The organism is Paractinoplanes atraurantiacus, from assembly GCF_900215205.1.
Classification (GTDB): Bacteria; Actinomycetota; Actinomycetes; order Mycobacteriales; family Micromonosporaceae; genus Actinoplanes; species Actinoplanes atraurantiacus.
In genome coordinates, this window is record NZ_OBDY01000003.1 from 387,842 (window position 1) to 501,568 (window position 113,727).

Here is a 113,727-nt window from a genome sequence, read left to right on the forward strand (position 1 = left end):
TCCGCGCCGCGCCGCACTCCGCGCCGCGCCGCACTCCGCGCCGCGCCGCACTCCGCGCCGCGCCGCACTCCGCGCCGCGCCGCACTCCGCGCCGCCCCGCACTCCGCGCCGCGCCCCCCGCCCCGCGCCGCGCCGCGCCGCACTCCGCGCCGCCCCGCGCCGCGCCGCCCCGCGCCGCGCCGCCCCGCGCTGCGCCGCACTCCGCGCCGCCCCGCGCCGCGCCGCCCCGCGCCGCGCCGCCCCGCGCTGCGCCGCACTCCGCGCCGCCCCGCACCCGTCTCGAGCCCTGCGCCGCGCCGCGCCGCCCAAGCCGTCCCGCGCCGAGCCGCCTATCGCCCCGCGCCCGCGCCCGCGCCGCGCCGCCTCGAGCCCCGTGCCTCGCGCTGTCCCCGGACCCGCGCCTTCTGGCCCGCGCGGCCGCGGCGTGCCTTGCTGGGTTTGTGAAAGCTGTTCTGTTCGGTGGCGCGAATGGGGCTGTGTGGCAGCCGGCGGCATTGAGAGGTGGTGGAGCGTGGAAAGTGAATGCGCTGATGGGAAGGGGTTTTGCATTGTTATATCGCCATATTGAATTTGCGGGATGGAGGGGATTGGGGGACTTCGGGAGATCAGCTTTTCGGACGATCATGGGCTAAACATTTTGTACAAGAAAGTAGAATTTGTACCGAAACGCTGATGAAAGGCGGCGCGGACTCCGGTGAGGGCCATATTGTCCGGTTTGTCGGTTGGTACTTCAGCCGGTTACTCACCAGTCACTGGAGGATGTCATGAAGAACAGTCGGCGCATCGGAGCGCTTGTGGCGATGGCCGGCGCGGCCGTCAGTGTGGCCACGATGACTGTGGCGGCGCCCGCGGTCGCTGCCGAGCGGGGGCCGCAGCCGGTCACCAGCTGGCTGCGGGCCGTTCGGGCGGACACTGACACCGAGGTCAAGGTGTACTGGCGGACCGACCGGCGGATCTGTGACGCCGAGGTTCGGGTCAGCGCCCGCGATGTCGACGTGGACTACCCGGGCCGTAGCCGGTACGCCACGTTCTCGCGCGGGGACAGCCTGCGGCCGGGGCGCTCGGACTACGTCGAGTTCGACGTCAACCCGGACTTCGACCGGGCCGGTGTCGCCCGCCTGCGCACCATGATCTCGTACGACGACTGTGGGCGTCGTGCCCGCACGCAGGTCCGCACGTTCACGCTGATCCTGCCCGTCCTGCGCAACGAGCGCCCAGGCCGCCCGGGCGACAACAACTGGCCGGGCCGCCCCGGCGACAACAACGGCCGACCGGGCCGCCCCGGCGACAACAACGGCCGACCGGACCGCCCCGGTGACAACAATGGGCGACCGGATCGCCCGGGCGACAACAACGGCCGCCCGGACCGGCCCGGCGACCACAACGGGTGGCCGACCCGGCCGACCGCCAGCCCGACCGTGACCGCCAGCCCGACGGCCGCCCCCAGCCCGACGGCAACCGTCACCGCCACCGCCACCGCCACCGCCACTGCGACGGCGACCCCCACCCGCACCTGGACCGGCACCCGCGGTCCGGGCGGCGGCCACCACGACCGCTGACGACGACGTGCTCCCGGCTCATCGAGCCGGGAGCACGACCAAAGACGTCGACGCGAAACCGGGCGAAAACCCCGTACCTCTGAATAACATCTGTTTTGACCAAGCGGTGCGGAAGCCACGCGCCGGGACATAGTGGCGCTTCTCGCGCCCGACCGATCTGAAGGGCGCGAGAAGCGCCCAGGTAACGCGGCGAAAGCCGGACATAGCAGCGCCCGACCGGTGATGACCGGCCGGGCGTGATTTTTTAGGCCGCGACCTCGCGGACCGACATGATCTGGCCGGCCGGGTCGGTGATGACCAGCTCCAGCGCGCGCGAGATCAGGTTCGGGTCGAAGGTCGAGGCGTGGAACGTGGCCTCCAGGTGGAGCACGCCGTTCATCTCGCTCGTCGTCAGCGTGACGCCCTCGGGGCTGTTCAGCGTGGGCACGCTCAGGTTGACCCGCCATTCCGGGCCGACCGACCAGGGCAGATCGCCGAGCAGGTCGTGGCGGCCCTGGTTGCTGAAGGTCAGCTTCGGCCGGGGCGGGATCGGGAGTTCCGAAGGGTACGGATCGGGCATGCCGGGCGCTCCGTCCAGCGCGATCTTGCCTTCGCGCAGCACCATCATCGTCAGGATGCGGCCCGTGGCCAGCTCGTGCTTGATCGTGGTGTGCACCGACAGCGGATCCATCATGTCGGCCGGCGAGAGGTACGGGCCCATGCAGAAGTTGCTGTCGATCCGGACGTCCTTGTCCAGGTAGCGGCGGCCGTCGGCCAGGAATGTGGCGCCGCTCGTGTCCGGCTTCAGGCCCAGGTTGTACAGCGCCGCCGTGAACGCCGCGAACGTGATCGCCGACGTGGTCACGCCGGGCGCGTACTCGTCGCGCCATTTGCGCATCTCTTTCAGCGCCGTCGCCGAGCGGGCCGTGCGGACCGTCAGGTTCGGCTGCCACTTGCGCATCCGGGTCTCCTCCGGCTCGGGCGGGCGGGCGAAGCTGATGCCCTCCTTCCACCGGGTCGGCTTGGTGCCGAACTGCTTCCACCAGGCCTTGGGCAGTGCCATCCGGTTGCGCTGGAGCGGCGGGATGACCGCCGCCCGGCCCTGGCTGGCCGCGAGGACCAGCTCGTGGACCAGCGAGTTGACCGGGCCGGCGTCGCCGTACGCGTGCGACACCTTGATCGCCACATAGCCGGCGCCGACCAGGATGCGGATCGGGTGCACGCCACGGGGCTCGGACTGCAGCTTGCGGGTCATGCCGTCCATGTCGAGCGACCAGTCGCCCGAGTCCTGCACGGCGCGGTGCACGAACTGGGCGAACTCGGCCCCGTTCATGTGCTCCCAGCGGGCGCCGACCCGGTCGAGCTTGGAGACCGCGCGGTGTTTGGGGTCGGCCGCGTGCAGGCCGATCAGCGCCTTGCGCATGCCGTCGACGGTCACGCCGTAGACCGGGCCGACGGTGCGGATGTATTCCAGCGGGAGCCAGGCCCGCTCGTGCAGCGTCATGGTCGTGGTGTTCGCGGTGTCGCCGCGGCGCTGCCCGTTCGAGAAGACGACCCGCAGGACGGTGGGCGCGACGCAGATCGCCTCGATCCACAGCACGACCGCGAACCAGGCGACCAGCTCGGTGAGGCCGCCGTGTGAGCCGCCGTACCAGGCGGCGACCAGCTCGGCGGCGCCGGCGATCAGCGCGAAGACCCCCGCGCCGCGCACCTTGTTGTTCACCCGGGAGATCGCCAGGAAGAAGTGCAGGAAGACGAAGGGGATGTACGTCAGGGCGAGGATCCGGAGCGCGTCGCCGGCCGCGTCCGCGTACGACGCGCCGAAGACCGACATGATCGGGTTGGCCAGGAGTACGACCAGGAGCGAGCCCGGCAGTCCGACGCCGACGCAGATCAGCAGGCCCACGCGGACCTTGGACTGCAGTGCTTTGCGGTCGCCGCTGGCCACCGCGAACAGGGTCAGCGCGACGTTGCCGGGGATCATCGAGAGCATCGACAGGACCATGAACGCGGTGTAGAACGACGCGTTGGCCGAGGCCGACAGCACCGCCGTGACCAGCAGCGGCATGGCCGCGCGGGGCAGGTAGCTGGCCAGGTTGAGCAGGTTGTGGTCGAAGGTCGAGCGGCCCCGGCCCTTGAGCAGTGACAACCGCGGGCGCAGCGAGTCGATCAGCCCGCGGCGGCGCAGCGCACCGCTCAGGATCGCTGTGGAGAGCACGATGCCGGCGACCCAGGTGAGCAGCAGCTCGTTGCCGGTGAGGGTGATCGGGGCGACGGCCAGGGCGGCCAGCAGCACCAGCTTGATCATCGCGAACCAGGCGTTGCGCATGAGCTGGAGGGGGCCCTTGAGCAGGCCGACCAGGGCCTCGTCGAGGACCAGCGTGATCGCGTTGACCGCGATGCCGACGACCAGCAGCACGGTGCCGGCCTGGCCGCCGAGCGCTTCTTGGAGGCCGGGGATCCAGAGCTGCGCGACCGCGACGTACGCGATGCCGCCGACCGTGGCGGCGGCGCCGGCGACCAGCAGACAGGTGGAGATCAGCTCCCACTTGGGCCCGCGCAGCTGCGACAGGTCGGAGATCAGCATGGTGCCCATGCCGAACATGCCGATGGTGCCGATCAGCGTCATGGCGGACACCGCGGCCGAGGCCTGGCCGACCGCCTCGGGCGACGCGGCGCGCGCGGCGACCCACCAGAAGACGAACCCGAGCAGCGAGGTGATGGCCGTCGTGGCGATCAGCGAGCCGGCGTTCAGGAAAAGATCGACGTGCCCCTTGAGGGCAGTCAGAACACCGTTGCGGCGCTTGGCCGGCTTCGGCGGTGTCGCGCCTTGCGGCGCGATGACCTGTGTCGCGGTCACACAGCCTCCCCACAGTACGACTGTTCGACGATAGAGATCCGCCGGTAGGGGCGACCACGGGTGACTGGTCCGATTTTTCCGTACTGTCCGGAGTAGACGATCAACCCTTTCGGGTGATTCCGCTACAACCAGCCCGCCCGCTTGAAGCGCCAGTAGAGGCCGCCGCAGGCCAGCACGATGATCGCGATGGTGGTCCAGAAGCCGTACCGGGAGTCGATCCCGGGCATGTTCGCGAAGTTCATCCCATAAATTCCGGCACCGACGGTCGGCACGGCCGCGATGGCGGCCCAGGCCGCGATCATCCGCATGTCGTCGTTCTGCGCCATGGTCACCTGGGTCAGCCGCGCCTGGAGCACGGAGTCGATCAGGTTGTCGAAGCCGTTGATCCGGTCGACGGCCCGGGCCAGCCGGCCGCGCACATCGACGAAGTAGGGCTGGAGCGCGGTCGGCGGGGTGATCGACGCGAGCGGCTCGGGCAGCGGCAGCACGGCCCGCTTGAGCTCGACCATCTCGCGTTTGAGCTGGTAGAAGTGTGCCACCTCGGCCGAGCGCCGAGCCTCGAAGGTCTCCTCCTCGAGTCGTTCCAGGTCGCGCTCGACGTCGGCCGACACCGACAGGTAGTCGTCGACCATCCGCCCGGCGATGGCATAGGCCACCGCCCACGGCCCATGCCTGAGCAGGGCGGGACGCTTTTCGATCTCTTTGCGTACGCCCCAGAGCGCCCCCGCCGCGCCGTGCCGCACCGTGATCACGAAGGACGGGCCGATCAGCAGCGTGATGTCTCCCGTGTCGACCACCTCGGAGGTTGCGGTCAGCTGGTCGTGCTCGACGTAGCGGGCGGTGCGCAGCACCAGCCGGGTCACGTCGCCGATCACCTCGACGCCCGGCCGGTGCCCGCCCTCCAGCGTCTGCTCGACGACCAGCTCGTGCAGGCCGAACGCCCGGCCGACCTCGCGCATCGTGACCGCGTCGGGCTCGTGCAGGCCGAGCCACAGGAACCCGCCGCGGGGGATCCGGGCGTCGTTGTAGTGCACGGCCCCCGGTTTGCGGGTCCCGGCCGCGTAGATCGCGCAGTCGACCACGGCGTCCGGATTGCGGCGGCGCTGCTGAGGCGCCGGCGGGCGCGGGTTGAGACCCTCGATCAATCGACCCAGCGCCTTCGGAAGGGCGCGCCGCCGCCATCGCAACATCCGCCGACCTTAATCGGAGCGGCGCATGGCCCGTACGCCCACCAGGAGGCCGATCGCGGCAACGGCCGCGGCCGCGATGATCCCGCCGAGCGTGCTCGACGTCCAGATGTCGCCGTTGAACAGTGAACGCTCGGCCTCGACGACATAGCTCAACGGGTTGCCGGCCGCCAGCGCGCGCAGCCACCCCGGCCCGTTCTCGATCGGCAGCAGCACCCCGGCCAGCAGCAACAGCGGGAAGAGCAGCGTCTGCTGCACGGTCCAGAACAGCCACTCCTGGTTCTTGGAGGCCAGGGCCAGGGTGTACGACAGTGCGCCGAGCCCGATGCAGAAGGCGGCCAGGATCACCAGCCCGATCACCGCGCCGGGCAGGTTGAACCGGAACCCGAACGGCAGGCAGACCACCACGATCAGCGCCGCCTGGGCGAACATCGGGACGATCTCTTTGAGCGCCCGGCCGATCAGCAGCGCGGGCCGGCGCAGCGGGGTGACCAGCATCCGCTCGTGCGAGCCGGTCTGAATCTCGAACAGCAGGTTGGAACCGGTCATCGAGCAGGCGAACAGGCAGGACATGACGATGATGCCGGGCACGAACCACTGCAGGGCGTTCCCGTCGTCGTCCGGCAGCAGCGGGGTGAACAGCGCCAGGAAGACCAGCGGCTGCACCATCGAGAAGATGATCGTGAACGGGTCGCGGAGTAGCGGTCGCAGCTCGCGGCTGAAGACGGTCGAGGTGTCGGCGATCAGCGTGGTCATGGCTCAGACCTCCACGAGCTCTTTGTCGACGCCGCCTTCGCGCAGGCTCCGGCCGGTCAGTTGAAGGAACACGTCGTCGAGGGTGGGTCGGATCACTTCGATCTCGGCGGCCGGGTAACCGGCCGTGCGCAGATCGTCGAGGATTCCGGGAGCGCGACGGGGCGCGTTCGGGAGGCCGAGGCGCACCTGTGTCCCTTTGCGCTCGGTGCGGAGAACGGCCGCGGCACCCGCCGCGTCGCTCTCATGGAGAAAGCCGAGCACGATGCGGTCGCCCACGTGGGTGTCCTTGAGACGCTGCGGGGTGTCGTCGGCGATGATCCGGCCGTGGTCGATGACGATCACCCGCTCGGCCATCGAGTCGGCCTCGTCCAGGTAGTGGGTGGTGAGCACGATCGTCGTCTCGTGCCGGGCCCGCAGGGCCAGGATGTGCTCCTGGAGGTTGGCCCGGTTCTGCGGGTCGAGGCCGGTCGACGGCTCGTCGAGGAAGAGCAGCCCGGGGGAGTGGATCAGCCCCATCGCGATGTCGAGCCGGCGCCGCTGGCCACCGGAGAGCGTCGAGACCCGGCGGTCGGCCACCTCGGCCAGGCCGAGCGACTCGATCAGCTCGGCCGCCCGCTGCCGGGAGTCGCGCGTGCTCATCCCGTACGCCCGGCCCTGGCTGATCAGCTCGTCACGTCCGCGCTGGCTGTGCCCGGCGCCGTTGCCCTGGCCTATATATCCGATCCGCAGCCGCACCTCGCGCTGCCGGCGGACGACGTCGAAGCCGGCCACGGTGGCCGTGCCGGCGGTCGGCGGAATGAGCGTGGTGAGCATGCGCAGGGTGGTGGACTTGCCGGCGCCGTTCGGGCCGAGCAGGGCGACGAGCTCGCCCGCCCGGACGGTGAGATCGATGCCGTCGACGGCGTGCACGTCCTTGAAGTGCTTGGTCAACCCTCGTGTCTCAATCATGCTTCCGACGCTAGATTTCTTTGCGGCCACTTCCTGACCTCAATCCGGGAGAGTCTGTATTCATGGCGAACACGAGCGCGCGCATGCTGCGGCTGCTGTCGCTGCTGCAGACGCACAGGTACTGGCCGGGCGCCGAGTTGGCGGACCGGCTCGAGGTCAGCCCACGGACCCTGCGCCGTGACGTCGACCGGCTCCGCGAGCTGGGCTATCCGGTCGACGCCGCGCGGGGCGTGGCCGGCGGCTATCAACTGCAGGCGGGCGCGGCGGTGCCGCCCCTGCTGCTCGACGACGACGAGGCCGTCGCCATCGCGGTCGGGCTGCGGACGGCGGCGGCCGGAGCCGTCACCGGATTTGAGGAAACCTCGGTGCGGGCGCTGGCCAAGGTGATCCAGCTCCTGCCGCCGCGGTTGCGCCGGCGCATCGACGCGCTGCGCGCCGTGACCGCCCCCGGGCCCCTCGGCGGCGGCCCTGCGCTGGACGCGACGGTGCTCACCACCCTGGCCATGGCGTGCCGGGGCGAGGAACGGCTGCGCTTCGACTACCACCCCCGTGAGGGCGACCCGGCGTCACGGCACGTCGAACCGCACCGGCTGGTGCCGATCGGCCGCCGCTGGTATCTGATGGCGTGGGACCTCGAGCGAGGGGACTGGCGCAGCTTCCGGGTCGACCGCTTGTCGTCACCCGCGATGACAGGCGCGCGTTTCCGCCCGCGCGAGATCCCCGGCGGAGATCCCGCGCAGTGGCTGCACTCCCGGTTGAAGGCCATTCCCACCCGCTACGAGGTGTCGGTGCTGGTCGACGCGCCGGCGGAGCAGGTGCGCACAGCGGTGTGGAATTACGGCACCGTGGAGGAGCTCCCGCCCGGCTGCCGTCTGCGCATGAACGTGGACGACCTGGGCTGGCCGGCGATGGTCCTCGGAGTGCTGGGCGCTGCGTTCACTGTCGAGTCACCTCCCGAGCTGCGCGATCACCTGCGCCGCACGGGTGAGGCGTTGATCGCGGGCTCCGTTGTGGACGGATCGGCGCCCCCGTGGCGCCGATCCGCGTGAAGGAACCTATCTGCGACCTACGACATTTTCGGGACGGAGATAAGCAGTCGCTTATATAAGCTTCGGCGAAAATGTCGGAGGGGCGGTGCATCATCGTTCCCATGACGACGCTTGGTGCGATCTATCTGCCGCAACATCCGCCGGAGGCCCTGCGCGACGTGGCCGTCGCCGCCGACCGGGCCGGTCTCGCAGAGCTGTGGCTGTGGGAGGACTGCTTTCTCAGCGGTGGCGTCGCGGCCTCGGCCGCCGCCCTGGCCTGGACCGAGCGGCTGCGCGTCGGCATCGGCATCATGCCGGTCCCGTTCCGCAACGTCGCCGCCACCGCCATGGAGATCGCCACCCTGAGCCGCATGTTCGGCGACCGCGTCCTGCCCGGCATCGGTCACGGCGTTCAGGACTGGATGGGCCAGGTGGGTGCTCGCGCGGCGTCGCCCCTCACGCTTCTCCGGGAGTACGCGACCGCGCTGCGCTCGCTTCTGCACGGCGAGGAGGTCACGGTCTCCGGGCGCTATGTCCAGCTTGACGCCGTACGCCTCGACTGGCCCCCGGCCGTGATCCCTGACCTTTACGTGGCCGCGACCGGCCCCAAGACCCTCGCGCTGGCGGGCGAGGTCGGCGACGCCACCGTCCTGGCCGGCGGCACGTCTCCGGCCGGGGTGACCGAGGCGCGCGAGCTGAGCGGCGCCAAAGACCTCGTGGTCTTCGTGCCGGCTCTGCCCGGCGACTCCGCCGGTCGCCTGGTCGCCGCGCGGGAGAAATACGGGCACGCGTTCGCCGGCCTCTCCGGGACGGCGGCCGAGATCGCCGAGGGTGTGCGGTTGTTCGCGGCGGCCGGGGCCACCAGGGTCATCCTCCAGCCGCTCGAGGAGGACGACCCGATCGCGTATGTCCGATGGGTCGCCGAGGAGGTGCGGCCTCTGGTGGGCTAGCGTCGGGGTGATCAAGGGAGGCTCGGCGTGACGCGGTACGTGGCTATCGGTGACAGCTTTACCGAGGGGCTCGGTGACGGGCTGCCGGACGGGTCCGAGCGCGGCTGGGCCGACCTGGTCGCCTCCGGGCTGGCCGCCGCCGAGGGCAAGCCGGTGCAGTACGCGAACTTCGCCATCCGCGGGCGCCTGCTCGAGCCGATCGTCACCGAGCAGCTCGACGCCGCGCTGGCTCTGTCGCCGCTGCCCACGCTGCTGTCGCTCAACGGCGGCGGCAACGACATGATGCGCCCCGGCGGCGACATGCTCCAGCTGGCCGCGATGACCGAGCGGGCCATCCAGCGCTGCCTCGACGCCGGCGTCGGTGTCGTGCTGCTCAGCGGGGCCGACCCGTCCGACCGGCTGCCGTTCGGTTCCGCCATGCGGCGCCGGGGCGAGCTGCTCACCAACGCGGTCGCCAAGTTCATCGACCGCTACGACATCACTTTCGTCGACGTCTTCCACGACCGGGAGATCCGCCGCGCCGGATATTGGTCGGCCGACCGTCTGCATCTCAACGCCAACGGCCACCGCCGGGTCGCCGGCCTGGTGCTGGCCGCGCTCGGTCACCCCGCCGAGGCTCACGTGATCGACCCCGGCCCGGCCACCCGCGGCGGCCTGCTGTCCGAGGCCCGCTACTACCGCGAGCACGTCCTGCCCTGGATCAACCGCCGCCTCCGCGGCCGGTCGTCCGGCGACAACCGCACGGGCAAGTACGTCGAGTGGACGGAGATCGCGCCCGCCTAAAGGGCACGCCGCCGGATGTAGTCGTCGTGCCATTCGGCGCCGACCAGGAACCGCTTCACGCCGATCACGTCGAAGCCGTGCTTGGCGTAGAACTTCGCGGCCCGCTGGTTCTGCTGGTTGACGCCCAGCCAGCAGAACTGGGCGCCGGTCGCCGCGGCCTCGGCCAGCGTCGCCGTCATCAGGGCGGCCGCCGCGCCCGAGCCGTGACGGTCGGCCAGCAGGTAGAACTTCGACAGCTCGATGCTGACCTTCTCGTCGACCACGGCCGCGACGTCCTCGTTCTCGATCGGGCCGGCCACCAGCATCGAATAACCGATCGGCTCGCCGTCCGACGCCACCAGCAGGACGATCCGGTCCGGGTCGGCCAGATAGCGCCGGAAGCTGCCGGCGGACAGGTTGGTGGCGACGAAGGCCGCGATGTCCTCGGGCTTGGTGCCGGGCGGACAGGCCAGCTTGAATGTCCGGTCGGCCAGGTCGTGCAGCAGTTCGGCGTCCGCAACGTCGGCCCTACGGGTCGTGATCGACATGGAAAGACAGTTTAGAGTTTCTCGCGTGCGCGCTCCCATGATGAGACAACTCGGCGACGTCATTCCCCTGCCCGTGTCGGTTCGCCCCGATCCGTCGGCCGATTTCCGGATCGCGCCGGACGTGTCGGTCGGCGCCGGCGGCGAGGCCGCGGCCGTCGCCGACGAACTGGCCGTCCTCCTGCGCCAGGCCACCGGCTTCGCGGTGCCCCGGGTGGCCGGCGCGGCCCCGATCCACCTGGTCGTGGAGGAGGACGCCGCCAAGTCACCCGAGCACTACCGGCTCGATGTCACGGCCGGTGGCGTCACGTTGCGGGCGCCGACCGCGCAGGGCCTGTTCGCCGGGCTCCAGACGTTCCGCCAGTTGCTCCCGGCCGAGACCGGGACCGCGCCGATGAATATCCCCGGTGGCCGGATCGAGGACGAGCCCCGCTTCCCCTACCGGGGCGCGATGCTCGACCTCGCCCGGCACTTCTACGCGCCGGCCGACCTGCGGTCCTACATCGACACGATCGCGCAATTCAAGATCAACCACTTGCACCTGCACCTCACCGACGACCAGGGCTGGCGCCTCGAGATCGCCGGCTGGCCGCTGCTCACCGAGGTCAGCGGCGGCGAGGGCACCGGCGTCGACGGCGCCGGGCCGGGCTTCCTGACGGCGCGGGAGTACACCGACCTGGTCGCCTACGCCGCGACGCGGTTCGTCACGATCGTGCCCGAGATCGACCTGCCCGGCCACGTCAACGCCGTGCAGTTCGCCTACCCGGAGCTGACCGCCGACGGCGTGCCCGTCCAGCAGCGCGTCGACGCGGAGGTCGGCTACAGCTCCCTGCCCATCGGCAAGGAGATCACCTACACGTTCGTCGAGGACGTCATCCGTACGGTCGCCGAGCTCACCCCGGGCCCGTACCTGCACATCGGCGGCGACGAGGCCTTCTCCACCACCGCCGAGGACTACCGCACCTTCATGTCCCGGGTGCTGCCGCTGGCCGGAAAGTACGGCAAGCGCGCGATCGGCTGGCACGAGATGGCCGCTGTCGACCTGCCGGCCAGCGCCATCCCGCAGTACTGGCGGATCGAGCCGGCCGACGACGGTGTCGCCCGCGCGGCCGCCGCCGGCCACCAGGTGATCATGTCGCCGGCCGACCGCAGCTACCTGGACATGAAGTACGACGAGTCGAGCCCTCTCGGCCTCGACTGGGCCGGCCTGGTCAGCGTCGAGCGCTCGTACGACTGGGACCCGGCCGACCGCCTGCCCGGCGTGCCCGAGGAGTCGCTGCTCGGCGTCGAGGCGCCGCTCTGGTCGGAGACCCTGCGCAGCCTGTCCGACGTGCAGTTCATGGCCTTCCCGCGGTTGCCCGCGATCGCCGAGATCGGCTGGACGCCGCGGGCCGCTCGCGACTGGCGGTCGCTGCGCCGCCGGCTGGCCGCCTTCGGCCCGCGCTGGGAGGCGCAGGGCGTGAACTTCCACCGGTCGGCGGAGATCGACTGGAGCTAAGGGATCACCAAGCGGGGCCCGCTGGCGGGCCGGGCTGGGACGCGGCTCAGGTCGATCCCCATCTTCTGCGGCGGCAGGTAATAGTCCAGTTTGGCCAGGCGCTGCACCAGGGTGCCCAGCAGCGCGATCGTGATCTTCTCGCCGGGGCAGCGGTGGCCTGTCCGCGGGTCGCCGCCACCTTGCGGGATCAGCTCGAACTCGCCGACCGGGCGGCCGAGGAACCTTTCCGGCCGGAACTCGTACGGCTCGGGCCACACCCGCGGATCGTGGTGCTGGCCGTAGACGTCGAGCAGCACCAGCGCGCCCTTCGGGATCTCCGCCCGCTGGAACAGCAGGTCACGGGTGGCCCGGGCGCCGAGGAAGGGCGCGAACGGGTAGAACCGCCGTACCTCGTGCACGAAGGCCTTGGTGTAGTCGTCGTCGCCGGCGCGCAGCCGGGCGCGGGTGCCCGGCCAGCGGTCGAGCGCGTGCGTGGCGAAGGCGACGAACCACGCCACCGCCGTCGTCGGCCGGATGATGTTGATCAGCTCGACCGCCGCGGTCTTCGCGTCGAGCAGGTAGCCGTCCTCCAGATGGTGAGCAACCACCGACAACGGCTCCTGGGTGGCGTCGTCACGCCGTACGGAATCAATGATCTGAGAGAAACGACGCTCCTGCCGCCGCCGAGCCGCCAAGGCCCGCGCGAAGCGCGGACCGGCCGAAGCGAACCCATCGACCATGGCGACGAGGTCCCGGGCCAGGGCGTCCTGGTCACGCTTTTCCAGGTGTACGCCGGTCCAGCGCGCGACCGCCTCGGCCAGCACCGAGGCCGACTCGTCGAAGATCGAGATCTCGCCCGACCCGCGCCAGCCGGCGGCCGCCTCGTCGAAGACCTCACCGGTCAGCTTGGCCAGGGTGTCGATGCCGTCGGCGTTCATGAGCAGAGCCACGAACAAGGCCTTGCGCGCCCGGTGAGCCTCACCGTCGAGCGTGTGCACACCCTGGCCGAACAGGGTGGCGACGACGTTCGGCGGCAGCGCGTCATGCCGTTCCAGGTCACCGTCGTAGAAGAAGCGGGCCGCGTCGGGGCCGCTGATCGCCACCGCCCGCTGCCCGCCGACCCGCATCTCGACCGGGCGGCCGTGCCACCGGCGCCGCAGATCCGGAAGCCAGGCGTATCCCTTGGCCGCGAAGGCGAGCGTCTGGTCCCCAAGTGCCATGGCGGTCCGTGTCCCCTCTCGTGACGGCGCGAAACCGCCGGCGAAAATCTTCCTTATTTTTCCTCCCGCCGGACTCCGCGTCTGGGGTTTCCGTCATACCCCCGACCTAGTCTGGGAGCCCGAACGAGCTCGGAGGTGAGAGGTGGGCCGGTCCGCCGCCATGCTGGTCGGCTTCCTGGCGGCCGCGTGGCTCCAGGTCGTCGCGGCGCTGGTGTTCGTGCTGGTGGTGCTCGACCTGCTGCCCGGCGCGCTGGCCGTGCAGGTCGCGGTGCCGCTGGCCATCGCCACCGCCGGTCTGCTGTGTTATGCCACGATTCGTGCCCTGCGCCTGCGCCGCCCCGCGCCGGCCGGGGTGCCGGTGACCCGAGACCACGCTCCCGCGCTGTGGGCGATGCTCGACGAGGCCGCCGCCCTCTCGGCCGTGGCGCCGCCCGACGGCGTGACAGTGGTCGCGCCGGCCACCGCGACGCTGGCCGAGCAGCCGCGCTTCGGCGGCCTGGCCGGCGGGCGCCGCGAGCTCTACCTCGGACTCCCGCTGCTCCAGACGTGGGACGAGGCCCGGCTGCGGGCGGTGGTCGCCCACGAGCTGGCGCACGGCTCACCCGCGCGGGGCGGCCGCTTCGCTCCGATGGCCCATCGGGGCCGCGCGGCGCTGGCGCGCATCGTGCCGCGCATCCCGGCCCGCAACCCCGCCGGCCCGCTGCTGCGACTGTGTGCCCGCTGGTTCCGCGCGGCCGACGACCCGCGCGCCCGCGAGCGGGAGCTCGCCGCCGACCGGGCGGCGGCCGAGTTCGCCGGCCCGCGCGCGGCCACCGCGGTCCTGCGCGACGGCCCGGTCCTCGACGGCATGCAGCAGCTGTTCCACGTCGAATATTTGAGTCCCGGCTGGCAGACCGGCCTGGTGCCGGACGACGTCTTCGGTGGCTTCCTGCGCGTCCTGGCCGCCCGGGCCGAGGAGGCGGCGGTCCTGCGGGCGCGGGGCCCCGAGCAGCCCGGTGGGTGGGACGCCCATCCGCCGCTCGCCGAGCGCCTGGCCGCCCTGGCCGCCATCACCCCCGAGGGCCCCGAGCCCGAGTCGCCACCGGCCGGTGACCTGATCCCCGACCTGCCCGGCCTGGCCCGGGCCCTCCAGGCGGTGGCCTTCCCCTCCACCGGCCGCACGGTGGTGACCTGGGACGAGTTCTTCGGCGCCGCCCGCACGGCCGAGATGGAACGCGAGGCCGACGCCTCCTTGCGCGCCCTCTCCCACGCCGCCGGCACCCCCGTCCCCAACGCCGACGCGGTCCTCCGCCTGGCCGCCGACGGCCAGTTGACCAAGTTCGCCGAAACCATCCTGGGCGAGCTCCCCGCGGGCAACGCCCCTTCACCCGGGGAAGAGCCCTCGGAGGGAGAGGACCAGCCTTCCGGCGGGCGTCCTCCCTCGGAGGAGATCTCGGAGCGGATCACCGAGCTCATCACGCTGTTGCTGGCGCTGGCGGCTCTGCATTGCGGCGCGGCGCGCTGGCGGCACAGCTGGACCGGCACGGCCGAGCTGGTCGCGGCCGACGGGTCCTTTCTCGACCTCCACGGCCCGGCCGCGCTCGCCGCCGACCCGGCCACGGTCGGCGAGGCCCGCCAGTGGCTCGCCGCCCTCGGCATCGACCTCGCGGCCGGCGGCGGCGACACCGTGCGCCCCGCGGCCCGGGTGCCGGTGCTCGGCGGCGTGGTCAACGTCCTGGTCGACGGCGCCCGCACCGACCTCCTCGTCGTCGAGACCGGCCTGGTCCTGGTGCCCGGCCTCCCCCGTTCCCGCCACGCCGAGGCGAAACGCCGCCTGACCCGCCTGGCCTCCGACGGCGTCCTGGCCGACGGTTCCCCCGCGGCCGGCCTTTCCGCGGGCGGCTCGCTCGGCTCGGGTGTAAATGCCGCGTCGGCCGAGGAAGGCGGTGCTGCCGATGCTGCCTCGGCGCAGGAGGGGGCTGTCGGGACGCTGACCGCCGATGACTCGGGGCCGGGGATTCGGTTCGTGCCGTTCGCCGATGTCGCTTCGGCGGCGGCTGTGCGCAGCGGGCGCCGGCAGTGGGAGATCGGGCTTCGCCACGGCGGGAGCCTCAGTGTGCGGACGGCGCTCGACTCCGAGGAACTGCCCGGGGGATGGGCCGCGCTCGATGAGGCGGTGTCGTTCCTCACCCGTACTCGCTGAAAAGGGGGAACGGCATGACCCACAGTGAACTGTTCCCCCTTGCGGTGCGTGGTAACGGTCACGAGCGTCTCATTCGCGACGGATGAGTGATCTGCCCGTCACCTCAGGTCACAATGACCTTCGTGGGCTGTTCGCTTACCGGTTTCGTAAATGGGTAGATGAGATGCCGGGGTTAGGCGGACGATCCCTTTGGACGGCGGGGGAGGCCAGATCATGGAGCGGGGACCGTTGGCGCTCTTCGGAGCGATCATCGCGGTCGGGCTCGGTCCGGCCCTCTGGATGGGCGTTCAGCTCGGCAGCATGCCGACCAGGCCCGGGCAGCCGCCCGCCGTGATCACCGACCAGCAGAAAGTGACGAACGACCAGCTCGTCGGCGGCAGCGGGGCCGGCGAGGCGACCAGCGACAGCGACGACTCCCCAGTGGACACCGCCCCACAGGTCAACGTCCTGCCCCTGACCACGTCGCCGGCGGCCGAGCCCACGCCGACCGCCACCACCACGTCACCCGAGCCGTCGCCCACGGTCACCACACCGAGCGAGTCCGCCTCGCCGTCACCCACCACCGACGCTCCGGCCACGCCGCCGGCCGAGGAGACCACGTCCCCGGCCGAGACCGAGCCCACCGGCATCCCGCCCACCGACGAGACGACCCCGCCGGTCGAGGACGAGAGCGACGACCCGTCGTGGCCGCCCTACCCCGACGAGGACGCGGGCGGCGACGACAACGGCGGCGGCACAGGCTGGGACGGCGCCGGCAAGGGCGACCGCACCGACAGCTGGGTCGCGTCGGGCCGGTAGGTGGCGAGCAGGCCGAGGGCGGTCTCGGTGAAACGGGACCGCAACTCCGGCGGGTCCAGCACCTCGGCCTCCGCGCCCAGTTTGAGCAGCTCGATGTGGCCGTGCCGGATCGACTCGATGGGGACGCGGGTGATCAGCCAGCCGTTCTCGTCGGGCGGGCCGGCCTCGGCGCGGGCGCACCGGGCCATCTCGGGCGGGAAGACGAAAGCCATCCGGTCCAAGGCCTCGACCGTCATCCGTACGGTCGCGACCTGGGTGTAGACGCCGCTCTCGTATCGCTCGGTCCACTCCGCCCAGTACTCCGCCAGGTCGAAGCCCTCCGGGCGTGCGGCGGGCTCGGCGAGCACCTCGGCGGCCAGGATGTTCGACACGCGGTAGGCGGTGGTCCGCTCGCCGTACGCCGCCACCAGATACCAGCGGCCGGCCTTCAGCACCACGCCCAGCGGGTGCAGGGTGCGGTCCACCTCGCGCGGCGCCTTCCAGCGACGGTAGCGGATCTGGAGGACGCGGCCGCTCCAGACCGCGTCGGCGACCGTGGAGAGGTGGGGCGTGGGCTCGCCGGCCCGGAACCAGCCCGGCGCGTCCAGGTGGAAGCGTTCCCGCACGCGATCGGCCCGGTCGGCCAGCTCACCCGGCAAGGAGGCGCGGAGTTTGAGCTCGGCCGCGGCCAGGACCGAGCCCAGACCCAGCTCGGCCGCGGGGCCGGGCATGCCGGCCAGGAAGAGCGTTCCCGCCTCGTCCGAGGTCAGGCCGGTCAGCCGGGTGCGATAGCCGTCCAGCAGCTGGTAGCCGCCGGCCGGGCCGCGGTCGGCGTAGATCGGGACGCCGGCCGCGCTCAGCGACTCGACGTCCCGGTAGACCGTGCGGACCGAGACCTCCAGCTCGCCGGCCAGGTCCTGCGCCGTCATCCGCCCGCGCGTCTGCAACAGCAGAAGCAGGGAGACGAGACGGCCGGCGCGCATGCCGCCAAAATAGCGTCACGGGGGCCCCGAAGGACCCCCGTCGAGGCTCAGAGGGACAGCAGGCGGTTGAGGATGTCGCGGTATCCGCGCAACTCGACGCGCAGCTTCTCGGTGTCGTCGGCGTTGCCGCCCAGGGCGTCCCGCTGCGACTTCAGGGTGCTGGTCAGCTTGTCGACGACCTCCTCGACCAGGCGGGACGCCTCGGCCGTGGCGTCCTTGGGGTCGTCGACGAAGCGCAGCTGGATGTCGCGGAAGCGCTCGGTGAAGGCGTCGCCGTCCGGGAGCAGGCGCTCGCCGGTGGGCTTCGACTCGGTGGCCGCCGCCGGGACCGGGGCGACCGCCGGCTCGGCGACGGTCGGGCTCTCGAAGGTCCCGTCGTCCTGGAGAGCATCTTTCTGGTCCAGGTCCCGCTGCTCCGAGGCGTCCGGGGTGCGGTCCGGGTCGTCCGAGGCGCGGTCGTCCGAGTCGAGGGGCAGGTCGACGTCCGACGCGTGGTCCGAGTCCAGGGGCTTGCCGGTCTCCGGCTCGACCGCGGTCGGGCTGTCGAAGCCGCCGTCGTCCCGGATCGCGGCCTGGTTGGTGTCGATCCGCTCGGTGGTGGCCGACTCGCTGGAGCCGTAGGTGCTCCCCTCGCGGCGCTCACGGTCGGCGTCCGGCTCGTCGGCGAAGTCGACCGGCGTGGCGGCCGGCGCGTCGCCCGGCCGGTCGCTCCACGGGGACCCGGCCCGCTGCGGCGGCACGGTCACCGGCTCGGAGGCCACGTGCTGCGTGCGCTCGGGGTCGTCGTGCGCGTACTCCGCCTCGTTCTCTTTCTCGTTGGAGAAGAACTTCATGTCGGTGGGCTCCTAGCGGCTGGTGTCGCGGGCGGGGTGGTCGTCGGCCTCCCGGGGCGTGGGCGCCGGCGTGGTCTCTCCATTGCGGACGGTACTGGTGTCAGTAGTACCAGCAACCGGGTCGGTGCCGAGCAGATCGGCGAACAGCGCCCGGTAGTGCACGAGGGCCTGCCGCAGGTCCTCGGTGCCGGCCTTGCCCTCGCTGTTGCGCTGGCTGATCTCGTGCGCGTCGCGGTAGTGGCCGAGCGTGCTGGCGTGCTCCACCGACAGGTCGGCGAGCCGCTCGTCGTACTTCCCGGTGGGATATCCACGCTCGGCGATCAGCCGGGTGACCAGCTCGTCGGCGGTGGTGACGGCCTGCGTGGGGTTGTCCACGAACTGGATCTGGACCTCTTCCCAGGCCGCCGAATATTTCGCCTGCGCCTCGGGCGACAGCGGCTTCAGCTCGAACGACGCGTGGCGCTTCTCGCGCTCACGCAGCTCCTTCTCGGCCTCCGTGCGGCTGCCGGTGTCGGCCACCACCCGGTCGTACTCGGGCCCGAAGGTGCTCTGCAGCTTCTTGCGCCGTCCGACCTGGACGCCGTAGATGACGGCGGCGATCACGACCAGGACGACGACGATCAGGATGATCGTGAGTGTGGGGGACATCGGGGCCTCCTCCTTCGTCCTACCCGGTATGCCCACCCATGGTGTGTCGTCAATCGCATCTGCCCCACGAAGGTGAGCTGTCGTAACAACGACTCGCCGAAACGCCAGGACAAAAAGGATCCAAAGCCCATTTTCCGGTACGGCGTAGAGGTGGCTCCCGCAGAAAGAGTTAACTATTCTGCCGAGGGCGTACGCCGTCGCCGAACCCCTCGGGCGGAGCCCCTGATGAGAACCACCCGCTACTGGTCGATCCGTTCGAAGATCATCGCGTTGGCCGCCGTGCCGCTGACCGCGCTGCTGGCGTTGTGGCTGTTCGCGACCGCGCTCACCGCCGGCCCGGCGTTCAACCTGCTGTCGGCCCGCACGGTGCTCGACACGATCGGCAACCCCGGCATCGAGCTGGTCGGCCACCTCCAGCGCGAGCGGCTCTTCACCGTCGAATACCTCTCGGCCAAGGGCCCGATCCCGGGCACCCTCACCGAGCAGCGGGCGGCCACCGACAAGGCGATCGCCGACTTCCGCCGCCAGGCCGGCAGCGAGCGGGCGCGCGACGCCGCCAGCGACGCCCTGCGCTCCCGCGTCGACCAGTTCTTCACCCAGCTCGACAGCCTGGCCGGCAACCGCGAGCACATCAACCGCCGCGAGATGGACCCGATCGGCGGGCAGAACTTCTACAACAACGTCATCGCGTCCGGCTTCCAGACGTTCGCCGCCACCGCCACCTTCGACGACGAGCGCATCGACCGTGAGCTGCGCGCGCTCACCACGGTCGGCCAGGGCCAGGAATACCTGAGCCGGGTCGACGCCCTGGTCGGCGGGGCCACCGCCCGCGGCCTGTTCGACCCCGAGACCCGCGGCCAGCTCATCCAGGACGTCGGCACCGCCCGCTTCCTGCTCGGCCGCGGCGTCGAAGACATGGCCGCCAGCGACCGCACGGCGTACAACGAGATGAGCGGCGGCGACACCTTCAGCCGCCTCGACGCCCAGCTCACCGCCCTGGTCCAGCAGAGCCGCGACGGCGCCGTCTCCCCGGTCAGCAGCGGCGAGTTCCGGCCCACCTACGTGGCGGCCGCCCGCGAGCTGCGCGAGTTCGAGACGGCGGCCACCGGCGCGCTGACCGACCGGGCCCGCCCACTGGCCGAGAACATCCTGGTCCGGCTCGGCCTGGCCGCCATCCTGGGCCTGGCCGCCCTGGCCTTCTCGGTCTACCTGTCGGTGCGGGTCGGCCGCTCCATCGTGGGCCGGCTGCGCCGCCTGCACGGCGAGGCGCGCGAGATGGCGACCGAGCGGCTGCCCACGGTCGTCCGCCGCCTCCAGCGCGGCGAAGAGGTCGACGTGGACGTCGAGACGCCCCCGCTGGCGTACGGCCACGACGAGATCGGCCAGCTCGGGCAGGCCTTCAACGAGGTGCAGCGCACGGCCGTGCAGTCGGCGGTCGAGGAGGCGAGCGTCCGCCGCGGCCTCAACGAGGTGTTCCTCAACATCGCGCGGCGCAGCCAGACCCTGCTGCACCGTCAGCTCGCCCTGCTCGACCGGATGGAGCGGCGCGAGACCGAGCCGCAGGAGCTGGAAGACCTCTACCGGGTCGACCACCTGGCCACCCGCATGCGGCGCCACGCGGAGGACCTGGTCATCCTGGCCGGCGCCGCGCCCGGCCGGGGCTGGCGCAACCCGGTGCCGGTGATCGACGTGATCCGAGGCGCGATCAGCGAGGTCGAGGACTACAAGCGGGTCGACATCCGCTCGGTGGAGTCGGCGTCGGTGCTCGGCCGTGCCGTCGGTGACGTCATCCACCTGCTGGCCGAGCTGCTGGAGAACGCGGCTTCGTTCTCGCCTCCGCACACGAGGGTCCAGGTCTCAGGTCAAGTTCTTCCCAACGGGTACGCCATGGAGATCGAGGACCGGGGTCTCGGCATGACCACGGAGGCGATCGACGAGGCGAACCGCCGCTTGGCCGAGCCGCCCGACTTCGACCCGGCCGACAGCGCACGCCTGGGCCTGTTCGTGGTCGCCCAGCTCGCCAACCGGCACGGCATCCGGGTGTCGCTGCGCGCGTCCGCGTACGCCGGGGTGACCGCGATCGTCCTGGTCCCCGGCGACCTGGTGGCGCCCGGCACGGGCCTGGCCGCGTTGCCGGCCGCGGGCAAGGACCGCCCGCTGGTCGGCTCCGGCACCGACGACCCGTCCCGGCATTCGCTGGCCGAGCTCCAGTGGCAGGGCACCGAGGAGCTGCGCCAGCTGACAGTCCCCGGTCGCCCGGTGACCATCAACGGCACGGCCACCCCGTCCTCCACCGACCCGGAGCCCGCCGGCGGCGGCCAGCACCGAGCCCCGGCCACCACCGCCGGCGGCCCGTCACCGAGCGCCATCGCCGAGGGCTTGACCGAGGAGGGCTTGGTCCAGCGCAAACGCGTCCGCCGCCCGATCGACCTGACCACCACAGACCCGGCCGACACAGTCCCCGGAGCCACCACCCCGCCCGCGACCACCCAGGCCGGCGCGGCCCCGGCCTTGCCGGAACCGGCAGCCGGCGCCTTCCCGCCTTTGCCGGACCCGGTGGCCGGCGCCTTCCCGCCTTTGCCGGACCCGGTGGTCAGCGCGACCCCGGCGGCGCCGCAGCCTGTGGCCGGCGCCGCCTCGTCGGTCATGCCGACCTCGGCCGCGCCTCTGTTCCCGACCGCGCTGCCGACGGGAGCGCCCTCCGCCGCGCCCACGTCCGCCGCCCCGATGTTCATCGCCCCGATCTCGCCCGCAGCGCCCCCAGCGCCCTCAGCCCGCCCGGCGTCGGGCTCGCCCCCAGCGCCCCCAGCCCGCCCGGCGTCCGGCTCGCCCCCAGCGCCCCCAGCCCGCCTGGCGTCCGGCGCGCGCCCCTCGCCCGCGGAGCCCGGGACGCCCGCTGTCACGCCGACCTCGCCCGGGGTGCCCCTTGTGGAGACCGAGGACGGGCTGCCCAAGCGCGTCCGGCAGGCCAGCGTCGCCGCGCAGCTTCGCCGCCGGGCCGGTGCACCGCCGCCCGCCGCCGAGGACGAGGCCTCGGCGACCCTCCGATCGCCCGAGCAGGTTCGCAGCATCATGAGCGCCCTGCAGTCCGGCACCACCCGCGGCCGCATCGACGCCTCTCGCTATCTTGCTAACTCGCCGGAGCGGAATAGCCACGCAAAGGCCCCGCGCGCAACGGATTCCGTATCTGAAGAACGGTCTAATCCGGACGACACGGGCAACGACCGTCCCTCGAACGGCGGATCCTTTGCGGATGCGGCTACCGTCAGTTTCCCGGCGATCGTGAACGCCTCGATCGCCCGAGAACAGAAGAGCGAAGAGAAGCGCGAACAGAAGACCGGGGGCGGAGAGGACGCGGCCGATCCCGGAAGCAACGACGTGACACGGTCGGAAAAGGACGCATAAGTGACACAGACGAAGCAGAGCGCGAACCTCACCTGGCTCCTCGACGATCTGGTCGAGCGGGTGCCGACGGCGCAGCAGGCGGTCGTGCTCTCCGCCGACGGCCTGCTGATGGGCGCCTCGGCCGGTCTGCGCCGCGAGGACGCCGAGCACCTGTCGGCCATGGCCGCCGGCTTCCAGAGCCTGGCCAAGGGCGCCAGCCGCCACTTCCGGGCCGGCCCGGTGCGCCAGACCGTGGTCGAGATGGAGTCGGCCTTCCTCTTCGTCACCGCCGCCGGCCACGGCGCCTGCCTGGCCGTGCTCGCCTCCAGCGACGCCGACCTGGGCCTGATCGCCTACGAGATGGCCATGCTGGTGACCCGGGTCGGCCAGAACATGAGCGCGCCGGAGCGCTCGGCGGTGGCACCGTCCGATGCCGGCTGACTTCAACCGCGTGGCGCACGACTGGCTCGACAACGAGGCCGGGCCGGTCGTACGCCCGTACGCGATGACCCAGGGCCGTGTGGTGCCCGAGGGCGGCGAGCTCGATCTCGTCGCCTTCGTCGTCGCGACCACCGGCGGGCCGGCCGGCCGGACCGCGTCCCTGCAGCCCGAGCATCACGCGATCGTCGCCGCGGCCTGGGAGCCGATCTCGATCGTGGAGCTCGCCGCCGGGCTGGATCTCTCGATCGGCGTGGTCCGGGTTTTGCTCGGTGATCTACGCTCGGCGGGGCTCATCTCGCTGTACGAACCCCCGGCGGCCTCCCAGCCGCACGACGTCGACGTACTCAAGGCGGTTGTCAATGGACTCCGTGCGCTCTAACGGCGGCGGCCGCGAAGGCCGCATCCCGGTCGCGCTCAAGATCCTGATCGCCGGCGGTTTCGGCGCCGGCAAGACCACAATGGTCGGCTCGGTCAGCGAGATCCGCCCGTTGCAGACCGAGGAGGTCCTCACCGGCGTCGACGGCGCCGACAGCGTCGACGGGGTCGAGGCGAAGACCACCACCACGGTCACCATGGACTTCGGCCGCATCACGATCACCGAGGACCTTCAGCTCTACCTGTTCGGCACCCCCGGGCAGGACCGCTTCTGGTTCCTCTGGGACGAGCTGTCGCAGGGCGCCCTGGGCGCTGTGGTCCTGGCCGACACCCGCCGCCTGGCCGACTGCTTCCCTTCGATCGACTACTTCGAGCAGCGCGGCACCCCGTTCGTCGTGGCCGTCAACTGCTTCGAGTCGGAGCAGCGTTTCGGCGCCGACGCCGTCTCCCGGGCCCTCGATCTGGACGGCGACGTCCCGGTCGTCCTCTTCGACGCCCGTGAGCCTCAGGCCGCCCGCAACGTCCTCATCGAACTGGTCGAGTACGTGGCCCGCCGCCAGCTGACGTCCGCCTCGCGCTAGTTCAGAGCGCGATCAGCCGAGGCTCGAGTTTCCGGTACGCCTTGGCCGTGAGCAGTCCGCGCTGCACCAGCTCGTCGGGCCGGCGGAACGGGCGGGCGGCGGCGATGCTCTCGGCCACTGACGGCGAGAGCTTTGCATGTCGTACGAGGTCGTCCACCGTCACGTGGTTGATGTCGATGAGCCCGCCGTCGTCGTACGGGCGCGACACCCCGGGCAGTCCCACGCCGGCGTGCCTGGCCCGCCCCGGGTCGAGCGCCGCGAAGAGCCGGAACTGCTCGCGCAGGAACCACGCGCGCGTCTTCGCCGCCGAGTGGGTGGCGACCACCGCGCCGTGCACCGACGACGCGAAGATCGTGACCAGGAAGGTCAGGATCCCGATGTTCTCGGCCAGACTCTCCGGCTCCTCGATCGGCGTCGGATCGACCCCCATGGCGATCACCGCGACCACCACCGCCAGGAAGTAGATCACCGCCGGAACGATCAGCCGCCGGTCACGATGCCGGGCCGCCGCCACCGCGAAGTAGATCCACGACCCCAGCGACAGCGTCACCAGCGGAAGCCCCGCCGCGAAGACCACTTCAAGGTACGGAACAGGCGGCACCGACCCGCCTCCACCCGGAAACACCCCCGCAGGAAATGCCGGGCCGGCACCCGGCCCGTGCGCCGCGACAGCAGCCGGCGTCGTCCCCGGAGGACGGTCGTCCGGCACTCCCACCCGCGGCCCGCCCGAGACGGTCCCCGGCTGAGGCGGCCCCCAGGGCGAGACAGCCGCCCAGGGAGCAACCGGCGGGCCGGCGGCGAGCGGTTCGAGGCCCGACGGAGCACCCGGCCCGCCCGAAATGCCGGGAGCCGCAGGAGCGGCAGTCGAAGGGATGTCGGACGTGCCCGGAATGCCCGGAGTTGCAGGAGCGGCGGTCGACGGGCTGCCGGGCGCACCTGGAATGCCGGGAGTTGCGGGACCAGCGGTCGATGGGGTGCCGGGCGCGCCCGGAATGCCGGGAGTTGTGGGAGCGGTGGTCGGAGGGGTGCCTGGGGCGTCCGGAATGCCCGGAGTTGCAGGGGCGCCAGTCGAAGGGGTGCCGGGCGCACCCGGAATGCCGGGAGTTGCGGGACCAGCGGTCGATGGGGTGCCGGGCGCGCCCGGGATGCCGGGACTTGCAGGCGCGGCGGTCGAAGGGGTGCCGGAGCCGTCCGGAATGCCGGTAGTGGCAGGCCCTGCGAGCGAAGGCGCGGCAGGCGCCGGCGCTGACGGCCGGGCCGGGGAATCGGTCGTCAAGGGCTCGCCGCGGAGGATCCGCCGGTGCGTCTCCTGGAGCAGTTCGCCGGGCTCGATGCCGAACTCGTCCAGCAGATAGCTCCGCGCCTCGCGGAACGTCGCCAGCGCCTCGGCCTGCCGCCCGTTGCGGTAGAGCGCGACCATCAACTGCGCCCGCAGCCCCTCGCGCAGCGGAAACTCCCCGATGAGCCGGGTCAGCTCCGGGATCAGCGCCGGATCCCGATCCTGCGAGAGCTCGGCCCATCTCTCCCACGCTGTCGCCTTGGCCTCGGTGAGCCGCATCCGGGCCGCCTCGAACACCGCCCCGCTCAGCCCGGCCAGCGCCTCGCCGCGCCACAAGTCCAGCGCCGCCCGCAACGCGGCGGCGGGGGAGGCGCCGGAAAAGGTGGCGCCGGAGGGGGAGGTGGCGGAGGTGGAGGCGCCGGAGGAGGGAGCGATGCCGAAGGGGGAGGCGGGCGCGAGGGCCGACGATGCGGCCAGGGCGGCCAGGAACTCGTCGGCGTCCAGGGAATGGCCGGTGATCCGGAGGACGTAGCCGCTGCCGGTCAGGGCCAGCAACTCTCCCGGTGTGCGCGGGGCCCGGGACGGGTCGAGGACGCGGCGCAGCCCGGCCACGTATTTCTGCACCACGTTGGCGCCGTTCTCCGGTGGGTCGTCGCCCCACACCGCGTCGACGATCTGGTGGGTCGGCACCGGGCGGCCGGCGTGCAGCAGCAGGACGGCGAGCACGGCGCGCTGTTTCGCCGGCCCCAGATCGACCGGCGTGCCCTCGCGCAGCACCCGTACGTCACCGAGTATCTCGAATCGCAGCGCGGCACCCCCCGATTGAGCTGCGCGAACGTCTTTCGGCAGTGGAACGGCAGCGGGCAGCAGCATAACCGCAGAGCGACGGCAGCACCCTCCCGCAGGCTTCGGGGCAAGCCACCCGAGCCGATGAGAAGGAACACGACTGATGAAGACCTTCAAGCTCACCCTCGGCCTCGCCGCCGCCTTCGCTCTGACCGTCTCCGGGTGCGGCCTTCTCGGCGACGAGCCCGCCAAGGTTCTCGCGGAGTCGCCGCGCGAGACCCTTCTCAAGGCCGTCCCGGACGAGAACACCGAGGCTTACGCGTTCGACGTCAAGGGCGCCGTTCAGCCGATGTCCGGCATGCTCGACGCGCCGAAGAAGACCACGCAGTTCAAGATCACCCACTCCGAGGACGGCATCACTCTTTCCATGTCCGCCCTGCTCATCGAGGACCGGAGCTGGATGCGCGTCGCTCTCACCGGCGCTCCGGGCTATCCGGCGCTGCCGAAGAAGTGGATGCCGATCGATCCGAAGAAGATCAAGGATCCGGACGACGTGCCGACCGGGTACACCGACGAGCTCGATCCCGGATACGCCGATCTGATCATCCGGTCGTCCGAGGAGGTCCGGGTGACCAGCCCCGATCACTACGCCGGCACCACCGACCTGACCGCCTCGACCGAGGCCGAGATCGTCGAGGACGCCACCCTGACCGCGCTCGGCGAGAAGGCCAAGGCGGTGCCGTTCGAGGCCGTCGTCGGTCCCGAGGGTCACCTCAGCATCCTTCTCGTCAGGATCCCGGCGGCGGGGAAGAGCAAGGCGGTCAATTACCGGGTGACGTACGCCGGGTACGGCCGCACGACCACACCGACGGCTCCCGCCGACACGGCCAAGCCGACCGAGGCCGTCTACGACCTTCTCAACAGCTGACACACCCCAGATCGCCGAGGCGGTCGCGCGGATCAACGGGGGTTCGCGCGGCCGCTTCGGTCGTGGAAAGAAAAGCCATGTGTGAACTCTGCGGCCGTCTGGTGCTCGGTCTGACCGGATACGACTGGACGCTGCTGCCTTGGATGGCCGCTACCGGCGCCGGGGTGATCGCCGGCCCGTGCCACATCACTTGTCTGCACGAGTGGGGCGTGGCCACCGAGTGGGCGGCGGCCGTCGAGGCGTACCACTGCGGCCGTTGGCCTTTGTTCATCGAGGGAAAGGGTTGGCGGCTGCACGCGAGCCCGCGCGTCCGCCGTCTCCACTTGTGGCGCTCCGACGGACGGCTCGCCTCGTTCCCGTACACCTCGATCTCCTCGGATCCGCCCAGCGTGACCGCCGACCTGGCGGAGGTGGGCAGCGCGCACGCCGAGGTCCTGCTGGCGGCGATGGGCACCGCGGAGACCGGCGTGGCCGTCCCGCTGGACCGGCTGATCGACGGCCTGGGGCTGGCCGGCCAATATCCCGGATGTGTGGGCGCCGTCGCCCGGGTGATCCGCAACGCCGGCACCGCCCGCCGCCCCGAGCCGGTGGACGTGATCGAGTCGCGGATCGATCTGGCCCTGGACGCGGGCTGCCGTCGAGCGGCGCGCGAACTTGTGATGGGATCAGGGCATGAGCGATGAGCTGATCTTCGTCGGGGGCTACACGGGCGACAAGGGTGGCGACGGCGAGGGCATCGCTCTGCTGCGGCGCGATCCGGCGACCGGCGTCCTGACCCACCTGGGCACCGCGGTGCGCACCCCGTCGCCGTCGTTCCTGGCCCAGCACCCGAGCCGGCCGATCCTGTACGCGGTGAACGAGCTCGACCCGGACGGCAGCATCAGCGCGTTCACCGTCGCGCCGGACGGCGGCCTGACCCCGCTGTCGGTCCAGCCGACCGGCGGTGGCGACCCGGCGCACCTGTCGGTCACCCCGGACGGCCGTTTCCTGCTGGTCGCCAACTACGCGAGCGGCTCGGTCGCCGTGCACCCGCTCGACGCCGAGGGCGCACCCGGCGAGCGCTCCGACCTGCTCGGCCTGGCCGGCAGCGGCCCGGTCGCCGACCGTCAGGCCGGCCCGCACGCCCACATGGTGGTGCCGGTGCGCGACGACGTGCTCGTGGCCGACCTCGGCTCCGACCGGGTGTGGCGCACCCGGCTCGACCCGGTCGCGGGCCGGCTGACGATGTTGCCGCCGGCCGTGACCGCCAAGCCGGGCACCGGCCCGCGCCACCTGCGCTGGTCGCCGGACGGCGCGCTGCTGCTGGTGGGCGAGCTGTCGGGCACGCTGAGCTGGTGGCGCCCGGCGGTGGACGGCACGCTCGAGCCGGCCGGCGAGGCCGCGACCACCACGGCCGAGGGCGACAACTTCCCCTCGGAGCTCATCGTGCGGGCCGACGGCCGTTTCGTCTACGTGGCCAACCGCGGGGCGAACACGATCGCGACCTTCGCCTGGGACGGCGACGACGCGACGCTGGTGGCCGAGACGCCCACCGGCGGTGACTGGCCGCGCCACATGATCCTTCTCGGGGATCACCTCTACGTAACCAACCAGAAATCACAGAGCGTGACGACGTTCCGGATCGACGCCGAGACCGGTGTCCCGGTCCAGCAGGGTGAGCCGACGGCGGTCGCCAGCCCCACGGCCCTGCTGCGCTGGACGATCACGACAAAAGAGGCATAGAGGTTAACCGGAAGAAAACGGTCAACGTCGGTGGCTGATCGAGACGGCGCCCTCACTGTCGGTCACTCAGGGTGCCAACAATCCCAATCCGAGTAACTTTCGCCCGAACGTATATGGCATTCGCCTTCGGTGATGCGCACAATCGAGCGCGTGTCAGGCCGCCATCGTAGAAACTTCAATGCAAGAGGAGCTGGCGTCGTCGGAGCTGCGATGGCGATAGTCGTCGTCTTGGCCGGGTCGTACCTCGGCTACCAGCAGCTTTCCGACAAGGGGTGCACCGGTTCGATCCGGTTGACCGTCGCCGCCGCCAATGAGATCCAGCCCGCAGTTGATCAAGCTGCGCAACGCTGGGTGCAGGACGGCGCGAATGTCGACGGCACCTGTGTCGCAGTCAGCGTCGTCAATACGAATTCGTCGACCATGGCCGCCGCGGTCGCCGGCGAGCACAAGGTCCAGTTGACCGGGCTCGGCACGGCGCCCGAGTCGGTCAAGGTTCCGGACGTGTGGATCCCCGACTCGTCGACCTGGCTGCTGCGGCTCAAGGCCGAGGCGCCGGGCTTCGCCCCCACCGACCAGAAACCGATCGCGCAGAGTCCCGTCGTGGTCGCCATGCCCAAGCCGGTCGCCGAGAAGATCGGCTGGCCGGACAAGAAGATGAGCTGGGGCACGCTGCTCAATCAGATGTTGACCAGCACCAGCCTCAACACGGGCATCGTCAACCCGTCGCTCGACGCCGCCGGCCTGGCCGGCCTGCTCGCGCTCGGCCAGGCGGCCGGCACGGGTGAGAAGGCGCAGTCGACCAAGGTGTCGGCGATCAAGGGCCTGGCCAACAGTGCCTCGGCCCTGCGCGACGACCTGCTCCAGAAATTCCCGCGCTCGGCCGACCCGACCGACATCGCGACGAGCCTCGGCGCCGCGCCGCTGTCCGAGGAGGACGTGGTCGCGTACAACGCCGAGAAGCCGGCCGTTCCGTTGGTCGCGCTCTACCTCAACCCGAGCCCGCTGCCGCTCGACTACCCGTACGCGGTGATGCCCGAGGTCGACCTGCAGAAGACCAAGGCCGCCGAGGGCCTGCGGTCCCAGCTCGCGAGCGCGTCGTTCAAGAACGACCTGGGTGCGGCCGGGCTGCGGGCCCCCGACGGCTCGTTCGGCGCCGGCTTCACCCGCCCGCTCGGCGCGCCCGACGCCTCGCCCGCGGTCACCAAGCCCGCGGCCGGCGGCGGCGACAACGCCGGTGGCACGGCCGCGGCCGGTCTCGACGCCAGCACGCTGGCCCAGGTGCTCGGCAGCTGGAACGCGATCACGCAGCCGGGCCGGGTGCTCGCGGTGTTCGACGTCTCGGGCTCGATGCAGGACCCGGTGCCCTCGGCGAACAACCAGTCCCGGGCTTTGGTCACCCAGAAGGCGGCCGCGGCCGGTCTGAGCATGTTCGACGACAAGTGGGCCGTCGGCGTGTGGCTGTTCTCCACGGAGATGAACGGCAAGAAGCCGTGGCGGCAGCTTCAGTCGATCAAGCCGCTGGCCTCGTCCCGCGCGCAGATCGCCGGCTCGATCCCGCAGATCACCCCGAAGAAGGGTGGCGACACCGGTCTCTACGACACGATCCTGGCCGCCTACACCGAGGTCAAGAGGACGTACCAGCCCGGCAAGGTCAACTCGGTCATCCTCTTCACGGACGGCAAGGAGGAGAACCCCGACGGCATCAGCAAGGAGAAGCTCCTCGCCGACCTGAAGAAGCTGAACGACCCGAAGGAGCCGGTCCGCCTGGTGATCATCGGTATCGGTGACGGCATCGACGAGCCGGTCCTCCAGCAGATCGTCAAGGTCACCCCGGCCGGCGGTGTCTTCATCGCGAAGGACCCGGCCCGCATGGCGTCGATCTTCGCCGAGGCGATCGGCCGCCGCACCGGCGCCACCGGCTGACGCCGGGCACCGACAGCGCGACCCGGGGCCGTTCCTCCTAGAGGAGCGGCCCCGGCCAGTCCAGGCACACGGCCACCGCGTCGTCCTCGAGGTCGGCGTCCTCCAGATGGGTCCGCAGGTCACCCAGGAGCGACCGGACGGCTTGCAACGGGGCGAGGGACCCGGTGTGCCGTACGAAACGGGCCAGTGCCACGCCGGTGACCGCCTCATGGACGCCGTCACTCACGATCATCAGCCGGTCGCCGGGGCGCAGAGTGAAGGCTTGCACTCGATAGTCGGTGTCCTCGAACATGCCGAGCGGGAACTGCGCGGTGAGTTTGTGCTCACCCACCACGCCGTCGCGCAGGAACAGCAGTTGGGGTGACCCGGCGTCGACCGCCAGCACCTCGCCGGTGGCCAGGTCGACCTCCAGCATCAGGGCCGAGACGTACTGGCCGCCGCGGTGCTGGGCATAGACGGCTTGGTCGGCCAGGGCGGCTTGATCGGCCAGCCCGATGCCGGCCCGCCGGGCGTTGCGCAGCGCGTACGTCGCGAGCGCGGTGAGCAGGGCCGCCTGCACGCCATCGCCCATCCCGTTGAGCACGCTCAGGAAGAGCCGCCCGTCGTGCTCGGCCCAGTCGAAGCTGTCGCCGCGCACCGCGTACGAGGGTTCGAGCTGCCCGGCCAGGCTGAACGAGGGCCGGACGCGGCTGCGCCCCGGCAGCAGCTCCCACTGCATCTCGGCGGCCAGGGTGAGCCGCTTGGTGCGGGCCGCCGTCCGGTAGCGGTCGGTGCCGACGGCCGCGGACTGCAACTCGTGCGCCACCAGGGTCGCGATCTCGGCCAGCTCGCCCCGCGTGTCCGAGTCGCCGGGCACCGGCGCCGCCCGCAGCACCCCGATCCGCTCACCGCGGGCGGTCACCGGCAGGTAGACCGCGTCGTCGGTGATCACCTCGGACTGGTGGTCGAAGCTGCGCCAGGCGGGGTCGCCGGGGTGGGTGATCCGCACGTCACCGAGCAGCGGCAACAGGGCCGCGAGCCGGTAGTCGACCAGGTAGAGCTCGGTGTCGGCGAGAGCGTAGGAACTCGCCAGGGCGCCCGCCAGGCGCTCGGGGACGGAGTCGGCGGCGGCCTCGGCAAGGGCCCTGCGGACCGCTTGTAGCCTGTCGATCAATGGCCACCTCCTCGAACAGATCGGCCGGTACCGGTAGTCTCTGCTGCACCATGGCCGTTTACCAGGGGCCGGACGGGCCGGACCCGATGCACGCCGCGGCGATCGACGACGCGGCGCAAGCTCTGCTGCTCGCCTGGGACGTGGCCCGTGAGCAGGTCACCCCACGTCTGTCGTCGGTGCAGCTGAGCGCGTTGCTGGCCGTTGAGCGGGCCGAGGGCATCAACCTCGGCGGACTCGCGGCCGAGCTGTCCATGCTGCTGTCGTCGGCCAGCCGCCTCTGCGACCGGCTGGTCGCCTCGGGCCTGGTCGAGCGGGTGCCGGGCCGGGCCGACCGGCGCGAGATCGCGCTCTATCTGACGCCGGCCTCGCGGGCGGTGCTGGCCGAGCTGCGGCGCATCCGCCGCCAGTCGATGACCACGGTGCTCGAGAAGATGTCGCCCTCGGGCCGGGCCGCCCTGCTGCGCGGGCTCAGCGAGTTCGCCGCCGCCTCGGGCGAGAGCGGCGAGTCCGCCCCGGCTCAGACGGCCTGAAGCGCGAGCCACGTCGCCGGATCGTCCTGCACGCCGCGGATCACCGCGTCGGCCGCGCCGCGCACGGCCGCGTCGGCGCCGAGGCTGGCCGGGCGCAGCGTGACCGGGGCCAGCCCGGCGGTCAGCACCCGCCGGCGCATCTCGGCCTCGATGCCGGGCGAGAGCTCCGCGAACAGGGGCGCGTAGCCGCCGCCGAGCACGATCACATCCAGGTCGAGCAGGTTGACCACGGCCGACAGGGCGATGCCGAGCGAGGCCGCGGCCAGGGCCGGGTCCTCGGCGACCATGGCCGCGCCCGCGTACTGCTCCAGGCAGCCGTTGGCGCCGCACCGGCAGGGCCGCCCGTCCGGATAGACGGTGACGTGGCCGATCTCACCGCTCCACCCGCGCCCGCCGCGGTAGAGGTCGCCGTCGATCACGATGCCGGCGCCGATGCCGACCTCACCGGAGACGTAGACGAAGGTCGGCTCGCCGTCGCCGGCCCGCAGCTCGCCGAGGGCGGCCAGGTTGGCCTCGTTGTCGACGGTGATCGGCAGGTCGGCCAGGGCCGGCGTGCGGCGGAGATAGGCGATCGGGTCGACGTCCTGCCAGCCGAGGTTGGGGGCGACCCGGACCAGGCCGCCGGGAGCGACCAGGCCGGGCACGGCCAGGGCGGCCCCGGCCAGGGCCAGCCCGTCCTCGGCGGCGGCGGCGCGGGCCCGCGCGGCCAGCTCGCCCAGCCCGGCCAGGGTGGGTGAGCGGTCCATGAAGTGGTACCGCACGGCGCCCGTGAGATCGACCACGCAGGCCGCCAGATAGTCGACGTTGATCTCCAGGCCGAGACCGGCCGGGCCGTCGGGGGAGAGGGCGAGCGCGGTGGCGGGCCGCCCGGCGCCGTTGCGGGGCGCCGGCCCCTGCTCGGTGAGCAGGCCGCCGGCGATCAGATCGTCGACCAGGGCGCTGACGGTGGCGCGGGTGAGGCCGGTGGCGCCGGCGATCGCGGCCCGTGACGGGCGATCTGCGCTGTTTACCACTGTCTGCAACACCAGTGCGAGATTGTGGGCCCGCACGCTCGATTGACGGACGGGCGCCCGGGAAGGACTTCTCAGACGACCGTTCACGGCCTTGACAATGCCACACGGCCGCCAAATAATTCAACCACTAAACAAATCCGAGCTGTTACGTGGAGGTAACCGTGCCGGTCCAGCCCACACGCGAAGACAAGTTCTCATTCGGCCTCTGGACGGTCGGGTGGCAGGCCCAGGACGCGTTCGGTTCGGCCACGCGTCCCCACCTCGACCCGGTCGAGGCCGTGCACAAGCTCGCCGAGCTCGGTGCGTACGGCATCACGTTCCACGACGACGACCTGGTGCCGTTCGGCTCCGACGCGCAGACCCGCGACGGCATCATCGCCGGGTTCAAGAAGGCCCTCGAAGAGACCGGCCTGATCGTCCCGATGGTCACCACGAACACGTTCAGCCACCCGGTCTTCAAGGACGGCGCGTTCACCAGCAACGACCGTTCGGTCCGGCGCTACGCGCTGCGCAAGGTGCTGCGCCAGGTCGACCTCGCGGCCGAGATGGGCGCCAAGACCTTCGTGCTCTGGGGCGGCCGCGAGGGCGCCGAGTACGACGCGGCCAAGGACATCAACGCCGCCCTCGACCGCTACCGCGAGGGCCTCAACCTCGTCGCGCAGTACTCCGAGGACAAGGGCTACGGCCTGCGGTTCGCCATCGAGCCCAAGCCGAACGAGCCCCGCGGCGACATCCTGCTGCCGACCCTGGGCCACGCGATCGCTTTCACGTACGAGCTGGAGCGCCCCGAGCTGTTCGGCATCAACCCGGAGACGGGCCACGAGCAGATGTCCAACCTCAACTTCACCCAGGGAATCGCGCAGGCGCTGTGGCAGGGCAAGCTCTTCCACATCGACCTGAACGGCCAGCACAGCGTCAAGTTCGACCAGGACCTGGTCTTCGGCCACGGCGACCTGCTCAACGCGTTCTCCCTGGTCGACCTGCTCGAGCACGGCCCGATCGGCGGCGGCCCCAAGTACGACGGCCCCCGCCACTTCGACTACAAGCCGTCGCGCACCGAGGACTCCGACGGCGTGTGGGAGTCGGCCAAGGCCAACATGCGGATGTACCTGCTGCTCAAGGAGCGCGCGCAGGAGTTCCGGGCCGACCCGGCCGTGCAGGAGGCGCTGCGCGCCAGCAAGGTGCTCGAGCTGGAGACCCCGACCCTCAACCCGGGCGAGACCTACCAGGACCTGCTCAACGACAAGAGCGCCTTCGAGGACTACGACGTCGACGCGGCCGGCGCTCAGGGCTACGGTTTCGTCAAGCTGCACCAGCTGGCCATCGACCACCTTCTCCGCGCGAACTGATTCAAGGGACGACATGACTCTCGTAGCCGGGATCGACAGCTCCACCCAGTCCTGCAAGGTGGTCATCCGCGACGCGGAGACCGGCAAGCTGGTCCGGCAGGGCCGCGCGAGCCATCCGGAGGGCACCGAGGTGCACCCGGACGCCTGGTGGGCCGCCCTCCAGGAGGCGATCGAGCAGGCCGGTGGCCTGGACGACGTGGCCGCGGCCTCGGTCGCCGGCCAGCAGCACGGCATGGTGGTGCTCGACGAGAACGGCGAGGTGGTCCGCCCGGCGCTGCTGTGGAACGACACGCGCAGCGCCGGGGCGGCCGCCGACCTCATCCAGGAGCTGGGTGGGGGCGAGAAATGGGCCGAGGCGGTCGGCATCGTGCCGGTGGCCAGCTTCACCCTGACCAAGCTGCGGTGGCTGGCCCGCAACGAGCCGGAGATCGCGGCCCGGGTGGCCGCGGTCTGCCTGCCGCACGACTGGCTGACCTGGAAACTCACCGGGTCGACGAACATCGACGACATCAAGACCGACCGCAGCGACGCCAGCGGCACGCTGTACTGGTCGGCCAAGACCAACGAATACCGGCTCGACCTGCTCGAGCTCGGCTTCGGGCGCCGGATCAAGGTGCCCGAGGTGCTCGGTCCCACGGGCATCGCCGGGCACCTGCCCAACGGTGCCCCGCTCGGGCCGGGCGCCGGCGACAACGCGGCGGCCGCCCTCGGCACGGGCGCCGGGACGGGCGACGTGATCGTCTCGATCGGCACCTCGGGCACGGTCTTCGTGTCCTCGGAGGTCTCGCCGAACGACCCGACCGGCACGGTGGCCGGGTTCGCCGACACCACCGGCCGGTTCCTGCCGATCGTGGTCACGCTGAACGCGGCCCGGGTGCTCGACGCGGCCGGCAAGCTGCTCGGCGTCGACCACGCCGAGCTGTCCCGGCTCGCTCTCAGCGCACCCGCCGGCGCGGACGGGCTGGTGCTCATTCCGTACCTCGAAGGAGAGCGCACGCCGAACCGCCCGGATGCCACCGGCGCGATCCACGGCCTGACCCTCAAGACGTCCGACCCGGCCCACCTGGCCCGGGCCGCCGTCGAGGGCATGCTGTGCGCCCTGGCCGACGGCCTCGACGCCCTGGTCGCCAACGGCGCTACGGCCAACCGGATCGTGCTGGTCGGCGGGGGAGCGCGCAGCGAGGCCGTCCGCCGCGTCGCGCCCGAGCTGTTCGGCCTGCCGGTGCTGGTCCCGCCGCCCGGCGAGTACGTGGCCGACGGCGCCGCACGTCAGGCTGCCTGGGTCGCGCTCGGCGGCGAGGAGCCGCCGGTGTGGACGGCCGAGGCGCCCGAGACGTTCGAGGCCACGCCCGTCCCGCTCATCCGGCAGCAGTACGCCGCCGCACGAGACGCGGTTGTCAACCGCGCCCGCTAACCTTTGCGGGTGAGCAGAGGCGGTACCGCCCATCGCGCGTACAGCGTGGTGGTCTTCGTGGTCCTCGCCTCGCTCGACAACGTCGCCATCGGCCTGGTGCCGCCGCTCTACGGCAGCATCGGGGACGCCTTCGGGGTCGGCGAGGGCCACATCGCCCTCGCCACCACGATCATGTTCCTGATCAGCGCGGTGGCGGCGATCGGTTTCGCGTACGCCGGTGACCGCACCGACCGCAAGCCGGTGCTGATCGCCGGCACGCTGATCTGGGTCGCCGGCACCGCGTGGTCCGGCCTGGCCGGCAGCTATCCGAGCTTCCTGCTCGCCCAGATCGTCGCCTCGTTCGGCCTGGGCGCCGTCGCCTCGGTCAGCTTCGCCGTGGTCAGCGACCTGATCTCACCGCGCCGGCGCGGCCTGGTGATGAGCTTCTGGGGCCTCTCCCAGGGTGTCGGCACGCTGGCCGGCACCCTCGTCGGCGGTTTCCTCGGCCACACGAACTGGCGCGAGCCGTTCCTCGTCACCGCGGCCGCGGGCGCGGTGGCCACGGTGCTCTACCTGTTCACGTACAACGTGCCCCGCGGCGACAGCCAGCCCGAGCTGGCCGGTGTCGAGTACGACGAGCGGATCCACCACGACCACCTGCCGCTGATCCTGCGCCGCCGCACCAACATCTGGCTGATCCTTCAGGGCAGCACGGCCCAGATCGCCCTCGGCTCGCTGGTGTGGCTGCCCGTCCTGTTCCGCTCCCGGGCCGAGGACCAGGGCTACACGGCCGGCACGGCGGTTCTGGTGGGCAGCGCCTTCGCCACGCTCTTCCAGCTCGGCGGTGCGCTCTCGATCCTGGGCGGCCTGGTCGGCGACCGGCTTCAGCGCCGTACGCCCCGGGGCCGCGCCCTGGTCGCCGCGGTCGGCGTCCTGGCCGCCGTGCCCTTCTACATCGTGCTGTTCTTCGTGCCGATGGAGATCGACGTCCCGGACGGCGGGAGCACGGGCGCGGTGGTCGGCGCCGTGCTCGGCAGCGTCTTCTCCTCGCCCACGGTCGGGCTCTGCCTGGCCACCGCGGTCTTCGCGCTGATGCTCACCTCGGCCAACTCGCCGAACTGGTTCGCGCTGATCGCCGACGTGAACCCGCCCGAGCACCGCGGCACCGTCTACAGCCTCGGCAACCTGGTCAATGGCTTCGGCCGGGCCGGCGGCAACGCGATGGTGGCGGTGGCCTTCCGCGGGCTGGCCGGCGCCTTCCCGCCGCCGCTCAACTACGCGGTCGGGCTGGCCGCCTTCCAGCTGTTCTGGGTGCCCACCGGGGTCATGTTCTGGCTGGCCAGCAGGACGGTGGCGAAGGACATGTCCGACACCCACGCCGCCCTGCTGGCCCGCGCGGCCCGGCTAGAGCACCGCCCAGACGGTGACGTCGGTGGGGACCCGCCCGTCGTCGTCGAGGGGCTCGCTGCTCAGCAGGACGGTGGCCCCGGCCGGTAGCTCGACCGGCTCCGTCCCGAAGTTCGTCACCACCAGCACATCGCCGTTCGTGAACATAAGCGACTTGTCCGATTTGTGAGTCCAGGTCAACGTGCCGCCACCCAGGCCGTGCGAGCGCCGGGTGGTGAGCGCGCTCCGGTAGAGCTCCCACGTCGAGCCGGGCACACCCCGCTGGCGGTCGGCCGCGTACTCGGCCCAGACCGCCGGCTGCGGCAGCCAGCTCTTGTCGCTCGGCCCGAAGCCGTACGACGGAGCGTCCGCCTCCCACGGCAGCGGCACCCGGCAGCCGTCCCGGCCCCGCTCGGTGTGCCCCGAGCGCTCCCACGCCGGGTCCTCACGGAACTCGTCGGCCATCGTCGTGTGCTCCGGCAGCCCCAGCTCCTCACCCTGGTAGAGGTAGGCCGAGCCGGGCAGGCCGAGCATCAGCAGCGTGGCCGCCCGGGCCCGGCGCAGGCCGAGCGCGGTGTCCGGCTGCGGGTCCCCGGCGCCGATGCCGTGCATCCGCGCCTGCCCGACCGGGTAGCCGAGCCGGGTCGCGTGCCGCACCACGTCGTGGTTGGACAGCACCCACGTGGTGGTCGCGCCGACCTCGTCGTTGGCCGCCAGCGACTCGTCGATGATCTCGGCCAGGCGGACCGGCGTCCACGGCGCGTCCAGGTAGGGGAAGTTGAAGGCCTGGTGCATCTCGTCGGGCCGCACGTAGCGGGCCAGCCGCGACGCCGGCTGCACCCACGCCTCGGCCACCAGGATGCGGCCACCCCCAGATCCGCTGAAACGAGGCTCGTCGAGGACCGAGCGCCACTGCTGGTAGATCGCGTGGACGCCTTCCTGGTCCCACATCGGCGGCGGCGGGCCGGCCGGCTCCAGACCGCCCAGGATCTGGCTGGTCGACGTCCAGTCGCTCAGGTCCTTGTCCTTGATCAGGCCGTGCGCGACGTCGACCCGGAAGCCGTCCACGCCCCGGTCGAGCCAGAACCGCAGGATGTCCACGAACTCCGACCGGACCTGCGGGTTGTCCCAGTTGAGGTCGGGCTGGGTGACGTCGAACAGGTGCAGGTACCACTGACCGTCCGGCAGCCGCTCCCACGCGGGGCCGCCGAAGACGCTCTGCCACGAGTTCGGCGGCTCCGAGCCGTCCGGGCCCTTGCCGTCGTGGAAGATGTAGCGCGCCCGCTCCGGGCTGCCGGGTGCAGCCGCCAGCGCCGCGCGGAACCACTCGTGCTCGCTGGAGGTATGGTTGGGCACGAGGTCGACGATGAGCTTGAGCCCCAGGTGGTGCGCCTCGGCGATCAGCTTGTCGGCGTCGCCGAGGTCGCCGAAGCGTGGGTCGACCCCGCGGTAGTCGGCCACGTCGTAGCCGGCGTCGTGCTGCGGGGACGGGTAGAACGGTGAGAGCCACACGGCGTCGATGCCGAGGTCTCGCAGATAGGGCAGGCGCCCGGTGATGCCGGGCAGGTCGCCCATCCCGTCGCCGTCGCTGTCAGCGAACGAGCGGGGATAGACCTGGTAGATGACGGCGTCGCGCCACCAGTGTTCGTTGCGGGGCATACGCCCAGGCTAATCGTCCAGGATCGCGGCGAATCGCTCCTCGGCCAGGTCGAGCTGGTCGAGGATGTGGTCTTTGGCCGCTATCGACAGCGGGGTGTCCGGGCGGCCGACCAGCTCACGCAGCTTCGGCACGAGCGGGCGGTACTTCACGGCCGCCTTGAAGGCCTTCTCCGGCGTCGTGTGGACCACCCCGACGCCGTTGTCGGTGAAGTCCGAGACCTTGATCACCCGGGCCCACGGGTCGCGCTCGAGGCTGTCCGCCACGTGCTGCCGGTACTGCTCGTGGCGGTCCCGGTCGCGGTCGTACTCCGGATTGGTGACCGAGCGGACCAGCTCGGCCGTGCGGGGGCCGAAGCGGCGGGCCAGCTCGGCGATCGCCGCGTCGGTCAGCTCCTGATAGGTGCCGGCCGAGCGCCCGGCCAGCTCGGCCGGGTGGTCCTCGACGGCGTCGTGCAGCAGGGCCGCGGTCAGCACGTCCACGTCGCGCACCCCGTAGTACTTGATGATGCGGATGGCAACCCGGAGCAGGTGGTTCAGATAGGGCTCGCGCACCCGCCGGTCGTTCGCGTGCAGCTTCGCGGCCAGGTCGAGCGCCTCGACCAGCCGCTCCCGCTCGCCGGCCGGAAACGACTCCAGCTCGAGCAGCAACCGCTCGCGGAGGCCGGCTTCGCCGTACACCTCGGTGATCGCGTGCAGCGGCATCGACAGCAACATCCGTGGCGCCATGCCGAGAACGTACCGGACACGTCAGCCGTTGGTGGGAGTGCGCATCGGAACCGGGCGCGGCGAGGGCCGTCGCACGGTCGGCGTGACGATCGTGGCCTGCTTGAGCGACCACGGGACGGGGGTCGCACCCTCGGCGTGCACGCCCCGGCGCGGCGTGCCGGCGCCGTCGGTGAACTCCTCCTCGGTCATCGCCTGGAGCGCGCTGAGCGCCACCCCGACGATGGTGGCCGCGGTGATCAGGGTGATCGGCACGATCATGGTGAGCGGCCGGAAGCCGTCGACCGCGGCCGTGCCGAGCGGGTCGAGGTGGACCGACATGGCAGCCATGCCCGTGTAGTGCATGCCGCAGACCGCCACGCCCATGATGGCGGCGGCGCCGCTGATCGGCGCCCAGCCGCGGACCGAGATGGCGAACCAGAGGGCCACGGTCGAGGCGACCACCGCGATGATCGCCGACGCGACGACGAGGGACAGGTTGTATCGCATGTCGCCGGCCACGTGCATGCCGTACATGCCGGTGTAGTGCATCGCGAGCACCCCGCCGCCGGTCAGCACGCCGGCCGCGATCACCTTGGGCAGGCTGCGCCGGCCGTGCCCGACGATCAGCAGTCCGGTGCCGACCGCGGCGACCGCGAAGACCAGGCTGAGCACGGTCATCGGGATGTCGAAGCGGACGGGGCTCTCCGGCACCTCGAAGCCGAGCATGGCCGCGAAGTGCATGAGCCAGATGGCGCCACCGCCGATCGCGAAGGCCGAGATGACCAGCCAGCGGTTGCGGCGGCCCCGCGTACGGGCGTCCCGCGCTCGGGCCGTGCCCAGCAGACCGAAGAACGAGCCCAGAAAGGCCAGCAGATAGGCGGCGAGCGGATTGAAGACGCCGTACGTGAAGTGATGGACCTCGGCCACGACAGAGCCACCTCGCGAGAAAAGATCGAAAGATTTCCGCGAGTGATTCAGTCAGGAATTGGCGGAAGGTCATCGCACGGCGAGTGCGGCACCCCCACGAGATGAGCCGGGGCCACCCGTTCAGGTGGCCCCGGCTCTGTGGTTTACCGGGGGATTGAAGTTGTCGGAGCGGGAGATCAGGTGAAGATGCTGACGCCGCCGGGGCCGACCAGCAGGCCCACGATGATCAGCACGATTCCCCAGAGGAGCTGCCGCCGGAAGAGGGCGAGGATACCGGCGACCACCAGGATGACTGCGAGGATCCAAAGGAGTACGTCCATGCGCCTGAGATACCCGGGTGCCCGATTTTGGAAACGTGTTTATCCGACGGTCGTAAGTGACGATTCGATCTCGCCGCTGAGCAGCTGATACACGTTGTACGCCTGCTTGATCACCGGGTGCGCGACGTTGCGCACGGGCACCCCGCCGGGCGTACGGCCGCGCTCCGATCCGTGGTGTGCGTGCCCGTGCAGGGCCAGCGAGGCCGGCGCCGAGTCGATCGCCTGGCCGAGCTGGTAGCAGCCGAGGAAGGCGTAGATCTCCAGCGGCTCGCCGACCAGCGTCTCCGGCACCGGCGCGTAGTGGGTGAGCGCCACCAGCGCGTCGGCCTCGACCGAGTGCAGCGCCTCGCGCAGGGCGGCCGCGTACCGCTCGGTCGTGCCGACGAAGTCCTTCATCTCGCGCTCGCCGAAGTTGCTGGCGCACGCCCCGGCGAACCCGCCGCCGAAGCCCTTGCTGCCGGCGATGCCGAGCCGGTGCCCGTTGATCTCCAGCACCGTCGCCGTGCCCTCCAGCACGGTGATGCCGGAGTCCTGGAGCACCTCGGTGACCTGGTCCTGCTGGTCGCTCTGGTGGTCGTGGTTGCCGAGCACCACGACGACCGGCACGGCCAGGCCGCCGAACTCCTTGGCGAAGCAGCGGGCCTCCTCGACGGTGCCGTGCCGGGTCAGGTCCCCGGCCACCAGCAGCGCGTCGGCGCGGTCCGGCAGTTCCTCGAGGGCGGGCCGATAGCGGCCCACCACGTCCTTGTCCACGTGGACGTCGCCCACGGCGGCGATCCGGATCATGAAATCTCCTCCACCTCACTGGGCGCCTGTGCCCGCGTGATGCCGATGTCGCAGGTGATCTCCACCTCGGGAAAGCGCGTGGTGATCTGCCGGCAGATCTCGTCCCGGCGCTGCGCGCTCTCCACCTCGCCGCCGAGCACGATCGAGTGCTCTCGGCGCTGGACCGTGATGCCCTGCTCGGCGATCCGGTCGTGCTCGGTGAGCAGCCTCTGGATCTCGGCCTCGAGATCGATGTCGTTCGTCATAGGTCCCGGCCCTTCACTTGGTTGCCAGCGCCTCCGGCAGCGGGACGACGTCCAGCCGGTCCAGCAGGATCAGAAACGCCTCGGCATACGGTGACTTGCTGGTCTCCCGCCGGACCCGGTCCCAGTCGATCTGCTCGCGCAGCGATCGGGCCACCGGAAGTCCCGTGGCGAAGTCGCAGTAGTGCTGGCTGTAGCTCAACAGCTTGTGGATCATCAGCTGGCTGGCCGAGAGCACCGGCATGTAGATGGCCTCGACCGAGATCTGCTCGGTGTCGCGCAGCGTCTCGTCGGTCACCGGCGTCTCCACCGGCCGATAGATCAGGTCGACCATCCGGTCGTCGTCGTAGACCTTGACCAGCCAGTCCTCCGGCGGCTGCTCGGTGCGGAAGCCGGCCTTGGCCAGCTCGGCCAGCGCCTGCTCCTTGTCCTGCTCGCGGAGCAGGAAGTCGACGTCGTGGTCGCTGGAGTGGCCGCCGTGCGCCCAGACCGCGAAGCTCCCGCCCAGAGCGAACGGGATGGCCGCCGCCTTGAGCGTCGAGGCGACCTTCTTCAACGTGGTGGCCAGGCCTTCGTCCACCTGGTGCGGCATGACGTTCTCCCCCTGTCGGCGTGTGCGGTCCCGTGCCGATTACGACTACCCGGGCGCCCCCGCGTTTGAACCGCCGACCTCGGGGATCTTCGGGCAAAACCCACTGCAACCCCCATTTTGGTACGGGATTGAGCACCGTCGCCGGAAAACCCGATGTGCACCCGCCGGTTACCGTTGGTTGGCATGACCCTTCGCACGATCGCCCTGATCGGCATCGACGGCTCCGGCAAGACGACGCAGGCGCACCGGCTGGCCGATGAGCTCGCCGCGGCCGGCCTGCCCGCCGTCTACCGGCGCAACGCCGGGGGTCGCCACTGGGTCGGAAAACTCGCCGTGCGGCTCGGCCGGCGCGACGCCGAGGATCTGATCGGCCGCCGCGCCATGCTCTTCGCCGAGTCGGTCCTGCGCTGGCTGGCCATGCTGCGCACGCTGCTGTGGCGCCTGCTCACCGGCGGCGTCGTGGTCATGGACCGGTACGCCTACTGCCAGTACGCGAGCCTGCGGGCCCGCGGCGCCCACCCGGCCGCCGAGCGCCGCGCCCGCCTCGCCTACCGCCTGTTCCCCCGCCCCGACGTGACCTTCCTGCTGGCCGTCGACCCGGCGGTGGCCCAGCAGCGGATCGACGCCCGCGGCTACGACCACGAGTCGATGACCTACCTGAACGCCGCCGACGCCGCCTACCGCTCGCTGCCCGAGTTCGCGTCGTTCGTGGTGATCGACGCCAACGGCACACCGGACGAGGTCTCCGCGGCCCTGCACGCCGCGCTCGCCTCCAGCCCGGTGGCCCGGCGCCGCGGCCTGCTCCTGGCCGGCGCGGCCGCGCTCGCCGGCATGCTCACCGTCCTCGGCTACCAGGTCGCCGAGCTCATCTAAACGGGCAGCTGCGCCCCGTTGGTCGGCTTGGAGGCGTCCGAGGCGAGGAAGAGCAGCACCGAGGCGATCTCCTCGGCGCTCGGCCACTTGCTGAAGTCGGCGTCGGGCATGTCCCGCCGGTTGGCCGGCGTGTCCACGATCGCGGGCAGGATCGTGTTGCACCGCACGCCCTTGCCCCGATACTCGGCCGCCACGGCGTTCGCGAAGGCGACCACGGCCGCCTTGGAGATCGCATAGCCCGACCCGCCCGGGAACGGCGCCAGGGCCGCCCGGGCCGCCACGCAGACCACCGAGCCGCCGCCGGCCGCCACCAGGTGGGGGAGGGCGGCCGCGGTGAGCAGATACGTGGGCCGCAGATTGGCCGTGAGCATCGCGTCGAGCCCGGCGATCGGCGTCTCGGCGATCAGCCCGCCGGTCGTGAAGCCACCGGCCAGATTGACCACCGCGCGCAGCGGGGCGCCGGTTTCCGCCGCCGCGACCTCGACGGCCGCGGTGACATCCGTCTCGTTCCCCAGATCGGCCTCCACCGCCAGGGCACCCTTCGGCAGCCGTCCGGACGACCCCGGACGGACCGGGGTGACCACCCGCCAGCCCTCCGCCACGAACCTCTCGACGGCCGCCGAGCCGATGCCACCGGCCCCACCTGAGATCAGAACCGTGCCCTGGCCCATGTGCCCTCCCGCTGTGTTTTTCGTCACCCTGTACATCCGGATGGTTCGTACCGGCCGAACCGTTGTCGAACGGTGGGTCACTCGCCGGAGCATCACCCGTGCGGGCGAGTGAACTGCGCCGCCGCGTGCCGCATTGTGGCAGGTGGTCCCGTTCGGTCAACGCCTCGGGATCTTTTCGATCGTGCTTTTGTTTCAAGCCCGTCGCGAACCTGACGATCCACCACCTGAACCCGGGAAGCCACTCGGCCGTACAGGGTGGTGACGAGGGTCCCAAGGTCATTGGTGATGCCCGTCGCTGTGATCAATGAGGGGCCGGTGGTGTCATGAGACGAGCGACGGGTAAGCGTCAGTCAGCGCTGCCGACGACCAGGGCGCGTGGGAATGCCGCCAGTATGGGCCTGCTCAGCAAGTATGCACGGGGCTCTCAGCTATCACCCAGGCATTCGTGACACTTTCGACCCACCAGCCGGAATCAGTACAGGCAGCAATTTGTTGTGTAGATGCCAGTAACCGCAATGTGCGAACTGCGGACGTTACGGGGAGGAACTGATGGACACAGGTATCGCCCGTAGCGGGGTTAGTAGTCATGGCAATGAGGGGACCGTGGGCAACGTGGAGAAGAGCACCGTCTTGAGGACCGATCAGGTTGCCGAGGAGCGCGACCTCGTTGGCGTCTACCTGCACGAGATCTCACGGACACCGCTGTTGGACGCCGCACGCGAGGTCGAGCTCTCCAAGGCGATCGAGGCGGGCCTCTACGCCGAGCACCTGCTCGAGACCGGCGAGGCCAAGCGCGGCGTGAGCCGGGAAGAGCTGGAGCGACTGGTCACCGAGGGCCAGAAGGCCAAGGACCTGTTCATCCGGGCCAACCTGCGACTGGTCGTGTCGATCGCCCGGCGCTACGTGCGCTCCGGCATGCCGATGCTCGACCTCATCCAGGAGGGCAACACCGGCCTGGTCCGCGCGGTCGAGAAGTTCGACTACGAGCGCGGCTACAAGTTCTCGACGTACGCGACCTGGTGGGTCCGGCAGGCGATCAGCCGGGCCATCGCCCAGCAGGAGCGCACCGTGCGCCTGCCCGTGCACCTGGTCGAGGACGTCAACCGGATGCGCAACGTGACCCGTCAGCTCGTTCGTGAGCTGGGCGGCGACCCCGAGCCCGAGCAGGTCGCGGCCGCTCTGGGCGTCACCGTCGAGCGGGTCAACGAGCTCACCCGCTGGGCGCAGGACACGGTGTCCCTCGACACGCCGGTCGGCGACGACGGCGACACCAACCTCGGCGACCTGGTCGCCGACAGCGACGCCCCGTCGCCCGAGGACATCGTTCTCACCGCCCTCGAGCGCCAGCGCATCGAGGGTCTGCTCAACCACCTCGACGACCGTTCGGCCGGCATCATGCGGGCCCGCTACGGCCTCGAGGACGGCCGGGAGCACTCGCTGACCGAGGTGGCCTCGCGCTTCTCGCTCAGCCGCGAGCGCATCCGCCAGCTCGAGATCCAGGCGCTCGGCCGGCTGCGTGAGCTGGCCCGGGCCGAGGGCCTCCAGGCCGCCTGAGAAAAACACCCCCCGTCACCTAGACACGAAAGGCCGGTACCCGAGAAGGGGTACCGGCCTTTGCCGTGCCTGACGCTACTTGACGCGGCCGTAGCCGTACGGCGACATGACGTCGACCGATACCTTCTTGACCACCGTGCCGGTGTGCGGCGCATGGATGATCATGCCGTCGCCCACGTAGATCGCCACGTGCCCGAGACTCCGGTAGAACACCAGATCGCCGGGCTGCAGTTGGGATCGGCTGATGTGGGCCACCGCGCCCCATTGGGCCTCGGTGTTGTGCGGCAGCGACTTGCCCGCCGCGGCCCACGCCCCCGAGGTCAGACCCGAGCAGTCCCAGGTGCTGGGGCCGTCCGCGCCGAACTCGTACGCCTCACCGAGCTGGTTGTAGGCGAAGGTGACCGCCTTGCCGGCCGAGCCCGCGATGGTGGGGATCGTGCCGGTGTACTTCGAGGTGGTCTCCTGCGCCTGGCCGTAGGCCTCGGTGCGCATGGCCATCAGCTTCTTGATGTCCTTCTGGATGCCCGCCTTGCGGGCGGCGAGCGCGTTGACCTGAGCGGTCTGCTTCGCCTGGGTCGCCTTGAGGGCGGCCTGGCGGGCGCTGAAGTTCTGGGTCGCCTCGGTGAACGAGTCGATGTCCCGCTGGTTGGCCCGCGAGATCTGGTCGAGGTAGTTGATCTTGTCGACCAGGTCGTCCTGTCCCTCGCCGGACAGCAGGGCGGTCATCGGCCCGACCCGGCCCTGCATGTACGACGTCGCCGCGAGAGTGCCGACGCGGGCACTCGCCGCCTTGAGCGCCGCCTGAGCGGGGGCCAGAGACGCCGCGAGCTTCTTCTCGTCCGCGATCGTCTTCTTCAGGCTGATGTTCATCTTGTTGTAGTTCTCGGTGATGTCCTCGAGCTGGTTGGACGCCGCCTCGATCTTCTTGGTGAGCTCGCTCGTGGACGGAGCCGCGTGGGCGGCTGTCGCCAGAGACCCGGTCATCGCGACTGCCATGGCCGCGACGGCGAGCACCCGAAGCCTCGTACGGAGGTGTGGCACCGGTTAGTGGCCTTTCTTCCGCTTGGCCGCCTACCGGGTTAGCTGTCGGGTTCGCGCTGGAAGAAGGCGCTACCGCTGACGCGGATTCACCCCAAAAACGCGGTTCCCCGGCTCCGTCACGGGACTTCCAACCGCTCGGGGGAGAGCGAGTCGTCACCGAGAAGGATTGGGCGGCGCTGGCCGGCGCCACGGAGGGGAGTGGCTGCGGACCGGACCAACCGCATTAACTTATCGGGGGAAACATCAAATGCAAGTGGTCACAGAGTGATTTAAGACAGCGGACCACTTTGCGTCATTGATCCCGATAACAGATAGTCATTCGGCCGGGACAATGTGTTGATACTGCCTCTCAAGCCGGACTATTCGCAAGCTCGGCCTGACGCTGCGGAATCCACTGCTTGCTCACCTTGCGCTCGACCCAGAACGACAGGAACGGGATGGTGCCGGCCAGCATCACGCCGATCATGCGCGGGAAGGACCAGCCGGCCCGGCGGGACAGATCGAAGGTCAGGACAAGGTAGACCATGAACAGGAAGCCGTGCGCCGGGCCGACGACCGCCACCACGGTGTCGTTGTCGCCGAGATATTTCAGCGGCATGCCGACGACGACGAGCGCGAGCAGCCCCACGCCGACGATGTAGGCGATGATCCGGTAGCGGGTCAGGGCACCCTGCACAGTGGCACGTCCTTCTTCTGTCTTTTATCTCTGGCCGGGGTAGTCGCCCGGGCGGGCGCCCGGGTGTTCCTTCAGCCAGGTCAGATAGTCGTTGTAGGCGGCCGTCTCGGGGTCGTCGGCGTCCGCGGTCGGGCGCACGGCCACCCGGACCGGCCGGCCGACGGTAACAGCCGTACCTGGGAGCCTCTCGGGCTCGGACTCGTCGCCGCGCGCCGGGTCGAGCTTGCGCCGGGCCAGCTGCACCTCGCGCCACCAGAGGAAGACCACGAAGCCCGCGAAGACCGGCCACTCGAACATGTAGCCCCAGCTGATCGCGTTTCCTCCGGTGGCCCGGCTGAACTGCCACCAGCCCAGCACCAGGCACCCGAAGAACAGGACCAGCGCCAGGACATGGCGGGCGATCCACGCCGGAGTCCACAGGCCCTTCATGCCCTTGAGCGTACCGGCGCGGGTTTGACCTCCGCCCGCATGGGCAACCGTGCGAGCAGCAGCAGGGCCATGTCGTCTACGGAGGTGCGCGATGGAGCACGGGATCGACCCCACCGGGCTGGGTGAGGAGGACCTCTTCCGGGAGTTGTCCAGCCTCTACCGCACGCGGCTCGCCACCCTCCGGCACGGCCCCGACGCGGCCCTGGACAACCACTTCAAGCGAACCGCCGAGCTCGAGACCGAATACATGGCCCGCTACCCCGGACGCGAGGTGGACCCGGACCGGCTCACCCAGGACTTCTAGCTAGGAGAACCTCTTGACCGAGACGCTGCGCGCCCGGTTGGCGCGCGTCGGCCAGTCGTACGCTCCCCACGAACATCGGCCCCTCGCCGGCTACGTCGCCGCGATGGGCGCTTTCGGCGCCCTGGCCGCGAGCCTCGCCGCCGCCGCGAAGGTCACCGGGAAGCCCGCTCCCGAACGCCCGTCCCTGGGCGACGTGGCGCTGTTGTCGATCGCCACCCACAAGCTGAGCCGGTTGATCGCCAAGGACTCGGTCACCAGCCCGCTGAGGGCCCCGTTCACCCGCTACACCGAGCCGGCCGGGGCGGCCGAGCTCAACGAAGAGGTACGGGACCACCACAGCTCCCTGAAGCACGGGATCGGCGAGCTCATCACGTGCCCGTTCTGCCTGGCGGTCTGGGTGGCCACCGGCCTCACCGGTGGCCTCGTCCTGGCCCCGCGCCTGACCCGCCTGGCCGCGACGGCCCTGACGGCCACCGCGGTCTCCGACTTCCTGCAGATGGCGTACGACATCTCCAAGCACGCCGCGGAAGGCGACTGAGTTTCCTTCAGGGTGGTCCGTCCCGGTCGAGGCCGGACCACCCCTGAGGGCTCTCGGCCTCACTGTCGTCCCGGTCCGCGGTGATCTCCTCGTCCACGGCCGTGTCGTCGTGCTCGGACGCGAAGTCCTCCTGCTCGTCCGGATCGCCGATCGGCTCCATCGCCGTGCCCTCCCTGGCTCGGATCAGACTTCGAGAATGCGCAGCGCCTCGGCCGCCTCGTCCTGTGCGTACTCGCCCTCCGGCAGCGCGTCGATCCGCGTCATGGCGGTGGCCGGCAGATCAGCGGCGATCGCCCGGCGCTGCAGGTCGGCGCTGCTCAACCGCTCCTGGGCGTCGAAGGCGTCGTCGAGGAAGGCGTCCAGCTCACGAAAGTCGTCGCTCACGGCCCGAGGACTACCCGGCGCATGCCGCCACAAACTCTGTGACCGGCGTCACGTTCCCTAACGGAATCATGCCCGGGGTCCGACCGTTGAGAGCAGATGTCGGTGTGCCCAGTGTCCCCGGGCCTCACCCATTGCCTTCACGGAATACCGTTCGGCTGGAGCCGTGATGAGCCACTCGCCGCGAGGCGACCTGCACACCGACATCGCGCCGTCCCCGGTCCGCCGGGGGCGGCGCACCTTTGTTTGAGGCCAGGCTCGTTTGAGGCCACGGGTACCCGGGGTACTTGATCTCTTATGACTGATGACCGGATCGGGCAGCGCGCCGCCGATCTGCTCCCCGAGGAGCGGGCCGGCGGGGGCAGCGCGGACCCGCGGGCGCAGGCCGAAGCGATCCTCGCCGACTCCGACGAGCGCGAGGAGAACCCCGGAGCGGCGCCGGACTCGTTCCTGGAGCGGCGCAGTTCGGGACAGGCCGCCCAGACCGGCGAAACCACCCGGTAGAGGCACAAGACTTACGTGTTCTTCGATGCTCATGGCAGGATGCCCCGCGTGCCTGCCCCAAATCGCCGGGTTTCGTCCCCGCAGCGTGGCCCCGCCCGAGTGCTCACCCGGCCCGGGCGCCCGCGCACACCCGCGGCTCCGAGCGGCCCGCACCCGCTGGAGCTGGCGGGCCTGCTGCACGAGCTGTCGGCCCTGCTGCTCTCGGCCGACGGCTTCACGCCGGCCCTCGAGAGGCTGACCGAGTTCACGGTGGGCGCGGTCCCCGGCACGCTCCGCTGCTCGGTGGCCCTGATCGGCGAGGGTGCCCCGGTCTCCCAGGCCGGTCACGGCGCTGCGGGGGAGGCCGTGGACGCTCTCCAGTACGCGCAGGGCACTCTCGGTCCGGGGCTCGAGGCTGCCCGTACCCGCACGCTCGTCACCGCCCCCGACCTGGCCACCGACCAGCGCTGGCCGGAGCTGGCCGAGGCCGCCCGCGCCGAGGGCGTGGGAGCGGTCGCCGCCGTACCCCTAGACCTGCCCCGCGCCGAGGTGGGCGCCCTGAGCCTCTATTTCGACGAGCCCGGCGCGCCCGGCCCCGACCGTCTGCTGACCGCCATGGCCCTGGCCAACCAGGCCGAGGTCCTCCTCGACGAGCTGCGCCGCCGGGAGTCCCTCAGCGCCGGCGCCACCGTCGACCACGCCATCGGCGTGATCATCGCCCAGCGCGGCTGCGGCGTCCGCGAGGCCCACGACGTCCTGCGGGACACCGCCCAGCGCCTGGGCCTCGACCGCCAGGCCGTGGCCGACCGCCTCGTGACAGCCGCCGCCCGCAACGCCTGACGGGCTCAGGCCTTCTCGACGTGCTGGACGACGTCGAACTCGAGCAGGGAAGCGCCGCTGGCCACCGGTTTGCTGCGCTCGCCGGAGTGGGCCGCGCGGCCGCTGCCGGCCGACCACGCCTGGAAATCTTCTTCGGTCTCCCAGCGGGTGTAGACGAAGTAGCGGGTCTCGCCGGCGACAGGGCGCAGCAGCTCGAACGAGAGGAAGCCGGGCGCGTTCTCCACGGCGCCCTGCCGCGCGGCGAAGCGCTTCTCCAGCTCGGGGCCGGCGCCCTCGGGAACGTCAATCGCGTTGATCTTCACAACAGCCATGCCGCAACGCTACTGCGCCGCTTCGGCGGCCTTCGAGTTATCCACAGGCCCGAAATGTGAAGCGGGAGGCAGGGTGTCCCCGCCTCCCGCTTCATGCGCATTTCGTCAGCTCTTGTCCTGCCCCGCGGGAATCGCCTCGGTCGCGCCGGGCTTGTCGCGCAGCGGTCCCGCGCCCACCTCGCCGGGGACGCCGTCGCTGTTCTCGGCGGCCAGGATGTCGTCCGCCCGCTGCTGCTGGGCCGAGCGCAGGCTCAGCGGGATCTCGGGCAGGAAGAAGACGACGATCAGGCCGATCACCATGACGGCCAGGGCCAGCAGGAAGACGACCTGGATGCCGTCGGAGAAGCCCTCCTTGAACGGGTGGGCGATCACATCCGAGAGCCTGTCCAGGAACGACGTGTCGCTCAGGTCGCCGCCGCCCGCGGTCGCCTGCTGCAACGTCTGGGCCTGGGCCGGGTCGGCCTGCAGGGCCTGCTGGAACTCCGGCGTCGCGCGGGCCGCCGTGAAGGCGTCACTGATCTTGCCGGGCAGGACGTTGAACAGGACCGACAGGAAGATCGCGGTGCCGAGCGTGCCGCCCATCGAGCGGAAGAACGTCACCGAGCTGGTGGCCACGCCGATCTCCCGCGGCGAGACCGCGTTCTGCACCGCCGTGATCATGGGCTGCATGTTGCCGCCCAGGCCGAGGCCCATCAGCACCATGATCAGCATGGTGCGCCAGAGCGGGGTGTCGGCGCCGATCGTCGAGAACAGGGCCAGCGCGGCCACCATCAGAGTGCTGCCGATGATCGGGAAGATGCGGTAGCGGCCGGTCCGGGCGATCAGCTGGCCCGAGATGATCGAGCCGGACATGATGCCGAAGACGAACGGGATCATCTGCAGGCCGGCCATGGTGGCCGAGGAGCCCTTCACGATCTGCAGGTACAGCGGCACGGTCATCAGGCCGCCGAACATCGCCATGCCGAGGATCGTGCTGGAGGTGGCGCCGACGGCGATCGTCCGGTTGCGGAACAACCGCAAAGGCAGGAGAGCTTCGTCGCCGTACGCCCTCTCGGCGAGCACGAACGCCACGAGGCCGATCGCGCCGATGATGTAGCAGGCGAACGCCCGCCCGGAGTCCCAGCCCCAGTCGCGGCCCTGCTCGGCCACGGTCAGCAGCGGCACCAGGCCGACGATCAGGGCGAGGGCGCCGGGCCAGTCGATGCGGTGGTCGACGCGGGTGTGCGGCAGGTGCAGGACCTTGGCCACGACGGCCATGGCCGCGATGCCGATCGGGACGTTGAGGTAGAACACCCAGCGCCAGCCGTCGACCCACAGGATGGTGTCGGCGCCGGCGAAGAAGCCGCCCAGGATCGGGCCGAGCACGCTCGCGGTGCCGAAGACGGCCAGGAAGTAGCCCTGGTATTTGGCCCGCTCGCGGGGCGGCACGATGTCACCGATGATCGCCAGCGCCAGCGACATGAGCCCACCGGCGCCGATGCCCTGGATCGCGCGGAACGCGGCCAGCTCGTACATGTTCTGGGAGAGGCCGCAGAGCATCGAGCCGACGACGAAGATGCCGATCGCGAACAGGAAGAACGGCCGCCGCCCGTACAGGTCGGAAAGCTTTCCGTACAGCGGCGTGGAGATCGTCGACGTGATCAGGAAGGCCGTGGTGGCCCAGGCCTGGATGTTGAAGCCGTGCAGGTCGTCGGCGATGGTACGGGTGGCCGTCGCCATGATGGTCTGGTCCAGCGCGGCGAGGAACATGCCCATCATCAAGCCGGCGAGGATCGTGAGGATCTGCCGATGGGTGAATTCCACGGACGCTGGTTTCGTCGTGGGGTTGCTCACGCGTTCTCCCGTGGTGGTGTTGCGGCCGGCTCGTTGCGCAGGAGCGCCTCGACCGAGCTGTTGAATTGTTCGAAGAGGCCGGCGAAGGTGGCGATCCGGTCGTCCGGCCACCCTTCGAGCGCCTCGCGGAGCCAGGCCTGCCGGGCCTGCTCGAGCTGTTCGCAGGCGGCCAGCCCGGCGTCGGTGATGGCGAGGCGCGACGCCCGGCCGTCGACCGGGTCGGCCTCACGGCGGGCCAGTCCGGCCTTCACCAGTTGCGCCACCTGACGGCTGATCGTGGAGGGGTCGGCCTGCTTGATCTCGGCGAGATCGGTGGCACGCATCGGCCCCTGGCGCCGCAGCGGGAACAGCAGCATCAGCGCGGAGAACTCCGCGCCGAGGTCTCCGACACTGAGGATGCTCCTGCTGCGCGTCGCGAGACGGTGGAACCGCACAAGTTCCTCGGCTAGTTGCGGGAGCGCGTCCACGGCATGCCTGTCCTGAGGTGGGTCGATTGGATGCTTGCACACTACAACTGGTTGGTTGATGAATGCATCTCGGTTTCGTTAACCCAGGGTGACTATCAGCGCATTCGCCAGACGCCTGTGACGAGCGTCTCGGTCTCCTCGAGAGCGGCCGGTACCGGCACGACGTACTCCGCCACCTTCTCGAAAAGCCTCTCCGGGAAGTACCCCCGCCCGGGGTCCCCAACCAGTACCTCGGCGTTTTCTCGCCGGGCGGCGCGCAGGGTGCCCGTCATCGTCGGCGCGACCGCGGGGCTGTAGAAGACGTCGCCGGCCAGGAGAAGGTCGGTCTTGGTGGGGAGTTGCGTACTGAGAGTGACGCCGTTGGCGGCGGCATTGCGCTGGGCGGCCGCGGCGGCGGCCGGGTCGAGATCGGTGGCGGCGGTCGTGGCGGCGCCGGCCAGGGCGGCCGCGATCGCGGCGACACCGCTGCCGGTGGCGAGGTCGTGCACGGACTTGCCGGCGACCTCCGCCGGGTGGTCGAGCAGGTAGCGGGCCAGGGCCTGGCCGCCGGCCCAGACGAAGGCCCAGAACGGCGGCGGCTCGTCGCTGCGGAACTCGCCGCCGGCCAGATCGAACAGGCCGACCCCGCGGTCGGCGAGATGCAGCCGGATCTCCGGCGCCAGCGGGACGGGCAGGAGCGTGGTCTCGACCTTCACACAGTGATTGTGCTGCTCCCGGCGCTCGCCATGACGAGCTTCGCGCGGTATTCGGCGCGGGCCTCGGCGGCCCACGGCGCGTCCTCGTCCTCGAGCAGGGGCCGGGTGGCCAGGAACGCGGCCGCGGTCAGCGGCTTGGCCGCGCGGTCGGCCGACCGGCCCTCGGCGGCGGCGATCAGCTCGTCGAAGCGGTGGACGTCGACCCGGACCTGATCGGGATCGAGCGACCACCGTCCACGATGGTGCCGGACGACGGGGATCGCGGCCCGGAGGACGGACATGTCGGACTCGACATCTTTCTTCTTTTCTTCCAGCGTCTCCGCGAGCTCGGCCGTCGACTGCGGACCCCGCAACGCGAGCAGGGCGAGCAGGTGCCGAGGGCGGTCTCCGCCGAAATCGGGACCGACCAGGAGGATCCCTCTGGTCCGGACCTCGACGCGGCCGAAAAGCTGGATGTCGAACATGTTTCGGAACTTTGCAAGTGAGGAAGCCAGGGCGGCAAGCCCCAATGCGGGGGGTCGAATCACCCGAAAGACTGGTGATCACGGCCGCTTGGCCTCAACCGATCATCGGGCGTACCGGTGGAACGGATCCGGCCCGGTGCCTCCCCCGTCTATTGGTAGGGCAAAGATGAGACCTGGTACTCCTTAGACTTCCACGGGTCCGGTTGAGAGAAAGGTGGCGCATGACTAACGGCGATGCGATCAGCGTTCTCGTCGTCGACGGCCACCAGACGTTCGCCGAACTGCTGGGACATGCCCTGGCCGGGCAGCCCGACCTCCAGTACGTGGGGCACGCGCTGACGGGTGCCGAGGCGTTGAGGCTGGCGGCGGAGCTCAAGCCGAACGTGATCCTGCTCGACCCCGATTTGTCCGATGCGGACGGTATTGCCATCGCGGAACTGCTCCGCGTGCGTCAGCCGGACACCCGTGTGGTGATCCTCACTGCCTCCGAGGAGCAGGCTCTCGTCGGGCGGGCCACAGCGGCCGGCGCCGCCGGCTTCCTGTCCAAGAACGGCGCTCTCGGTGATGTGCTGAACGCCCTGCGTACGGCCCACGGCGGCGGCATGACCGTCTCCACCGACATCCTGGCCCGGCTGCTGCGCAGCACCAGCCCGGTCGTCGGCCCACGCGGCGGCGGCCTCACAGCGCGTGAGGACGAGGTGCTTCAGCTGATGGCGGCCGGCCTCGACGCGCGGGCCATCGCCCGGCGGCTCGGCATCAGCCTGCACACGTGCCGGGGCTATGTGAAGGCCGTACTGGCCAAACTCGGCGCGCACAGCCAGCTCGAGGCGGTGGCGATCGCCACCCGGCGCGGCCTGGTCCGCCCCGGACGCCCGTAACGCTAAGTAGTTCTCGCCGGTACTCATCCAGGAAGACGTGAAATCCGTACCTGTTGCGGGGTGCCGCTGTTGATGGCGGCGTCAGGGGAAGGATTCGCGTGGACCGAGCAGCAGCTGACCGAGCAGCGGCTGGCGGGGCACCGTCCGATGTGGCGGTTGCCGAGCCGTCGGCGCCCGGCCTGGGGAGTCGAGACACCATCTACCGGCGGCCACCGGCGCAGCCGGAGGCGACAGAGCCGTCGTGGTTCAACGGCAGCATGCAGGCCGAGGAGGCGCCGGGCCGGCCGGCCGAGGAGACCCCGAGCCGGGCCTCGTTCGGTTTCACCGACGGCCCGATCTCACCGGTGCGCCATCCGGCCTCGCCGACGTCACCGGCCCCGACGGGCCGCCCGGACCCCGCTCCGAAAGGCCGATCCGAGTCGGCCTCGAAGGGCCGTCCTGAGTCGGCCTCGAAGGGCCGTCCTGAGTCGGCCTCGAAGGGCCGTCCTGAGTCGGCTTCGAAGAGCCGGACCGAGTCGGCTTTGCAGGCCCGGACCGAGTCGGCTTCGCAAGGCCGGGCCGAGCCGGCCCCGATCGCGGTCGAGCTTCCCGTGCGCCGGATGGGCGACACCGCCGAGCGCCGACTGAGCCTTTCGGACACCGGCGAGCGGCCGGCCCTGTTCCCCGACGCCGGCCTGCCGAAGACCGGCTTCCCGGACACCACCTCCCGCGACACCAGTCCCCGCGACACCGGCTCCTGGGACACCAGTCCCCGCGACACCGGCTCCTGGGACACCAGTCCCCGCGACACCGGCTCCTGGGACACCAGTCTTCGCGACACCGGCTCGTGGGACACCGGCTCGCGCAACGCCGGCTCCTGGGACACCGGGTTCCGGGACACCGGATTCCCTGAAGCGGACACCGGCGAGCGCCCGACCGTGCGGCCGCAGCCCACCGGCGCGCCGCGCCCGGCGCCGGTGGCCGCCCCGCCGCGCCAGTCCCGGGGCGTGACCGTCGGCATCGTCCTGATGAGCCTGATCGTGCTGGTCGCCGGCAGCATCGTCGGCGTCGTCTACTTCACCGGGTCCGACGACGACCTCGACTCCGTGCTCCAGCTCGGCGCCGGCGGCAACGGCAAGCGCACGGCCGTCGCCCCGCTCGACAACCGTACGAGGGCGAGCTTCGAGCTGCTCGCCGCGACCAACAAGGTCAGCGTCTCGATCGGCGAGCTCGGCGACGACCTCTACCGCATCTCCACTCCGGAGGACGCCGGCATCCTGCCCAGCCCGATCGTGCGCGCCGACGACGTGAAACTCCAGGTGACGCGCGACGGTGACGGCACCGGCGGTGAGATCGACGTGGTGCTGTCGGCGAAGGTGACCTGGCAGCTGCGCTTCTCCGGCTACGCCGAGGAGCAGGTCATCGACCTCGGCGGCGGAAAGATCAGCGGCCTCGAGATGGTCGGCGGGATGCGCACGGCCCAGGTCACGCTGTCCCGCCCGTCCGGCACCGTGCCGATCAAGGTCAATGGGGCGGTGGAGAAGCTGGCGCTGAAGTCGCCGGCCGACAGCCCGGTGCGGGTCAAGGTCGGCGGCGGCGCGCAGACCGTCGTGGCAGGGACGCGGACCCTCAAGAACGTCGCCGCCGGCTCCACGCTCACCCCCAAGGACTGGGCGGTGGCGGACCGCTACGACGTGGGCGCCGGCGCCCCGATCACGACCTTGACCGTGGCCAACACCTGAGACCGGGAGGGCCGTGGGCCCTCCCGGGACACCTCAGGAGAGAACGCGCAGGCGGACCGTCTGCTCCATGGCGCGCAGCCGGTCGAGCACCTCGTCGCTGAAGTCACCGCTGATGTCGGTGATCAGGTATCCGTACTCGCCGCGGGTGCTCAGCAGTTGACCCTCGACGTTGACCTTGTGCTCGGCCAGGATGCTGTTGACCTGGGCCAGAACGCCGGGCGTGTTGACGTGCACGTGCCCGATGCGGCTCTGCCCGGCCTGCTCGGGCAGGGCGACGCCGGGGAGGTTCACACTGAGAGTGGTGTTGCCCTCCTCGACGAAGGTGGCCAGCTTGTTGGCCACGAAGGCGCCGATGTCGGACTGCGCCTCCTCGGTCGACCCGCCGATGTGCGGGGTGAGGATGACGTTGGGCAGGCCGCGCAGCTCGGAGACGAACTCGTCGCCGCGGCCCTTGGGCTCGGTCGGGAAGACGTCGACCGCGGCGCCGGCCAGGTGGCCGCTTTCCAGGGCCTCGCGCAGGGCGACGTGGTCGACCACGATGCCGCGCGACAGGTTGAGGAACAGGGCGCCCTCGCGCATGCGCTTGAACTGCTCGGCGCCGAAGAAGCCGGCGTTGCCGGGACGGCCGTCGACGTGGATCGTGACGATGTCGCTGGTCTCCAGCAGCTCCTCGATCGAGGTGCAGCGGTGCGCGTTGCTCAGCGCCAGCTTGTCGGCGGTGTCGTAGAACGACACGTGCATGCCCAGGTTTTCGGCGAGTACCGAGAGCTGGGTGCCGATGTTGCCGTAGCCGACGATGCCGAGGCGGCGGCCGCGGATCTCGTGGGCGCCGTCGGCCGACTTGTCCCAGACGCCCTGGTGCATGAGCGCGTTCTTCTCGGTGAGCCGCCGCGTCATCGAGATGATCTCGGCGATGGCCAGCTCGACCACCGAGCGCGTGTTGGAGAACGGCGCGTTGAAGACGGCGACGCCGCCGGCCGAGGCGGCGGTCAGGTCGATCTGGTCGGTGCCGATGCAGAAGGCGCCGATCGCGACGAGCTTGTCCGCGGCCTCGAGGGCCTTGGCGCTGACCTTGGTCTTGGACCGGATGCCCAGCAGGTGCACCCCGCGGATGCGCTCGATCAGCTCGGACTCGTCGAGGGCGTTGCGGACGGACTCGACGGCGTATCCCTCGGACTCGAGCCGGGTCACCGCGTCGGGATGGATGCTCTCCAGTAGTAGGACTCGCACCTTGGCCTCGTCGATCATCGTGTTCCGTTCCGTGAGGAAGTTTGGCCGTCCGGGCCGCCACGCCGAAGCCCGACTTCCCAGCCTATAGCCCTTCAATGACCCGCCCGGGCGGGTGTGCTCGACCTCCCATCTGTTGGCGGGGCGTCGCGCGCACAGGTACGGAGGTGACCTTCCTACGGTTCACATCTCGGCCTTCAACCAGCGGCGGAGCTCGTCGGCCTGCCACCGCTGGAAGGCCCGCACGGTCGGGATGCCCGGCGGCGGAGGCTGCCGGCAGATGTCACGGAACATGCCCGCGAGGGCGGCGAACGCGTCCGTCACGATCCGCCGGTCGATACCCTCGATCACCCGTTCGGGATCGCCGCCGTGCACCCAGACGTTCGCCGCGAGGTCGACGCTGTTCCACCATCGCGGCCCGGCCGCCGCCCACGGCCAGTCCACGATGACCACCCGGCCGTCCGGGCGAACGATCATGTTGTCGGCCCGGATGTCGCAATGCGCGACGGACTCTCCCGCATGCAGCCGGGTCACCGTCCGCGCCGCCGCCGCCCGCAGCTCGGGCAGATGATCGCGTTCCCACGGATCGAGGTCGGCCGGCGGATCGGCGGCGACCCGGTCCCACCCGGCGAAGTCCTCGGCGAACAACTCGCCCGCGTTCTTCAACCCCGCGGGCGCCGGCGTGAGCGCCCGGTCCAGCTCGGCGAGGGCGGTCACGGCCGCGTCGATCTCGCTTTCGACCCAGGGTGTACGGGGGTGAACGCCCTCCACGTCCTCGAGCACCAGCACCACCCACTCGCCGTCGTCGAACCCGTCGATCAGGCGGGGCGCGGGCACTCCCTCCGGAAGCATCGCTGTGATGCGCATCTCGTCGCGCGCGAGCTCGGCCGACCGCGCGTTGACCGCCGGCGTGACCGCCTTGACGAAGGCGCGGCGCCCGGACTCGGTGACCACCCGGTCGGCGCTGCCCGGCGAGAAGCCGCCCGGCTGGGACACGGCCCTGACCACGGCCCCGCCACCGATGATCCGCTCGATCCGGGCGCGGACCGTCTCGGGCAGCTCGAGCCACGTGATCCTTTTCCCCGTCGCTGGCACCATGGCTTGATCGTGGCAGCCCGCCGAGCGTGGAGGCGACCCCATTTCCCGTCCCGTGCCGCCGGGCGGGTGTCCGTTTCGCGGGGCCTTGTCGGTCTTGGGAAAGCAAAAGGTCTGGCAGACTCGAAGGGTGGCTTCGCTGGGGTGGGCGGTCGTGCTGTCGGTGCTGTCCGCCGCCAGCTATGCCGCCGCGGCGGTGGCGCAGGAGCGTCTGGCCGAGCACGGTCAGCGCGGCCTGTCCCGCTGGGCCGCCGCCCTCCTGCTGACCGGAGGCGGCGTCGCGCTGCACGTGATCGCCCTCGATTTCGGCACTGTCGCGGTCGTACAGGCGCTGGGCACTCTGACCCTGCTTTTCGCCCTGCCCATCGCCCGCATCCGCTACGGCGCGCGGATCAGCGCCGCCGCCTGGGCCGACGCCATGCTGACGGTGGCCGGCCTGGCCGTGATCATGTCCTTGTCGGTCGAGTCCGGCAAGCCGTCCGTGCTCTCCACGGCCGAGGGCCGCGACCTCTCCCTGATCACCGTAGGCATCGTGGTCCTGCTCGCGCTGGTGTCCTGGCGCTGCGGCCCCCGCATGCGCGGCGTCCTGCTCGCGGCCGCCGCCGGCACCGCGTTCGGCATCTCGTCGGTGCTCTCGAAGGCCGTGATCGGCTCGATCACCGGCGACGGCTTCCGCTCGGTGTCCCCGTTCCTCCTGGGCATGGTCGTCGTGTTCGCCATCGGCGGTTACCTGCTGGGCCAGTTCTCCTACCGGGGCGCCGGTTTGGCCGCCCCCTTGGCCACGGTCAGCGTCTCCAACCCCATCGTCGCCGCCATAGCCGGCGTCATCGTCTTCGACGAGAGCTTCCGCGCCGGCACCGCCGGCACCGTCGTGGTGGCCGTAGCCGCCTTGGTCATGACCGCCGGCGTCATAGGCTTGGCCCGCCGCACCGCGGCCCCGCCCACCACCGAGACCCCCACGTCCCCCACGAGCGAACTCTCCAAGCCGGCCACCCACTGACCCGCTCACCGGCCGCCCGCAGACCCACGCGCCGGATTCACCCGCAGGCCCACGCGCGGGGCTTCCCGCCGGCCCCGCGCCGGGTTTGCACGCCGGCCTACGCGTCGCGCTTGCCCGCAGGCCCATGCGCCGCGCTCGGCCACCGGCCCACCTACCGGCTCACCTGCCGGGCTCGGTCACCGCCCCACCCACCGGCCCACGTGCCGGGCCCACCCGCCGGCCGACGTGCAGGGCTCGGCCACCGACCTACCGGTCGTGCTCGCCTACCGACCCACCCGGCGGGCCTGCCGCCGGCCCACGTGTCGGGCTCGGCCAGCGACCTACCTGTCGTGCTCGCCCGGCGGGCCCGCCGCCGGCCCACTCGCTGGCTCGCCCGGCGCGGCCGCCGGCTGGCACGTCGGCCGACCGACCCCACAGGCCCGCCGCCCGAAGACCTGCCCGCGCGTCCGCCCAAGGACCTGCCCGCGCGTCCGCCCAAGGACCTGCCCGCGCGTCCGCCCAAGGACCTGCCCGCGCGCCCACCCAAGGACCCGCCCTCCCAAGGGGGAGCCGCCCGACGTCATTGTCGCGGAACGGCCCAAGATCGTGTGGATGGCCTGTGGACAACTTGCCGTGCTGTGGAAACTGCGGGCCGCGGGCTGTCTGGACCTTCCGCCTTTACTGGCGCCGGTCGTGTGGTCCCAGCAGGGGGAGTTGGCGGCGCCGGCAGGGGTTGGATTCGCGCCGGTACTTCTGAGGGCGTTGGCCACCCACCGGGCCGGTTGTCGGTGCGGCCTTGAGTTCTACGGCCCGGTCGTTACTGCGGGTGCTGCTGCTGACCCCGTACCTCTGATGTGGGCGGCATGATGCATTTTGCGCGCAAAAGGCAGAGCGCCTAGTCCGTTTGTCCAATCGCGAGGGACGAAAGGGCGGCATTGACGGTGATCTCGATCTGATCGGGGTCTCGGGCCGTGCTCCTGCTCGACGGGGCGACGCTCACGCCCCCAAGCGAGGAGATCTCATGTTCAACTCGAAGCGTTCCCGGGTCCGCGCTGCCGCCGGGGTGGGGATGGCTGCGGTGGTCGCCGCTGTGGGGGCGGTGACCTTCAACGCGTCGGCGGCGGAGCAGTCGGCGGTGGCCGTCAGTGCGCCGGACGGGCGGGCCGTGTCGATTCCGGGGATTCCGGCGGCGATCAAGCCGCCTCAGGGGAGCAAGCCGATCGGGGCGTACGTCGTCGCCTCGGGCACGCAGACCTACACATGCGCCAACGGGTCGTTCGCGGGGGCGTCCGTGCCGGAGGCGCAGCTGATCGGTACGGGCGGGCGCGTGCACCACTTCGCCGGGCCCAGCTGGCAGTCGACGCGGGACGGCTCGCTGGTCAAGGCGGCCAAGGAGGCCGAGAGCCCGCGGGCCGGCACGATCGCCGAGCTGCTGCTCAAGGTCACCGAGAAGTCGGGGTCGGGCGTGCTGAGCAAGGCCACCTACATCAACCGGCTGCTCACCTCGGGCGGCACCGCGCCGGCCGGCACCTGCGTGGACGGGACCAAGAAGGCGGTGCCGTACGGCGCTGTCTACGTGTTCTGGACGAACTGAGAGACCAGGGTCAGGACGACCCCGATGGCGGTGAAGACGAGCGCGACCACCCAGGTCGCGCTCGTCGGCCGTTCCACCTTGGGCACGACCTTGAAGTCGGTCGCGCGCAGGCTCACCCGCGGTGACGCCGTGCTGCCGACCGTGATGAAGCTGAACTGGATGGCGTTGCCGTGGTTGAGCAGCGTCTTCGGGGCCTGGATCTCGCGGCCCGAGCCGGAGACGGCGACGCCCTCGAAGATCTCGGGCGCCGACCGCGGGTGGTCGAGGAAGCCGACCTCGGCCTGAATGATGCGCCCGTCGGGGATGCGGACGGTCAGGGGCCGCTCGATGTCCGATTTCCGGAGGCTGGCCCGGCCCGTGTTGGTGGCCCGGACGACGTGGAACCTCGGCGCTTGGAGAGGGCTGCCGTCGTACGTCAAACCGATCTTCCCGTTCTTGAAGCCGGCGATCTCGGGCTGAAGCGCGACCTCCTCCACCTCGACGGCGATCTTGCGATGGCGGTCCTTGCGCCGGTCGAGGATGGTGGACAGGAGGCTCGCGGCGGCGACCGCGAAGGAACCGAGCGCGATGTATGCGGTGACTTCCATGTGACCACCTCGAATCTCTGAAGAGACCAGAAGGCCGCCACCTCGCTGGTGCCCCTCAGCAGTCAGCAAGATCGCGGCTTCATGGTGGTGGTGTCCTTTTTGCCCTTCCTTCCAGTAGAACATGCCACCAAGCTGTCCGCTAGCTGTCAATCTGCCATGTTGCAGATCCCGAAACTGACGGCTCGTAATCGGCCGATGATCGGGCGTAGCTTGAGGACGGCAGGTCGTTCCCCCTCAGCGGTGAGGAGCCACCATGAAGAAGCTCATCAACGACCCCTCGAACGTCATCGCCGACGCCCTCCGCGGCATCGCCGCCGCCCATCCGGAGCTGCGCGTCGACCACGAGAACCGGATCATCGTGCGCGGCGACGCGCCCGTGCGCGGCAAGGTCGGCCTGGTCTCCGGCGGCGGATCAGGCCACGAGCCGCTGCACGGCGGATTCGTCGGCCCGGGCATGCTCGACGCCGCCTGCGCGGGCGAGGTCTTCACCTCGCCGGTGCCCGACCAGATGGTCGCGGCCACCCAGGCCGTCGACGGCGGCGCCGGCGTGCTGCACATCGTCAAGAACTACACCGGCGACGTCATGAACTTCGAACTGGCGGCCGAGATGGTCGCGGCCGACAGCGGCACCGAGGTCGTCGCGGTGGTCGTCGACGACGACGTGGCGGTGCAGGACAGCCTCTACACGGCCGGGCGCCGGGGTGTCGGCGCCACCGTGCTGCTCGAGAAGATCGCCGGTGCGGCGGCCGAGGAGGGCCGGCCCCTGGGTGAGGTGGCCGAGGTCGCGCGCAAGGTCAACGCGTACTCCCGAAGCATGGGTCTGGCTTTGACCTCGTGCACCGTGCCGGCGGCGGGCAAACCGACCTTCGACCTGCCCGACGACCAGATGGAGGTCGGCATCGGCATCCACGGCGAGCCGGGCCGCCGCCGCGTGCCCGTCGCGCCGGCCGGTGAGATCGCCGAGATGCTGGTCAGCCCGATCCTGTCCGACCTCGACTACACGGGCGGCGACGGCGTCATCGCGTTCGTCAACGGCATGGGCGCCACCCCGCTGATCGAGCTGTACGTGATGTTCAACGAGGTGTCGCAACTGCTGGCCAAGGCGGGCGTCCCGATCGCGCGGTCGCTGGTGGGTCCGTACATCACGAGCCTCGACATGGCCGGCTGCTCGGTCACGCTGCTCAAGGCGGACGACGAGATCCTGCGATTGTGGGACGCGCCGGTCAACACGCCGGCCCTGCGGCGCGGGGTCTGAAGCCGATGGATACGGCGGCGCTCACCGCGTGGATCCGGGAGTTCGCGAGGCTGATCGCGGCGAACAAGGAACTGCTGACCGAGCTCGACTCGGCGATCGGGGACGGCGACCACGGCGTGAACATGGACCGGGGGCTCACGGCGGTGGTGTCGGCATTGGACGCCGAACCGCCGGAGACGCCGTCGGCGCTGTTCAAAAAGGTCGGCATGACGCTGATCAGCAAGGTCGGCGGGGCGAGCGGGCCGCTCTACGGGACGGCGTTCCTGCGAATGGCGGCGGCGGCCGGCGACTCGGTGGAGCTCGGCAAGGTCCTGCGGGCCGGGCTCGACGGGGTGGTCGCCCGGGGCAAGGCGGAGCCGGGGGACAAGACGATGGTCGACGCGCTCCGGCCGGCGGTGGAAGCCCTGGAGGGAGGCGGCAGCGTGCAGGAAGCGGTGCGCGCGGCCGAGCAGGGGCGGGACGCGACGATCCCGATGGTGGCGCGCAAAGGCCGGGCGAGCTATCTGGGCGAGCGCAGCGCCGGTCACGCGGACCCCGGGGCGACGTCGGTGACGCTGCTGTTGAAGGCGCTGGAGGCCTGATGACGGGCCTGGTGGTGGTGTGTCACAGCCGCCCCCTGGCCCGGGCGGCGGTCGCTCTCGCCACGGAGATGACGCGGGGGCGGCCGCTTCAGGTGGAGATCGCGGCCGGGCTCGACGAGGACACGTACGGAACGGACGCGGTCGCGATCATGGAGGCGGTTGTCGCGGCCGACGACGGAGACGGTGTCGTCGTGCTGATGGACCTGGGCAGCGCGGTGTTGTCGGCGGAGACGGCGCTGGAACTGCTCGACCCCGACGTGCGGGATCGGGTGGTGTTGTGCCCGGGACCGCTGGTGGAAGGGCTGGTGGCGGCGGCGGTCGCGGCGGCGTCGGGGGCTGGGCGCTCGGAGGTGGCGGCGGAGGCTCTTGCGGGTCTGGCGGGCAAAGAGTCTCACCTCGGCGTTACCGAGCAAGATCAAATTACTGAGGGTACGCAGGGAGGACCATCCGCCAAAGTGCGGGTGACCGACCCGCACGGGTTGCACGCGAGGCCGGCGGCCCGTGTGGTGGGCGAGGCGCGGTCGTTCGACGCGCGGGTCGAGCTGCGTAACGCGACCACGGGGTCGGGGTGGGTGCCGGCGTCCAGTCTGTCCAAGGTGGCCACACTGGGAGTGTTGCAAGGGCACGAGGTGGAGGTACGGGCTTCGGGAGCGCAGGCGCAGGAGGCGGTTGCCCGGGTTGCGGCGGTGGCCGGCTCCGGGTCGGGGTTGTCCACAGGCCGCGCGTTGTCCACAGGCGCGTCGCAGGATCTTGGCTCGGCGGGCGAGAATGGTGCTGGCGGGGGCCCCCAAGGGAGGGCGGGGGCTGTGGCCGGGGCGGCCTCTCCGGGTGTGGCCATCGGGCCGGCGGCTCGTCTGCGTGCTGTGCCGATCGATGTTCCCGACGTGCCGTCGCTCGGGGTGGAGCCCGAACGGCAACGGCTCGACCGAGCGCTCGACCAAACCCGCCGCGAGCTGACCCGCATCTCCGACCCCATCTTCGACGCCCACCTCCTGCTGCTCGACGACCTCGACCCCGAGGCCCGCACCCTGATCGGCCAGGCCCACCCCGCACCCCAAGCCTGGCAACAGGCCGTCGCCGCCATCGCCGCCGACTTCGACGCGCTCCCCGACCCCTATTTGCGCGGCCGCGCCGCCGACGTCCGCGCCGTAGGCGACCAGGTCCTGCGTTTCCTCGTAGGCGCACCCGCACCCACCCTCGCCGGCGACGGCGTCCTGATCGCCGCTGACCTCACCCCCGCCGAGGCAGCCACCCTCGACCCCACCCGCATCGCCGGCGTTCTCCTCGCCGCCGGCAGCCCCACCTCGCACGCCGCGATCCTCACCCGCACCCGCGGCATCCCCGCCGTCGTGGGCGCCGGCCCTCAGGTCTTGGACATCCGCGACGGCACCCTGATCGCCTTGGACGGCGGCTCCGGCGAGATAGCCGTCGCCCCTGCGGACGCTGTCCTCGATGCTTTCCGCGCCCGCGCCGCCGAACAGCGGGCCCGGAGCCAGGCCGCCCGTTCCCGCGCCATCGAGCCCGCCGTGACAACCACCGGCGTGCCGATCGCCGTGGGCGCCAACGTCGGCTCGGTCGAGGAGGCTCGTGCCGCCGCGGCCAACGGCGCCGACCTGGCCGGCCTCGTACGCACCGAGTTCCTCTTCCAGGACCGCACCGCAGCGCCCGATGTGGACGAACAACTCGCCGTCTACCGCGCCATCGCCGCGGCTTTCGACGGCCGCCGTGTCACCCTTCGCACGCTCGACGCCGGCAGCGACAAGCCTGTGCCTTTTCTGCCGGCGCCCCCCGAGGCCAACCCTTTCCTGGGTGTACGGGGTCTTCGTCTCTCCCTGGCGCATCCCACGGTCTTCGCCGCGCAACTCCAGGCGATCGCCCTCGTGGCGCGGGAGGCCCCGATCAGCGTCATGTTCCCGATGGTGACCACCGTCGGCGAGCTGCGCCGGGCCCGCATGATGCTCGACGAGGCCCTGGCTCGCACCGGCTCCGGCCGACCCGCCGACTTGCGCGTGGGCATGATGGTCGAGGTTCCGGCCGCCGCGCTGCGGGCCGCCGACTTCGTCCCGTACGCCGACTTCTTCAGCGTCGGCACCAACGACCTGACGCAGTACACGTTGGCCGCCGAGCGCGGCAACGCCGCGCTCATGTCCTTGTCGACCGGCCTCGACCCGTCCGTGGCCCAGCTGATCGACCTGCTGTGCCGGGCCGCCGGCGACCGTGTCCCGGTGGCCGTCTGCGGCGAGGTGGCCGCCGACGAGCAGGCCGTACCGCGCCTGCTCGCCTCGGGTGTGCGTCAGCTCAGCGTGGCCCCCGCCCTGGTTCCGCTCGTCAAGCAGGCTGTCCGGGCAACCTAGACCAGGCCGCCCATGCCAGGGTCGCTGATGCTCTCCTCGCCGTTCTCCAGGTGGCCGGCGTAGCGGCGTTCGAAGCCGGCGCCGGTCACGGTCAGGTCGTACCAGCCGCGCGTGCGGGCGGCCGGCCGTTCGACGGAACGGCTCGCTCCGGCCCGTACGGCAAACCGCTCCGTCTTGTGGGTGTAGCGATCGGTGACGGAGACGTCGGCGCGCGCGGTGCCGTGATTGCGGATCTTCAACGTGACCGTCTGCCGGTGATCGTCGCAGGTCGCGCGCACCTCGACGGCGGTCGTGCCCTGGAAGCGGCGGAAGAAGCCATTCGGGCCGCGCACCTCCAGATCGGGCGTGCCGGTCCAGGCGCCGGTCAAATGCTTTCCAGGCTCGACGGTGTACGTCCGTGGCGCCACAGCCGGATCGGCCGAGTGCACGTGGAAGACCGCTGTCGCGCGCCCGGTGTTGCGAAAGTCGATCGTGAAGCCGTCCGGGCCGGCCTTCCCGTCCGCGTGCAGCCGGTAGGGGAGCGCGCGAGCCGGGCGTACGCCGCGCTCCTGCCCGGGCAGCTCCGGATCGGCCGGCGGCACCGGCACCTCGTTCGGGCGGCGGGTCAGTTCGGTCGGCTTGAAATCGGCGGTGCCCGGCAGCTCGGGCAACCGCCGGTTCGGGTTCGTGAAGTCGAACGCGCTGGTCAGATCACCCGCCACGGCTCGCCGCCACGGGGTGATGTTCGTTTCGATGAGGCCGAACCGCTTCTCCAGGAACCGGATCAGCGACGTGTGGTCGAACAGTTGCGAGTTGACCCAGCCGCCGCGGGTCCACGGCGAGACCACGATCGTCGGGACGCGGATGCCCAGGCCGTACGGTCCGGCCGGATGGTTGGCGCTGCCCGGGAAGATCTCGTTGGTGGTCGGCACGGTCGACTCGCCCGGCGTCGGCGGCACCAGGTGGTCGAAGAAGCCGCCCTCCTCGTCGTAGGTGACGATCAGGGCCATCTTGCTCCACACCTGCGGGTTGTCGGCCAGGATGTCGATGACGCGGGAGACGTACCACTCGCCGTAGTGCGGGCCCCAGTTCGGGTGCTCGGTGTAGGCCTCGGGCGCGACGATCCAGCTCACCTTCGGCAGCCGGCCGCTCTCGACGTCGGCCCGGAAATCGCTGAGCAGCTGCTCCGGGTCGCGGCCGAGCTGGGTGATCTCGGTGCCGGTCTTCGCCTTGGCGGCGAGCGGGCTGCCGGGCGCGGCGTTCTGGTACTGGTGGAAGTAGAGCAGCGAGTTGTCGCCGTAGTTGCCGATGAACGGGTCGCTGGTCCAGCCCCACGACCCGGCGGCGGTCAGGCCGATCCCGGTGTCCTGGTAGATCTTCCACGAGACACCGGCGCGTTCCAGCCGCTCCGGATAGGTGGACCAGTCGTACCCGGCCTCGGCGTTGTCGACGACCGGACCGCCGCCCTTCCCATCGTTGCCGACCCAGCCGGTCCACATGTGGTAGCGGTTGGGGTCGGTCGAGCCGAGCAGCGAGCAGAAGTAGTTGTCGCAGACCGTGAACGCGTCCGCGAGCGCGAAGTGGTACGGCAGGTCGGCCCGTACATGATGGGTCATGGTCTGAATGCCCTTGTTCGGCACGAACCGGTCGTGCCGCCCGCCGTTCCAGGCCGCGTGCGTGTCGTTCCAGCCGTGCGGCGGGTCGGGCAGGAACATCGCGCCCACATCCGGCACCTCCGGCCGGAACGGCAGCAGCTCGCCGTCGCCGTTGCGCTGATGCCACACCGACTTGCCGTTGCCCTGCCGCACCGGATGCGGATCGGCGAACCCCCGTACGCCCCGCATCGTGCCGAAGTAGTGGTCGAACGACCTGTTCTCCTGCATCAGGAAGATGACATGCTCGATGTCCTGGATGGTCCCGGTGCGGTGGTCCGCGGGGATGGCCAGAGCCTTTTCCAGGCTCGACGGCATCGCCGAGGCGACCGCGGGGATGCCCAGCAGCTGCAGGAAGGTGCGCCGATCCACATTCGCCATGCGCCGCAAACTAGCCACCGAAGTTGGCCAGCAAATATACGGAGGTCGATCATTGAGTGCCACCGGCCTGTCGGCCTTCTCCCTCGAAGGCAGGAAAGCTCTGGTCACCGGCGGCAACCGGGGCCTGGGCTTCGCGTTCACCGAGGCGCTGGCCTCGTGCGGCGCCGCGGTGGCTTTCGCCGGCCGCGATGCCACGGCCAACGAAAGCGCGGTGCGGCGCCTCGCGGCTTCAGGCATTGAGGCGTACGCCATCACGGCCGACCTGACCCGCGACGACGACGTGGATCGCACAGTCGACGAGGCGGCTCGCACCCTGGGCGGCCTGGACATCGTCGTCAACAACGCCGGCGTCTGCTTCCACAACCCGTCCTGGGACGCCCCCGACGAAGAGTGGCAGCAGGTCTTCGACCTGAACGTCCGAGCCGTCTGGAAGGTGAGCCTGGCCGCCGGCCGACACATGCGCGACACGGGCGGCGGCGCGATAGTCAACATCGGCTCCATCTCGGGCCTGATCGTCAACCGCCCCCAGATGCAGGCCCCGTACAACGCCTCAAAGGCAGCGGTCCACCAGCTCACAAAGTCCCTGGCCGCCGAGTGGGCCCCCCACAACATCCGCGTGAACGCGGTGGCTCCCGGCTACGTCAAGACGGAGATGGCCCCGGTCGACCGCCCCGAGTTTCAGCGAATGTGGATCGAAGACACCCCGCAGCAGAGATACGCCACCCCCGACGAGATAGCGCCCAGCGTGGTCTTCTTGTGCTCACCCGCCGCCTCTTTCATAACCGGCACCATCCTGGTCATCGACGGCGGCTACACCGTCTTCTGACGGCCGCGCGGCATGTGTTCGGTGGGCCGCGAGCAGGGCTGTGAGAGGATCCGGGCTCCTTGCGAGCTGGTTGTACTCCGGTTTCCGGCAAAAAAGGCTGGCCGACGGCACTGGCCTGGAGAAACATGAGTTTGTGTCTACATCGAACGACAACTCGACGACGTGGGCGATTCTGCGAGCCAGCCGCTCGGATCCGCCGGTCGCGACGCTTAACGACTCCGAGCGACGTGCGACTTATGTAGCAGCTCTGGAACAGTCGGAACAGCTGTTCAAGGCGGCGTCTTCCGTTGGCTCTGCCACGGCTCCACTGTTGCTGTACTACGGGCTGAGCCAGGCTGGAAGAGCAATCGTCGCCGCAGCGAAGTCTGTCCGCGACGACTGGCGATTGATGGGACACGGGATCAACCATGGTCCACTTACAGTGGCGCTGCCGGCGGTCCGAGTGTTTGCGGAGGGGTCTCGAGGAAGCTTCGTCCGTCTCTCCAATGTTCTCGGGTCACCCATTTGGGACAAACAAGCTGACGCCGTCGAACTGGCTGCGCTCTGGGATGCGTTGCCACAGGCACTCGACTGGCCACTGCGAGAGAGTGCCGATCGCCGGCAAGCGCACCGCCTTGAGTATGACCGCTATGAGCAGGCGCTACCACTCTTGACCTTCGCCCTGTGCGATCTACCGACGGAGCTGGCCGCGTCGGCTTCTCTCGGTCAAGATCTCGCACGGTACCTACGGGCGTATCCGATGCTGGGCGCATATTCATACGTCAAAGCCAACGACCGCCCGGGCGCTGATCCGGCAGTAAGCTTTTATGCCAATGGGCGGGGCGAAGTCGAGCTCCACGTCATGGTCGACGATGGCCGCAAGGTCGACGAGCAGGCACGCCGCGCGTACTTCGAGGCGATCGCCGCCAGACATAGCGGGGCGTATAGCAGCTTCTATCTTGTGCCTGCGGTGGGCTCTAACAAGCACCCGATGCATCCGCTCATGACATGGTGGGCGGTGCTTTACACGCTATCGATGTTGGCGCGCTACCAGTCAGCCGAGTGGGCTACATACATCAACGTCGACCGCAGCCCACATGCCGTTCCGATCGAGCAACTTCTACAAGGAGCGTTGTCGGCCGTTCCAGAACTCATTGCGTCCACGATTCGCGACGTTAGCTCATGAGCTGCCTGGGGCATGCGGTGACGCCGTCTCCACGGGCTAGTGAACGGTTCGCATGGATGGGAGGAGAGTTGCCGTACAGGTCGCTTCCAGCTCGTCTGGAATGGATCGACCGGAAGTCCCTGCCTTGGCCTAGCCGTCGGTAGGGTCAGTTGTGGTCTTCTCTGGGGAACCGCCGCCTGAACCTGGGGCTGCCGGTGGGCTTGATGAGCTCGTCGGGCGGCTTCGCGTGCTCAAGAGGTGGGCCGGGGAGCCGTCGTTTGAAGTGCTGACTGAGCGGGTCGGTGGGCAAGCCCGGCGGTCCACTGTCGTCGACTGTTTTCGGGTGGGGCGGCGGCGGCTCGACAACGACCTTGTGCTGGCTATCGTGCGGGCGCTCTGTCCCGACGAGGACTATGTGGCTCGGTGGCGGCGAGCCTTGCGGGCCGTTGGTGGGGAGGCCGAGGCCGCGGCCCGGGTCAGTGTGCAGGATCGGCTGCCGCCGGAGCTGGCCGGGTTCACCGGGCGGGCGGCGGAGCTCGACCGGATCGTCAGCGCCGGTACGGGGCATCTGGCGATCACGGGGATGGCTGGGGTCGGCAAGACGCAGCTGGCTGTGCGGGCGGCGCATCTGCTCAGGGAGCGGTTCGAGCGGGTTCTCTTCGTCAACCTTCGCGGGTTCCATCCCGATCCGGGGCAGCCGCCGGCCGATCCGGGTGCTGTGCTGGGGGCTCTGCTGCGGCTTCTCGGGGTGCCGGGGCGGCAGATTCCGTATGCGGTCGCGGCGCGGGCCGAGGTGTTCCGCGAGAAATGCGGGCGCGCCCTTGTCCTGCTCGACAACGCGGCCGACGTCGAGCAGGTGCGGCCGCTGCTCACCGGCGCACCGGGGTGTCTGACGCTGATCACCAGCCGGCACAGCTTGGCCGGGTTGCACACGTTGAGCGTGAAGGTGTTCGGTGCCGATGAGGCCGCCGCTTTTCTGGGACGGCCGGACGAGCCCGACGCGGTGGCCCGGATCGCGCGGCGCTGTGGCTATCTTCCTCTTGCTCTCGGGCTGGTCGCCGGGCACATCCGGGCCACGCCGGGCTGGTCGTTGACCGATCACGCGGACCGGCTCGACGAGCGCCGTCAGCTCGAGGGCGGGGTCGAGCTCGCCCTCGACCTGTCCTACCGCGATCTGCCCGCCGAACAACGGCGTCTGCTGCGGCTGGCCGCCTTGCATCCAGGTCAGGACCTTGACGCGTACGCCGTGGCGGCTCTCGCCGGCGACGAGCCGCACCGGGTGGAGGGCCGCCTCGACGGTCTGTGCGGCGACCATCTGCTCTCGCGGTCCGCGCCCGGCCGGTACACGTTCCACGACCTCGTGCGCGCCTACGCCGTCGAGAAGGGTCAGGACGAGGACAGTCCGCGGGAGCGCCGGGCCGCGCTGACCAAGCTGTTCGACTACTACCTGGCCGCGTCGACCGAGGCGATGGACGTGCTGCACCCGGTCGAGGCCCACCGCCGGCCGCGGGTCGCCACCAGCGGCATCCTGACCGCCCGGCCCGCCGATGCCGGGTCGGCGCGGCACTGGCTGGACACCGAGCGGGCCACCCTGGTCGCGGTGACCGCGCACATGGCCGGCGAGGGCTGGCCGGGTCATGCCACCGGGCTGGCCCGCATCCTGTTCCGCTATCTTAACGGCGGCCACAACCACGACGCCGTCACCGTGCACGGCCTGGCCCATTCGGCGGCCGAGGGCAGCGGCGACCTGGCCGGGCAGGGGCACGCGCTGACCGACCTCGGCACCGCGCTGTGGCGCCTCGGCCAGGGCGAGGCGGCCGCGGACAGCCATCGACGGGCGGTGGAGCTTTTCCGGCGTACGGGCGATGCCGTCGGCCAGGCCCGGGCCCTGCTCAACCTGGGGGTCGTGGTCACGCAGCTGGGCCTCTACCAGGAGGCGGCCGATCATTTCGGGCTGGCGCTGGTCCTCTATCGACAGTCGGGTGACCCGCTCGGTGAGGGCCGCGCCCTGGCCCGGGTCGGCTACATCGAGCAGACGCTGGGCCGCCACGACGAGGCGGCCGAGCATTTCGCGCAGGCCCTGGCCCTCTGCCGGGCCAACGGCGACCGGATGGGCGAGGGCAGCTCCCTGATCAGTCTGGGCGAGGCGGAGACGGAGCTCGGCCGCTACGAGCCGGCGGGTGAGCATCTGTTCGAGGCGCTGGCCCTCTTTCAGAAGGAGCTCGGCGATCGTACGGGTGAGGCCAGCGCCCTCTACGCCCTCGGCATGCTGGGCACAAGGCGCGGCGACGCCGAGGCCACCGGCCACCACCGCCAGGCACTGGCCATCTTCCGGGAGACCGGATATCGCGACGGTGAGGCGGCCGTCCTCAACGGGCTGGGCGAGGCCGTGACCGATCCGGCCGAGGCGCTGGCCCATCACACCGAGGCGCGCGCCATCGCCGAGGAGATCGGCGCCCGCGAGCTGCTGGCCCGCGCCCACGCCGGGCTGGGCCGGGCCCACCGGCTCCTCGGCCACACCGCGGAAGCGGACCGGGACGACGAGCGAGCGGCCGCCCTGTACGACGAGCTCAGAAGGCCCGCGGCAGATTCACCGTGACGACCAGACCGCCTTCGGGGCGGGCCTCCGCGCGGACTTCGCCGCCGTGGGCGCGGGCCACCGCCCGTACGATGGAAAGCCCCAACCCCGCTCCTGGCGAATGCAAGCGCTCCGTCCCGTACCGATGGAACGGCTCGAAAAGACCCGGCACCTCGTAACGCGGAATGACCGGCCCGGAGTTGCTCACCTCGAGCAGCACGCGGCCGGCCAGCGTGCCGGTCGCCACCCGCACCCAGCCGTTACCGGGCACGTTGTGCCGCACGCCGTTCTCGACCAGGTTTTGCACCAGGCGTTCCAGCAGCACCGGGTTGCCGGCCACCGGCGCCTCGTTGAGCGAGGTCACCACCTTGACCGTGTCGGAGACGGCCACGTGGTCGACGATGTCGGACAGGTCGACGAAGGAGCGCTCGGTCATCGGGCGCTCCGACTGGGCGAGCAGCAGCAGGCCGTCGATCAGCCGCCCGTGCCGGTCGTTGATCGCGATCAGGGTGCGGCCGAGATGGCGTACCTCCTCGGATGCCTCCTCCCGTGAAAGCGCGACCTCCAGCAGGGTCCGGTTGAGTGTCAGCGGGGTCCGCAGCTCGTGCGAGGCGCTGGCGATGAAGCGGCGCTGCCCGTCGAAGGAGTGGTCGAGCCGGGCCAGCATGATGTCGAAGGTGTCGGCCAGCTCCTTGATCTCGTCCTTGGGGCCGGTCAGCGCGATCCGTTCGTGCAGGCCCTGGTCGGCGTCGGGGGCGTCGGCGATGCGGCGGGCCGTCGCGGTGATCTGCTGCAACGGCTGGAGCATGCGGCCGGCGACCAGCCAGCCGAGCGCGATCGCGGCCGCGCTGACCACGGCCAGCGCGATCGCGCCCTGGGTGAGCATGGTGTGCAGGGTGCCCTCGCGGGTGCCCTCGATGAACTGCTGCACCTGTAAGCGCTCGCCGGGCACGGGCACCTCGGTGGCCTCGAACTTCGCCGCGGCGGTGGGCAGCCGCTGCGACACCAGCACGTACATGGCGCCGAGCAGCACCAGCCCGGCCAGCACGAACAACCCTCCATAAACGAGGGTCAGCCGGCCCCGGACGGTCAGTCTCATGCGATCCGATACCCCACTCCCGGCTCGGTGAGCACCACGGGCGGATCTCCCAGCTTGCGCCGCAACTTCAGGATCGTCATGCGTACGGCGTGGGTGAACGGATCCGCGTTCTCGTCCCACGCCTTTTCGAGCAGCGTCTCGGCCGACACCGCGCTCCCGTCGGCGCGCAGCAGCTCGGTCAGCACGGCGAACTCCTTGCGCGACAGCGGCACGTACCGCCCGTCGCGGTGCACCTCGCGCCGATGCGGGTCGAGGCTGATGCCGCCGCGGCGCAGGATCGGGGGCACGGCCGGCCGGGACCGGCGGCCGAGCGCGATGACCCGGGCCGAGAGCTCGCGCAGGGCGAACGGCTTGGGCAGATAGTCGTCGGCGCCGAGGGACAGCCCGGTGACCCGGTCGTCGATGCCGGCCGCGGCGGTCAGCATCAGCACCCGGGTGTCGCCCTGCCGCTCGACCAGCGCGCGGCACACGTCGTCACCGTGCACGGCCGGCAGGTCGCGGTCGAGCACGACCACGTCGTAGTCGTTGACGCCGACCCGTTCCAGGGCGGCCGCGCCGTCGTAGACCACGTCGACCGCGTGGGTGTCCTGCCGCAGGCCTTGCGCCACCGCGTCGGCGAGCAGCGGTTCGTCCTCGACCACCAGGATCCGCATGGGCCCATCCTCTCGCGCCGGAGCGTCACCTGGGCGTCACGTTTTTTCGTGACGGCCGGGAAACACGCCCCTCGCTCTACTTCCTCTCGTGACAGCGACACGGAGGAGGTTGACGATGCGAGGAGCGAAGCTGATCACGGCCGGTTTCCTGATGGCTCTGGCCGCGTGCGCCCCGGCCGCCGGCGAGAGCCCCGGGGTGGCGACCGCGCAGTCCGGCGGCCCGGCAGCGCAGGCCAGTTCGAGCGCGCCGGCGGTACCCGACGAGGACATGGCCCTCAAGCACGCGCAGTGCATGCGCAAGGAGGGCGTCACCTGGTGGCCCGACCCGAAGCCGGGCGGGCGCACGACCATCAAGACGCCCAAGGGCTTCGACCCGGACAAGCTCGAGAAGGCGATGGAGGCCTGCAAGGCGTTCGCCCCCAACGGCGGCGAGCGGCTCAAGCCCGACGCCGAGATGCTCGAGCAGGCCCGGCAGATGGCCAAGTGCATGCGCGAGAACGGTGTGCCGAACTTCCCCGACCCGAAACCGGACGGCAGCATCGCGATCGACGGAAGGAAGCTGGGCACCGGTCCCGGCGACCCGACCTTCGACAAGGCCGAGAAGGCCTGCGAGAAGTACGTGCCGGAGGGCGCCTCGACGGAGCGCCACGCCGAGGGGACTGACGCATGAGCCGGCGCGGCAACGCTGTGGTGGCCGGCGTGCTGACGGTCGGCGCGGTCGCGGCGGCGGTCACGGTCTTCAACCTGCCGCCGGCCGAGAGCAACGACGGCACCACCACCGGCAAGCCGACGGAGACGGCCGAGGTCGCGAAGAAGACCCTGGTCGACAGCGAGTCGCACGACGGAACACTCGGCCACGGCGACACCTCCTCGATCGCCGCCGGGAGACAGGGCACGGTGACGGCGCTGGCGGCCTCCGGCAGCACGGTCACCCGCGGCAAACCCCTCTACAAGATCGACAACAAACCCGTTTCCTTGTTGTACGGGGCATTGCCCGCTTACCGCACGTTGCGGGTGGGCGTGGAGGGCAGCGACGTCCTGCAGTTCGAGAAGAACCTGTGGGCGCTGGGCTACCGCGGCTTCACCGTCGACGACGAATACACGTCGGCCACCGCGGACGCGGTCGAGGAGTGGCAGGACGATCTCGGCCGCGACGAGACGGGCACGGTCGAGACCGATCAGATCCACTACGCCTCGGGCCAGGTGCGTGTCGACTCGCACAGCGCCGAGCGGGGCGCCGTGGTTCAGCCGGGCACCGAGGTGCTCAAGACCACCGGCACCACGATGCTGGCCACGGTCACGCTCGACGTCGACGCGCAGCGGCTGGCCCGCAAGGGCGCGACCGTCGACGTCACACTGCCCGACGGCAGCGAGGTCAACGGAAAGATCACCGGTGTCGAGACGGTGGTCGAGACCGGGCAGGGCAACGAGGAGGACACCACCAAGATCGAGGTGACGGTCGCCTTCGCCGAGTCGCCCCAGGGCCTCGACGAGGCCGCGGTGACCGTCGACTTCGTCTCGTCGCAGCGGGAGAACGTGCTCACCGTCCCGGTGGCGGCGCTGCTCGCGCTCTCCGAGGGCGGCTACGGCGTCGAGGTGGCCGAGAACGGCGGCACCCGCGTCGTCGCGGTGAAGACCGGCCTGTTCGCCGGCGGCGAGGTGGAGGTCTCCGGCGGCGGGCTCCAGGCCGGCACGCGGGTGGTGGTCCCGTCATGACCGCGGTGATCGAGCTGGCCGGCGTCAGCAAGTCGTATCCGGGCGGGGTCACGGCGGTGCGCTCGGTCGACCTGGCCGTCGAGTACGGCGAACTGGTCGCGATCGTCGGGCCGTCCGGCTCCGGCAAGTCGACGATGCTGCACCTCATCGGCACGCTGGACCGGCCCACCCACGGCACCGTGCGCATCGACGGCCACGACGTGGCGACGCTGTCCGACCGGCAGCTGTCGGCGCTGCGGGCGAGGCGGATCGGCTTCGTGTTCCAGCAGTTCCACCTGGCCCCCGGGCGCGACGCGGTGGCGAATGTCGCGGACGGGTTGCTTTACGCAGGCGTACACAAGAAAGAGCGTGAGTGGCGCGCCGAGGCCGCCCTCGTCCGGGTCGGCCTGGGTGACCGGCTCACGCACCGTCCGCACGAGCTCTCCGGCGGCGAACGTCAACGGGTGGCCATCGCCCGTGCCGTGGCCGGCGACCCGGCTGTGCTGCTGGCCGACGAGCCGACCGGAAACCTCGACTCCGTCTCCGGCGCCGGCGTGGTGGAGCTGCTGCGCGAGCTCAACGCGGCCGGCACCACGATCATGGTGATCACGCACGATCACGAGATCGCCGACGGGCTGCCGAGGCAGGTCCCGATGCGTGACGGGCGGGTGGTCTGATGTCTCTCGACCCCGCCCGGTTGCGGCCGGCCGATCTCCTGCGCCTCGGTGGGTACGGCTTGAGGGCGCGCCCGCTGCGCGCGGTGCTCTCGGCCCTCGGCATCGCGATCGGCATCGCCGCGATGATCGCCGTCGTGGGCATCTCGTCGTCGAGCCGGGCCGACCTCGACCGCGAGCTGGCGGCGCTCGGCACGAACATGCTGACCGTGGCGCCCGGCCAGACGATGTTCGGCGACGAGGCGACCCTGCCCGACGAGTCGGTGTCGATGATCCGCCGGATCGGCCCGGTGCTCGCGGCCACCGCGACCGGAGCGGTGGCGGACAGCGCGGTCTACCGCACCGACAAGATCCCGTCGGGGGAGACGAACGGGATCGCGGTGCTCGCGGCCGAGCAGGCGCTGCTGGAGACGGTCGGCGGATCGCTGGCCTCCGGCACGTGGCTGAACGCGGCGACCGGCCGTTTCCCGGTCGTGGTGCTCGGCTCGGCCGCGGCCCGCAGGCTCGGCAGTCCGCCGACAGTCTGGATGGACGGCCGCTGGTGGACGGTGGCCGGGGTGCTGAAGCCGGTGCCGCTGGCGCCCGAGATCGACCAATCGGTGCTGGTCGGATGGAAAGCGGCAGGCACGTATCTGGGCTTCGACGGCCATCCGACGACCGTCTACACCAGATCGGTGGACGCGCAGGTGGAGGCGGTACGGGCGGTGCTGGCGGCGACGGCCAACCCGGCCGACCCGGCCGAGGTCACAGTGTCGAAGCCGTCGGACGCGCTGGCGGCCCGGCGGGCCACGAACGACACGTTCACGGCGCTGCTGCTCGGCCTGGGCGCGGTGGCGCTGCTGGTCGGCGGCATCGGCGTGGCCAACACCATGGTCATCTCGGTGCTGGAGCGCCGGGCCGAGATCGGGTTGCGCCGGTCGCTCGGCGCGACCAGGGGCCAGATCCGCACCCAGTTCGTCGCCGAGTCGCTGCTGTTGTCACTGCTGGGCGGGGCCGTGGGCGTTTTCCTGGGGTACGTGGTCACAGGGTTATACGCGATCACCCAGACGTGGCCGACGGTCGTGCCGGCGTGGGCCCTGATCGGCGGCGTCGGCGCGACAGTGGGAATCGGGGCGGTCGCGGGCCTGTACCCGGCGATCAGAGCGGCCCGGCTGGCGCCGACCGAGGCACTGGCCACCTAGGACCGCTTCTTCCGGCCGCGGGTCCGGGTCGTGCCGACCCGGACTCGCCCTTCTGCCCCTTTTGCCCGGCCATCCTTATGCCCTTTTTGTTTGGCCGCCCTTTTTCCTCGGCCGCCCTCTCTGTCTGGCCCGCCGTCCTTGCCCGGTCAGCCGACGAGGCTGCGGCGTTCGTCGACTTCCTGCGGCGTCAGGGTGCCGGCTGGATCGTTCCAGTCGACCAGGGTGATGTCGCGGGGCTCGGCGTGGCGCTCGTGCACGCCGATCGTCACGATCTCGGGCTCGTGGTGGGCGGCCGTGACGACCAGGTGGTGCAGGCCGGGGCGGACGTTCGCCGCCGCGTACTCACCGCTGTCGTTCGTGGTGGTCCGGACCAGTTCGCGGCCGGCGTCGTCGAGGGTGAGCACGGTCGCCCCGGCCACCGGGACGCCGGCCGTGGTCCGGACGGTTCCGTGCAGCTCGGTGGAAAACTGCGGAACGCTCGGCGCGACCGGCTTCGGCGGCCGGGCGGCCCAGGCGAGCAGCGCGGCGGCGACGACCACCCAGGCGATCAGGATGGTCAGCGGCTTGGCCAGGCCGTGGTTGCCGAAGTAGGCACTCGACCGCGCGACCTCGATGAACTGCCCGAACGGCAGAACGTCGTGCAGCCACCGAAGCCCGGTCGGCAGCATGTCGGCGTTGACGGTGCCGCCCGAGGTGGGCAGCCCCAGCAGCAGCACAAAGGTCATGGCCACCGGCATCGTGAACTGCTTGACGAGCCGGGGCAGGGCGGTGGTGATCCAGCCGATGGCCTGGGTCAGCAGGAACCCGTAGACGAGCAGCCACCAGTCGGCCGGAATGACATCACGCCAGGAGGCCACGGCAAAGGTGAAGACGCTGGCGAAAGCCCCGGTGGCCGCGATCGTGACGAGCTTCCGGCGCATCGGCCACATGCCGAACTGCAACATCATGAACGAGGTGATCATGCCGACGAGCAGCAGCGGCAGCCCGTAGAAGAACAGTCCGACACCCGTGACATCCCCACTGGAGGTCGCCACGACGTCGACCGTGTGCGCCGGGTGAAGCACCGCCGTCAAGTAGTCGGCGCGAGTACTGCTGCCGGCCGTGGACACGTACAACGTCTGTGTCCCCGAGTCGTAGACCCCGGCCAGCGCATCGGTCTTGACACCCCCGATGTCGCTGACCGCCCGCACATCGACCCCGGCGGGCACATGAGCCGGCGCCGCCCCGATGACCCCGAGGTGCACAGCGGTAGGCGCCGGATGCCCGATGCCGATCACGTAGACCGACGACATGACGGCAGCGAAGAAGAAGGGAAACCAGAGAAGAGAGAGCACACGTCCCCAGGTGGGCTGAGGAGCCCCAGCGTGAGCGTCCACGGAAACCTCCGTCTTAATGACCAGACGGTTAGTAAGTTAGCTCGTACTGACCGCTTGGACAGTAAGATCCATGTCACAGCCCCGAAGCTTCGCCTCGTTCCTTGGCCGCACTGAATGACGGGCCCCAGCCGTCGAAAACGCGGCGGCAAGCCCTCCGCGATCGAGGTCGGAGGGCAAGAGAAAGTCCTGACCGCGGCCGCCCGGTTCGCCACCTTGGAGGGGCCGGCCACACTGACCTGTGAAGCACATTTGCACAGCTCAGAGGGATATTTGGCGCGCCCGGCAGGATTCGAACCTGCGACCGATGGATTAGAAGTCCATTGCTCTATCCGCTGAGCTACGAGCGCGTGGGCCAACAGCCTATCTTGCCGACCGCAACCCGGGGGTAACCAGGCGTCCCGTCAAAACCGACCGGAACGTCTATGCCCGAGAGGCCGCTCGGTCCCCTCATTCCGGCCGCTCACCAGACCTGAAACCGCTCATCCGTTCTGAGCAGGAAGGCAAAGCGCGCGGCTCCGGCCTTGTCCAGGCTGTCGATGGCCGCGTCCGCCGCAGCCTCCTCGGTCAGCTCGTCGCGGCGCTGCCAATACATGACCTGGGACAGAAAGCGCCTTCGAACCAACTTGGTGTGGCGGTCGGCCATCATGCAAAAGAAATCGTCGACATGCTGAACGTCGACACCAGCTTCGACATGGTCCAGGCATCGCTGGAAGTCGTCGATGTCGCCGTCGTTGGTCACCAGGATGTCGACTTCGCCGGCGAGCGCGGCGGCCAGCACGTGGTGGTCGTTCGCGTCCCTGGGCCGAGGGACTGCCTGAGGATCCCAGTCGGTCACCTTAGCCTCGGGGAACTGCTTGTCCAGTTGGTCGCGCCAATGCTCGATGCGACGTTCTGGTGCCTCGGGGTAGGCGCGACGAAGATGATAGAAGGCTTCGGCCAGTACGGCTTCGCTCCACCTCAGTTCGTATGCGGTGTAGTGGCTGTCGAGCGCCATCAGCACCAGCCAGTCCCGCAGGCATCGTGAGTAAAGGACGTTGGCGTCCAGGAAGACGCGCAGCGGCACTGGCAGCACGCGCCCACGTTACGACTCGGAGTCCTCAAGCGACAGTCGATTCACTCGTAGATGCCAAGGTCATCCTGGTCGGCCATCAGAGCCTCGTAAGCCTCTCGCTGCTGTGCCACCCGGCGGCGGCGGTAGGCGAGCAGGTCGGGCAGGGGCACGCGGCGGTGGGTGCCGACCTTGTGGGAGCTGATCTCGCCCCTGTCGAGGAGGCCGATCAGCGTCGGGCGGGACACGCCCAGCGCTCGGGCGGCCTCGCTCGTGGTGAGTTCTCGGGCCACTTCGCTCACGGCCACGCCGTCGCCTCGGTCGAGGACGGCGCTCACTTGTTTGAGCAGGTCGACCACGAGCGGGGGCAGGGCGACCTCGCTGTCATCGCCGGCCCTCAGGCGTACGTCGTCGCGGTCTGCCTGGGAAAGAATCGCGAATAGTGCCTTGAGGGAATCGTGTTCCGGGCTCTCCCGGCGTGCGGCCGCCTCAGAGAGCCGCAGCGCCGTCGCCGCCAGGGTCGTTGCCGTCATGGAGGCAAGTCTGCTCTCCAAGTGCAATATTCGCAAGCGCCTTCGTTTATTTCACCTGTTGGCCTCCTCCGGAGCCGGGGGGACCTCGATCTCCGGCGTGCCGACCGGCGGGAGGTAGGCGTCGACCCAGCGGCCCAGTTCGCGGAAGACGTCGACGCGTACCTCTTTGCCGGAAAGGGTCAGGTCGTGCATGCCGCCGTCGAAACGGGCGATCGACACTCGCGGGCCCAGGCGCGGCGCCCAGCGGACGATGTGGTCGACATCGAGCACGGAATCCGTTGTCCTCAGGTCGTCGTGCCAGGCGCGGCCGTGGAATGAACGCGTCGAGCAGGCCACCATGATGGGGGCGTCGATGGCCAGGCCGGCCCGCAGGCGCCTCTGGCCGCGGCGAATGGCTTCGAGCCAGCCCGTGGTGACCGGGAATCCCAGCACGGGCTTCCAGGCCAGGTCGTATGTCCATTCACCACGGTGGTCGGTGTGCAGGCTCTGCCCGTACAAACCGAGATTGGCCATCGGGATTTTGCGGTACGGCGAGCGACGGGAAACGCCGATCGCGGCCGCCATGATGGGGCGTTTCACCAGCCACGGCACGTTGAAGTCGAAGAACGGGCTGTTCAGGAAGAGGCCGTCGACGATGCCGCGGCCCTGCCGTGAATGCGACCACAACGACGTGATGAGCCCGCCGGTGGAATGGCCGGCGACCAGCAGCTGATCGTGCCCGTCGTCCTCGCGGATGATGCGGGCCGCCTCGTCGAGCTCCGGGTAGTAATCGGTGAGGCTGCGCGCGAAGTTCGGCGTCTGATGGGGCAGCAGGCTACGGCCGTACTTGCGCAGGTCGAGCGCGTAGAAATCCCAGCCCTGCTCGACGAAGAAATCGGCCAGGTGGGTCTGGAAGAAATAGTCCACGAACCCGTGCACATAGAGAACGGCACGTTTGTGCGGCTTTTCCGCGCGCCGCCGCACCAGCGTGGCGATGACCTCGCCCTCGTCGTCGGAACCCAGGTCGATCGTGTGCCGCTCATAGGGCATTCCAAGAACGTCGGTCTCCACGGGCCCAGGCTACCGACCGGTACCGCGCACCGCCCGCCATATCAGATCGCCTCGGCCACCCGCCGGTTCTCCACAGGCCGCTTCGTCATCCACAGACCCCAGATCAAGATCCCTTTCCCGTACGCCGTGACGACCACACTGCGGCGGTCAACGTCACACACAGGAGGTCACATCGTGTTCGACACTCACCTCGTCGTCGTGGGCAACGTGCTCGTCGCCCCGGAATGGCGCCGCGTCACCACCAGCGGCAACCTGGTCGCCAACTTCCGGATCGCCTCGAACGCCCGCCGTTTCGACCGCGAGAACAACACGTGGGTCGACGGCAACAGCCTGCGGATCCGGGTGTCGGCGTGGCGCCGGCTGGCCGAGGGCGTCGCCTCGTCGATCACCGTCGGCGACCCCGTCATCGTCTATGGGCGCCTGTTCACCCGCGACTGGAAGGACGAGCAGGGCAACCCCCGCGTCTCGTACGAGATGGAGGCCTATTCGATCGGCCACGACCTGGCGCGCGGCCGCAGCCGGTTCTTCCGCCAGAAGTCACTGCCCGGCAGCGCCGCCATCGAGGACGCCGAGGCCGACATGCTCGTCGCCGGCCTGCCGTCGATCCCGCTGACGGTCCAGGAGTCCCCGATCGGCTACGGCGAGGGCATGCCCGCCGCCGACCCGCCCTCGTTCGCCGAGCCGCCGGCCTTCCCCGAGCTCCCGTCCGAGCTCTCCCCGGTCGCCGAGGCGCCTTCGCCGGTCGCCCTGGTTCCCGATCCGGAGCCTTCTTCGCTCGCGGAGGCCCCGCAGGAGCCTTCGCCAGTGGCCGCGGTCCCGGACCCGGAGCCTGAGGAGGAGGCGGCTCCGGAGGAGGCGGCCTCACCGGCCGACGACTTCTCGCTCGAGGTCGAGCGCTTGACGGCGGCCCAGCCCACCACCCCCACCCGACGCGGCAGGCGCTCCGCCAAGCGAGAGCCCATCGCGGCCTGACCCCACAGCCCGGCCGGCAATGGCGCCGGCCGGGCACCACCTGCACCGCGCCCCGCGGCCGCATCCCCGGTGGCTGCTCAACGTGGCACCAGGAAGGGGTAGCTGACTACGGCGACCACATCTACAGTCGGCCGGTGCTGAAGCGGCGACTGGTGATTCTTACGGCGGCCCTGATGGGTGCGGCGATGCTGAGCGGCTGCGGCGACCACGCGGAGAAGACCGCGGCGGCCGCTCCGGCTCCGATCTCGGCCGCGCCGGCTCCGTCGGAGGCGGCGGCGGGCGTGGCCTCGGCGCCGGCATCGACCTCGGCCTCGGTCTCGGGCTCGGCTTCGACCGCGGCTTCGGCTGGGGCCGCGGCCGCCGGGGCGACGTCGGCGCCTGTGCCGAAGTCGTCGTCGAGCGGGAAGGCGGTGAAGGCTCTGCCCAAGCCGGGCAACCCGTCCGGTGGCGCGAGCGTGCCCGCCGCGGCGCGCGCGGTCGACACCAGCAAGCCCGACCGCACGATCGGGGACGGCAGCGCGGCCAGTTGCACCTCGGCCGCCGTGGTCAAGGCGGTCGCGAAGGGCGGCGTCATCACCTTCGACTGCGGGCCCGCGCCTGTCGTCATCACCATGACCGCTACCGCCAAGGTGCACAACACCAGCTCCACCGTGGTGCTCGACGGGGGAGGGCGGGTCACGCTGAGCGGCGCCGGCAAGCGCCGCATCCTCTACCTGAACACCTGCGACGAGGAGCTCACCTGGACCACCTCACACTGCAACGACCAGGAGACACCGCGGCTGACCGTGCAAAATCTGGCCTTCGCCAAGGGCAACAGCACCGGCGAGACCGTCGAGGGTGGCGGTGGCGGGGCCATCTTCGCGCGGGGCGGCCGGCTCAAGGTGGTCAACTCGCGCTTCACCGGGAACCGCTGCGACAGCACCGGGCCTGATCTGGGTGGCGGGGCCATTCGCGCGCTCGATCAGAGCGGCGACCTTCCGGTGTACGTCGTCAACAGCACCTTCACCGGCGGCGTGTGCTCGAATGGAGCCGCCCTGAGCAGCATCCAGGTCTCCTGGACGGTTCTCAACAGCGTTTTCACCGGCAACTCGGCCGTCGGGCGCGGGGCCAACCCGGCCCGCGGCGGCACCCCCGGTGGTGGCAGCGGCGGTGCGATCTATCTGGACGGCAACAACTTCACGCTCAGCCTGGACGGCACGATCATCAAGGGCAACGAGGCCAAGGAAGGGGGTGGCGCCGTCTTCTTCGTCAGCAACGACCGGACCGGCACGTTGAAGATCCGGAACTCCACATTGACCGGCAATCCGAGCGCGGGTTTCGCGACCGCCGGCCTGCCCGGCATCTTCTACCTCGGCCGGGGCGAGCCGTCGATCAGCGGCTCCACCTTGAAGTAGGGCCGTACGGGGGAGGCGTCCCCCCGAAAGGGGTGGGCCGATCGTGCCGCGTTAACGGGCCGCCCGGCCGACCTGCCCGGTTGGTCCTGGCGTGCCCCCGACCGGCAGACTGGGGCCGTGCTGTTGAAGGAGATCCGCGCGATAGCGGGCGAGACGTTGGTGCTCGCCCCGCACGACCAGGACGCCGAGACTGCCAACACCAGCTGGTTCGGCGCACCGATGCACGAACGGATAAGCATGACGGCGGACGAGGTGGTCTCCGCTTTCGAGGAGACCGCCGAGCTGCTGCGCGACCAGGTCGCGGCCCTGCGGCACTACGGGCCGGCGACGTTCTACGTGTGGCACGACCCGCAGGCGGGGCAGCTGCGCTGCTCGACACGCTCCTGCGGTCACGACCAGTTGCCGTTCGAGACGACCTACCGGACGACGGGTGACCTGCAGGCCATCGTCGTCGAGTTCCTCGAGGACCGCGCACCGGGCGCGATCGCGTGGGGCCAGATGGAGCCGGTCCCGTTCCCGGACGGCCCGGTGCTGGAGGAGGACGAGATCGCCGTCTGGGTCTGCGACCTGAGCCAGCCGGCACCCAGCCCGGCCCAGGCCTGAGACGAAACGCTGTGCCGGGGTCCGGCTAACGTTGCCCTGCTCTAGCGACACAGGAGGACAGGGATGGCGAGGCTGGGACCCGGCACGGCGGACGCCGCCGGGCTGATCGCGGGCTACCTGCTCGACGCGGCTCTCGGTGATCCGCGCCGCTTCCATCCGGTGGCCGGCTTCGGGACGGCGGCCGGGGCCCTGGAGCGCCGTCTCTACGCACCCACCCGTCGTTCCGGCGCCGCCTTCACCGCGATCGCCGTCGGCGTGCCCGCCGCCGCCGGGCTTGCCGCCTCTGTCGCCACCCGCCGCCTGCCGATCGCGCGAGCAGTCCTCGTCGCCGCCGCCACCTGGACCGTGCTCGGCGGCCGCACCCTGCGGCGCGAGTCACGGATCATGGCGAAGCACCTGGACCGCGACGACCTCGACGCCGCCCGCGGCCGGCTCAACCACCTCTGCGGCCGCGATCCCTCGCAGCTCGACGCCCCCGAGCTGGCCCGCGCCACCGTCGAGTCCGTCGCCGAGAACACGTCCGACGCCGTCGTCGCCCCGCTGTTCTGGGGTGGCGTCCTCGGCCTTCCCGGCCTGCTCGCCTACCGCGCCGCCAACACCCTCGACGCCATGGTCGGTCACCGCTCCGACCGGTACGCCCGCTTCGGCACCCCCTCGGCCCGGCTCGACGACGCCCTCAACCTGGTCCCGTCGCGCCTGACCGGCCTGCTCACGATCGCCTCGGCGCCCATCGCCGGCGGCTCGCCCCGGGAAACCCTCCGGGTGTGGCGCCGCGACCGGAACGATCACCCGTCGCCCAACGCCGGTCAGTGCGAGTCCGCGATGGCCGGCGCCCTCGGCGTACGGCTGGGGGGTCGAAATGTCTATTTCGGTCGAAGCGAGACCAGGCCTTTCCTCGGTGACGGCCCGAAGCCGAAGGCCGTGCACCTGCGCCGTGCCGCCCGAGTGTCCGGTCTGGTGGGTTTCGGCGCGGCCGTCATCGCCGCCGGAGCCGCCCTGATCAGGGGCCGGCGATGAGTGGCCTGTTGGTCGCCGGCACCACCTCGGACGCCGGCAAGAGCATCCTCACCGCCGGCATCTGCCGCTGGCTGCACCGCCGCGGGGTCAAGGTCGCCCCGTTCAAGGCACAGAACATGTCGAACAACTCGGTCGTGGTCGTCGGCCCCGACGGCCGCGGCGGCGAGATCGGCCGGGCCCAGGCCATGCAGGCCGCCGCCTGCGGCATCGAGCCCGACCTGCGCTTCAACCCCGTCCTGCTCAAGCCCGGCAGCGACGTCTCGAGCCAGGTCGTTCTGCTCGGCGAGGCGATCGACACGGTCACCGCCGGCAACTACCGGGCCATGAAGCCGCGCCTGGCCGAGACCGCGCACGCCGCCCTGGCCGAGCTGCGCGCCGAATATGACGCCGTCATCTGCGAGGGCGCCGGCAGCCCGTCCGAGATCAACCTGCGGGACGGCGACTTCGTCAACATGGGCCTGGCCCGGCGGGCCGGTCTGCCCGCGATCGTCGTCGGCGACATCGACCGCGGCGGGGTCTTCGCCGCTCTCTTCGGCACGGTCGCGCTGCTCGACCCGGCCGACCAGGAGCTCGTGGCCGGCTTCGTGATCAACAAGTTCCGGGGCGACCAGGGCATTCTCGCGCCGGGCCTCGACATGATCACTTCGGCCACCGGGCGGCCCGTGCTCGGCGTGCTGCCGTTCCACCTCGACGTGTGGCTCGACGGCGAGGACTCCCTCGCCTACGGGCAGGTGCTCGGGCGGCCGGCCGCGCCGCACGGTTCGGAGTGGCTCCGGGTCGCGGTCGTGCGCCTGCCGCGCGTCTCCAACGCCACCGATGCCGAGGCGCTGGCGGCCGAGCCCGGCGTCCGCGTGCGGATGACCGTCGAGCCGGCCGAGATCGCCGACGCCGACCTGGTGGTGCTGCCCGGCTCGAAGGCCACCGTGAGTGATCTGGCCTGGCTGCGCGAGACGGGTCTGGCCGAGGCGGTGCTCGCTCACGCGTACGCCGGAAAGCCTTTGCTCGGTATTTGCGGCGGTTTCCAGATGCTCTCCCGCACGATCCACGACGAGGTCGAGAGCGGCCGTGGCAGCGTACGAGGCCTCGGTCTTCTGCCTCTGGAAATCACCTTCGGCCCCCGCAAGATCCTCGCCCAGTCCCGTGGCCAGGGGTTCGGCGCGCCCGTCGCCGGTTACGAGATCCACCACGGCTTCGTCTCGAGTCAAGAGCCGATCAAACCCTTGCTTGTGTACGCCGATGAGCGCACCGAAGGCGCCGCGGCCGGCAACGTCTTCGGCACGCACTGGCACGGCGCGTTCGAGTCCGACGAGTTCCGCCGCCGCTTCCTCACCGAGGCCGCGCGCCTGGCCGGCCGGCGTGGCTTCACCGTCGCGCCCGGCACCCGTTTCGCCGGCCTGCGTGAGCGCTCCCTCGACGTCCTCGGCGACCTGGTCGAACAACACCTGGACACCGATGCCCTGTGGCGGCTGATCGAGCAGGGGCCGCCCGGTGGACTTCCTTTCATTCCGCCCGGAGCACCTGGCTAAAGGTTGCGCTCCGGAAGTACCTTGAGCCTGGCGTGTTCAGGCCCGGAGCTCAGGACGGGGTGTGGGATCGATGACGACCGACGAGGAGAACCGCCCGGTACGCCGGCGGGTCACGCTGACCGGCATCAGCTCGCGGGCCTGGGAACATCCGGCCGACCGGGGCGCGCTGACCGCCCTGCGCGAGCTGCGCGGCTTCGACGACGTGGTCAAGGCGTTCTTCGGCATGTGGAACGAGCGCGGTTTCCGCCTGCAGTTCCTGGCCGGCGCCATCCGGGTCGACCACCGGCAGTACCCGCGTGTCTACCAGCGATTCACCGAGGCCGCGCAGACCCTCGACGTGGTCGAGCTGCCCGAGCTGTACGTCTCGCAGGACCCGATCATCAACGGCTCGGCCATCGGCCTCGACAAGCCGTTCATCGTGATCACCACGGCCGCCGTGGAGCGGCTCGACGACGACGAGCTGCGGGCCATGCTCGGCCACGAGATCGGCCACGTGCGCAGCGGCCACGCCGTCTACAAGACGATCATGATGATCCTGACCCGCTGGGCGGCCAGCCTGAGCTGGCTGCCGGTCGGCGCGATCGCGCTGCGGGCCATCATCGCCGCGATGTTCGAGTGGTGGCGCAAGGCCGAGCTGTCGGCCGACCGGGCCGGCCTGCTCGCCGGCCAGGACCCGGCCGCCTCGCTGCGCCTGCTGATGAAACTGGCCGGCGGCGGCGACCTCTCCCAGATCGACACGGCCGCCTTCCTCGAGCAGGCCGCCGAGTACGAGAGTGGCGGCGACCTGCGCGACAGCATCCACAAGATCGGCATGACCACGTGGAGCACCCACCCGGTGCCCGTCGCCCGGGCCGCCGAGCTGCGCAAATGGATCGACTCGGGGGCGTACGCGCAGATTCTGGGCGGCGACTACCCGCGCCGCGACTCCGACGGCGACGCCTCGGTCTCCGACGACGTCAAGGCCGCCGCGCAGTCGTACCGCGACACCTTCAACAACTCGCAGGACCCGCTGGTCGGCCTGCTCCGCAAGCTCGGCGACGGCGCCGGCGACCTGGCCGGCTCGGCCGTCCGGGGCGCCCGCAACTGGGCCAGCGACGCGTCCCGGCGTGGCCGGGGCAACGGCGACGGCGAGGCCTGACTTTCCGTCACACCCAGAAGGGTCTGTCCTGCCGGTCACGCGGGGCTGCGACGTGGTTCAGGTGGCGCCTGACGGCGGCCGCAGAACGACCACATACAAACCCGGTATGCGGCCGCCCTGCGGCCGACGCCAGCCACCACCTGAACCGCGTCTCGCTCCCACGTGACCGGCAGGACAGACCCTTAGGATCGGGGTCATGAGTTTGAGTGAAACCGATCTGCGCGCCGCGGTCGCGCGGGAGCTGCCCGGGGTCCGTGCCGACCTGGAGCGGCTGATCCGCATTCCCGGCATCGCCTTCGAGGGCTTCGACCACTCCCACGTGGAGCGGTCGGCCGAGGCCGTCGCCGAGCTGCTGCGCGGCGTGGGCCTCGAGACGCAGATCGTGCGGCACGGCGGCCAGCCCGCCGTGATCGGCCGCAAGGTGGCGCCGGCGGGCGCGCCGACCGTGCTGCTCTACGCGCACCACGACGTGCAGCCGGTCGGCGACCTCGACAAGTGGACGAGTGACCCGTTCGAGCCGCAGGAGCGCGACGGCCGCCTCTACGGCCGCGGCGCCGCCGACGACAAGGCCGGCGTGATGGCACACATCGCCGCGCTGCGCGCCTTCGGCGACCAGCTCCCGGTCGGCGTCGTGGTGTTCGTCGAGGGCGAGGAGGAGTACGGGTCGGATTCGCTCGACGCGATCATCCAGGCCCACCTCGAGGAGCTGCGCTCCGACGTCATCGTGATCGCCGACTCCGGCAACTGGGACATCGGCGAGCCCGCCCTGACCACCTCCCTGCGCGGCCTGGTCAACCTGTTCGCCGAGGTCAAGGTGCTGCGCAGCGCCGTGCACAGCGGCATGTACGGCGGTCCCGTGCCGGACGCGCTGATCACGCTGTCCCGCCTGATCACGAGCCTGCACGACGAGCACGGCGAGGTGGCCGTCGACGGCCTGGTCGGCCGAGAGGGCGCGCCGGTCGACTACCCGGAGGACCGCTTCCGCCACGAGGCCGGCGCTCTTGACGGGCTCCAGCTCATCGGCAAGGGCACCATCACCGACCGCCTGTGGACCAAGCCGGCCATCTCCGTGCTCGGCATCGACGCGCCCCGCACGCTCGAGGCGGCCAACGCCCTGCAGCCCACGGCCAAGGCCAAGATCGGCGTACGGCTGGCCCCGGGCGACGACCCCGAGTCGGCGTACGAGGCGGTCAAGGCCCACCTGGAGAAAAACGTGCCGTGGGGCGCGCAGGTCGAGGTCACCCTGGAGAGCCTCGGCTCGCCCTGCGTGATCGACGCGACCGGCCCGGCCTACGACGCGGCCCGCGCCGCCTTCACCTCGGCCTGGGACGGCACCTCGCCGGTCGACATCGGCGTGGGCGGCTCGATCCCGTTCATCGCCACCTTCCAGGAGCTGTTCCCGCAGGCCGCGGTCCTGGTCACCGGGGTCGAAGACCCGTATGCGGGTGCGCACGGCCCCGACGAGAGCCTGCACCTCGGCGAGTTCGAGCGGGTCTGCGTCGCCGAGGCCCTGCTGCTGAAGAACGTGGCGGACACCTTGTCGAAGTAGAGGAGCGGCCGATGGCCGAGCTGACGTGTGACGTGCTGGTGGCGGGCGCCGGTCCGACCGGGCTGATGCTCGCCAACTGGCTGGTCAAACTCGGGGTCGACGTGATCGTCGCCGACGGCAAGGAGGGGCCCACCCGCGAGTCACGGGCCCTCGTCGTGCAGGCGCGCAGTCTCGAGATCTACGACCAGCTCGGCCTCGGCGACCTCGTGCTCCATGCCGCCCACCGGGCCGACGCGCTGGCGCCCGGTTTCAACGACCGCGCGTTCGGGCGGATCCCGATCGGCCCTCTCGGTGGCGATCTCACCCCGTACCCCTCAATAGAGGTCTTGGAGCAGAGCCGTAACGAGGAGATCCTCTACGAGAATCTCCAGAAGATCGGCGGCCGGGTCCATTGGGAGACCGCGGTGACGGCGGTGACGCAGACCGACGAGGGCGTGGTGGCCAAGGTCGGCAACGACACGGTCCGGGCCCGGTTCTGCGTGGGCTGCGACGGGGCCAATTCGGTCGTACGCAAGGCGCGCCGCATTCCGTTCGAGGGCGTGACCAACCCGCACAGGTTCTTCGTCCTCGACGCGGCGGCGACCGGCGGCATGGTGGAGAACGCCATCAACGTGCGCCCCGGCAGCTCCGACTTCCTGATCGGCTTCCCGATGCGCGGCCGCGGCAACTGGCGCCTGATCGGGCTGGTCGGCGACGACGACAAGTTCTCCGAGGAGGACGCGCGCCCGCTTCTGCGCCGATTCGCGGTGACATATGGCGAGGCGCGCTGGTTCGCGACGTACAAGGTGCATCACCGGGTCGCGGCGGCCTTCCGCGACGGGCCGTTCTTCCTGGCCGGCGACGCGGCCCACGTCCACTCGCCGGTCGGCGGGCAGGGCATGAACACGGGCCTGCAGGACGCGCACAACCTCGCCTTCAAACTGGCCGACGTGGTGCACGGCCGCCGCAAGGACGCGTGGCTCGACCGCTACGAGGCCGAGCGCCGCCCGGTGGCACAGACGCTGGTCGCCACCACCGACCGGCTCTTCGGGGCGGTGACCTCCCAGCGTCCGTTCTTCCGCGCCCTGCGGGCGCTGGTGGTGCCGCTGCTGGCGCCATTGGGCGTGCGGTTTCTGCCGCGCGCCAAGGGCGGCTCGCGCCTGTTCCAATACGTGTCCCAGATCCGCATCCACTACTGGATGACGGCCCGGGCCCAGGCGGCGTCGGGCGGCCGGCGCGATCCGGTGGTCGGCCGGCGGCTGCCCTGGACGGGCGGCAACTTCGACGTGCTGCGCGACCTGACGTGGCAGATCCACGCGTACGGGGACGTGACCTCGGGCGTTCCCGACCTCGGCGTGCCCGTGCACGTCTTCGCCGCGGCGCCCGGCACGGGCCTGCTTCCGGGGCGGCTCTACCTCGTACGCCCCGACGGATTCGTGGCCGCCGAGGCCTCTCCCGGCGACGCCGCCGACACGTTCTCACCCTTGCTACCGGTGCTTCGTCACAACGAGTGAACTGGTGCGCAAGCGCGTAGCGTCCTGTTAGGATATCGAACATGCGTTCGAACGATTCAGCCTCACTCGTGCCGGTGGTGCGGTCGTTGCCGGTCGGGCCGCGCCACGCCATCGACCGGCTCCGCTCCCGCGAGCGCCTCGAGTCCATCGCCCGCCTCCGCGCCGCCGTCCACGCGATGACCTCGGTCGACGTCGCCGACTGGGACGATTCCGCCCTCACCGACCACCTGGAAGACCTCTCGGCCACCCTGGTCGCCCTTGACGCCCAGGTGACCCGCGTGGCCGACCAGGTCCGGGCCCGCGGCTTCCGCATCTCCGAGCCCCGCGCCGCCTGAGCAGCACCCGAAAAATGTCGGGGGGTCCTGCGAGTATGTGGTGGTGCGATTCCTCGACCTCGCGGCGACCTCAGCGGCCGTCGCGGCGACCTCAGGGCGCAAGGCCAAGATCGAGCTCCTGGCCGACGCGCTGCGGCGGCTGGAGACCGATGAGATCGCGGCCGGGTCCGCGTTCCTCGCCGGTGAGCTGCGCCAGCGGCAGACCGGTGTGGGCTATGCGAGCCTGCGCGACCAGCCGCCGCCGGCGACCGAGCCGAGCCTCACCGTCGGCGGCGTCGACGCCGCGATCGCCGAGATCTCGGTGGTCGCCGGCGCCGGCTCACAGGCCCGGCGGCGCGAGCTGCTCGGTGCCCTCTTCACCGCCGCCACCGCCGACGAGCAGCGCCTGCTCGTCGGGCTCTTCAGCGGCGAGCTGCGCCAGGGCGCCCAGGCCGGCCTGCTGGCCGACGCGATCGCCAAGGCCTCCGGGGTGCCGCTCACCGCGGTCCGCCGGGCGCTGCTGCTCTCCGGCGACCTCAAACAGGTGGCCGTCGCCGCGCTGACCGGCGGCGCGCCGGCCCTGGCCGAGATCCACCTGCGCGTCGGCACCCCGCTGACCCCGATGCTGGCCCAGGCCGCCCCCGACGTCGGCGCCGCCCTGCTGGCCACCGGCACCCCGGCCACTGTCGACGTGAAGCTCGACGGCATCCGCATCCAGGTCCACCGCTCCGGCGACGACGTGGCCGTCTTCACCCGAAGCCTCGACGACATCACCGCCCGCATGCCCGAGGTGGTCGAGGCCGTCCGCAAGCTCCCCCTGCGCGAGGCCGTCCTCGACGGCGAGGCCATGGCCCTCGACGAGACAGGCCGCCCCCGCCCCTTCCAGGAGACGTCGAGCCGAGCCGCCACCCGAGGCGCCCGCGCCTCCGCCCGCCCGTCTTCCGCGCCGGCCTCGGCCTCGTCTTCCGTGCCGGCCCCGTCCTCCGTGCCGGCCTCGGCCCTGGCGCCTGCGCCGGCCTCCTCGCGTGCGGCTTCGGGGCGGGCGAGCTCCGCTGCGGCGCCGATTGCCCTGACCCCCTACTTCTTCGACCTGCTGCATCTCGACGGCGTAGATCTGCTGGACGAGCCGGGGCGGGTGCGCTGGGCGGCGCTGGCCGGCGCGCTGCCCCCGGAGCTGATCGTGGGGCGGACGACGGTCGAGACCGAGGAGGAGGCGGCGGCCGCCTTCGCGGCGGCGATCGCGGCCGGGCAGGAGGGCGTGGTCATCAAGGCGACCGAGGCGCCGTACGACGTGGGCCGCCGTGGCAACGCGTGGGTCAAGGTCAAGCCGCGGCACACGCTCGACCTGGTCGTCCTCGCGGTCGAGTGGGGGCACGGGCGGCGCCGGGGTTGGCTGTCGAACCTGCATCTGGGCGCGCTCGATCCGCGTACGGGCGAGTTCGTCATGCTCGGCAAGACGTTCAAGGGGCTGACCGACGAGCTGCTGCGCTGGCAGACCGAGCGTTTCCAGGAGCTGAAGCTCGACGACAACGGCTGGGTGGTCCGGGTCCGGCCGGTGCAGGTCGTCGAGATCGCCTTCGACGGTGTGCAGACCTCCCCGCGCTACCCGGGCGGCGTGGCCCTGCGCTTCGCCCGCGTCCTGCGCTACCGCGACGACAAGTCGGCCACCGAAGCCGACACCATCGACACGGTCCGGGCCATCGGCGGCCACCCGCCGCCGTAAGCACCGGCCGGAGTCGCCTCGCCTCCGTGGGCGTCGGCCCAAGCGGTCAGCCGCCGCTGTGTGCGACGGCCGGGTGGGGCTTTCCCCTGCGCTCGCTGCCCGATCGGGCACTCTCAGCAACGTCCGCCGATGACTTCCTGTACCGGCCGAGGCGGCGCGGTAGCGGACCGCTAACGGTCGCCGTCGTCCGCGGCGGCGCGCTTGCGGTCGGCTTCCTCGACGCGGTCGCCGGTGGCGGCCAGGGCGGCGGCCTTCTTGCGGTCGTACTCCTCCACGCGGTCCCCGGAGGCGGCCTGGCGGCGGTCGTACTCCTCGACCCGGTCTCCGGAGGCGGCCTGGCGGCGGTCGTACTCCTCGACGCGGTCCCCGGAGGCTGCCTTGCGGCGGTCGTAGTCGTCCACCCGGTCGCCTGACGCGGCCTTGCGGCGGTCGTGATCTTCGACTCGGTCGCGGGAGCGGGTCTCGGCGCCCGCCGGCTGCGCGGCGGCGGGTAGTGGCTCGCGGGCGGCGCCGGGGGAGCTGGGCTTCGACTCGCCGCGGGCCTCCTTGCGGGCGTAGTAGCCGTACGCGAACAGGGCCATCACCGCGAACAACCACCACTGGACCGCGTAGCCGCCGTTCTGCCAGGCGTCCTCGTGATCGATCGGGATCCGGGTGAAAGCGGCATCATTCGCCGGCGTCTGCTCCGTCAGGAGCACGTACGCTCCGTACACAGGATAGGGCATTTCGTGTGCGAGTTTGGGCACCGAGATGCGTCGGGTGTCCAGACGGCCGTTGCGCTGCTCGATCGGCGCCGGTCGACTTTCCGACAGGTGGAGCTGGCCCACGACGGTCACCGTGCCCGTCGGCGCGGCCGGCACCGTGGGCGCCGCCAGGGCTCCGCCGGGCGGGGCCGGGACCCAGCCGCGGTCGACCAGCACCGCCGTGCCGTCGTCCAGGACCAGCGGCGTGACGATCTCGTAGCCGACGTCGCCGTCCACCGTGCGGCCGCGCGCCTGGATCTCGTGAGCCGTGTCATATCGGCCGCTCACTGTGACCTTTGTCCAGGCCAGGTCCTTGCCGGGGGCCTGACCGGAGGCGCTCGCGGCGGTCGGCCGGGACAGGATCGAGGTCATCGGGACGGCCTGCACGGAGTCGGCGGCGTCGATGCGGTCGTTGATCGCGCTGCGCTCCTCGTACCGTCGCAGCTGCCAGTTGCCGAGCATCACCATGACCGACGCGGCCGCCAGAGCGAACGCGAGGGCGGCCAGCCAGCGCGGCCTCAGCAGGAAGCGGTACACGTCCCGAGGCTACCCGTCGGCCGGTTGACACCTGCTGGGGCCAGGTACTGTCCCACTTCGGTAGTCGACAACAGGCGATATTCCGTTCGGGAGAGTCATAGATGAGCGCCCAGCCCCGTCTGGTCGTGAGCGCGCCCGCGTCCGGGCACGGCAAGACCGCGATCGCGGTCGGCCTGCTCGCGGCGACCGCGGCGCGTGGCATCCCGGCGGCCGGGTTCAAGGTCGGCCCGGATCACACCGACGCCGCGTACCTCGGACTCGCGGCCGGCCGTCCCGGCCGCAACCTCGACCCCCGGCTGGTCGGCGCGCAGCGCATCGCCCCGCTCTTCCTGCACGGCGCCGGCAGCGCGCAGCTCTCGGTGATCGAGGGCGCGATGGGCCTGTTCGACTCGCTCACCGGCCAGCCCGAGATCGACGGCACCGCCGCGGTCGCGGCCGCCCTGCACGCCCCGGTCGTGCTGGTCGTCGACGTCGCCGCGATGGGGCATTCGCTGGCCGCGCTCGTGCACGGCTTCCGCATGTTCGACGAGATGGTCCACCTGGGTGGGGTGATCCTCAACCGGGTCGCGTCGCCGCGCCACGAGCAGATGCTGCGGACCGCCCTCGACGACATCGGCATGCCGGTGCTCGGCGCGCTGCGCCGCGGCGACCTGCCGAACGTGCTTCCGGCCCGCGCGCACGGCCCGGTGCCGGTCGCCCACCGCACGGTCGAGGCCAGCCGCGCCGTTCGCCGTCTCGGTGAGGCGGTCGCGGGCGCGCTCGATCTCGATCGCCTGATGGCCCTGGCGGCCTCGGCCCCCGCCTTGCCCGGGCCGATCTGGACGCCCGCCGACGTCGTCGGCGGCGAGGTCTTCGACCAGCGACCGGTGGTTGCGCTTGCGGGTGGTCCGGGTGCTCCTTTCACGTACGTCGAGACGGCCGAGCTCCTGACGGCCGCGGGCGCGGACGTGGCCGTGGTCGACCCTCTGCGCGACGAGTCGCTGCCGGCCGGTACGCGCGCGCTGATCGTCGGCGCCGGCCTTCCCGAGGGGTACGCCGAGGAGCTGTCGGCCAACCGCAGGCTCGGCAACGCGGTCGCCCAGTTCGCCCGCGACGGCTGGCCGGTCGTCGCCGAGGGCGTGGCCCTGCCGTGGCTGGGCCGCGAGTTCGACGGCCGCCCGATGTGCGGCGTCTTCGACGTCTCGGCCACCACCGCCGACCAGACCATCGCCGGCTACCGCGAGGCCACCGCCCCGACCACGTCGACGCTGGCCCCCGCCGGCGCCCGCATCACCGGCTACAAGCAGCACCGCGCGATCGTCACCCCGCGCGCCGGCACCGTCCCGGCCTGGACCTGGTCCGGCGGCAACCCGGAGGGCTTCGTCTGGCGCCAGGTGCACGCCTCCCAGCTGGGCCTGCACTGGGCCGCCGCCCCCGAGATCGCCAAGCGCATCGTCTCGGCCGCCCTGGCCGGCCCCGCTCCGATGTCCCCACCGCCCCGCCCTCAGATGCCGCCCCAGCCCCAGCACCAGCCGCCGATGCCGCCGGCCCAGCCGCAGCCGTCTCAGGCCCAGCCGGTTCAGCCCCAGCCGCAGCAGCCCCAGCCGCAGCAGCCCCAGCCGGTCCAGATTCAGCAGGTCCCGTCGCAGCCGGTCCACGCCGTGACCCCGCCCGCCGACCCTGCGCCGCAGCAACCGGTCCCGGCCGAGTCCCAGCCGACCCAGTCCTTCGCCGCCCAGCCGCCCACCGCCCAGCCGCAGACGCCGCCCGCTCCGGTGCAGCAGTCGCCGGGCTATCCGCAGCCGGCCCCGATGCAGCAATCACCCGCTCACCCGCAGCCGCTGTCGTTCCAGCCGCCCGCGGGCTACCCGCAGTCACCGCCGGCCGACCAACCGCCGGCCCACCACTTCGACCAGCCGCCGATCCATCTCGTCGACCAGCCCGGCCAGTCGTTCCACCAGCACGAGCAGCCCGGTTCGCCGATGTCGCAGCCGGCTCGTGCCTCCGTACAACCTGGCCCGTCGCATGCCCAAGCTCAGCACCAGGGCCGGCCCGAACATCTCGGATCTCCCGTTCAGCCGCCGGGGCATCTCTCCGGTTCACCCGCGCAGGCTTCCGTGCCGCCCGGCAACGATCAACAGCCGCCGCAGCCTTCGGCTCCGCGGCCCGCCGCGTCATCGTCCAATCTGAACGACACGGTGGACATCACCATCTCCTGAGCGACCCGGGGCCCGGGCGGGCACAACCACCGGATCCGGGTCGTCCGGATGACGCCGCGCAACAGCCGAACGCCGCGAGTTCGGCCGCCGAAACGCGCCCGTTCCACATAGATCAGGCCGAAAGCGCGAACCACCGCGAAAACGCCCTCCGCAAGGCACGAAACTGTCGTACCCCCGCCGTAACGTGAATGTAACGAGGACGACCCGAAGGAGGACTGCCGTGGCCGATCGTGTGCCGCTGGACTTCGACCCGCCGGTTCGGGTGCTGCGAGCGCTTCTGCTGGGCATCGACAATCACGAGCTGCTGGGCCCCACTCCGTGTCCCGACTGGAGCGTCGCCGCTCTGCTCGATCATCTGATGGGCCTGTCCTTCGCCTTCACGCAGACCGCCCGCAAACGCGCCGACGCCCCCGGCACCTCCGAGCCGCCGCCCGAGCCCTCCGCCCAGCATCTGTCCCGGCATTGGCGCAGCCGCCTCCCCGTCCTCCTGGAAGACCTCGCCACCGCCTGGAAAGAGCAGACCGCCTGGACGGGCACCTCGGCCGCCGGCGGCGTCACCATGCCCGCCGCCGCCCTCGGCCACGTCGCCATGACCGAGCTGATCGTCCACGGCTGGGACCTGGCCCGTTCCACCGGCCAGGAATACGCGGCCGACCCCCGCACCCTGGAGATCCTCATCGAGTTCAACGCGCAGTACCCACCCGAGGGCACCCCCGGCCTCTTCGGCCCGGTCCGCCCGGTCACCGACGACGAGGCCACCCTGCTCGACCAGCTCCTGGCCCTCACCGGCCGCGACGCCCAGTGGCGCGCCCCGCGCCGCCGCCCCGCCGCCCCAGCCGCCTGAAAGCGGCTAGTCGCGGTTGGTGTCGTCGGGGTTCGGGTTTCGGCGGCCGGAGTCGTCGTCCGCGTTGCCGCGTCCCGAGTCGCGCTCCTGGTTCTCGCGCTCGGTGTTGCGGCGCTCGGCGTCATCCGAGTTGGAGTGGCGGCGGGAGTCGCGCTCGGAGTCGTCCGAGTTGCGGCGCTCCGAGTCGTCGGAGCGGCGGTGGTCGGCGTCGTCGGAGTGGCGGCGTGAGTCGCGGTCGGCGTCGTTGCCGGCGTCCGACATGCGGCCGGAGTCGTCATCCGACGAGTCGCGGTCGGAGTCCGAGTCGCGGTCGCGGTCGGAGGTCGAGTCGCGGTCGCTGTCCGAGTCGCGGTCACGGTCGCGGTCGCGGTTTGACTTGGAGACGATCGCGTCCGAGGGCGGGGTGAACTTCAGCTTCGGCTGGCCCTTCAGGGCGTCCTTGAGCGTCTCCGCCACCGTGTACTTCGAGACCGTCCCTCGGCTCGTGCCCACGTTCCTCTCCGGGTTGTCCGGGTCGGCCACGAACGCCGCGGCCGCCAACTGGGGCGTGAACCCGCAGAACCAGGCCGTCTTGTTGCTGTCGGTCGTGCCGCTCTTGCCGGCCACCGGGCGTTTGAGGACCCCGTACACCATCTCCGACGTGCCCCAGCCCCCGCAGCCGCCCCGGGCCGCCCCGTATCCGGTCACGCAGCGGGCCGCGTCCGTCGCCGCGCGGGCCACGTCGACCGAGACCGCCCGGTGGCAGCGCGGCGCCGCGATCTCCTTGCCCTGATAGGTCGCCGTCCGGCCGTTGCGGTCGACGATCGACTTCACCGGCAGCGGCTCGCAGTAGTTGCCCTCCGCCGCCAGTGTCGCGAAGACGTTCGCCATCTCGATCGGCGTCGCGTCGCTCACGCCCAGCGTGAACGCTCCCCACCCCGACGCGTGCTCCGGCGTCGCCAGCCTGCGGTCCACGTCCGTACGCCAGCGCAGACCCAGCCGCTCGGCCATCTTCACCGCCTTCTCCGCGCCCACCTTCTGTTCGAGCTGCACGAAGTAGGTGTTCACGGACTTGCCGAAGCCGCTCCACATCGTCTGATCGCCTGTCATCGACGACGTCGAGTTCTTCGGGCACCAGTGCACGCCGCACGTCGCCGGTCCGGGCGCCGTGATGTATTTCGAGTAGAACCTCTGCGGGCTGTAGAACGACGTCGACAGCGGCATCCCCTCGTCCAGGGCCGCCAGCATCGTGAAGATCTTGAACGTGGAGCCCGCCTGGTAGCCGGCCATCGAGCCCCCGCCGAGCAGCGGGTTCACCGTGTTCGGGAAGTTGCCCTTCAGGTGGCGGTAGCGGCTGTGCTTCTCGTTGCCGGACTGGTCGAGGGAGTAGCGCCGGTTCACCGCCATGCTGACGACCCGGCCGGTGCCCGGCTCGATGATCACCTGACCGTGCGCGATGCGGCTGCGGCGCTTCTCCTTGTCGAGGACGTGCTCCATCGCGTACGCCTGAATCTTGGGGTCGATGGACGTGACCACCCGGTAGCCGCCGCGCCGCAGGTTCTCCTCGCGGTCGGAGACGCTCTTGCCGAAGGCCGGCTGTTCCTTCCACCACGACTTGAAGTAGTCGCAGAAGAAGCCCCAGTCGTTGTGCGGGTCGGCGATGGAGATGCAGTCGTTGGGCGGCGACGAGAGCTTCAGCGTGATCTTCGCCCGTTTGGCGTCGGCCGCCTGGGCCGCGGTGATCGTGCGCATCTTGACCATCTGGTCGATCACGTAGTTGCGGCGGTCGGTGGCCGCCTGCCGGTCCTGTGTCGCCGGGTCGTAGGCCGAGGGCGCCTTGACCAGGCCGGCGAGCAGGGCGGCCTCGGTGAGGGTCAGATTCTTCGGCGACTTCGAGAAGAAGACCTGAGAGGCGGCGAAGATGCCGTACGCCCGGTGGCCGAAGTACGCCGAGTTGAGATAGCGCTCGAGGATCTCGGCCTTGGTGAGCCGCTTCTCGAGCTCGATGGCCAGCCGCATCTCGCGGAGCTTGCGCGAGGTGGTCTGCTCGGTTGCCTCGAGCGCCTCCTTGGGGGTCTGCGCGCCGTCGCGGAGGGCCATGCGGACGTACTGCATGGTCAGGGTCGACGCGCCCTGCGAGACCCCGCCGGCCTTCTGGTTGGCGACGAAGGCCCGGGCCACGCCCTTGGCGTCGACCCCGTTGTGCTCGTAGAAGCGGGTGTCCTCGGACGCCACGATGGCCTGGGTGACGTACGGCGACATGTCCGCGATCTTCACCGGCTTGCGGTGTTCCTCGTAGAACGTGGTAAGCAGCGTCTTGCCGTCGTTGGCGTAGACGTACGTCGTCTGCGCGGTGGGCACCTCGATGAGCTTTTCGGGCAGGCCGTCGAGGGCTTCGGTGCCGGCCTTGACGCCGAGCCCGGCGAGGGCGGCCAGTGGATAGGCGAGGCCGGCGACCACGAGTCCCGCGATCAGGCCGGCACGGACGAGGGGAGCGACTTTTCCGGCTGCCACCCCTTGAAGGTATGACAAAACCTCTTATTTGCTCACGGAACAGCCGAAGTAACGTGCGTATCACGGTCGGGCATCCTGATGCCATGTCCCTCGACCTAGGCCATCACGGCGACACGGAGGTCGGCCCGGGCCTGATCGACCTGGCGGTCAACGTCCGGCACGAGCCCATGCCGCCCTGGCTCGCCCAGCCGCTGATGAGCTCGCTGAGCGACCTGAAGGCGTACCCCCAAGCCGAGAAAGCCACCGCGGCCGTGGCTCTCAGGCACGGCCGTGTCAGTGAAGAGGTCCTTCTGACCGCCGGTGCGGCCCAGGGCTTCGTCCTGCTGGCCCAGGCGCTGCGGGGCGCGAATCACCCAGTCGTGGTCCACCCGCAGTTCACCGAGCCGGAGGCCGCGCTGCTGAACGCCGGCCACGTGGTCGACCGCGTGCTGCTGCGCGAGGAGGATGGGTTTCGCCTCAAAAAAGAGGACGTGCCCGACGACGCCGACCTCGTCTTCGTCGGCAATCCCACCAACCCGACCTCCGTGCTGCACCCGGCTGCGGAGATCGCCGCCCTGGCTCGTCCGGGCCGCGTGCTGGTGGTCGACGAGGCGTTCTCCGACACCACGTTCCGTGAGGGTGTCGCGGGGGAGCCGGAGTCGCTCGCGTCCCGGCGCGATCTGCCCGGCCTGGTCGTGCTGCGCAGCCTGACCAAGACGTGGGGCCTGGCCGGCCTGCGGATCGGATATCTGCTCGGCCCGGCCGATCTGCTGAAACGGCTCGCCGCCGCCCAGCCGCTCTGGGCCGTGTCGACGCCCGCCCTGGCTGCCGCTCTCGCCTGCGCGTCACCCACCGCGATCGCGGCCGAGCGGGAGATCGCCCGCCGCCTCGCGGCGGACCGGGCTCACCTGCTGCGCAGGCTCGGCGAAGTGCCGAAGGTCACGGTCGCTGGGGCTCCGGCCAGTGCCTTCGTTAGCGTACGCCTCCAAGGGGCCGACAAAATCAGGCTGGAGCTGCGGGAACGCGGCTATGCCGTGCGCCGGGGCGACACCTTCCCCGGCCTGGGCGCCGACTGGCTGCGGTTGGCGGTGCGCGACACTGCCACCACCGACGCATTCGTCGAGACCCTGACCGCCGTCATCGAGGAGCAAGCGTGACCGCATCGCTGGAGGGCACCCTCGCCGCCGTCCGTCCCGCCGACGAGCCGGCGATGGCCGCCGCCCGCGAGCACCAGGCCCGGCTGACCAAGCCGGCCGGTTCGCTGGGCGCCCTCGAGGAGCTCTCGGTGCGGCTGGCCGGTCTGGCCGGGGTCAACCCGCCGCCGCTGCCCACCCCGGCCACGGTCGCGGTCTTCGCCGGCGACCACGGCGTGCACGCCCAGGGCGTCAGCCCGTGGCCGCAGGAGGTCACCGCCCAGATGGTGGCCAACTTCGTGGCCGGCGGCGCGGTCGTCAACGCGTTCGCCCGGCAGGCCGGCGCGGACGTCATGGTGGTCGACGTCGGCGTGGCCATCCCGCTGCACGGCGGCGCCACCCTGCTCGACGCGAACGTGCGCCGCGGCACCCGGGACATGACGGTCGAGCCGGCCCTGACCCGCGAGGAGGCCCTGGCCGCGGTCGAGGTCGGCCTCGGCGTGGCCGGCGCGCTGGTCGACAACGGCGCCAAGTGCCTGCTCACCGGCGACATGGGCATCGCCAACACGACTCCGGCGGCGGCCCTGATCGCCGCCTTCACCGGCCTCGCCCCGGCCGAGGTGACCGGCCGCGGCACCGGCATCGACGACGCCACCCTCGACCACAAGGTCGAGGTGGTGGGCCGAGCTCTGGCACTGCACCGGCCCGACAAGGCTGATCCGCTGAGCGTGCTGGCCGCGGTCGGCGGTCTCGAGCACGCCGCGCTGACCGGCTTCATCCTCGGCGCCGCCGCCCGCCGGGTGCCGGTGATCATCGACGGGGTCATCGCCGCCTCGGCCGCGCTGGCCGCCGCCGCCTTCGCCCCCGACGCGGTCGCCGCCATGGTCGCCGGGCACCGCTCGGCCGAGCCCGGCGCCACCGTCGCCCTGGCCCACCTGGGCCTGGAGCCGCTGCTCGACCTCGGCATGCGCCTGGGCGAGGGCAGCGGCGCCGTGCTCGCGCTGCCGGTCGTCGAAGCCGCCGTCCGGGTGCTGCACGAGGTCGCCACGTTCGATTCCGCGGGAGTGTCCGAGAAATGAGTGTCTACCCTCTCGGTCTGAAGCTCACCGGCCGCCGGGTGCTGATGGTCGGCGGCGGCGCCGTCGCCACCCGCCGCGTCCCGGCCCTGATCGCGGCCGGCGCGCGGGTCGAGATCGTCTCGCCCGACCTCAGCCCGGCCCTGCACGGCCACGTCGACGCCGGCCGGGCCACCTGGACGGCGCGGCGCTTCGAGCCGGGCGACGTCGACGGCGCCTGGCTCGTCCACGTCGCGATCGACGACCCGGCGGCGGCCGAGCAGGTCAGCGCGGCCGCCGAGGAGCACCGGATCTTCTGCGTCCGCGCCGACGACCGCGAGGCGGCCACCGCGTGGACGCCCGCGGTCACCCGCCAGGGCCAGGTCACGGTCGCGGTCACCGACGGCGGCGACCGGCGGCGCGCGATGGCCGTCCGCGACCTGGTCGCGCATGCTCTGGAGAGCGCGCCGGCCGCGACGGAGGAGTACAAGGGCGTGGCCCTGGTCGGCGCCGGCCCCGGCGACCCCGAGCTGATCACCGTGAAGGGCCGCCGGCTGCTCGCCGCGGCCGACGTGGTGGTGGCCGACCGCCTCGTGCCGGGCATGCTCCTGGGCGACCTGCGGCCGGAGGTCGAGTTCGTCGACGCCGCCAAGATCCCGTACGGGCCGCAGAAGGCCCAGGAGGAGATCAACCGGATCCTGGTCGAGCGCGCGCTCGAGGGCAAGTTCGTGGTGCGGCTCAAGGGCGGCGACCCGTTCGTCTTCGGCCGCGGCGGCGAGGAGGCCATCGCCTGCGCCGAGGCCGGCGTCCCGGTGCTCGTCGTCCCCGGCGTGACCAGCTCGATCGCCGCGCCCGCGCTGGCCGGCATCCCGGTCACCCACCGGGGCGTGGCCCACGAGTTCACCGTGGTCTCCGGGCACGTCGCGCCCGACAGCGGCGCCTCACTCGTCGACTGGCCGGCGCTGGCGAAGATGCGCGGCACCGTCGTCGTCCTCATGGGCCTGAAAAACCTGCCGAAGATCGCCGCACGCCTGATCGCCGAGGGCCGCTCGGCCGAGACGCCGGCCGCGGTGGTGCAGGAGGGCTCGACGGCACACCAGCGTTCGCTGCGCGGCACGCTCGGCTCGATCGCCGCCGACGCGGCCGAGGCCGGCATCCATCCGCCGGCCATCGTCGTCATCGGCGACGTCGTTCACGTAGGGGTATAGAACCACTACACACCGGGTACGACCGTGAATATGGACGGACGGCCGCGAATGACGTTGACGAGCACGGTGCTGGACGCTCCGGACGCCCGGGAGCTGGCGGACTTCTACCACCGGCTGCTGGGCTGGAGCATCACCACGGAGGAGACGGACTGGGTGATCCTCGGCGCGCCGGGTGGCGGCGCCGGGCTCTCCTTCCAGACCGAGAAACAGTACGTGCGGCCGGTGTGGCCGGCCGGGCCGGGCGATCCGCAGATGAGCGCCCACCTCGACATCAAGGTCGACGATCTGGAAGCGGCGTGCGCCCACGCCACCCAGGCGGGTGCGACGCTCGCCGACTTCCAGCCGCAGGAGACCGTCCGGGTCTTTCAGGACCCGGCCGGCCACCCGTTCTGCCTTTACGTCGACTGATCGGTGATCTCGCGGCCGCCGGCCGCCTCGGCGAGAGCGTCCAGGAACGTGTGGGCCCACTGCGCCACATCATGGGTGCGCAGGTGGCGCTGCATCACCCGCATGCGCCTTTTCAGCTCGGCCGGCTCGGCCGCGACGGCCCGCAGCAGCGCGTCCTTGACGCCGTCGGGGTCGTGCGGGTTGCACAGGAACGCCTGGCGCAGCTCGGTGGCGGCCCCGGCGAACTCGCTGAGCACCAGCGCCCCGCCGGTGTCGGCCCGGCAGGCCACGTACTCCTTGGCGACCAGGTTCATGCCGTCGCGCAGCGGCGTCACCATCATGACGTCGGCCGCCACGTACATCGCGGCCAGCTCCTGCTTGCTGTAGGACTGGTGCAGGTAGTGCACGGCCGGCACGCCGACCCGGCCGAACTCGCCGTTGATGCGGCCCACCTCGCGCTCGACCTTCACCCGCAGCGTCTGGTAATGCTCGACGCGCTCGCGGCTCGGTGTCGCCACCTGCACCATCACCGCGTCGCCGACCTTGAGCTTGCCGTCGGCCAGCAGCTCGCGGAACGCCTTGAGGCGCAGCTCGATGCCCTTGGTGTAGTCGAGCCGGTCGACGCCCAGGATGATCGTCTTGGGGTCGCCGAGCTCGGCCCGGATCTCCTTGGCGCGGGCCTGGACCTTGGGGTCGGCCGCCATCCGCTCCATCTCGCGGGTGTCGATGCTGATCGGGAAGGCGCCCGCCTTGACCTTGCGGCCGTCCACCTGGATCGACTGGCCCTCATAGCGCAGACCCAGCAGGTGCCGGGCCAGGCGTACGAAGTTCTGCGCCGCCAGCCGCTGCTGGAAGCCGACCAGGTCGGCGCCGAGCAGGCCGCGCAGCACCTCGGCCCGGAACGGCATCTGCATGAACAGCTCGATCGGCGGGAACGGGATGTGCAGGAAGAACCCGATCTTGAGGTCGGGGCGCAGCTCCCGCAGCATCGCCGGCACCAGCTGAAGCTGGTAGTCCTGCACCCAGACGGTCGCACCCTCGTCGGCCACCTCGGCCGCGGCCTGGGCGAAGCGCTGGTTGACCAGGCGGTACGTCTCGCGCCAGCGCCGCTTGTAGACCGGCGTCTCGACGGCGTCGTGATAGAGAGGCCAGATGGTCGCGTTGGACTGGCCCTCGTAATAGCGTTCCAGCTCCTCGGCGCTCAACGGCACCGGGTGGATGTGGATGCCCTCCAGTTCGAAGGGCTCGGGCGCCTCGCCGGTGCCACCGGCCCACCCGATCCACGTGCCCCCGTGCTCGGTCAGCACCGGATGGAGCGCGGTGACCAGGCCGCCCGGACTCGTGCGCCACTGGCGCTCCCCGTCCGGGGTGGTGACTTCATCGACGGGCAGACGGTTGGCGACTACGACGAAGGAACTTCGTTCGGCCACGCTGAGTGCACCTCCGGGTCGTTTCTGTTCCCCCTGTGAGCCTACTGTGCGTAGCAGCACGGGGCGTGCCCAGTCTTCAATGGCCGCCGTGGCCCTGGTGGCGGCCGGGTGTCATTCTGGGCGCGTGACACCTCCGGATGATCTTTCCCCGCCACGGCGGCCGATCTTCTTCCCTGTGGTCATTGCCACCGTTTTCCTCACGATCATCGGAATGACCACCGGATTCGTGCTCGGCGAGAAGCAGCGCCGCGACGAGGCGCGCGAACAGGAGCAGCAGCAACAACAGCAGAACCAGCAGCCGCAGGAGTCCGTGTCGCCGCCGGCGCCGGCCATCGCGGCCGAGGACCTCTGCCCGTCCGAGACGCTGGCCAAGGCGCGCAGCCTCGGCTTCTCCGACCAGCTGCGCCGCCTGCACCGGTACGTGACCGACCGGGGCACCGTGGTCTGGATCTGCCAGGACCCGGGCGGCCGGCTGTTCTACCAGAGCAAGACCGGCGGCGAGCAGAAGCAGCTGGTCCAGGGCGTCAACGGCCTCCTGCTGACTGACGCCGTGGAGACCGGCGAGAACGCCTACGAGGCGACCGCGGCCAACGGCAACCAGTTCTTCATCTCCCGCAAGCAACTCAAGATCGAGTTCGTCGACGGCCGCAAGGACCAGGTCGACGACGTCGTCGATTTCGAGTGACGCGGGGAATCCTTGACGCCGTGGCGGGGTTGAGTTAGGGAGTCGGCGGGCGACCTGGAAAGATTGCCCCGGCATTCTGCGCTCAGTCGGGCGCAACTCAACGATCACGGAGGTAGGGCGCACCGTGGCCCAGTTCATCTACGTCCTGGAAAAGGCGCGCAAGGCGCACGGCGACAAGGTCGTGCTCGACAACGTGACGCTGAACTTCCTGCCCGGCGCCAAGATCGGTGTGGTCGGCCCGAACGGCGCCGGTAAGTCCACGCTGCTCAAGGTCATGGCCGGCATCGAGACGCTGAGCAACGGCGAGGCCCGGCTGATGCCCGGCTACACCGTCGGCATGCTCGCGCAGGAGCCGCCGCTCAACGAGTCCAAGACCGTCCTCGGCAACATCGAGGAGGCCGTGGCCGAGACCAAGGCCAAGCTCGACCGGTTCAACAAGATCGCCGAAGAGATGGCGACCGACTACACCGACGAGCTGATGGAGGAGATGGGCAAGCTCCAGGAGCAGCTCGACAACGTCAACGCCTGGGACCTCGACTCCCAGCTCGAGCTGGCCATGGACGCGCTGCGCTGCCCGCCGCCGGACGCCGACGTCACTCAGCTCTCCGGTGGTGAGCGCCGCCGGGTCGCGCTGTGCAAGCTGCTGCTCGAGGCGCCCGACCTGCTGCTGCTCGACGAGCCCACCAACCACCTCGACGCCGAGAGCGTGAGCTGGCTGGAGCAGCACCTCGCGAAGTACGCCGGCACGGTCATCGCCATCACCCACGACCGGTACTTCCTCGACAACGTGGCCAACTGGATCCTCGAGCTCGACCGCGGCCGCACGTACCCGTACGAGGGCAACTACTCGACGTACCTCGACAAGAAGGCCCAGCGCCTCGCGGTCGAGGGCCGTAAGGACGCCAAGCTCAAGCGGCGCCTCACCGAGGAGCTCGAGTGGGTGCGCTCGAACGCCAAGGCCCGCCAGACCAAGAGCAAGGCCCGCCTCGACCGGTACGACGAGATGGCCAGCGAGGCGGAGAAGACCCGCAAGCTGGACTTCGAGGAGATCCAGATCCCGCCGGGCCCGCGTCTGGGCAACACGGTCATCGAGACCAAAGACCTGGTCAAGGGCTTCGACGGCCGTACGCTCATCGACCACCTGTCGTTCTCGCTGCCCCGCAACGGCATCGTCGGCATCATCGGCCCGAACGGCGTCGGCAAGACCACGCTGTTCAAGACCATCGTCGGGCTCGAGCAGCCGGATGAGGGCAGCGTCCGCGTCGGTGAGACGGTGAAGCTGTCCTACGTCGACCAGAACCGCGAGGGTCTGGGCGGCGACGAGACGGTGTGGGAGGTCGTCTCCGACGGTCTCGACCACCTGATGGTCGGCAAGGTCGAGATGCCGTCCCGGGCGTACGTGGCGGCCTTCGGTTTCAAGGGCCCCGACCAGCAGAAGCCGGTCAAGGTGCTCTCCGGTGGTGAGCGCAACCGCCTCAACCTGGCGCTGACGCTGAAGATCGGCGGCAACGTGATCCTGCTCGACGAGCCGACCAACGACCTCGACGTCGAGACGCTGTCGAGCCTGGAGAACGCGCTGCTCGAGTTCCCCGGCTGCGCCGTGGTCATCTCCCACGACCGGATGTTCCTCGACCGGGTGGCGACCCACATGCTCGCGTGGGAGGGCACGGACGAGGACCCGGACAAGTGGTTCTGGTTCGAGGGCAACTTCGAGGCGTACGAGAAGAACAAGGTCGACCGTCTCGGCGCCGACGCCGCCCGCCCGCACCGGGTGACGTACCGCAAGCTCACTCGTGACTGAGAGATTCGTCTACGACGTGCCCGTGCGCTGGTCCGACATGGACGCGTACGGGCACGTGAACAACGCGCGCTTCCTCACGCTGTACGAGGAGGCGCGCGTTGCCATGTTCTTCGTCGGCGCGCGCAAGCACGGCCTGGGATCGTTCGAGGAGGGCATCGTCATCGCCCGCCACGAGATCGACTATCTGCGCCCGGTCGACTACGGAGATCCGGTCCGCGTCGAGATGTGGATCTCCGAGGTGCGCGCCGCGGCCTTCACGGTCTCGTACGAGCTGTACGACGGCGACGTGCTGGCCAGCCGGGCCAAGTCGGTCTGCGTGCCGTACCACCTCGCTCAGGGCCACCCTCGGCGCCTGAGCGAGGCGGAAAGAGAGTTCCTGCGACCGTACGTCGCGTCATGAGCTCCCACGGTCTGCTCGGTGTCCCCGACGCAGGCGCCTTCCTGGCTCGGCTGGTTCGGCTCGACCCGGGCGCTCCCGTCCGCCTGAAGACCTCCGGCGGCCGGGTGGCGCTCTGGGCCCGGCTGCCCTGGGACGTGCTGGTCACCCGCGAGGTGGCCGGGCAGGGTCCGCAGGACGCCACCGTCGCCGCCCGTGAGCTGCTGGACGTGCTGGCCCGCGGGGGAGACGAGCTGCCGCCGCTGCGGGACGCGCAGTGGCGCTGGCCGCTGCCGCCGGCCGGCGGCGAGACGGTCGAGTCGGTCTCCGGCGCCGAGCTGAGCCGGCTGGCCGCCGCGGCCGCCGGGACGCTGCGCGAGGTGACGGCGAGCGGCCTCAGTGGACGGGCGGTCGGTCAGCGGGCCGTCCGTGACGCGCTCCTCGACCATGTCGCTCTCGTCGTGACGCCGCCCGGCGGCCGCCCGGTCGAGGTGTCCCAGCGACTCGTTCAGGCGATTTCCCGGATGGGTTTCCTCGGCGCGGGAGACACTGAGGGTCCGGCGACGCGCGTACGAGTAGCGGGGCGCTGGGTGGGACTTTCTGCACCATATGGAGTGGCGTGGCTACAGGCCGTCAATAAATTGACCGTTATGCCTATAGTCGATCACCCGAAAGGGTGATGCCGTATCGGACAACCGGTTGCGCCCTCCGGTTGGGGGGATGACCTCCGCGAAACCTACGGGTACCGTCGGCCCTCGGATCCACTCGCTACGTCCGGCGGTGGGGTCTGCTGGGGAGTGAGGTGCGCAAAGATGCCGTGGTGGTCATGGCGTCCGGGCTCGGCCGCGGGTAACCCGGTGGAGACCGACGACGATTCGACGGTTCGCAGTGCCGTACGGGTCGGAGTTCCGGCCCAACGAGAGCCCGGCCGGCTTCCGGTTCCGGCCGACACGGTCGCCTCCGAGGAGCCCGAAACGGTCGCGCCGGTGACGCTGACCCGCATCGGCAAGGCGCTGGACCTGCTCGACATCCGGTTCCTGGCCGACGGCGGCGGCAGCCTCCTGGCGATGTGGGAACGGCACGCCGTGCTGTTCACCCTCGAGGGCCCCGACGACGAGATCCTCGTCATGCGAGCCCGCCCCCACTCGACGGTCCCCCCGGATTGGGCCGACCGCGCCTACCGCGTGGTCAACGAGTGGAACCACACCCGCCGCTTCTGCAAGGCCTACGTGGGCGACCCCACCGAACGAGGCCAACTCCCAATTTATGCAGAGCTCCAGGTCCCCTTGGCCGCCGGCACCCACGACGCCCTACTGGTAGAGCTCCTGGACTGCGGCGCCGCCGTAGCCACCAGCTTCGTCGACTGGCTCCACGACGAGGGCGCCCTGCTGTAGCACTAAGCCCAGTCCCCACCCAAAACGGTCAAATCTTCCATGGCGCTGCCATCCATGTGAGCGGCCCGCGATTTGCCCCGTTGATGAGAAGTGTGGGGTTTACCGACGCCGTGTTCTTTGCGGCGTTGGTAAACCCCACACTTCTCATCAACCTCCCAGGCGCAAATCGCCCGCGGAGCGAAGCGAAGCCAGCCAGCTCAGCAGCCGTATGCACCCAGCTCAACCCAACGGGAACATCCCCACCCGCCCGTGGTACTCCCGCCCCAGCTGATCGGTGTCAGACCCGACGAGCAGCCCCCGGGAGTGCACCACAAACACCCGAACCCCAACCCCGCGAGAGCGCGTGGGGTTCCACGTCAGCGACCGGCCCGTCGTGGGGCTGACCGCCCCGATGCCGGGCCGGGAAACCGCACCCGGGCCGGGGCCCTTGGCGTCCGAGCCGTACGGGTTGTCGAAGTAGCGCTGGTGCCCACCGAGGTAGACCGCCGACCCGGTCACCGCAACCGCGTACAGCGAATCCCCACCAGTCCGCTGCACCCACGTCGGATTGTGACGCCCCGAGCCCGCAACCTCGAACCGGGCCGCCGAGTCACACAGCCGATCCGGCGAGCTGGCCCGCCCGGTGGCGGCCACCACGAAGTACGACCCGTCCGGCGAGAACTTGACCTGCCGCAGGTACGTGTCGAAGCCCTTCATGCACTGCGGCTTGTACGCGTCCGTGTACCAGCTGGTCAGCTGCGCCGACGGCCCGCCGACGTCGAACATCGCGATCTGCGTCCGGTCGTACCCGCTCGCCCTGAGCAGCGCCCCCACCGCGACCAGCTTCCGCCCGTCCGGTGAGATGTCGAAGTGCTCCACCCGCGTCCGGCTCAACCCGGGCGCCGTCAGCTTCGCGTCGAATCCGGTGTCCACGGCCCCCGTGGCCGCGCTGAGACGAGCCAGCCCGGCCCGGTTGACGCCGTTGATCGCCGAGAACGTGCCGGCCGCGTACAACCGGGAACCCCGCGCGTTGAGCGACCGGACGTCCCCCCAGTTGATTTTCGCGTTGAACGCGCTGACCCGCTGCCCGCCCATGGTCAGGCGGGTGAGGCCTCGCTGGGCCGCCCCGTTGACGGTCTTGAAGGCGCCGCCGGCGTACACCGTCCCGTCCTCACCCGCGGTCAGGGCGTAGATCGCCCCGTCGACCTGCGGGGCGAATCCGCGGACGGCCCCGTCGTTCAGCCCGAACGCGAAGATGTTCTTGCGGGCGAACGTGGTCCGGCGGGTGCTGTCGGTGACCTTCGTGAAGGCGCCGCCGACCACGACCGTGTCGCCGACGATGGTCATCGACCAGACCGTGCCGTCGAGGACGTGCGGGGTGAAGTCCACCGGGTTCGCGGACACCACGGTGCGCTGGGCAAGGTCGGCCGCGGCGGGATGCGCGCACGCCACGGCGGCGGCGGCGATGGTGGCGGCGGCAAGCAAGCGGCGACGCATGCGAAAGGCTCCAGGTCAGTTGAGCAGCGGATTCCTACCGCTCAACGACTCAGGCATTAACCATGAAATGGGCGGCCCGCTCCAAATAGTCCCAAAGCTGGTCATGCAAGGGCTTCGGGAGTTCCAGGCTGTCGACCGCGTCGCGCATGTGCTTGAGCCAGGCGTCGCGGGCCGCGAGGTCGACCACGAAGGGTGCGTGGCGCATGCGCAGGCGGGGGTGGCCCCGGGAGGCCTGGTACGTGTTCGGGCCGCCCCAGTACTGCATGAGGAACAGGGTCAGCCGGTCGGCCGCCGGGCCCAGGTCTTCCTCCGGGTACATCGGGCGCAGCAGGGGATCGTCGGCGACACCCTCGTAGAACCGGTCGACGAGACGCCGGAACGTGGGCTCGCCACCGACGGCTTCGAAAAAGTTGGCGGGGTCGGTCACCGTTCCATCCTGCCAGCCGCGCCGGGAACCGGTCAGGCCGCGGCCCTGTGACGGCCGTGATGCTCGTGCTCGGGTGACGCCTGCTCGGTGGCCGCCGTGAACGCCTCCCGGCTCGGCCAGCTGGCGGCCAGCACGCCCATCGCCACCGCGCCTCCGACGCTCCACAGGCCGACCACCAGCGGCAGCCAGAAGTGGTCGGCCAGCAGGCCGGTGACCATGACGGCCGCGAACTGGCTGAGCTGCATGCCGGTCTGCATCACGCCGTACGCCCGGGCGCGGTACCCGTGCGGCAGGATGAGCACGAACCGGGCGTTCAGCGTGGGTGTGATCCCGCCCTGCGCGATGCCGGAGAGCGCCACCAGCACGGCCACCACCGGGGCCGGCGGGCCGGCGAGGGCCGGCACCAGCACGAGTGCGGCGAGCACCGCGAGCGGCCGCACCAGCCGGTCGCGCAGCTCGGGGCCGGCGAGCCGGCTGATCAGCAGGCCGCCGACGACGAAGCCGATCGGGCCGGCCGCCATGATGAGGCCCTGGTCGAGGCCGCGGGTGGCCGAGTCGGGGTCGCTCTCGGCGGCCCACGCGGCGGCCAGGCCCTCGGGCACGACGGCGAACATCGTCAGGACGAAGACCATGATGGCGATCGAACGCAGGGTCGCCGTGCCGAAGACCAGCTGGAAGCCCTCGCCCGACTCGCGCAGCAGGTGACGGCGCTCGGACCGGTCGTGCGCGGCCGGCCGGGGCTGCACACCCCAGGCGATCAGGGCGGCCGAGACCGCGAAGGTGACCACGTCGATGGCCAGGGCCACCTGCGGGTTGATCGCGGTGGCCAGGGCGGCGCCGGCCATGTATCCGAACACCTGGGCCGCCTGCACTGTCGTCGCGTTGGTGGCGACGGCGATGGGCAGCTTGTCGCGCCCGACCACCAGCGGCTGGAGGGCCGACCGGGCGGCCTGCGTCGGCGGCGTGCCCAGGCTGGCCAGGAAGACCAGCAGGAGCATGACGGGGATGGGCACGCCGGGGATGAGCAGCATCGCGATGACGACCATGCGGAACAGGTCGGCCGTGATCAGGACCCGGCGGTACGGGTAGCGCTCGGCCAGCGCGGACAGCAGCGGCCCGCCGACGACCCAGGGGAGGAAGCTGACCGCGAACGCCGCCGCGGACATGAGGACGGACTTGCTCTCCTCGTAGACGAGGACGGTGATGGCGGCGCGGGCGAGGTAGTCACCGACCCAGTTGACGATCAGCGAGAGGTAGAGCGCACGGTATTCGCGCACGCCGAACAGGTCGCGGAAGGTGACCTTCCTATCGCTCTCTGTCACCGCCTCGGACACCAGGTCCTCTCTCGATCTCGGCTGTCACCGGGTCGCGGCGAACGCCGTGCGCGCCCGGGCGGGGGTCGACGCCCGCCGGGAACGTGATGCCGCATGTGCAAATGCTCAAGGCGGATTCTGCCCGATCGTCCGAGTCGATGCTAGGGCGTACGGGCGGAATGTCGGCCAAACGGTCGAGTTCAGCCCTCCTCCGTACGCCCTGATCGCAGGTCAGGTAGCTCCGCCCGGCTGCTGGTCCGCAGCGGAATTGCCGAGGTACGCCGGCGGCACCGCGCTGCGCGGAAGCAATCGAGAGGCGGCGATGCGTTCGGAGAGCCCGCTCGTCTCCAGCGACTCGGTCAGCGCTTTCCGGAGATCACGTTGCACGGCGACCTGACCGTCCGAAGTCGTCTTGGCGATCGTGCGGATGACGGCGCCGTCGACCGTCAGCTGCTCGACGCCGACCACGTCCGGCGGCTCGAGGAACTCGGTCTGGTGCTCGGGCGCGTCGGCCACCCGCTGCGCGGCCTCCTTGAGCACCCCGATGGCGTGCTCGGAGTTGACGAAGCCGATCGGGATGTCGATGACCACCATGGCCCAGCCCTGGCTCTTGTTGCCGACCCGCACGATCTCGCCGTTGCGGATGTACCA

General features: G+C 70.9%; 105 protein-coding genes, 1 tRNA gene, 2 pseudogenes and 1 riboswitch (1 of these 109 running past the window's edge). Of the genes and pseudogenes, 60 read left to right on the top strand and 48 right to left on the bottom strand.

Translation table 11 applies throughout. From position 1 onward, the window contains the following. Positions 1–764 precede the first annotated feature (764 nt). Positions 765–1,559 (top strand): hypothetical protein, encoded by a 795-nt coding sequence (locus tag CRP55_RS53890; RefSeq protein WP_218854331.1) that lies wholly within the window; start codon positions 765–767, stop codon positions 1,557–1,559. Between the two features lie 244 nt (positions 1,560–1,803). Here the strand turns inward: CRP55_RS53890 and CRP55_RS11105 are convergent, their stop codons facing one another. The 4 genes from CRP55_RS11105 to CRP55_RS11120 all read right to left on the bottom strand — a co-directional run bounded on the left by CRP55_RS11105 (position 1,804) and on the right by CRP55_RS11120 (position 7,289). Further along, positions 1,804–4,398 (bottom strand): lipopolysaccharide biosynthesis protein, encoded by a 2,595-nt coding sequence (locus CRP55_RS11105; protein ID WP_097319719.1) that lies wholly within the window; start codon positions 4,396–4,398, stop codon positions 1,804–1,806. A 122-nt stretch (positions 4,399–4,520) separates the two neighbouring features. Then, on the bottom strand, positions 4,521–5,588 hold the full coding sequence (locus CRP55_RS11110) for a magnesium and cobalt transport protein CorA (protein WP_097319721.1): 1,068 nt from the start codon (positions 5,586–5,588) through the stop codon (positions 4,521–4,523). Between the two features lie 9 nt (positions 5,589–5,597). Continuing rightward, positions 5,598–6,341, bottom strand: coding sequence for an ABC transporter permease (locus CRP55_RS11115; RefSeq protein WP_097319722.1), 744 nt, complete (start codon positions 6,339–6,341; stop codon positions 5,598–5,600). Between the two features lie 3 nt (positions 6,342–6,344). Then, positions 6,345–7,289 (bottom strand): ABC transporter ATP-binding protein, encoded by a 945-nt coding sequence (locus tag CRP55_RS11120; RefSeq protein ID WP_097319723.1) that lies wholly within the window; start codon positions 7,287–7,289, stop codon positions 6,345–6,347. A 62-nt stretch (positions 7,290–7,351) separates the two neighbouring features. Here CRP55_RS11120 and CRP55_RS11125 point away from each other — a divergent pair, with 62 nt between their 5' ends. The 3 genes from CRP55_RS11125 (at position 7,352) to CRP55_RS11135 (ending at position 10,050) form a co-directional block, all read left to right on the top strand. Then, positions 7,352–8,338 carry a helix-turn-helix transcriptional regulator gene (locus tag CRP55_RS11125; RefSeq protein ID WP_097319725.1) on the top strand — a complete coding sequence of 329 codons (987 nt, stop codon included), beginning with the start codon at positions 7,352–7,354 and terminating at the stop codon, positions 8,336–8,338. 101 nt (positions 8,339–8,439) lie between these two features. Next, a complete protein-coding gene (locus CRP55_RS11130) occupies positions 8,440–9,267 on the top strand; it encodes an LLM class flavin-dependent oxidoreductase (protein WP_097319726.1) in 828 nt (275 codons plus the stop codon). Positions 9,268–9,294: 27 nt separating this feature from the next. Beyond that, positions 9,295–10,050, top strand: coding sequence for an SGNH/GDSL hydrolase family protein (locus CRP55_RS11135; RefSeq protein ID WP_097319727.1), 756 nt, complete (start codon positions 9,295–9,297; stop codon positions 10,048–10,050). Here CRP55_RS11135 and CRP55_RS11140 read toward each other — a convergent pair. Next, positions 10,047–10,577 (bottom strand): GNAT family N-acetyltransferase, encoded by a 531-nt coding sequence (locus tag CRP55_RS11140; RefSeq protein ID WP_097319729.1) that lies wholly within the window; start codon positions 10,575–10,577, stop codon positions 10,047–10,049. The genes CRP55_RS11135 and CRP55_RS11140 overlap by 4 nt on opposite strands. Positions 10,578–10,602: 25 nt before the next feature. Here CRP55_RS11140 and CRP55_RS11145 point away from each other — a divergent pair, with 25 nt between their 5' ends. Further along, complete coding sequence (locus tag CRP55_RS11145; RefSeq protein WP_245922921.1) at positions 10,603–12,072, top strand: beta-N-acetylhexosaminidase; 1,470 nt, start codon at positions 10,603–10,605, stop codon at positions 12,070–12,072. Here the strand turns inward: CRP55_RS11145 and CRP55_RS11150 are convergent. After that, positions 12,069–13,271, bottom strand: coding sequence for a cytochrome P450 (locus CRP55_RS11150; RefSeq protein WP_097319732.1), 1,203 nt, complete (start codon positions 13,269–13,271; stop codon positions 12,069–12,071). The two genes, CRP55_RS11145 and CRP55_RS11150, sit on opposite strands and share 4 nt — an antisense overlap. Positions 13,272–13,413: 142 nt before the next feature. Between CRP55_RS11150 and CRP55_RS52050 the strand changes: the two genes are divergently transcribed. Together CRP55_RS52050 and CRP55_RS11160 are read left to right on the top strand one after the other, a co-directional pair. Next, the gene (locus tag CRP55_RS52050; RefSeq protein WP_097319733.1) at positions 13,414–15,453 is read left to right on the top strand and encodes a M48 family metallopeptidase; all 2,040 of its coding nucleotides are present in this window, start codon (positions 13,414–13,416) and stop codon (positions 15,451–15,453) included. Between the two features lie 213 nt (positions 15,454–15,666). Further along, positions 15,667–16,251, top strand: a complete 585-nt coding sequence (locus CRP55_RS11160) for a hypothetical protein (RefSeq protein WP_143234552.1) — start codon at positions 15,667–15,669, stop codon at positions 16,249–16,251. On the opposite strand, the gene CRP55_RS11165 is transcribed toward CRP55_RS11160, so the two are convergent. From CRP55_RS11165 to CRP55_RS11175, 3 genes are read right to left on the bottom strand one after another with little or no spacing between them, the layout of a single operon-like run. Continuing rightward, the gene (locus CRP55_RS11165; RefSeq protein WP_097319736.1) at positions 16,146–17,213 is read right to left on the bottom strand and encodes a helix-turn-helix transcriptional regulator; all 1,068 of its coding nucleotides are present in this window, start codon (positions 17,211–17,213) and stop codon (positions 16,146–16,148) included. The two genes, CRP55_RS11160 and CRP55_RS11165, sit on opposite strands and share 106 nt — an antisense overlap. Positions 17,214–17,260: 47 nt before the next feature. After that, positions 17,261–18,046: a hypothetical protein gene (locus tag CRP55_RS11170; RefSeq protein WP_097319738.1), complete on the bottom strand. Its 786-nt coding sequence runs from the start codon at positions 18,044–18,046 to the stop codon at positions 17,261–17,263. 12 nt (positions 18,047–18,058) lie between these two features. Further along, positions 18,059–18,694: a hypothetical protein gene (locus CRP55_RS11175; RefSeq protein ID WP_097319739.1), complete on the bottom strand. Its 636-nt coding sequence runs from the start codon at positions 18,692–18,694 to the stop codon at positions 18,059–18,061. 225 nt (positions 18,695–18,919) lie between these two features. Between CRP55_RS11175 and CRP55_RS11180 the strand changes: the two genes are divergently transcribed. From CRP55_RS11180 to CRP55_RS11195, 4 genes are read left to right on the top strand one after another with little or no spacing between them, the layout of a single operon-like run. After that, positions 18,920–22,099 carry a sensor histidine kinase gene (locus CRP55_RS11180; RefSeq protein ID WP_097319741.1) on the top strand — a complete coding sequence of 1,060 codons (3,180 nt, stop codon included), beginning with the start codon at positions 18,920–18,922 and terminating at the stop codon, positions 22,097–22,099. Beyond that, complete coding sequence (locus tag CRP55_RS11185) at positions 22,100–22,519, top strand: roadblock/LC7 domain-containing protein (protein ID WP_097319743.1); 420 nt, start codon at positions 22,100–22,102, stop codon at positions 22,517–22,519. It begins immediately after the preceding gene. Then, positions 22,509–22,898, top strand: coding sequence for a DUF742 domain-containing protein (locus CRP55_RS11190; RefSeq protein WP_097319744.1), 390 nt, complete (start codon positions 22,509–22,511; stop codon positions 22,896–22,898). Before CRP55_RS11185 ends, CRP55_RS11190 begins: the two co-directional genes overlap by 11 nt. Further along, positions 22,879–23,475: a GTP-binding protein gene (locus CRP55_RS11195; RefSeq protein WP_097319746.1), complete on the top strand. Its 597-nt coding sequence runs from the start codon at positions 22,879–22,881 to the stop codon at positions 23,473–23,475. Before CRP55_RS11190 ends, CRP55_RS11195 begins: the two co-directional genes overlap by 20 nt. Position 23,476: 1 nt before the next feature. Here CRP55_RS11195 and CRP55_RS11200 read toward each other — a convergent pair whose 3' ends face one another. Beyond that, complete coding sequence (locus CRP55_RS11200; RefSeq protein ID WP_179855122.1) at positions 23,477–25,531, bottom strand: BTAD domain-containing putative transcriptional regulator; 2,055 nt, start codon at positions 25,529–25,531, stop codon at positions 23,477–23,479. Between the two features lie 172 nt (positions 25,532–25,703). Between CRP55_RS11200 and CRP55_RS11205 the strand changes: the two genes are divergently transcribed. The 4 genes from CRP55_RS11205 (at position 25,704) to CRP55_RS11220 (ending at position 30,113) form a co-directional block, all read left to right on the top strand. Next, on the top strand, positions 25,704–26,468 hold the full coding sequence (locus tag CRP55_RS11205; protein WP_097319750.1) for a hypothetical protein: 765 nt from the start codon (positions 25,704–25,706) through the stop codon (positions 26,466–26,468). Between the two features lie 77 nt (positions 26,469–26,545). Beyond that, positions 26,546–27,151: a hypothetical protein gene (locus CRP55_RS11210; protein WP_097319751.1), complete on the top strand. Its 606-nt coding sequence runs from the start codon at positions 26,546–26,548 to the stop codon at positions 27,149–27,151. Beyond that, positions 27,141–28,190 carry a lactonase family protein gene (locus CRP55_RS11215; RefSeq protein WP_097319752.1) on the top strand — a complete coding sequence of 350 codons (1,050 nt, stop codon included), beginning with the start codon at positions 27,141–27,143 and terminating at the stop codon, positions 28,188–28,190. Before CRP55_RS11210 ends, CRP55_RS11215 begins: the two co-directional genes overlap by 11 nt. A 210-nt stretch (positions 28,191–28,400) precedes the next feature. After that, the gene (locus CRP55_RS11220; RefSeq protein ID WP_097319753.1) at positions 28,401–30,113 is read left to right on the top strand and encodes a substrate-binding domain-containing protein; all 1,713 of its coding nucleotides are present in this window, start codon (positions 28,401–28,403) and stop codon (positions 30,111–30,113) included. A 37-nt stretch (positions 30,114–30,150) separates the two neighbouring features. On the opposite strand, the gene CRP55_RS11225 is transcribed toward CRP55_RS11220, so the two are convergent. Beyond that, on the bottom strand, positions 30,151–31,266 hold the full coding sequence (locus CRP55_RS11225) for a PP2C family protein-serine/threonine phosphatase (protein WP_179855123.1): 1,116 nt from the start codon (positions 31,264–31,266) through the stop codon (positions 30,151–30,153). 50 nt (positions 31,267–31,316) lie between these two features. On the opposite strand from CRP55_RS11225, the gene CRP55_RS11230 reads away from it, so the two are divergent. Next, entirely contained in the window at positions 31,317–31,796 is a 480-nt protein-coding gene (locus CRP55_RS11230; protein WP_245922922.1) for a MarR family winged helix-turn-helix transcriptional regulator, read from the top strand. On the opposite strand, the gene CRP55_RS11235 is transcribed toward CRP55_RS11230, so the two are convergent. Further along, entirely contained in the window at positions 31,784–32,821 is a 1,038-nt protein-coding gene (locus tag CRP55_RS11235; RefSeq protein WP_438865778.1) for an ROK family protein, read from the bottom strand. The genes CRP55_RS11230 and CRP55_RS11235 overlap by 13 nt on opposite strands. Positions 32,822–32,970: 149 nt before the next feature. Here CRP55_RS11235 and xylA point away from each other — a divergent pair, with 149 nt between their 5' ends. From xylA to CRP55_RS11250, 3 genes are read left to right on the top strand one after another with little or no spacing between them, the layout of a single operon-like run. After that, on the top strand, positions 32,971–34,158 hold the full coding sequence (gene xylA / locus CRP55_RS11240; RefSeq protein WP_097319910.1) for a xylose isomerase: 1,188 nt from the start codon (positions 32,971–32,973) through the stop codon (positions 34,156–34,158). 13 nt (positions 34,159–34,171) lie between these two features. Next, on the top strand, positions 34,172–35,572 hold the full coding sequence (gene xylB, locus CRP55_RS11245) for a xylulokinase (protein WP_097319755.1): 1,401 nt from the start codon (positions 34,172–34,174) through the stop codon (positions 35,570–35,572). A 9-nt stretch (positions 35,573–35,581) separates the two neighbouring features. Further along, positions 35,582–37,048: an MFS transporter gene (locus CRP55_RS11250; RefSeq protein ID WP_097319756.1), complete on the top strand. Its 1,467-nt coding sequence runs from the start codon at positions 35,582–35,584 to the stop codon at positions 37,046–37,048. Here CRP55_RS11250 and CRP55_RS11255 read toward each other — a convergent pair. The 7 genes from CRP55_RS11255 to CRP55_RS11280 form a co-directional block, all read right to left on the bottom strand. After that, entirely contained in the window at positions 36,956–38,596 is a 1,641-nt protein-coding gene (locus CRP55_RS11255; protein WP_097319757.1) for a glycoside hydrolase family 13 protein, read from the bottom strand. The genes CRP55_RS11250 and CRP55_RS11255 overlap by 93 nt on opposite strands. Positions 38,597–38,605: 9 nt before the next feature. Then, positions 38,606–39,322 (bottom strand): HD domain-containing protein, encoded by a 717-nt coding sequence (locus CRP55_RS11260; protein WP_097319758.1) that lies wholly within the window; start codon positions 39,320–39,322, stop codon positions 38,606–38,608. Positions 39,323–39,343: 21 nt separating this feature from the next. Continuing rightward, on the bottom strand, positions 39,344–40,228 hold the full coding sequence (locus CRP55_RS11265; RefSeq protein WP_097319759.1) for an MHYT domain-containing protein: 885 nt from the start codon (positions 40,226–40,228) through the stop codon (positions 39,344–39,346). Between the two features lie 176 nt (positions 40,229–40,404). Further along, positions 40,405–40,548: a GPGG-motif small membrane protein gene (locus tag CRP55_RS52905; RefSeq protein ID WP_179855124.1), complete on the bottom strand. Its 144-nt coding sequence runs from the start codon at positions 40,546–40,548 to the stop codon at positions 40,405–40,407. Between the two features lie 39 nt (positions 40,549–40,587). Next, positions 40,588–41,334 carry a metallophosphoesterase family protein gene (locus tag CRP55_RS11270; RefSeq protein ID WP_097319760.1) on the bottom strand — a complete coding sequence of 249 codons (747 nt, stop codon included), beginning with the start codon at positions 41,332–41,334 and terminating at the stop codon, positions 40,588–40,590. After that, positions 41,331–41,579 (bottom strand): hypothetical protein, encoded by a 249-nt coding sequence (locus CRP55_RS11275; RefSeq protein WP_097319761.1) that lies wholly within the window; start codon positions 41,577–41,579, stop codon positions 41,331–41,333. The genes CRP55_RS11270 and CRP55_RS11275 overlap by 4 nt, the downstream gene beginning before the upstream one ends. A 13-nt stretch (positions 41,580–41,592) precedes the next feature. Continuing rightward, on the bottom strand, positions 41,593–42,168 hold the full coding sequence (locus tag CRP55_RS11280) for a nucleotidyltransferase (protein ID WP_097319762.1): 576 nt from the start codon (positions 42,166–42,168) through the stop codon (positions 41,593–41,595). Between the two features lie 183 nt (positions 42,169–42,351). Between CRP55_RS11280 and CRP55_RS11285 the strand changes: the two genes are divergently transcribed. Next, positions 42,352–43,041 carry a dTMP kinase gene (locus CRP55_RS11285; RefSeq protein WP_097319763.1) on the top strand — a complete coding sequence of 230 codons (690 nt, stop codon included), beginning with the start codon at positions 42,352–42,354 and terminating at the stop codon, positions 43,039–43,041. On the opposite strand, the gene CRP55_RS11290 is transcribed toward CRP55_RS11285, so the two are convergent. Continuing rightward, positions 43,038–43,712, bottom strand: a complete 675-nt coding sequence (locus tag CRP55_RS11290; RefSeq protein ID WP_097319764.1) for an SDR family NAD(P)-dependent oxidoreductase — start codon at positions 43,710–43,712, stop codon at positions 43,038–43,040. The two genes, CRP55_RS11285 and CRP55_RS11290, sit on opposite strands and share 4 nt — an antisense overlap. Positions 43,713–44,261: 549 nt before the next feature. On the opposite strand from CRP55_RS11290, the gene CRP55_RS11295 reads away from it, so the two are divergent. Next, positions 44,262–45,266 carry a sigma-70 family RNA polymerase sigma factor gene (locus CRP55_RS11295; RefSeq protein ID WP_097319765.1) on the top strand — a complete coding sequence of 335 codons (1,005 nt, stop codon included), beginning with the start codon at positions 44,262–44,264 and terminating at the stop codon, positions 45,264–45,266. Between the two features lie 75 nt (positions 45,267–45,341). Here the strand turns inward: CRP55_RS11295 and CRP55_RS11300 are convergent, their stop codons facing one another. The 3 genes from CRP55_RS11300 to CRP55_RS11310 form a co-directional block, all read right to left on the bottom strand. Further along, complete coding sequence (locus CRP55_RS11300; protein ID WP_245922923.1) at positions 45,342–46,250, bottom strand: C40 family peptidase; 909 nt, start codon at positions 46,248–46,250, stop codon at positions 45,342–45,344. Positions 46,251–46,319: 69 nt separating this feature from the next. Further along, positions 46,320–46,450: riboswitch (cyclic di-AMP (ydaO/yuaA leader) on the bottom strand. Between the two features lie 206 nt (positions 46,451–46,656). After that, on the bottom strand, positions 46,657–46,983 hold the full coding sequence (locus CRP55_RS11305; protein WP_097319766.1) for a DUF3817 domain-containing protein: 327 nt from the start codon (positions 46,981–46,983) through the stop codon (positions 46,657–46,659). 24 nt (positions 46,984–47,007) lie between these two features. After that, entirely contained in the window at positions 47,008–47,412 is a 405-nt protein-coding gene (locus tag CRP55_RS11310; protein WP_097319767.1) for a hypothetical protein, read from the bottom strand. A gap of 91 nt (positions 47,413–47,503) precedes the next feature. On the opposite strand from CRP55_RS11310, the gene CRP55_RS11315 reads away from it, so the two are divergent. Both CRP55_RS11315 and CRP55_RS11320 read left to right on the top strand, forming a co-directional pair. Beyond that, positions 47,504–47,716 (top strand): DUF6158 family protein, encoded by a 213-nt coding sequence (locus tag CRP55_RS11315; RefSeq protein WP_097319768.1) that lies wholly within the window; start codon positions 47,504–47,506, stop codon positions 47,714–47,716. Positions 47,717–47,729: 13 nt separating this feature from the next. Beyond that, complete coding sequence (locus CRP55_RS11320) at positions 47,730–48,254, top strand: DUF1360 domain-containing protein (protein ID WP_097319769.1); 525 nt, start codon at positions 47,730–47,732, stop codon at positions 48,252–48,254. Positions 48,255–48,261: 7 nt separating this feature from the next. Here the strand turns inward: CRP55_RS11320 and CRP55_RS52910 are convergent, their stop codons facing one another. Both CRP55_RS52910 and CRP55_RS11325 read right to left on the bottom strand, forming a co-directional pair. Then, the gene (locus tag CRP55_RS52910; RefSeq protein WP_179855125.1) at positions 48,262–48,414 is read right to left on the bottom strand and encodes a hypothetical protein; all 153 of its coding nucleotides are present in this window, start codon (positions 48,412–48,414) and stop codon (positions 48,262–48,264) included. A gap of 23 nt (positions 48,415–48,437) precedes the next feature. After that, on the bottom strand, positions 48,438–48,638 hold the full coding sequence (locus CRP55_RS11325) for a hypothetical protein (RefSeq protein WP_245922924.1): 201 nt from the start codon (positions 48,636–48,638) through the stop codon (positions 48,438–48,440). Between the two features lie 294 nt (positions 48,639–48,932). On the opposite strand from CRP55_RS11325, the gene CRP55_RS11330 reads away from it, so the two are divergent. Further along, positions 48,933–49,139, top strand: coding sequence for a hypothetical protein (locus tag CRP55_RS11330; protein WP_097319771.1), 207 nt, complete (start codon positions 48,933–48,935; stop codon positions 49,137–49,139). Between the two features lie 39 nt (positions 49,140–49,178). Beyond that, positions 49,179–49,958, top strand: coding sequence for an ANTAR domain-containing protein (locus CRP55_RS11335; RefSeq protein WP_097319772.1), 780 nt, complete (start codon positions 49,179–49,181; stop codon positions 49,956–49,958). Positions 49,959–49,963: 5 nt separating this feature from the next. Here CRP55_RS11335 and CRP55_RS11340 read toward each other — a convergent pair whose 3' ends face one another. The 5 genes from CRP55_RS11340 to CRP55_RS11360 all read right to left on the bottom strand — a co-directional run bounded on the left by CRP55_RS11340 (position 49,964) and on the right by CRP55_RS11360 (position 53,728). Further along, positions 49,964–50,269, bottom strand: coding sequence for an antibiotic biosynthesis monooxygenase family protein (locus tag CRP55_RS11340; protein ID WP_097319773.1), 306 nt, complete (start codon positions 50,267–50,269; stop codon positions 49,964–49,966). Between the two features lie 105 nt (positions 50,270–50,374). Further along, positions 50,375–52,102, bottom strand: coding sequence for an MDR family MFS transporter (locus tag CRP55_RS11345; protein ID WP_097319774.1), 1,728 nt, complete (start codon positions 52,100–52,102; stop codon positions 50,375–50,377). Continuing rightward, positions 52,099–52,569, bottom strand: coding sequence for a MarR family winged helix-turn-helix transcriptional regulator (locus CRP55_RS11350; RefSeq protein WP_245922926.1), 471 nt, complete (start codon positions 52,567–52,569; stop codon positions 52,099–52,101). Before CRP55_RS11350 ends, CRP55_RS11345 begins: the two co-directional genes overlap by 4 nt. 95 nt (positions 52,570–52,664) lie before the next feature. After that, positions 52,665–53,264 (bottom strand): class I SAM-dependent methyltransferase, encoded by a 600-nt coding sequence (locus CRP55_RS11355; protein ID WP_097319775.1) that lies wholly within the window; start codon positions 53,262–53,264, stop codon positions 52,665–52,667. Further along, the gene (locus CRP55_RS11360) at positions 53,261–53,728 is read right to left on the bottom strand and encodes an AfsR/SARP family transcriptional regulator (protein WP_097319776.1); all 468 of its coding nucleotides are present in this window, start codon (positions 53,726–53,728) and stop codon (positions 53,261–53,263) included. Before CRP55_RS11360 ends, CRP55_RS11355 begins: the two co-directional genes overlap by 4 nt. Before the next feature lie 221 nt (positions 53,729–53,949). Here CRP55_RS11360 and CRP55_RS11365 point away from each other — a divergent pair, with 221 nt between their 5' ends. Both CRP55_RS11365 and CRP55_RS11370 read left to right on the top strand, forming a co-directional pair. Continuing rightward, entirely contained in the window at positions 53,950–54,606 is a 657-nt protein-coding gene (locus CRP55_RS11365; protein ID WP_097319777.1) for a response regulator, read from the top strand. A gap of 149 nt (positions 54,607–54,755) precedes the next feature. Beyond that, positions 54,756–56,327 carry a hypothetical protein gene (locus CRP55_RS11370; RefSeq protein ID WP_097319778.1) on the top strand — a complete coding sequence of 524 codons (1,572 nt, stop codon included), beginning with the start codon at positions 54,756–54,758 and terminating at the stop codon, positions 56,325–56,327. Positions 56,328–56,360: 33 nt separating this feature from the next. On the opposite strand, the gene serA is transcribed toward CRP55_RS11370, so the two are convergent. Both serA and CRP55_RS11380 read right to left on the bottom strand, forming a co-directional pair. Then, the gene (gene serA / locus CRP55_RS11375; RefSeq protein WP_097319779.1) at positions 56,361–57,575 is read right to left on the bottom strand and encodes a phosphoglycerate dehydrogenase; all 1,215 of its coding nucleotides are present in this window, start codon (positions 57,573–57,575) and stop codon (positions 56,361–56,363) included. Between the two features lie 162 nt (positions 57,576–57,737). Then, positions 57,738–58,652 carry an aminoglycoside phosphotransferase family protein gene (locus tag CRP55_RS11380; protein ID WP_097319780.1) on the bottom strand — a complete coding sequence of 305 codons (915 nt, stop codon included), beginning with the start codon at positions 58,650–58,652 and terminating at the stop codon, positions 57,738–57,740. 127 nt (positions 58,653–58,779) lie between these two features. On the opposite strand from CRP55_RS11380, the gene CRP55_RS11385 reads away from it, so the two are divergent. Beyond that, complete coding sequence (locus tag CRP55_RS11385) at positions 58,780–59,649, top strand: DMT family transporter (RefSeq protein WP_097319781.1); 870 nt, start codon at positions 58,780–58,782, stop codon at positions 59,647–59,649. Positions 59,650–60,649: 1,000 nt separating this feature from the next. Continuing rightward, a complete protein-coding gene (locus CRP55_RS11390) occupies positions 60,650–61,222 on the top strand; it encodes a DUF3455 domain-containing protein (RefSeq protein WP_097319782.1) in 573 nt (190 codons plus the stop codon). Here CRP55_RS11390 and CRP55_RS11395 read toward each other — a convergent pair. Further along, positions 61,201–61,809 (bottom strand): hypothetical protein, encoded by a 609-nt coding sequence (locus CRP55_RS11395; protein ID WP_097319783.1) that lies wholly within the window; start codon positions 61,807–61,809, stop codon positions 61,201–61,203. The two genes, CRP55_RS11390 and CRP55_RS11395, sit on opposite strands and share 22 nt — an antisense overlap. Positions 61,810–62,062: 253 nt before the next feature. Between CRP55_RS11395 and dhaK the strand changes: the two genes are divergently transcribed. Genes dhaK through ptsP form a run of 3 tightly spaced genes read left to right on the top strand, consistent with a single transcriptional unit; the run spans position 62,063 to position 65,999 of the window. After that, positions 62,063–63,064, top strand: a complete 1,002-nt coding sequence (dhaK, locus tag CRP55_RS11400) for a dihydroxyacetone kinase subunit DhaK (protein ID WP_097319784.1) — start codon at positions 62,063–62,065, stop codon at positions 63,062–63,064. Between the two features lie 5 nt (positions 63,065–63,069). Then, a complete protein-coding gene (gene dhaL / locus CRP55_RS11405; protein ID WP_097319785.1) occupies positions 63,070–63,645 on the top strand; it encodes a dihydroxyacetone kinase subunit DhaL in 576 nt (191 codons plus the stop codon). Further along, positions 63,645–65,999: a phosphoenolpyruvate--protein phosphotransferase gene (gene ptsP, locus CRP55_RS11410; protein WP_097319786.1), complete on the top strand. Its 2,355-nt coding sequence runs from the start codon at positions 63,645–63,647 to the stop codon at positions 65,997–65,999. The genes dhaL and ptsP overlap by 1 nt, the downstream gene beginning before the upstream one ends. Here the strand turns inward: ptsP and CRP55_RS11415 are convergent. After that, positions 65,996–68,011: a phosphocholine-specific phospholipase C gene (locus tag CRP55_RS11415; protein WP_097319787.1), complete on the bottom strand. Its 2,016-nt coding sequence runs from the start codon at positions 68,009–68,011 to the stop codon at positions 65,996–65,998. The two genes, ptsP and CRP55_RS11415, sit on opposite strands and share 4 nt — an antisense overlap. 52 nt (positions 68,012–68,063) lie before the next feature. Between CRP55_RS11415 and CRP55_RS11420 the strand changes: the two genes are divergently transcribed. The 3 genes from CRP55_RS11420 to CRP55_RS11425 all read left to right on the top strand — a co-directional run bounded on the left by CRP55_RS11420 (position 68,064) and on the right by CRP55_RS11425 (position 72,580). Then, positions 68,064–68,837 carry an SDR family NAD(P)-dependent oxidoreductase gene (locus CRP55_RS11420; RefSeq protein WP_245922927.1) on the top strand — a complete coding sequence of 258 codons (774 nt, stop codon included), beginning with the start codon at positions 68,064–68,066 and terminating at the stop codon, positions 68,835–68,837. A 70-nt stretch (positions 68,838–68,907) separates the two neighbouring features. Continuing rightward, positions 68,908–70,002, top strand: coding sequence for a YaaC family protein (locus CRP55_RS52055; protein ID WP_143234554.1), 1,095 nt, complete (start codon positions 68,908–68,910; stop codon positions 70,000–70,002). Between the two features lie 322 nt (positions 70,003–70,324). Next, positions 70,325–72,580, top strand: coding sequence for an ATP-binding protein (locus CRP55_RS11425; RefSeq protein ID WP_097319789.1), 2,256 nt, complete (start codon positions 70,325–70,327; stop codon positions 72,578–72,580). Here CRP55_RS11425 and CRP55_RS11430 read toward each other — a convergent pair. Continuing rightward, positions 72,552–73,658, bottom strand: a complete 1,107-nt coding sequence (locus CRP55_RS11430; protein WP_097319790.1) for a sensor histidine kinase — start codon at positions 73,656–73,658, stop codon at positions 72,552–72,554. The two genes, CRP55_RS11425 and CRP55_RS11430, sit on opposite strands and share 29 nt — an antisense overlap. Then, positions 73,655–74,311 (bottom strand): response regulator transcription factor, encoded by a 657-nt coding sequence (locus CRP55_RS11435; RefSeq protein WP_097319791.1) that lies wholly within the window; start codon positions 74,309–74,311, stop codon positions 73,655–73,657. Before CRP55_RS11435 ends, CRP55_RS11430 begins: the two co-directional genes overlap by 4 nt. 115 nt (positions 74,312–74,426) lie before the next feature. Between CRP55_RS11435 and CRP55_RS11440 the strand changes: the two genes are divergently transcribed. From CRP55_RS11440 to CRP55_RS11455, 4 genes are read left to right on the top strand one after another with little or no spacing between them, the layout of a single operon-like run. After that, positions 74,427–74,981 (top strand): hypothetical protein, encoded by a 555-nt coding sequence (locus CRP55_RS11440; RefSeq protein WP_097319792.1) that lies wholly within the window; start codon positions 74,427–74,429, stop codon positions 74,979–74,981. After that, complete coding sequence (locus CRP55_RS11445; RefSeq protein ID WP_097319793.1) at positions 74,978–76,027, top strand: peptidoglycan-binding protein; 1,050 nt, start codon at positions 74,978–74,980, stop codon at positions 76,025–76,027. Before CRP55_RS11440 ends, CRP55_RS11445 begins: the two co-directional genes overlap by 4 nt. 5 nt (positions 76,028–76,032) lie before the next feature. After that, the gene (locus CRP55_RS11450; RefSeq protein WP_179855132.1) at positions 76,033–76,683 is read left to right on the top strand and encodes an ABC transporter ATP-binding protein; all 651 of its coding nucleotides are present in this window, start codon (positions 76,033–76,035) and stop codon (positions 76,681–76,683) included. Next, positions 76,683–77,861, top strand: a complete 1,179-nt coding sequence (locus CRP55_RS11455; RefSeq protein WP_097319795.1) for an ABC transporter permease — start codon at positions 76,683–76,685, stop codon at positions 77,859–77,861. Before CRP55_RS11450 ends, CRP55_RS11455 begins: the two co-directional genes overlap by 1 nt. 146 nt (positions 77,862–78,007) lie before the next feature. Here CRP55_RS11455 and CRP55_RS11460 read toward each other — a convergent pair whose 3' ends face one another. The 5 genes from CRP55_RS11460 to CRP55_RS11480 all read right to left on the bottom strand — a co-directional run bounded on the left by CRP55_RS11460 (position 78,008) and on the right by CRP55_RS11480 (position 81,868). Further along, on the bottom strand, positions 78,008–79,153 hold the full coding sequence (locus tag CRP55_RS11460) for a carboxypeptidase regulatory-like domain-containing protein (RefSeq protein WP_097319796.1): 1,146 nt from the start codon (positions 79,151–79,153) through the stop codon (positions 78,008–78,010). A gap of 355 nt (positions 79,154–79,508) precedes the next feature. Continuing rightward, positions 79,509–79,584 (bottom strand) — tRNA-Arg (locus tag CRP55_RS11465). Positions 79,585–79,697: 113 nt separating this feature from the next. Beyond that, the gene (locus CRP55_RS11470; RefSeq protein WP_097319797.1) at positions 79,698–80,309 is read right to left on the bottom strand and encodes a PIN domain-containing protein; all 612 of its coding nucleotides are present in this window, start codon (positions 80,307–80,309) and stop codon (positions 79,698–79,700) included. Between the two features lie 41 nt (positions 80,310–80,350). Further along, positions 80,351–80,818, bottom strand: a complete 468-nt coding sequence (locus CRP55_RS11475) for a helix-turn-helix domain-containing protein (protein ID WP_143234558.1) — start codon at positions 80,816–80,818, stop codon at positions 80,351–80,353. Between the two features lie 51 nt (positions 80,819–80,869). Next, the gene (locus tag CRP55_RS11480; RefSeq protein ID WP_179855126.1) at positions 80,870–81,868 is read right to left on the bottom strand and encodes an alpha/beta hydrolase; all 999 of its coding nucleotides are present in this window, start codon (positions 81,866–81,868) and stop codon (positions 80,870–80,872) included. Between the two features lie 174 nt (positions 81,869–82,042). Here CRP55_RS11480 and ssb point away from each other — a divergent pair, with 174 nt between their 5' ends. The 10 genes from ssb to CRP55_RS11530 all read left to right on the top strand — a co-directional run bounded on the left by ssb (position 82,043) and on the right by CRP55_RS11530 (position 93,597). Beyond that, positions 82,043–82,840: a single-stranded DNA-binding protein gene (ssb, locus tag CRP55_RS11485; protein ID WP_438865779.1), complete on the top strand. Its 798-nt coding sequence runs from the start codon at positions 82,043–82,045 to the stop codon at positions 82,838–82,840. A gap of 185 nt (positions 82,841–83,025) precedes the next feature. Next, positions 83,026–84,234 carry a hypothetical protein gene (locus tag CRP55_RS11490; RefSeq protein WP_438865780.1) on the top strand — a complete coding sequence of 403 codons (1,209 nt, stop codon included), beginning with the start codon at positions 83,026–83,028 and terminating at the stop codon, positions 84,232–84,234. 117 nt (positions 84,235–84,351) lie between these two features. Then, complete coding sequence (locus CRP55_RS11495; protein WP_097319800.1) at positions 84,352–84,837, top strand: hypothetical protein; 486 nt, start codon at positions 84,352–84,354, stop codon at positions 84,835–84,837. Positions 84,838–84,900: 63 nt separating this feature from the next. Continuing rightward, positions 84,901–85,854: a cobalamin biosynthesis protein gene (locus CRP55_RS11500; RefSeq protein ID WP_097319801.1), complete on the top strand. Its 954-nt coding sequence runs from the start codon at positions 84,901–84,903 to the stop codon at positions 85,852–85,854. Further along, complete coding sequence (locus CRP55_RS11505; protein ID WP_097319802.1) at positions 85,851–87,380, top strand: cobyric acid synthase; 1,530 nt, start codon at positions 85,851–85,853, stop codon at positions 87,378–87,380. The genes CRP55_RS11500 and CRP55_RS11505 overlap by 4 nt, the downstream gene beginning before the upstream one ends. A 70-nt stretch (positions 87,381–87,450) precedes the next feature. Beyond that, a complete protein-coding gene (locus CRP55_RS11510) occupies positions 87,451–88,518 on the top strand; it encodes a M48 family metallopeptidase (RefSeq protein WP_097319915.1) in 1,068 nt (355 codons plus the stop codon). A gap of 202 nt (positions 88,519–88,720) precedes the next feature. Next, positions 88,721–90,067: a dipeptidase gene (locus CRP55_RS11515; protein ID WP_097319916.1), complete on the top strand. Its 1,347-nt coding sequence runs from the start codon at positions 88,721–88,723 to the stop codon at positions 90,065–90,067. A gap of 11 nt (positions 90,068–90,078) precedes the next feature. Beyond that, a complete protein-coding gene (locus CRP55_RS11520) occupies positions 90,079–91,560 on the top strand; it encodes an FAD-dependent monooxygenase (protein ID WP_097319803.1) in 1,482 nt (493 codons plus the stop codon). Between the two features lie 41 nt (positions 91,561–91,601). Next, complete coding sequence (locus tag CRP55_RS11525; RefSeq protein ID WP_143234560.1) at positions 91,602–91,895, top strand: hypothetical protein; 294 nt, start codon at positions 91,602–91,604, stop codon at positions 91,893–91,895. A 43-nt stretch (positions 91,896–91,938) separates the two neighbouring features. Next, positions 91,939–93,597 (top strand): ATP-dependent DNA ligase, encoded by a 1,659-nt coding sequence (locus CRP55_RS11530; protein ID WP_097319805.1) that lies wholly within the window; start codon positions 91,939–91,941, stop codon positions 93,595–93,597. 464 nt (positions 93,598–94,061) lie between these two features. Here the strand turns inward: CRP55_RS11530 and CRP55_RS11535 are convergent. After that, a pseudogene (locus tag CRP55_RS11535) lies at positions 94,062–94,877 on the bottom strand (SURF1 family cytochrome oxidase biogenesis protein); the annotation flags it as partial. A 101-nt stretch (positions 94,878–94,978) separates the two neighbouring features. On the opposite strand from CRP55_RS11535, the gene CRP55_RS11540 reads away from it, so the two are divergent. Both CRP55_RS11540 and CRP55_RS11545 read left to right on the top strand, forming a co-directional pair. Further along, positions 94,979–97,075 (top strand): cobyrinic acid a,c-diamide synthase CobB, encoded by a 2,097-nt coding sequence (locus CRP55_RS11540; protein WP_245922929.1) that lies wholly within the window; start codon positions 94,979–94,981, stop codon positions 97,073–97,075. 220 nt (positions 97,076–97,295) lie between these two features. Further along, a complete protein-coding gene (locus CRP55_RS11545; RefSeq protein WP_097319807.1) occupies positions 97,296–97,919 on the top strand; it encodes a TIGR03086 family metal-binding protein in 624 nt (207 codons plus the stop codon). 378 nt (positions 97,920–98,297) lie between these two features. On the opposite strand, the pseudogene CRP55_RS11550 reads toward CRP55_RS11545, so the two are convergent. After that, a pseudogene (locus tag CRP55_RS11550) lies at positions 98,298–100,430 on the bottom strand (transglycosylase domain-containing protein); the annotation flags it as partial. A 65-nt stretch (positions 100,431–100,495) separates the two neighbouring features. Here CRP55_RS11550 and cobC point away from each other — a divergent pair. Genes cobC through CRP55_RS11570 form a run of 4 tightly spaced genes read left to right on the top strand, consistent with a single transcriptional unit; the run spans position 100,496 to position 104,195 of the window. Further along, positions 100,496–101,548 (top strand): Rv2231c family histidinol phosphate aminotransferase CobC, encoded by a 1,053-nt coding sequence (gene cobC / locus CRP55_RS11555; protein ID WP_097319808.1) that lies wholly within the window; start codon positions 100,496–100,498, stop codon positions 101,546–101,548. After that, positions 101,545–102,603 (top strand): nicotinate-nucleotide--dimethylbenzimidazole phosphoribosyltransferase, encoded by a 1,059-nt coding sequence (gene cobT / locus CRP55_RS11560; RefSeq protein ID WP_281260777.1) that lies wholly within the window; start codon positions 101,545–101,547, stop codon positions 102,601–102,603. Before cobC ends, cobT begins: the two co-directional genes overlap by 4 nt. After that, positions 102,600–103,787: a uroporphyrinogen-III C-methyltransferase gene (cobA, locus tag CRP55_RS11565; RefSeq protein ID WP_097319809.1), complete on the top strand. Its 1,188-nt coding sequence runs from the start codon at positions 102,600–102,602 to the stop codon at positions 103,785–103,787. Before cobT ends, cobA begins: the two co-directional genes overlap by 4 nt. A 48-nt stretch (positions 103,788–103,835) precedes the next feature. Beyond that, positions 103,836–104,195 carry a VOC family protein gene (locus CRP55_RS11570; RefSeq protein WP_245922930.1) on the top strand — a complete coding sequence of 120 codons (360 nt, stop codon included), beginning with the start codon at positions 103,836–103,838 and terminating at the stop codon, positions 104,193–104,195. On the opposite strand, the gene CRP55_RS11575 is transcribed toward CRP55_RS11570, so the two are convergent. Beyond that, positions 104,183–105,604 (bottom strand): alpha,alpha-trehalose-phosphate synthase (UDP-forming), encoded by a 1,422-nt coding sequence (locus CRP55_RS11575; protein WP_097319811.1) that lies wholly within the window; start codon positions 105,602–105,604, stop codon positions 104,183–104,185. The genes CRP55_RS11570 and CRP55_RS11575 overlap by 13 nt on opposite strands. A 211-nt stretch (positions 105,605–105,815) precedes the next feature. On the opposite strand from CRP55_RS11575, the gene CRP55_RS11580 reads away from it, so the two are divergent. From CRP55_RS11580 to CRP55_RS11600, 5 genes are all read left to right on the top strand, one after another. After that, on the top strand, positions 105,816–106,289 hold the full coding sequence (locus tag CRP55_RS11580; RefSeq protein WP_143234561.1) for a hypothetical protein: 474 nt from the start codon (positions 105,816–105,818) through the stop codon (positions 106,287–106,289). 124 nt (positions 106,290–106,413) lie between these two features. Further along, the gene (gene ettA / locus CRP55_RS11585) at positions 106,414–108,090 is read left to right on the top strand and encodes an energy-dependent translational throttle protein EttA (protein ID WP_097319813.1); all 1,677 of its coding nucleotides are present in this window, start codon (positions 106,414–106,416) and stop codon (positions 108,088–108,090) included. Next, on the top strand, positions 108,083–108,490 hold the full coding sequence (locus CRP55_RS11590; protein WP_097319814.1) for an acyl-CoA thioesterase: 408 nt from the start codon (positions 108,083–108,085) through the stop codon (positions 108,488–108,490). The genes ettA and CRP55_RS11590 overlap by 8 nt, the downstream gene beginning before the upstream one ends. After that, positions 108,487–109,146: a DUF8185 domain-containing protein gene (locus tag CRP55_RS11595; RefSeq protein ID WP_097319815.1), complete on the top strand. Its 660-nt coding sequence runs from the start codon at positions 108,487–108,489 to the stop codon at positions 109,144–109,146. The genes CRP55_RS11590 and CRP55_RS11595 overlap by 4 nt, the downstream gene beginning before the upstream one ends. Positions 109,147–109,278: 132 nt before the next feature. Beyond that, the gene (locus tag CRP55_RS11600) at positions 109,279–109,860 is read left to right on the top strand and encodes a type III secretion system chaperone family protein (RefSeq protein WP_097319816.1); all 582 of its coding nucleotides are present in this window, start codon (positions 109,279–109,281) and stop codon (positions 109,858–109,860) included. Between the two features lie 219 nt (positions 109,861–110,079). Here CRP55_RS11600 and CRP55_RS11605 read toward each other — a convergent pair whose 3' ends face one another. The 4 genes from CRP55_RS11605 to CRP55_RS11620 all read right to left on the bottom strand — a co-directional run. Beyond that, positions 110,080–111,336: a delta-60 repeat domain-containing protein gene (locus tag CRP55_RS11605; RefSeq protein WP_097319817.1), complete on the bottom strand. Its 1,257-nt coding sequence runs from the start codon at positions 111,334–111,336 to the stop codon at positions 110,080–110,082. Between the two features lie 49 nt (positions 111,337–111,385). Next, positions 111,386–111,799, bottom strand: a complete 414-nt coding sequence (locus tag CRP55_RS11610) for a globin (RefSeq protein ID WP_097319918.1) — start codon at positions 111,797–111,799, stop codon at positions 111,386–111,388. Next, complete coding sequence (locus tag CRP55_RS11615; RefSeq protein ID WP_245922931.1) at positions 111,796–113,097, bottom strand: MFS transporter; 1,302 nt, start codon at positions 113,095–113,097, stop codon at positions 111,796–111,798. The genes CRP55_RS11610 and CRP55_RS11615 overlap by 4 nt, the downstream gene beginning before the upstream one ends. Before the next feature lie 210 nt (positions 113,098–113,307). After that, positions 113,308–113,727, bottom strand: the final stretch of a protein-coding gene (locus CRP55_RS11620; RefSeq protein WP_097319819.1) for a mechanosensitive ion channel family protein. Its footprint extends 645 nt past the window's final position; only the last 420 of its 1,065 coding nucleotides appear in the window; its start codon lies beyond the right edge, outside the window — the gene reads right to left on this strand; its stop codon occupies positions 113,308–113,310.

Coding starts and splice junctions, on each gene's coding strand:
- CRP55_RS11160 (WP_143234552.1), top strand. CDS start 15,667: ATGGAGCGGGGACCGTTGGCGCTCTTCGGAGCGATCATCGCGGTCGGG.
- CRP55_RS11170 (WP_097319738.1), bottom strand. CDS start 18,046: ATGAAGTTCTTCTCCAACGAGAAAGAGAACGAGGCGGAGTACGCGCAC.
- CRP55_RS11255 (WP_097319757.1), bottom strand. CDS start 38,596: ATGCCCCGCAACGAACACTGGTGGCGCGACGCCGTCATCTACCAGGTC.
- CRP55_RS11190 (WP_097319744.1), top strand. CDS start 22,509: ATGCCGGCTGACTTCAACCGCGTGGCGCACGACTGGCTCGACAACGAG.
- CRP55_RS11540 (WP_245922929.1), top strand. CDS start 94,979: ATGAGCGCCCAGCCCCGTCTGGTCGTGAGCGCGCCCGCGTCCGGGCAC.
- CRP55_RS11600 (WP_097319816.1), top strand. CDS start 109,279: ATGCCGTGGTGGTCATGGCGTCCGGGCTCGGCCGCGGGTAACCCGGTG.
- CRP55_RS11580 (WP_143234561.1), top strand. CDS start 105,816: ATGACCACCGGATTCGTGCTCGGCGAGAAGCAGCGCCGCGACGAGGCG.
- CRP55_RS11175 (WP_097319739.1), bottom strand. CDS start 18,694: ATGTCCCCCACACTCACGATCATCCTGATCGTCGTCGTCCTGGTCGTG.
- CRP55_RS11300 (WP_245922923.1), bottom strand. CDS start 46,250: ATGACCGGGTCTCTGGCGACAGCCGCCCACGCGGCTCCGTCCACGAGC.
- CRP55_RS11115 (WP_097319722.1), bottom strand. CDS start 6,341: ATGACCACGCTGATCGCCGACACCTCGACCGTCTTCAGCCGCGAGCTG.
- CRP55_RS11280 (WP_097319762.1), bottom strand. CDS start 42,168: ATGCCGCACCAGGTGGACGAAGGCCTGGCCACCACGTTGAAGAAGGTC.
- CRP55_RS11475 (WP_143234558.1), bottom strand. CDS start 80,818: ATGACGGCAACGACCCTGGCGGCGACGGCGCTGCGGCTCTCTGAGGCG.
- CRP55_RS11500 (WP_097319801.1), top strand. CDS start 84,901: ATGGCGAGGCTGGGACCCGGCACGGCGGACGCCGCCGGGCTGATCGCG.
- dhaL (WP_097319785.1), top strand. CDS start 63,070: ATGGATACGGCGGCGCTCACCGCGTGGATCCGGGAGTTCGCGAGGCTG.
- CRP55_RS11455 (WP_097319795.1), top strand. CDS start 76,683: ATGTCTCTCGACCCCGCCCGGTTGCGGCCGGCCGATCTCCTGCGCCTC.
- CRP55_RS53890 (WP_218854331.1), top strand. CDS start 765: ATGAAGAACAGTCGGCGCATCGGAGCGCTTGTGGCGATGGCCGGCGCG.
- CRP55_RS11195 (WP_097319746.1), top strand. CDS start 22,879: ATGGACTCCGTGCGCTCTAACGGCGGCGGCCGCGAAGGCCGCATCCCG.
- CRP55_RS11130 (WP_097319726.1), top strand. CDS start 8,440: ATGACGACGCTTGGTGCGATCTATCTGCCGCAACATCCGCCGGAGGCC.
- CRP55_RS11360 (WP_097319776.1), bottom strand. CDS start 53,728: ATGTTCGACATCCAGCTTTTCGGCCGCGTCGAGGTCCGGACCAGAGGG.
- CRP55_RS11490 (WP_438865780.1), top strand. CDS start 83,026: ATGCTGAGCGGCTGCGGCGACCACGCGGAGAAGACCGCGGCGGCCGCT.
- CRP55_RS11295 (WP_097319765.1), top strand. CDS start 44,262: ATGGACACAGGTATCGCCCGTAGCGGGGTTAGTAGTCATGGCAATGAG.
- CRP55_RS11440 (WP_097319792.1), top strand. CDS start 74,427: ATGCGAGGAGCGAAGCTGATCACGGCCGGTTTCCTGATGGCTCTGGCC.
- CRP55_RS11520 (WP_097319803.1), top strand. CDS start 90,079: ATGGCCGAGCTGACGTGTGACGTGCTGGTGGCGGGCGCCGGTCCGACC.
- CRP55_RS11605 (WP_097319817.1), bottom strand. CDS start 111,336: ATGCGTCGCCGCTTGCTTGCCGCCGCCACCATCGCCGCCGCCGCCGTG.
- CRP55_RS11120 (WP_097319723.1), bottom strand. CDS start 7,289: ATGATTGAGACACGAGGGTTGACCAAGCACTTCAAGGACGTGCACGCC.
- CRP55_RS11220 (WP_097319753.1), top strand. CDS start 28,401: ATGGCGATAGTCGTCGTCTTGGCCGGGTCGTACCTCGGCTACCAGCAG.
- CRP55_RS52905 (WP_179855124.1), bottom strand. CDS start 40,548: ATGGACGTACTCCTTTGGATCCTCGCAGTCATCCTGGTGGTCGCCGGT.
- ptsP (WP_097319786.1), top strand. CDS start 63,645: ATGACGGGCCTGGTGGTGGTGTGTCACAGCCGCCCCCTGGCCCGGGCG.
- cobC (WP_097319808.1), top strand. CDS start 100,496: ATGTCCCTCGACCTAGGCCATCACGGCGACACGGAGGTCGGCCCGGGC.
- CRP55_RS11510 (WP_097319915.1), top strand. CDS start 87,451: ATGACGACCGACGAGGAGAACCGCCCGGTACGCCGGCGGGTCACGCTG.
- CRP55_RS11315 (WP_097319768.1), top strand. CDS start 47,504: ATGGAGCACGGGATCGACCCCACCGGGCTGGGTGAGGAGGACCTCTTC.
- CRP55_RS11570 (WP_245922930.1), top strand. CDS start 103,836: ATGACGTTGACGAGCACGGTGCTGGACGCTCCGGACGCCCGGGAGCTG.
- CRP55_RS11460 (WP_097319796.1), bottom strand. CDS start 79,153: ATGTCGTCGGTCTACGTGATCGGCATCGGGCATCCGGCGCCTACCGCT.
- CRP55_RS11260 (WP_097319758.1), bottom strand. CDS start 39,322: ATGGCGCCACGGATGTTGCTGTCGATGCCGCTGCACGCGATCACCGAG.
- CRP55_RS11595 (WP_097319815.1), top strand. CDS start 108,487: ATGAGCTCCCACGGTCTGCTCGGTGTCCCCGACGCAGGCGCCTTCCTG.
- CRP55_RS11365 (WP_097319777.1), top strand. CDS start 53,950: ATGACTAACGGCGATGCGATCAGCGTTCTCGTCGTCGACGGCCACCAG.
- CRP55_RS11270 (WP_097319760.1), bottom strand. CDS start 41,334: ATGATCCGGATCGCCGCCGTGGGCGACGTCCACGTGGACAAGGACGTG.
- CRP55_RS11205 (WP_097319750.1), top strand. CDS start 25,704: ATGAAGACCTTCAAGCTCACCCTCGGCCTCGCCGCCGCCTTCGCTCTG.
- CRP55_RS11435 (WP_097319791.1), bottom strand. CDS start 74,311: ATGCGGATCCTGGTGGTCGAGGACGAACCGCTGCTCGCCGACGCGGTG.
- serA (WP_097319779.1), bottom strand. CDS start 57,575: ATGATCGACGAGGCCAAGGTGCGAGTCCTACTACTGGAGAGCATCCAT.
- CRP55_RS11310 (WP_097319767.1), bottom strand. CDS start 47,412: ATGAAGGGCCTGTGGACTCCGGCGTGGATCGCCCGCCATGTCCTGGCG.
- CRP55_RS11340 (WP_097319773.1), bottom strand. CDS start 50,269: ATGGCTGTTGTGAAGATCAACGCGATTGACGTTCCCGAGGGCGCCGGC.
- CRP55_RS11215 (WP_097319752.1), top strand. CDS start 27,141: ATGAGCGATGAGCTGATCTTCGTCGGGGGCTACACGGGCGACAAGGGT.
- CRP55_RS11165 (WP_097319736.1), bottom strand. CDS start 17,213: ATGCGCGCCGGCCGTCTCGTCTCCCTGCTTCTGCTGTTGCAGACGCGC.
- CRP55_RS11110 (WP_097319721.1), bottom strand. CDS start 5,588: ATGTTGCGATGGCGGCGGCGCGCCCTTCCGAAGGCGCTGGGTCGATTG.
- CRP55_RS11275 (WP_097319761.1), bottom strand. CDS start 41,579: ATGACGAACGACATCGATCTCGAGGCCGAGATCCAGAGGCTGCTCACC.
- dhaK (WP_097319784.1), top strand. CDS start 62,063: ATGAAGAAGCTCATCAACGACCCCTCGAACGTCATCGCCGACGCCCTC.
- CRP55_RS11395 (WP_097319783.1), bottom strand. CDS start 61,809: ATGGAAGTCACCGCATACATCGCGCTCGGTTCCTTCGCGGTCGCCGCC.
- CRP55_RS11390 (WP_097319782.1), top strand. CDS start 60,650: ATGTTCAACTCGAAGCGTTCCCGGGTCCGCGCTGCCGCCGGGGTGGGG.
- CRP55_RS11180 (WP_097319741.1), top strand. CDS start 18,920: ATGAGAACCACCCGCTACTGGTCGATCCGTTCGAAGATCATCGCGTTG.
- CRP55_RS11335 (WP_097319772.1), top strand. CDS start 49,179: ATGCCCCGCGTGCCTGCCCCAAATCGCCGGGTTTCGTCCCCGCAGCGT.
- CRP55_RS11230 (WP_245922922.1), top strand. CDS start 31,317: ATGGCCGTTTACCAGGGGCCGGACGGGCCGGACCCGATGCACGCCGCG.
- CRP55_RS11210 (WP_097319751.1), top strand. CDS start 26,546: ATGTGTGAACTCTGCGGCCGTCTGGTGCTCGGTCTGACCGGATACGAC.
- CRP55_RS11150 (WP_097319732.1), bottom strand. CDS start 13,271: ATGGCACTTGGGGACCAGACGCTCGCCTTCGCGGCCAAGGGATACGCC.
- CRP55_RS11290 (WP_097319764.1), bottom strand. CDS start 43,712: ATGGGCCAGGGCACGGTTCTGATCTCAGGTGGGGCCGGTGGCATCGGC.
- CRP55_RS11140 (WP_097319729.1), bottom strand. CDS start 10,577: ATGTCGATCACGACCCGTAGGGCCGACGTTGCGGACGCCGAACTGCTG.
- CRP55_RS52910 (WP_179855125.1), bottom strand. CDS start 48,414: ATGGAGCCGATCGGCGATCCGGACGAGCAGGAGGACTTCGCGTCCGAG.
- CRP55_RS11330 (WP_097319771.1), top strand. CDS start 48,933: ATGACTGATGACCGGATCGGGCAGCGCGCCGCCGATCTGCTCCCCGAG.
- CRP55_RS11445 (WP_097319793.1), top strand. CDS start 74,978: ATGAGCCGGCGCGGCAACGCTGTGGTGGCCGGCGTGCTGACGGTCGGC.
- CRP55_RS11125 (WP_097319725.1), top strand. CDS start 7,352: ATGGCGAACACGAGCGCGCGCATGCTGCGGCTGCTGTCGCTGCTGCAG.
- cobA (WP_097319809.1), top strand. CDS start 102,600: ATGAGTGTCTACCCTCTCGGTCTGAAGCTCACCGGCCGCCGGGTGCTG.
- CRP55_RS11505 (WP_097319802.1), top strand. CDS start 85,851: ATGAGTGGCCTGTTGGTCGCCGGCACCACCTCGGACGCCGGCAAGAGC.
- CRP55_RS11415 (WP_097319787.1), bottom strand. CDS start 68,011: ATGGCGAATGTGGATCGGCGCACCTTCCTGCAGCTGCTGGGCATCCCC.
- xylB (WP_097319755.1), top strand. CDS start 34,172: ATGACTCTCGTAGCCGGGATCGACAGCTCCACCCAGTCCTGCAAGGTG.
- CRP55_RS11525 (WP_143234560.1), top strand. CDS start 91,602: ATGCGTTCGAACGATTCAGCCTCACTCGTGCCGGTGGTGCGGTCGTTG.
- CRP55_RS11285 (WP_097319763.1), top strand. CDS start 42,352: ATGACCCTTCGCACGATCGCCCTGATCGGCATCGACGGCTCCGGCAAG.
- CRP55_RS11430 (WP_097319790.1), bottom strand. CDS start 73,658: ATGAGACTGACCGTCCGGGGCCGGCTGACCCTCGTTTATGGAGGGTTG.
- CRP55_RS11380 (WP_097319780.1), bottom strand. CDS start 58,652: ATGGTGCCAGCGACGGGGAAAAGGATCACGTGGCTCGAGCTGCCCGAG.